This window comes from Streptomyces sp. NPDC006314, assembly GCF_040613075.1.
Classification (GTDB): Bacteria; Actinomycetota; Actinomycetes; order Streptomycetales; family Streptomycetaceae; genus Streptomyces.
In genome coordinates this window covers 1-105,226 of sequence record NZ_JBEXRL010000023.1, presented here as the reverse complement: position 1 = coordinate 105,226, position 105,226 = coordinate 1, and the positions used below count along the sequence as shown (strand labels likewise).

Here is a 105,226-nt window from a genome sequence, read left to right as displayed (position 1 = left end):
ATCTGGAGACAACGGGCGAAGGCTTGAAAGACACAACATCAGGCTCCCACCAGCTAGCCCGTCATACCCACTGAACTAACGAAAAGATCAGTAGAGGGGTGGGGCGCACCCGAGCAGGGGCTTGGGGATCGGCGTGACACCATCTCTTCCGTGCTCGACATCGGCTACGCCCTCTCCAACCGGTTCCCGGACCCGCCGCAGACCGACTACCGCCGCGCGGACGTCCACGCGCTGCGGCACGATCTGTTCTGCGGGGACGTCTACCTCGCGGACACCGAGACGGACCGGGAGCTGTCCACAGCCTGGGGATGGGTGCCGGTGCTGGACTTCGCGTGGGCGCTGTGCGACATCGTGGAGCGGCTGGACCGGGACCCGCTGGGCTCCCGCGCCGCCCGCCCGCAGCGGGCGGAGCTGGACTTCACCGAGTCGACCGACCGGATGCTCTTCGAGCGCCGCTTCGGCTGGGTCGACATCACCTCCGACTGGGCACCCGCCGAGGAGTCCCCGCTGAGCTTCTCCCACACCGAACTCCGCCGCGAGGCCCGGGACTTCCTCCACGACCTCATCGCGGACCTGACCGACCTCCATGACGACCTGGCGGAGAACCCGGCGATCTGGACGCTCCAGGCCCGTTTCCCCCGCCTGCCCTGAGCCTCACCCCTCCACCCGGATGCCCAGCCCGGCCGCCAGCGCCGGCGCCAGATCGAGCAGTTGACCGGTGGTGATCACCGCTCCGGACAGCCGGTCCAGCCCCCGTACGATCTCCAGCGGGGCGGCCCCGCGCAGGTCCACGTCCTTCAGGGTCGCACCGCCGAAGTCGGCCTCCTTCAGGGCGCAGTCGACGAACTCCACCCGCTCCAGGCTCGCGCCCGCGAAGTCCGGCTCGACCAGCACGCAGGACGCGAAGACGACGTCCTTGAGGCGGGCCTCACGGAGGTTGAGGTAGTCGATCTTGCCGCCCCGGACCACGACCCGTTCCAGGACGGCGCCGTGCAGTTGGGTACCGCCCAGGCGGGCGTCGACCACCTCGACGTCGCGGAACGTGGACTCGGCGAGGTGGGTGCCGACACCGCGCAGTCCGGTCAGGACCGAGTCCAGCACCCGGGCCCGGCCCAGTGCCGTCTCGTCCACCGCGCAGTCCGTCAGCGCGCAGTCCATGAACCGGGCGCCCACGCCGTCCTGTCCGGCCAGGTCCGCGTCCCGGAACTCGAGCCCGTCGTAGTCACCGTCCGGCTCCAGCTCCCCGCCGGCCCACGGCTCCAGGGTCGGCAGCCGTACCTCCGGCCGTCGCGCGCCCTTCACCACCGCCGGGCCCGCCGGCCCGCCGCCCATCGCTCTCCTCGCCATGCGCCCATGCTGCACCCCGCCCCTGACAACCCGCCCTGACCTGGGGAAATCCCGCCGGTGATCCGGCGATGTCACATTCCGGGAGGCCCGGCGGTCGTACGTACGTGAAGGAGCGGACGAACCGAGACCCGGACGAACCGGACCGGACGAACCGAGACTCCTGGACCAGGCGAACCGACCGAGGGAGACCCCACCCCATGCATCGCATCACCGTGATCGGCGGCGGCTTCGCCGGGCTCACCGCCGCCATCACCGCCGCCGAGGCAGGCGCCAAGGTCACCGTGTACGAGGCCCACCACACCCTGGGCGGGCGAGCACGCACCGCCGAGGGGCCGTACCGGACCAACGAGGGCCCGCACGCCCTCTACAACGGCGGCCTGCACTGGTCCTGGCTCGAGCGACGGGACCTGATCGGACCACTGGCCCCGATCCCGCCCCTGGAAGCCGCCCGGCTGCGGCTGCGCCACCACGGCGTCCTGCGCCGCACCCCGCCCTTCGGCATGCTCAAACTGCTGCGGCCCAAGGTCGGCCGGGCCCCCGTCGACAGCGACTTCCTCAGCTGGGCGACCCGCATCGCCGGTGCGGAGGGCGCCCGGGCCGCCGCCAACTACACCGCCGTCGCCCTCTTCCACCACGACCCGGGCGCGCTGTCCGCCGCCTTCGTGCAGGAACGCCTGCGCCGCGCCACCAAGCTGCCGCCGGAGGCGCACTACCCGCGCGGCGGCTGGGCCTCGGTCATCGACCGGATGGCCGCACGGGCCTGGAACCTGGGCGTGCGGATCGAGACCCTGTCCCGGGTGGACGAACTGCCGGGCGACACACCCGTCGTCGTCGCCACCTCCCTGCCCGCCGCCCGCCGGCTGCTCGGCGACGACTCGCTGAGCTGGCCCAGCGGCCGCACCGTCCTGCTGGACCTCGCCGTACACACCCGGCGCGGAGACGCCTTCATCGTCTCCGACCTGGACGCGCCCGGCTGGATCGAGCGGTTCACCGCACAGGACCCGTCCCTCGCGCCGGACGGGGAACAGCTGCTCCAGGCACAACTGCCGATCGGGCCCGGCGAATGCCGCGCCGACGGCGTCGCCCGTGCCGAGCAGCTCCTCGACCTGGGCTTCCCGGGCTGGCGGGGGCGGGTCACCTGGCGGCGCGAGGCCGTGGCGGACGGCCGTACCGGGGCCGTGGACCTGCCGGGCCGCACCTGGCGGGACCGGCCCGCCGTGGACCGGGGCGACGGGGTCTATCTCGCGGGCGACCAGGTGGCAGCCCCGGGCGTGCTGTCGGAGGTGTCCTTCACCAGCGCGGTCACGGCCGTGTCCCTGATCCTCGACCGGCCCGCCGTTGACCTCAAGCGCGCTTGAGGTCGCAGGGTGGGACTCCCGAACCGGTCACGCGAGTCACGAGATGCGGGGGTCCCCATGCACGCGGTCCGTCTGTACGCCTTCGGTCCGGCCGAGAACCTGACCTACGAGGAGGTCGCGGACCCGGTCCCCGGCCCGGGCCAGGTACGCATCGCCGTCGCCGCGGCCGGGGTGCACCTGCTCGACGCCGCCCTGCGGGAGGGCCGCCGGGGCCCGCTGCCCGAGACACCCGCGCTGCCGACCGTGCCCGGCCGCGAAGTGGCGGGGATCGTGGACGCCCTCGGCGACGGCGTCGACGAGGCGTGGCTCGGCAGACGGGCGGTGGCCCACCTGGGCTCCGCGCCCGGAGGCTACGCCCAGCTCGCCGTCACCGACGCCGAGCGCCTGCACGAGGTCCCGGAGAACCTGAGCCTGGCCGAGGCCGTCGCCATGATCGGCACCGGGCGCACGGCGCTGGGGATCACGCAGTTCGCCGAACCGGGACCGGACGACGTGGTGGTGGTACCGGCCGCTGCGGGCGGCATCGGCACACTGCTCGTGCAGTACGCCAAGAACGCCGGGGCCGTGGTGATCGGCCTCGCGGGCGGAGCGGAGAAGACCGCCCGGGTCCGGGGGAACGGCGCCGATCTCGCCGTCGACTACACCGCGCCCGACTGGCCCACCGAGATCCGCGCCCACCTCGGCGGACTCCCCCAGCCTCCCGCTCCCGCGCGAGCAGGGGGAAAGCCCGCCGCCACGATCGTCTACGACGGCGTCGGCGGCGCGGTCGCCCGAGAGGCCGTCGCCCTGCTCGGGCCCGGCGGACGGCACCTGGTCTTCGGCTGGTCGGCGGAAGGGATCGGCGGCGGGCAGAGCCACCTCGTCGAGGGCGTCTCCGAGAGCGTCCTCGGCCCGCGCATGCTCCAGAAGGCGGGAGGCCTGCGCGCGCTCGAACTGCGCGCGCTCGCCGAGGCCGCCCTGGGGCGGCTGCGTCCGGCCGTCACCCGCTTCCCGCTCGCGGACGCGGCCGCCGCACACAGGGCGCTGGAGAACCGCGGCACGATCGGGAAAGTGGTGCTGGAACCATGAGGCACGACCCGGCACGACCCAGCACGACCCAGATCCGGGCCACCGTCAGCCACGACACACTCCCCCGGATGCACTGTGTCCCGATTCGTGGTCTTCTGGCGGGATGAACATCGGCCGAACGGGTGACGCCGACCCGCCGGCCGGGACCGCGGCGGACGGAGCCGATGCGCACCGCTGGTGGGGCCTGGTCGTCATCGCCCTCGCCCAGCTGATGGTGGTCCTGGACGCGACGATCGTGAACATCGCGCTCCCCTCCGCCCAGCGCGCCCTGCACATGTCCGACGGCAACCGGCAGTGGGTCATCACCGCCTACACCCTGGCCTTCGGCGGGCTGCTCCTGCTGGGCGGCCGGATCGCCGACCTCGCCGGACGCAAACACACCTTCGTCATCGGGCTCATCGGCTTCGCCGCCGCCTCCGCGCTGGGCGGCGCGGCCACCGACTCCGGCATGCTCTTCGGCGCCCGCGCGCTGCAGGGCGTCTTCGCCGCCGTCCTCGCGCCCTCCGCACTGAGCCTGCTGACCACGACCTTCACCGACCCACGCGAGCGCAGCAAGGCCTTCGGCATCTACGGCGCCCTCGCCGGCAGCGGCTCGGCGATCGGCTTCATCGTCGGCGGCCTGCTCACCGAATACCTGGACTGGCGCTGGTGCCTGTACGTCAACGTGCCCATCGCGATCACCGCGGTCCTCGGCGCCTTCGCCCTCCTCCACGACCGCCCCGGCCACACCGACGCCCGCCTCGACGTACCCGGCGTGCTGCTCGGCTGCGGCGGACTGGTGGCGATCGTCTACGGCTTCAGCGAGGCCGAGCCACTCGGCTGGACCGACCCGCTGGTCCTCACCCTGTTCGCCGCCGGTGCGGTCCTGCTGCTCGCATTCGTGTGGTGGCAGAACCGAGCCCCCAGTCCGCTCCTGCCGCTGCACATCGTCCGGGACCGCAACCGCGCCGGCTGCTTCCTGACGATGATGCTCGCGGTGATCGGCATGTTCGGGCTGTTCCTGTTCATGACCTACTACCTCCAGGTCATCCTCGGCTACTCACCGGTCAGAGCGGGCCTGGCGTTCCTGCCGCTGACCGCCGCGATCATCACCGGGTCCACCCAGATCTCCGCACGCCTGCTGCACCACGTCGCCCCGCGCATGCTGATGGTGCCCGGCATGCTCCTCGCCGCGACCGGCCTGCTGCTCCTGACCCGGATGACCGTGCATTCCTCCTACGCCGGCGAGATCCTGCCCGCCCTGATCCTCATGGGTCTCGGCATGGGCCTGACCTTCATGCCGGTGTTCGCCACGGCCACCTCCGGTGTCGCCCCCCGCGACTCCGGAGTCACCTCCGCAACCGTCAACACCTCCCAGCAGGTCGGCGGTTCGATCGGCACGGCGCTGCTCAACACCATCGCCACCACCAGCAGCGCCACCTACATCACCACCCACCTGCACAGCCCGGCCCGGAAGGCGGCCGTGGTCCCGGCAGGCGTCGTGCACGGTTACACGGTCGCCATCTCGTGGGCGGCCGGCGTCATGCTCCTGGCCGGCCTGATCGCCGGCCTGATGGTCACCGCCAAGGCCCCCGGACACGGCACACCCGCGAAGACCCCGCTGCCGGAATCAGTGGCCTGAGCCCAGTACGGCGAGCGCCTCGTCCGTCAGCCGGTACACCGTCCACTCGTCCTGCGGGCGGGCCCCCAGCGCCTCGTAGAAGCCGATCGCCGGCCGGTTCCAGTTCAGCACCGACCACTCCAGCCGCTCATACCCCCGCTCCCCACAGATCCGCGCCGGCTCCCTCAACAGCGCCCGCCCGTGCCCGCCGCCGCGCGCGCCCGGACGGACGTACAGGTCCTCAAGGTAGATGCCGTGCACACCACGCCAGGTGGAGAAATTCAGGAACCACAGCGCGAAGCCGACCGGCTCACCGCTGCCCTCGTCCACCGCCATGTGCGCGAAGACGGCGGGCCGCTGACCGAACAACGCCTCCCGCAACTGCTCCTCACTGGCCCGCGCCTCCCGCGGAGCCTTCTCGTACTCCGCCAGCTCACGGATCAGGGCGTGGATGACGGGAACGTCGGCGGGGGTCGCGGCACGAATCATGCGGTGAGGCTAACCGGCCGGCTCCGCGGAGTTCAGTGCCGCCCCGCCACCCGGTCCGCCACCATGGCCAGGCGGGAGGACTCCATGCCCGGGCGGAGGCGTTCACGTTGATCGGCGGTGCGGTAGGTGGCGTACATGCCCTGGACGCCGAGCCAGCGCAAGGGTTCCGGCTCCCACTTGCGGACCTTGTGGTTCACCCACGGCAGTTCCGTCAGCTCGGTACGGCCGCCCTGGCCGGAGTCCTGCTGGACGAGATCGCGCAGGGTGCGGGCGGCCAGGTTGGCGGTGGCGACACCGGAGCCCACGTACCCACCGGCCCAGCCGAGGCCGGTGGAACGGTCCAGGGTGACGGTCGCGCACCAGTCACGCGGGACCCCCAGAACCCCCGACCAGGCGTGCTCCACCCGCACCCCCGCGAGGGACGGGAAGAAGCGGGTCAGGATCTCCCGCAGCGCCTCGATCGTCGCCTCCTGCGTGCGGCCGTCATTGTCGGTGCGGGAACCGAAGCGGTACGGCACCCCGCGCCCGCCCAGCGCGATCCGGCCGTCGGCGGTGCGCTGGGCGTACATGTAGGCGTGAGCCATGTCGCCGAGCGTCTCCCGGCCGTCCCAGCCGATCGCCGCCCACTGCTCCTCGGTCAGCGGCTCGGTGGCGATCATCGAGGAGTTCATCGGCAGCCAGGTCCGCTTCTGCCCCCTCAGGGACGCGGTGAAGCCCTCGGTGCAACGCAGGACGTAGGACGCGCGGACCGTGCCGTAGGGCGTGACCGCGTGCCCGGGCCGGATCTCCGTCACCGGCGTCGACTCATGGATGGTCACCCCGAGCGCCTCCACGACGGCCGCGAGCCCCTTCACCAGCTTCACCGGGTGCAGCCGGGCCCCGTGCGGGGTCCACGCGGAACCGACCGCGTCCGCGATCCTGATCCGCTCGGCCGTCTCCCGGGCGCCGTACAACTCCCGGTCCTTCTCGCCGTACGACAGCTCGTGCTCGTGAAACGCCCTCAACCGCCCCAACTGGGCCGGCGTGGTGGCCACCTCCAGGACACCGCCCTTGTGCACGTCGGCGTCGACACCCTCCGCCCCGGCGACCGCGATCACCTCGTCGACGGTGTCGTTCATCGCCTTCTGCAACCGCACGGCGGCCTCACGGCCATGCAGCTTCGCATACCGGTCACGGCCCGCGATCCCGTTGTACAGCCAGCCGCCGTTGCGGCCGGAAGCGCCGTAACCGCAGAACTTCTGCTCCAGGACGACGATCCGCAGGAAGGGGGCCGCCTTCTTCAGGTAGTACGCGGTCCACAGGCCGGTGTAGCCGCCGCCGACGATGACGACGTCGGCCGACGCGTCCCCCGACAACGGCTCCCGCACCGCCGGAAGACCGTCGTCCGCGTACCAGAAGGAGACACCGCCGTTGACGACACTGCTTGCCGAGCTGCTCATGGCCGGGACGTTAACCCCTGAGACCGGCCAGTGTCTCCTTCGGATTCCATGCTTTTCCACGCCCCCTGACCAGCGGACGACAAGCCAGCCCGATCAGCGCCGAGACCAAGTGGCCGAAGTCGGTGAAGGTCGGCCCGGCGGCCAGCGGCAGCCCGAAGACCACCAGCACCACCAGCACATACCCATACCGCCAGGGCGCCGCGATCCGGTAGGCGAGCACCGCGACGACCCCCGCCAGCGCGTAACTCACCCCGATGTCCAACGTGTTGACCGCCGCATGCGGCGCCATGCCGTCCCGGATCGCCTTCAGCAGCACCCCCTCGCTGAGCAACGAGGCCAGGACATGGGCCAGCACACACACCGCAAGCCAACGGGCCGTACCCAGCCAGCGCTCGGCCGGCGCGTGGAAAACCGTGTACAGAAAGGCGTACGGCACCCAGTGCCCGCTGTCGATCCACATCGCACTCGCCACCAGCACCCGCACCGGCGTGCGCGACAGCTCATGGATGTTGGTCGACCGCTGCCGCAGGAAGTGCTCCTCGAACTCCGGCGACATGTGGTGCAGCGCGACGGTCGTGACGAACAGGACCCCCAGCCACACATAGGTGCCGGGAGCGCTGCGGACGTACGCCCACACCCCTCTCAGGCCCCGGTGAATTCGCATGAGCCGATTCACGCACGCCGGTATCGCCCGGTACGTGATCGACATCCCCGGCGATCCGACACCCGCGAGGCGGCGCTGATCATCGCCCGCCTGCCGGCCCATCCGCCGTCCTTCCCGGCCCCTGCCCGGACTGCGCCGGCCCGGCGACATCGCCCAGGCCATGCTGGAGCAGACACCACCCTGGGCGCTGGAACACATCCCCGACCTGCGGGACGTGGAGGACGGCCGCCCGATCGAGGAACGGCGACTGGGGACCGCCCGGCGGCTCACCTCCGAGTGAAAGCTCAGGTGCATGGAAAAGCCCAGGTGGGAACGGGTCCCGCCTGGGCTTGCCGAGCCCCCTGTCGGAGTCGAACCGACGACCTCGAGATTACAAGTCACGCGCTCTGGCCAACTGAGCTAAGGGGGCGTCGCGCACTACCACGCCGTACGCAAAGGCGGCTCCACTGTACACAGAGCCCGTCTCCCCGGGCCACGGAGTTCCGCACTCCACACGCCCCCGAATCCGTGCGTGACCCTATTCCGCGAAGTTCACAGTGGCGCGGGTACTGACAGAGCGAGTGAACGCCAGGTACCGTCTCGACCCAGTTCACTCACGTGGACTACACCAACCACCTTCCTACAACGGATCGTCCGGCACGTTCCTGCCGGTAGAAGGGGGCCCATCACCATGGCCACTGTCACGTTCGACAAGGCGACCCGGATCTACCCGGGTTCCACCAAGCCCGCCGTCGACGGTCTCGACATCGCGATCGAGGACGGCGAGTTCCTCGTCCTGGTCGGCCCGTCGGGCTGCGGAAAGTCCACCTCCCTGCGGATGCTCGCGGGCCTGGAGGACGTCAACGGCGGAGCGATCCGCATCGGTGACCGCGACGTCACGCACCTGCCGCCCAAGGACCGGGACATCGCCATGGTGTTCCAGAACTACGCCCTCTACCCGCACATGACGGTCGCCGACAACATGGGCTTCGCGCTCAAGATCGCCGGCGTCAACAAGGCGGAGATCCGGCAGAAGGTCGAGGAGGCCGCCAAGATCCTCGACCTCACCGAGTACCTGGACCGCAAGCCGAAGGCACTCTCCGGTGGTCAGCGTCAGCGTGTCGCGATGGGCCGCGCGATCGTGCGCGAGCCGCAGGTCTTCCTCATGGACGAGCCGCTGTCCAACCTGGACGCCAAGCTGCGTGTCTCGACGCGTACGCAGATCGCGTCCCTGCAGCGCCGTCTCGGCATCACCACCGTGTACGTCACGCACGACCAGGTCGAGGCGATGACGATGGGCGACCGCGTGGCGGTCCTCAAGGACGGCCTCCTCCAGCAGGTCGACTCGCCGCGGAACATGTACGACAAGCCCGCGAACCTCTTCGTCGCCGGCTTCATCGGTTCCCCCGCCATGAACCTGGTCGAGGTCCCGATCACCGACGGCGGCGTGAAGTTCGGCAACAGCGTGGTGCCGGTCAACCGGGACGCCCTGAAGGCCGCCTCCGACAAGGGTGACCGCACGGTGACCGTCGGTGTCCGTCCCGAGCACTTCGACGTGGTCGAGCACAACGGCAGTGTCGCCGCCTCCCTGTCCAAGGACACCGCGGACGCCCCGGCCGGTCTCGCGGTCTCCGTGAACGTCGTCGAGGAGCTGGGTGCCGACGGCTACGTCTACGGCACCGCGGAGGTCGGCAGCGAGGTCAAGGACCTCGTCGTCCGCGTCAACGGGCGCCAGGTGCCGGAGAAGGGCTCCACGCTGCACGTCGTGCCGCGACCGGGTGAGATCCACGTGTTCTCGACGTCCACGGGCGAGCGTCTCTCCGACTGAGCAGCGCGTCGCACCGAAGTCGACGAGAGGGGCCCCGCGGACTGCCGCGGGGCCCCTCTCGCGGTGCGGACAGGCCGCGGCGCAGCGATCATTCCGGGCGGGGCCCGTCAACCCCTTACCCAGAAAGCAGCGCTACTTCATCCCCCGATAGGGTGACTAAATGTCTCCAAATCATCACCCTGCGCTACCCTCACACGCGTGAAGCACTCCACCATCCCTCAGACGCGACGCGGCCACCGGGGCGGCCCTGCCCGCCGGATCGGCCGCACTCTCGCCCTCGTCCTGCCCGTCGTCCTGGTGCTCTCCGGGACCCTCGCGGTCACCCGGGTCAACTGGACGGGGAGCCCCTCCAGCTCCGTGCTGGCCGCCTCGGACGTCTCCGTGGCGGAGGTTTCCTCCAAGGCGGTCTCCCACGCCCCGCAGGACGTGCTCCGCGACCGGCTGATGTCCGAACTGCAGGAGAAGGACCCGGGGGTGGTCCTCACCCACCTCCAGCAGGCCGTCAACGGGCACCCGTCGCTGGCCAGGCACTGCTCCTCCATCGCCCGTGCCCTGGGCAAGGCCGCGGTGCGCATCTACGGCGCCCCGCGCGCCCAGTCGTACGCCCGCCCGGTGTGCGACACGGCCTTCGCCTCGGGCGTCCTGGCCGCGCACAGCTGAGTTCCGGCGAGCAGTCGGTAACGGCTCCTCCGGCAGCGCACTGCCACCGGCGGGCAGTGGTGGGGCGCCACGTACAGTGCGGTCATGACCCATCCGAACGCCGCGTTGCGCCCCACTCAAGCCGTGGTCCTGGCCGGTGGCCAGGGCTCCCGGCTGCGTCCGTACACCGATGACCGGCCCAAGCCGATGGTCGAGATTCCCGGCACGGGCACCCCGATCATCGGCCACCAGCTGACCTGGCTCGCCGAGGAGGGCGTGACGGACGTGGTGGTCTCCTGCGGCCACCTCGCCGAGGTCCTGCAGAAGTGGCTGGACTCGGCCGACCTCCCCGTCTCCGTCACCACCGTCGTGGAGAGCGAGCCCCTGGGCCGCGGGGGCGGCCTCAAGTACGCCGCCGCGCATCTCCCCCACCCCGACCGGCCCTGGTACGCGACCAACGGCGACATCTGGACCCGCTTCTCCCTGCGGGACATGGCCGACTTCCACACCGAGCGGGATGCCGTCGCAACCTTGGCGTTGGCTCGTCCGCGCATTCCCTGGGGTGCGGTGAGGACCGACGGGTTCGGGCACATCACCGATTTCATCGAGGCGCCGCCCTCGACGTTCGAGATCAACGCCGGTGTGTACGTTTTCTCCCCCGAGTTCGCCGGTCTGTTGCCCGAGCGGGGGGATCACGAGCGGACTACGTTTCCTCGGCTGGCCCGGGAGAAGAAGCTGGCGGGGTTCCCCCTTCCGCAGGGGGCTTACTGGCGGGCCATCGACACGGCCAAGGACCTGACGGAAGCGGCCAAGGAGCTGGCCGCGCTGGGCCGCTGACGGTTCCGCGGGGCGGTCGTGTGCCGTCTGCGGGTTCGTTGTGGCGTGTCGCGCCCACCGGCGCAGCCGCATACCCATACGGTCCCGCGCCCCTAGGGGGTCGCAGCTCTCCGCGCTGAAAGGGCCCCGTACCTCTCTCGGTACGGGGCCCTCTGCTTTCGGGGTCGATTACTCGAGCAGGCCGCCCACCAGGCCCGGCTGGCCCGTGGAGGAGCTGCTGGTGCCACCCGAGGACGTGCTGCCGCCGCCTGTCGTCGAGCCGCCGGAGCCGGTGCCGCCCGTGCTGGTCGGGCCGGCCGTTGTGCTGGGGGCACCGCCGATGGGGGAGGTCCGGCGGGGCGGGGTCTGGCCCGTGGCGCCCTGGGTCTGGCTCGGGGTGGTCGTCGTCCCGCCGGCCGTCGGGGTGGCGCCCGGCGTCGTCGCCGCGCCGGAGGGGCTCGCGCCGGCCGTGGCGCCGCCGGTGGGCGAGCTGGAGGCCGCCGGGGCCTTCTGCCTCGTGCCGGGCTCATCCGGGAGAGGGGAACCGGGGACGTTGTTGCGCGGGGCCTCGCCGGGGCCGGGGACGATCACCCGGCTGGAGTCGCGGACCGCGCCGCCCAGCAGGGAGCCGACGAGCAGGGTCAGACCGACGGTGATGGCCGTGATCAGCGCGCCGCGGCGCAGGACGTAGCGGCGCAGTTCCCAGATGTCGGAGCGGGGGCCGAGGCGCCGCCAGGCGCTGCCCGCGAGGCGGCCGTCCACGGAGTAGACGGGGGCACCGGCGATGATCAGCGGGGACCAGGCGGCGAGGTAGATGATGTCGGGGGCGTCGTAGGCCGGGACGGTCTTCCAGCTGACGGTGACGATCAGTGCGGCCGAGAGCAGGGCGCCGACCACCGCGGTCACGCGCTGCCAGCAGCCGAAGATGGTCAGGACGCCGACGACCACCTGGAGGAAGGCGATGACCAGGCCGGAGCCGACCGGGTGGTGCAGGGCGAACTGGCGCAGCGGCTCGGCCACGTCCCACGGGTGCAGGGTGTCGAGCCACTTGACCATGGAGCCGCGCTTGCCGCCGTCGAAGTAGACGGGGTCGCACAGCTTGCCCATGCCGGCGTAGATGGAGATGCAGCCCAGGAAAATGCGCAGCGGGAGCAGGACGACGCCGAGGTTCATCCGGCGGCCCGGGTAGTAGGCGTGCCGTGCCGGGTCGTCGCCGTGGCGCCTTCCGGAGCGCGGGGTGCCGGTGTCGGACGGGTCCGCGTAGGCGTCGTACGGCTCGAAGCCGTCGTCGCCGTACGCGGGTTCGTCGTAGGCGCCGCTCACCGTGCGCATGTGCGGCAGGAGGTGGGTGCCGTCGGCGTCGGGGGCGGTGCGCTGGTGGCCGACGAGGGGGGTTTCGACGGTCTGGCCGAACTCGTCGTAGGCGTCCGGGTAGCCGGTGCCGACGCGCGGGATGACCCGGGTGGCACCGGCATCGGGCTCGTCGACGTGGCGGACGCTGCTGCCCCGCACGGCCTGGAGGAGCCGGTGGGCGCCGGTGTCGTCGGGGGCGGACTTGCCGCTCCACACGACGGGGCGGCGGCGGGCCGCGGTGCCGGCCCGGCCCGCCGTGCCCATGCCCGGCATGCGGGCGGTGTCCTGGGTGGCGCTCAGGTGCCGGGCGATCCGCGGGGATTGGCTGCGCCTCGTCGACGCGCCCAGCTGCACGCGGAAGCTGGCGTGATTGACGATGACCTGGGCCGGATCGCTCGGCACCTTCACCATGCTCAGCGCGGGAGCGTCGTCGTATCCCGACGAGCGGTCCCCCGTGGGTGTGCGGGGTGTTCTGGTGTCCACACTCATCTAACCGAGTGACGTGGGGTTAGGACACTGCCTTGACCGCCCGGATGTGTCCGGACCGCGTCAAAGCAGCCCCTGGCGCCACCCGGCCGCCGGAATCACCCCGCACGGGTGAGATACCGGACACGCGTTCAGGCGCGTCGGCGCGCCGCCTCGTACAGCACGATCCCCGCCGCCACACCCGCGTTGAGGGACTCGGCGCCGCCCGGCATCGGAATGCGGACGCGGACGTCGCACGTCTCGCCGACCAGGCGGGACAGGCCCTTGCCCTCGCTGCCGACGACGATGACGACCGGGCCCGCCAGGGCCTGGAGCTCGCCGAGTTCGGCCTCGCCGTCCGCCGCCAGGCCCACGACCGTGATGCCGGCCTTCTTGTAGGCCTCCAGGGCGCGGGTGAGGTTGGTGGCGCGGGCGACCGGCGTGCGGGCGGCCGTACCGGCGGAGGTCTTCCAGGCGCCGGCGGTCATACCGGCCGAGCGGCGCTCGGGGACGACCACGCCGTGGCCGCCGAAGGCGCAGACCGAACGGACGACGGCGCCGAGGTTGCGCGGGTCGGTGACGCCGTCCAGGGCGACGATCAGTGGCTCCTCGCCCTCGTCGTGGGCGGCCGCGGTGAGGTCCTCGGGGTGCGCGTACTCGTACGGCGGGACCTGCAGGACCAGGCCCTGGTGGTTGAGGCCGTTCGTCATGCGGTCGAGCTCGGGGCGCGGGGCCTCCATGAGGTTGATGTTGCCGCGCTCGGCGGCGAGCTGGAGGGCCTCGCGGACGCGCTCGTCGTTGTCGATGAACTGCTGGACGTAGAGGGTGCTCGCGGGCACGCCCTCGCGGAGCGCCTCGAACACCGGGTTGCGGCCGACGACCAGCTCGGAGGCGGACTTGCCGCCGCGGCCCCGGGGCGCGGGGCGGCGCACGGCCTGCTTCGCCTTGGCGTTGGCGATGCGGTTCTTCTTGTGGCCCTTGCGCATCTCGGCGGGCGGGGTCGGGCCCCGGCCCTCCAGACCCTTGCGCCGCTGGCCGCCACTGCCGACCTGCGCGCCCTTCTTGCCGGACATGCGACGGTTGTTCGCGGCCATGACCTACCTGTCTCTGTGATGCGTGCGGATGCGTACGTCTATGCAGTGTGCCGCCCGGGGGGCCGGGCGGCACAATCGATCTAGGACCGGTGCCTACCGCGGCCCGAGGCTCCAGCGCGGGCCCTGCGGGCCGTCCTCGATGGCGAGGCCCGACTGGTTGAGCTGGTCACGGATGGCGTCGGCGGTGGCCCAGTCCTTGCGGGCGCGGGCGGACTCGCGCTGGTCGAGGACGAGCCGTACGAGGCTGTCGACCACACCGTGCAGGTCCTCACCCCGATCGGTCTCGTCGGCCCAGCGCGGGTCGAGCGGGTCCAGGCCGAGGACGCCGAGCATGGCCCGGACCTCGGCGAGGCGGGCGACGGCGGCCTCCTTGTCGTCGGCGGCCAGCGCGCTGTTGCCCTGCCGGACCGTGGTGTGCACGACGGCGAGGGCCTGCGGGACGCCCAGGTCGTCGTCCATGGCCTCGGCGAAGGCGGGCGGGACCTCGGCGGCGGGCTCGACGACTCCCCCGGCCTTCTCCACCACGCGCTGCAGGAAGCCCTCGATCCGCGCGAACGCGGACTCGGCCTCGCGCAGGGACTCCTCGCTGTACTCGATCATCGAGCGGTAGTGCGGGGTGCCCAGGTAGTAGCGGAGCACGATCGGGCGCCACTGCTTGACCATCTCGCTGACCAGGACGCTGTTGCCGAGCGACTTGGACATCTTGTCGCCGGCCATGGTGACCCAGGCGTTGTGCACCCAGTACTGGGCGAAGTCGTCGCCGTAGGCCTTGGCCTGGGCGATCTCGTTCTCGTGGTGCGGGAAGATCAGGTCGAGGCCGCCGCCGTGGATGTCGAAGGCGCCGCCCAGGTACTTGTGCGCCATCGCCGAGCACTCGAGGTGCCAGCCGGGTCGGCCGGGGCCCCACGGGGTCGGCCAGGTCGGCTCGCCCGGCTTGGCGGATTTCCACAGCGCGAAGTCGCGCGGGTCCCGCTTGCCGGTCTCGCCCTCGCCGGACGGCTGGAGCAGGTTGTCCAGTTCTTGCCGGGACAGCTCCAGGTACCGCGGGAAGGACCGCACGTCGAAGTAGACGTTGCCGTCGGCCGCGTACGCGTGGCCGCGCTCGATGAGACCCTGCATCATCTCGACCATCTCGGTGATGTGGCCGGTGGCGCGGGGCTCGTAGGTGGGCGGGAGGCAGCCGAGGGCGGTGTAGCCGTCGTTGAAGGCGCGCTCGTTCTCGTAGCCGATCGACCACCAGGGCCGGTTCTGCTCGTGCGCCTTGGTGATGATCTTGTCGTCGATGTCGGTGACGTTGCGGATGAACGTCACCTCGTAGCCGCGGTGTGCGAACCAGCGGCGCATGATGTCGAAGTTGAGGCCCGAGCGGATGTGCCCGATGTGGGGTGCCGCCTGCACGGTGGCGCCACAGAGGTAGATCGAGACGCAACCCGGCTTGAGCGGGGTGAAATCACGGATCTGCCGGGCGCTGGTGTCGTACAGGCGAATAGTCACCACTCCAGAGTAGTGGGCACCGGGCAGTGCCATGCGCCCACCGGCAGGGGAATGCCGTGCCGCACAGCACCCCGACCGGGCACCGGGCCGGCCACGCCCGCCGCCGCTCGCCGCGTCCGCTCGGCGTGGTCGGCCGCCGGCGGGTGGCCCCCGCGCCCCACCGGGACCCCTACCGCTGCCTCACAGCATCCCGACGATCCTGCGTGGGGTGATCCGTACGACCACCCGTTCGGCGTCGTCGGCCGACGCCGGGTTGAAGTCGGCGTACTCCTTGCCCGTGTACTTGTGGCTCAGCTCGTTGATGAGTTCCTGGCCGCCCTCGGTCGTCAGCTCGGCGGTGCCGCGGATCTCGGCGTACTCGTAGGGCTGCTCGGGGTTCATCACGACGACCGTCACCCGGGGGTCGCGGTCCAGGTTCTTCTTCTTGCGGCGGTCGACCGTCGTGGAGAACAGGAGGGTGTCACCGTCGCGTTTCACCCAGACCGGGGACATCTGCGGGCTGCCGTCGGGCTGGAGGGTGCCGACGACGATGAACACCTTGCCGTCGAGCAGGGACTTGAGCCGGTCGGACAGGGCGGCGGACATGGGTACCTCCGGGAAGCCTTGGTCGGCGGTGACTCGGCGGGGACTCTCCGGGTACCCTCGCACGCTCCGGGCTCACCCGCACCACAAGGCCGCACCGGCCCGGCGCCGTCAGCCCGTCCGGACCACGAGTGCCGTCGCCACCGCCATGAGGCCCTCGTCGCGGCCCGGGAAGCCGAGGCCGTCCGTGGTCGCGCCCGAGACCGACACCGGCGCGCCGGCCGCCTCGGAGAGGATCTTCTGGGCCTCGTCGCGGCGCTTGCCGATCTTCGGGCGGGCGCCGACCACCTGGACGGCGATGTTGCCGATGGTGAAGCCCGCCTCGCGGACGATCCGCGCGGCCTCGGTGAGCAGGGTGATCCCGGAGGCGCCGGACCACTCGGGACGGCCGGTGCCGAAGTGCTGCCCGAGGTCACCGAGCCCGGCGGCGGAGAAGAGCGCGTTGCAGGCGGCGTGCGCGACGACGTCCGCGTCGGAGTGGCCGGCCAGGCCCGGTCCCTCGCCCTCCCACTTCAGGCCCGCGCACCACAGCTCGCGGCCCTCCTCGAAGGCGTGGATGTCGGTGCCGATGCCGACCTGGGGCAGGATCGGCGGCCCACCCGGCGGCAGCCGGAAACCGGGCGCTTCAGAAGCCATCGTTGAGCCTCCTGCGGGCCAGGACCGCCTCGGCGAGGACCAGGTCGAGGGGGCGGGTGACCTTGAAGGCCTCCTCGTGGCCGGGGACGGCCACGACCGTCAGCCCCAGCTGCTCCACCATGCTCGCGTCGTCGGTGACGTTCTCGGTGACGGTCTCGTGGGCGCGGATCAGGGTCGCGCGGTCGAAGCCCTGGGGCGTCTGCACCGCGCGCAGCCGGGCCCGCTCGGGCGTGGCGACGACCGGCTCGGGGTCACCGGGGGCGGTCGCGGGCTCGACCTCCTTGACGGTGTCCGCGAGCGGCAGCGCGGGGACGACGGCGGGCGCGCCCTCGCGTACGGCCTCGATGACCGCGTCGACCGTGTCGACGGGGACGAGCGGGCGGGCCGCGTCGTGGACGAGGACCACGTCGTACTCGGGGGGCAGGGCGTCCAGGCCGAGCCGGACCGACTCCTGGCGGGACTCCCCGCCGGGCACGACCAGGAAGTCGGTGCGCTCGGGGAGCGCGTGCGCGTCGAGCAGGGACTTGACCTCGGCGGCGCCGTCCGGCGGCGCTACGACGATCACGAGGGCGACATGGCGGGACGCGGCGAGGGCGCGGACCGCGTGGATGAGCATGGGCGTGCCGTTCAGCGCGCGCAGCGCCTTGGGGGCGCCCGGACCGAGGCGTACGCCGCGGCCGGCGGCCGGAATCACGGCGGCGACGGAGGTCTGCGCGGGCGAAGGGCGCGATTCGTCAGACATCGGTTCCTGTCAGGTTTGTGTGCTCGACCTAGGTGGGTATGGCCTGGAGGAGTGCCGGGCGTGACGCCTTGACCGGACCCTTCCGTGACCCTGGTCGAGCCATCCGCCCGGGCCCGGCGTCTCAAGTATCGGGGGGTTTCCCCGAGGTGTACGGCAGGCTTCGCCCGCGGGTGTACGGCGGGTTTCGCCGGACCCGAGCGCGGTTCCTCCGGGGACGAACATGCCGCAGCGCCCGGCGACAGGATCAGTGTCATCGGGCACCGCGGCATTTCACTGTGCTGAGCGTGCTGCAGGCGAAGGATCGCTGCCGCGACGCCTCAGGAGGCGAGCACCTCGTCGAGCAGGGCCTCGGCCTTGTCCTCGTTCGTGTTCTCCGCGAGAGCCAGCTCGCTCACCAGGATCTGGCGGGCCTTGGCGAGCATGCGCTTCTCGCCGGCGGAGAGTCCGCGCTCGCGCTCGCGACGCCACAGGTCACGCACGACTTCCGCGACCTTGATGACATCGCCAGAGGCGAGCTTCTCCAGGTTTGCCTTGTAGCGACGGGACCAGTTCGTGGGCTCCTCGGCATACGGCGCACGCAGCACCTCGAAGACCCGGTCCAGCCCGTCCTGACCGACCACATCCCGCACGCCGACGAACTCCGCATTGTCCGCTGGCACACGCACCGTCAGGTCACCCTGGGCGACCTTCAGCACCAAGTAGGTCTTGTCCACGCCTTTGATCTGGCGAGTTTCGATAGCCTCGATCAGCGCGGCCCCGTGATGGGGATAGACCACGGTGTCGCCAACCTTGAACGTCATGTGACAGGTACCCCTTCCGTGGCTATCCAGGGTAACACGGATACGGCGTCTTCTGAATGGCGTTTTCGCAGGTCAGGGCATATCTCGGGGCTTGACAACAGCAACCGGAACGTGCTGCGGGAGCCCTGCGCGAGCGGGTATTCGCAGGTCGGAGGGGCTCTTCGGGCGGGGTGAAACGCCCACGTTACACACCCCGGGAGCCCACTCCAAGTGGATGAACGTCCCGATTTGTCTGGTCCCAAGCGTATGACTTCCGCTACTCCGTTCGGTGACCGGAGGTGGATGTGAGACGAATCCGGAATTGATCAACGACGGCCGGAGGGGCGGGTCGTGATCGATTTCCGAGGTGGCCGCGCATTCCTTCACGGAAAATCTGCGGGCCGTGTTGCGAACGTCTTGCGCGGGGTCTTGGGAGCGCCTTGGCGTCGCCTTATGTGAATGACGGACGAGCGCCCCGCAATGCGACCGCGGAGTCACCGGTGCCGGCCGCGGGGTACCCCCAGCCGGAGGGAAGCCCGGCGCTCGGGGGAGGGTCGGGTGCGGTGGCCCGGGAACGGCTCGGTAACCTAAGCCCGCTGACAGACACTTAGGGCGGCTTTATAAGAGAGCCGCCCGCGCGTTCAAGGAGTTGCCGCCGCCGTGAGCAGCAGCCTTCGACGCGGCGCCCTCGCCGCCTCCGCCATCGTCTTCTCGATCGCCTCGCTCGCCGCCTGCGGCGCCGGAAACAACGCCCAGACCCTGGAGATCAAGCCGGACAACGCGGCGACCAGCGTCGGTGACATCAAGATCCAGAACGCCGTGGTCATCACCCAGCCCGACCTGAAGTCGACGGGTCCGGCCGTGATCGCCGCGACCGTGTTCAACGCCGGCACCCAGGACCAGACCCTCCAGTCGGTCACCGTGGGCAGCGACACGTCCGCCGAGCTGAAGCCGGCCAAGGGCCAGCGCCTGACCGTTCCGGCCGGTGGCTCGCTGGTCATCGGCGGCAAGGGCAACGCCTCCGCGGTGCTGCCCAGCGGCCGTGAGGCTGTCCAGGACGGCAACCTCCAGAAGGTCACCTTCACCTTCAGCAAGACCGGTGAGGTGAGTCTGCGCGCCTTCGTGGTCCCGGCCACCAGCTACTTCGACAAGTGGGGCCCGGGCGACATCCCGTCCGCCTCCGCCTCGGCGTCCGCCACCGGCGCCCCGGGCGCGGACGCGTCCAGCAGCGGCAAGCCGGAGAAGGGCGACAAGACGACCCCGTCGTCCAGCGCCTCCGACGCGGCCGTCACCCCGAGCGACTCGGCCTCGCAGTCGGCCGCCGGTCACTGAGCAGCCGGCAACACGAGAGGGCGGCACCCCGGCCGGGTGCCGCCCTTCGTCGTGCGCGTCGCCACGTCGTACGCGGACTCGCCGGTCGTACGCGGAGCACGCCTCGGCGTACGCGGGCTCACCTCGGCGTACGCCTCGTCGTATGCGGATCGCGGGAGGGGTTTACGGCTCGAACTTGTAACCCAGGCCCCGCACCGTCACCAGGTACCGGGGTGCGCCCGGGTCCGGCTCGATCTTGGCGCGCAGGCGCTTGACGTGGACGTCCAGAGTCTTGGTGTCGCCGACGTAGTCGGCGCCCCAGACGCGGTCGATGAGCTGCATGCGGGTCAGAACGCGGCCCGCGTTGCGCAGCAGCATCTCCAGGAGGTCGAACTCCTTCAGGGGCAGGTCGACCTTCGAACCGGCGACCGTCACCACGTGGCGGTCGACGTCCATGCGGACCGGACCGGCCTCCAGCGCGGCCGGGGTGACCTCCTCCGGCTCGCCCCGGCGGCGCAGCACCGCGCGGATACGGGCGACCAGCTCGCGGGAGGAGAAGGGCTTGGTGACGTAGTCGTCGGCTCCTATCTCGAGGCCGACCACCTTGTCGATCTCGCTGTCCTTCGCGGTCACCATGATCACGGGGACGTTGGAGCGGCCGCGCAGCTGGCGGCACACCTCGGTTCCGGGCAGACCCGGCAGCATCAGGTCGAGGAGGACGAGGTCGGCGCCGTTGCGCTCGAACTCGTCGAGTCCGTCGGGGCCGGTCGCCGCCACGGCGACCTCGAAGCCCTCCTTGCGAAGCATGTAGGACAGGGCGTCGGAGAAGGACTCCTCGTCCTCGACGACGAGCACTCGGGTCACGGAAGGACCTCCGGGGCGGGAAGCGGTTCGTACGGGGATGACTCTGTGGTGCCGGCCTCGTCGTCGAGGTCGGGGTGCTGGTGCGCGCGGTCGCGGGCCGCGCCCGCCTCCGGCAGCCTGAGGGTGAAGGTGGAGCCCTGGCCCTCGGCGCTCCAGACCGTGACCTCCCCGCCGTGCGAGGCGACCACGTGCTTGACGATCGCGAGACCCAGGCCGGTGCCTCCGGTGGCCCGGGAGCGGGCCGGGTCGACGCGGTAGAAACGCTCGAAGATGCGCTCCTTGTCCTTGTCGGAGATGCCGATGCCCTGGTCCGTGACGGCGAGTTCGATCATGTCACCGCCGGGGGCACTGATCCGGCGCGCGGCTATACCGACGCGGGTGCGGGCCGGGGAGTAGTTCACGGCGTTCTCGACGAGGTTGCCGAGGGCGGCGGCCAGCTGGCCCCGGTTCCCCCAGACGTGCAGGTCGGCCGTACCACCGACGGCCATGGTGATCTGCTTCGTGCCCGCCTGGTGGCGGCAGCGGTCGATGGCCTCGGCGACCAGCTCGTCCACGCGGACCGGCTCGGCGTCCTCGAGGGGGTCGTCGTTCTGCACCCTCGACAGGTCGATCAGTTCCTGGACCAGGTTGGTCAGCCGGGTCGCCTCGATCTGCATCCGGCCGGCGAAGCGCTGCACGGCCTCGGGGTCGTCCGAGGCGTCCATGACGGCCTCGGAGAGCAGGGAGAGCGCGCCGACGGGCGTCTTCAGCTCGTGACTCACATTGGCCACGAAGTCGCGCCGTACGGCCTCGATACGGCGGGCCTCGGTCAGGTCCTCGACCAGCAGCATGACCAGGCGGGAGCCGAGTGGGGCCACGCGGGCGGAGACGGCGAGGGCCTCGCCGCGTCCGGTGCCGCGCCGTGGCAGGTCCAGCTCGACCTGGCGTATCTCACCGTCCCGCCGCGTGTCGCGGGCCATCTGCAGCATGGGCTCGACGGCGAGCTTGCCGCCGCGGACCAGCCCGAGGGCGTAGGCGGCGGAGCTGGCCTTGACGACGGCGTCGGCCTCGTCGAGGACGACGGCCGAGGAACGGAGCACGGACAACACGGTGTCCACGCCGGGCGGGAGTACGGGATCGGTATGCAAAGAAGTCCTGGTGGGTCGCTTCTGGTCGCGTTCACTCCAGCGGAACGCCAGCATGGCGATGACGCCGGTGAGCACCCCGGCGATCGCTGCCGCTGCGGCGACCGCCGCGTTCACGTCCATGGCTCCAGGTTAGGCATGGGGTACGACATGGCCACAGCCGTCGGGGCGCGACCTCGAACACTCGTCGCCCAGAGTTCACCTTGGAGCCAGTAGTGGTTCATTCGGGGTGGCGGAAACGGACGCGTAGGGGGCAGAACGTGGGAGCGTGGGGAGCGTGGGGTTCGCACCGCCGGCTGCGCCGGGCGCGAGGTGTCACGGCCCCCGGCATCCCCCGAAGCACACGTATGAGAGGGAACCCTGATGCGGGACGCGTACCACGAGGAACTGGACTCGATCGGCGACGGACTGGTGGAGATGGCCCGGCTGGTCGGGTCGGCGATCGGGCGCGCCACGACCGCCATCCTCGATGCCGACCTGAAGCTGGCCGAGAGCGTGATCGAGGCGGACCAGAAGGTCGATGAACTCCAGCACGACCTGGAGGCCAGGGCGATAGCCCTGCTCGCCCGTCAGCAGCCGGTGGCGACGGACCTGCGTATCGTCGTCACGTCGCTCCGTATGTCCGCCGACCTGGAGCGTTCCGGCGATCTCGCCCAGCACGTGGCGAAGCTGGCCCGGCTGCGTTTCCCGGCGCGGGCGGTTCCGCAGGACCTGCACGCCACCATCCTGGAGATGGGCCAGCTCGCCCAGCGCCTGATGGCCAAGGCCGCCGAGGTGATCATCACGAAGGACGTCGACCTCGCGCTCCAGCTGGAGCAGGACGACGACGAGATGGACCTGCTGCACCGCACCCTCTTCCAGCACCTGATCGACGAGCGCTGGAAGCACGGCATCGAGACCGCCGTCGACGTCACCCTGCTCGGCCGCTACTACGAGCGGTACGCGGACCACGCCGTGGCCGTCGCCAAGCGCGTCGTCTACCTGGTCACGGGTGAGCACGCCGACGAGTTGCAGCAGGACATCCAGCCGGTGACGGGGGTCGAGGGCGCGTAACCCCTCCGGGGGCCGGGCGGCTTTCACGGCTCCGGGGCTTCACGGCTCCAGGGCCGCCACGGCTTCAGGGGCTCACCGCTCCGGAGTGGTTCACGGCCCCGGGCGCATTCACGGGCCCCAGCGGTTTCACGGCCCAGGCCTTCACCGGCCCCAAGGGTTTCACGGCCCCGGGCCGGGAGGTCGCCGGGGCTCACAGGGCGCCGGGTGAGGCGTGCCGGCGCCTCCGTGCGCCGTTGATGCGCCCAGCGGAACGGGCATGAACTGGGCGAGGGCACCCCTGCCCAAGCGTCTAGGAGGGACCCATGGCCGAATCCCCCAGTACTACGCCCGACCCCACGCAGGAGCGCGAGACCGAGCAGCCCGCCGAGATCAGGAGCCTTCCGCTGTTCGGCGCGTGCGGCTGCGGCTCGGGTTGCGGCTGCGGATGCCAGTCGGGCAACCCCTGCCAGTGCGGCTGACCGTACGACTGCCCGTCGAGGGGCCGGTGTGAAGTGGATTCACGTCGGCCCTTCGTCGTACCGATGCCCTCGCCGGGTGCCGGGCGCAGCATGGAGAGGAGCCGGTGAGAAGGAGGTGTGAGGCCATGGCCAGGTTCATGGACGTCCACCGGGGGATGAAGGGCATCACGGCCGACCAGTTGGTGCAGGCGCACCAGGCCGACCTCGCCATCGAACAGGAGGAGGACGTGCACTTCGAGCACGCCTGGGCGGACCCGGAGTCGGGCATCGTCTACTGCCTCTCCGAAGCCCCCTCGGCCGATGCCGTCCAGCGCATCCACGAGCGTGCCGGGCACCGGGCGGACGAGGTGCACGCCGTACCGCTGTCGATCTGAGCACCGGTCTGAGCACAGCGGCTCGCTGCGGACGTCCTGCCGACGGTGCGAGACGCGCGCCCGCCCGCCGGCCGGGGCGTCTGCTCCGCCTCTGCACCGTTGGTCAGGCGTCCGCCCATCGTTGACGCGGCCCTCCCCCGCCACCCAGTCACCGCGCCGTCACCGCCGTCACCACCGCCCCCCTCCCCATCGTCACGCCCTCCTCACGGTGGTGTCAGCCCCCGCGACCGCCACCACCGCTCGGACCGGGGCCGCCGTGGCCGCCGGGTTCCGGGTGGAAGCGGAGCTTGCGGGCCAGGACTTCGCGGGCCAGCTGGCTGACCGTGCGGCCCTCGGCGAAGGCACGGGCCCGCAACCGGTCCAGCGCCTGCTCGGAGTCCGCGTCCAGCTGCACCATCACCATGCCGACCGCCTGGTGGACCTCGGTGTGATCGGCCTCGGAGGCCGCCGCCAAGAACGCCACCTCGCCCCCCGCTCCTTCTTCGGCGCCTGCGGGGGCGGTGGCCTGGAGGGCCACCAACGCGGAGGTCACCGCGTCGCACACCCACAGCGCGGTCCGCAGATCCTGCTCCACGAGTCCGCCCGCGCGGTCGCTGTACAGGTCGATGGTGCCGATCGTGGCGCCACTGACGCCGAGCGGCAGGGAGAACACGGCGCGGACGCCGAGAGGGACGGCCTCGTGCGCGAAGATCGGCCAGCGGCGGGCGTCGGGGCCCCGCGTGAGGTCGGCCGCGATGACCGGGGCGCCCTGGTCGAGGGCGGTCTGGCAGGGGCCGTCGCCCACGGTGTACTGCAGCTCGGCCAGCCTTGCGGCGACCCGGTCGCTGGCGCACCAGGTGATGCGGACGCCGTTGCCGCCGGAGACCGACACCGAGGAACCGCTGACGGGCAGCAGCCGTACGCACGCCGCGCACAGCGCACCCGGGACCTGCTGGGGGTCGTCGGCACTCCGGGCGGCGGCGGCCAACGCCTCCCTCACCCGCAGCCGTGCCTCCGCGTCGGACGGCACAGCATCCCCGGCCCGCGACTCGGACTCCCCGGGCGGCATGGTCATCACCCCTATCGTGGCGCACGACCAGCAGCCCACCGCGATCCCGGCAGACCCGCCTGGTCCCGGCCGATGCGGGTACCGAGTTCCCCGCCCGGACGTGTTCCCCCAGCACAAGCGGGACACAGCGCGCTGGACGTGACCACGAACACCTACGCGCATGCCGACGCCCTCCCGGAAGAACTCGAACCTGCGGCCAGGCGCTGAAGACCACGACGGACGAGCAGGGCCTCGAGATCCTGACCGCGGCGCTCCGCTGTTCCCTCACCCCTCACAGGTGTCACCGTGCGCTGACGCGTCGACCGTCGGTCAAGAGCGCAAATAAGCGCACCATAAGATGGCGCTTCCCCAACTCGTATGTATGTAAGGAAACAGATGGGCAGACAGATACGGCGCTTGGCGGCACTCGGTGCCCCTCTCGCCCTCGGTGCGGCACTGCTCGCTCCGGCCACCGCTCAGGCGGAGACCGTCGTCTCCGGGAACTACACGGCGGTGTTCAACTACCCCACGCCCACGACGTACGACTCCTCGATCAACACCTCGGTCGGCGACCTGATCGATCTCGCGGCACCCAACTCGACGCTGTACATGGGCATGTACTGGTTCAACAGCTCGGATCTGCGGGCGAAGCTCACCGCCGCCCAGAGCCGCGGCGTCACGCTGCGCATCATCTCCGAGTCGGCGAACCGGGGCAGCAGCAACCTGGACGGTCTGACGCTGACGGGCAACTCCAGCCTCACCTGGTGCTCCCGCGGCTGCCTGGGCAACGGCTCGGGCGACACGAACGCGATCGACCACGACAAGTACATCGTGTTCGACGCGCTCACCGACGGACGCAAGAACGTCGTCTGGCAGAGTTCGCAGAACCTCGCGGGCGGCCAGGACGGCGAGATCAACAACGCGGTCGTCGTGTCCAACAACGCGACCCTCGCCTCCCGGTACCGCGCGCACTTCAACGACCAGATCAAGCATGCCGGCGACAGCCTGCACACAACGTACGACTACACCACGGGTGACCCGAGCTCTCCCGTCGAGGCGTTCTTCTTCCCCCGTGACACCGCCTCGGACGCCACCCACTACGGCAACGCCGACATCCTCGCCTCGTTCATCGACAAGGTCGACTGCTCGATCGACGGAAAGATCAGGATCTCGGCGGCCGAGCTCGACCAGCGGACCACCCGCCCGGCTGTCTACGACGCCCTGCGGGCGAAGCGGTCCCAGGGGTGCAGCGTCGACGCGAACGTCCGCGATCTCAGCAACGGCGGCGGCAACGACGGCGTCAACGACCTGACCGCCCTGGACATCGCGGCCTACGGCAACCGCCCCGGCGGGTGCCGCTACAAGTCCTCGGCGACCGCCTCCTGCAACCACGGCACCACCCACTCCAAGTACCTGCTGACGGAGTGGGCGAAGGCCGACGGCACCAAGGTCCAGCATGTGTACACGGGGTCCCACAACTGGACCTCGGGCTCGCTGAAGACGAACGACGAGACGCTGCTGCGTATCGACGACCCGACGGTCTACCAGGCCTACGTCGCCAACTTCAACAAGGTGCACTCGGGTGCGGTCGACATCGACGCCTCGAAGTACGGCTCGACGTCCCAGCACTACTCGCGGGTCAACGTGCAGGCCGGCGGCGACCAGCACTACAGCGCCATCGCCTCCGGCGGCACCTCGTCCGTCTACACCGCGGTGGTGTACGAGCAGGGCGACCGGCACGACTCCTCGGACACCGAGCTGGGCACCGACGTGTACATCCGCATGTACAAGGACGGCGTCGCGCTGTGGAACGAGAAGCTGCTGAGCAACAGCGGCACCGCCGGCAACACGACGTGGTCGCATCAGAAGCCCGACGTGGGCGTGGACGACCAGGGCAACGCGATCGTCGCGTGGGCCAAGGACGACGACGGCAACAAGTTCGCCGACATCGCCGTGGTCAAGGTGGCCTCGGACGGCACGGTGACCGCCCTGCCGCGCCCGCATGCCTCCGGTAGCGGGGACCAGCTGCGGCCGACGGTCGCGGTGGCCGGCGACGGCTCCTACACCGTCGCCTGGGAGAGCACGGCCGACGGCTCCACGCTCAACCAGATCTATGCGAGCAGCTGGTCCGGGACCGGTACGCTGCGCTACCAGGACGTCCAGGTCAGCACGATCAACTCGGGTGCGGCCGGGTCGAACCGCCGCGCCGACGCGGCGATCGACGACGCCGGGAACACCGCGATCGTCTGGGAGGAGGACGCGGACGGCAACGGCGGCATCAACATCGGTCTCGCGAAGCTGAACACCTCGGGCGGCTTCGCCGTGGCCCGCAAGGTGGCCAACTCCCTCGCCGACGGGCAGCAGACCGTTCCCGCGGTGGCGTCGACGGGCGACGGCCGGTTCGTCGTGGCGTGGACGGACGAGTACACCACTGGCACCGGCACGCTGGTGCGGCCGCAGCGGATCTACGACCGTGTCTTCTCCGCGACCGGCAGCGCCGCGGCGGCCGAGCAGCGGACCACCGAGGACGGCACCAGCAGCGGCCCGTACGTCGACGGCCAGCGGCCGATCTCCGACCAGGACGTCGCCGATGTCGCGGTCGCCGACGACGGCAGCTTCGTGGTCACGTGGCAGGAGGCCTTCGACGTGAACATCGGCGGGACCCTGTACGCGGGCAAGGACGACGTGTGGGCCCGCGGCTTCAACGCGGACGGCACGACGACCGGCAGGCTCCCCGCCTACCGGATGAACGTGGTGACCGGCGGCGGCCAGGGCGGCCCGGCCGTGACCCTGGCCTCGACCGGCCGTCTCGCGCTGACGTACTCGGACGACTACGACGGCAACGGGTTCAACGAGATGCGGCTGCGGGACGCGTTCAGCAACTCCTGAGGCTCAGGGAGTGCCATCACTCCCGAGTCCCGCGCGGCAACGCCCAAGGGCGGCACCCCTGCCAGGGGTGCCGCCCTTGGTACTGCGCTCCCCCTCGCCCTGGCCCCCCTGCAGCGATCGGCCGGTACGACCTCGTCGGCCAGGCCCCATACGACAGCTGGCTCTACGGCCGCCGGCTTCGAGGCGACCTGACTGCTGAGGACACATAGGCTCCGGGGCCACAGATCGATGGGGAGACCATGGCTGACGAGTACCTCTTGTTGGTGTGCGACGACATGCCGCATGACGTGGTGCTCACCGACTCTGGCAGTCGCACGCTGGACGTCGCCCAGGTCGTGCGCCGGCTGACAGGACTGAGCCTCTGGCGCAGCAAGGTTCTGGCGATGCAGGTACCCGCCATGATCCTCGACGGCGTGCCGCAGGAAGACGCTGAGGCAGCCGTCATGGCTCTTCGTAACGTGGGAGCGCGGGCCGAGGTGAGGGGAACAGCCGGAAGCTGACTTCCGCAGAGTCTGACCACGGCCCGACCAAGCAGCCAACGGCCCAGAGGCATGGAAAAGCCCCCTCCCAGCGGAGAAACCCCAGGCAGGGGGCCTCTTCGATCAGACTTACTTCTTCTTGCCCTGCGGCTTCGGGGTCGGCCGGCACCTGCGGTTCGATCCGGACGACGTACGCGCCTGACCATCAAGGCCCTCGCCGAGTACCTGGGCCACTCGGACCCGGGCCTGACGCTCCGCGTGTACGCGCACCTGATGCCGTCCAGTCAGGAGCCACTCGTAAGGCAGTCGCTGCCGTCTTCAGTGGCACGCAGCCGAACCCGGAAGCCGTCTGAGCGTCATTGGCGGCCTTCCTCGGTATGCACGTCAGAACCGGGCTGGGGCGTCGCACCCGACTGGAACAGCCGCAGCAGGAACTCGGCAAGGGCGCCGGGCGGGGTCAGGGGGGCAGTCACAAGGGGGTGTGCGTGCTTCCGTTCGGGATCTCCATGTGCGTCCAAGGGAGCGCAGTGCCAGCCGTCCGTCATCCGCCAGAACACGACCGTTCCGCGCGTCCACGGCCCTCCAGCGAGGACGGGCTCGCCTTCCGTCCAGTAAAGGGCACTGGCTCGCGCCTCGTCCCATCGTTCGCTCGGCGGGGCCCCGACCTTTCGAAGGGCATCGACGACGGCTGTGACGTACTGGCACATCTCAGCGTGTCCCGGGAGTGCTGCGTCTTTCGCGGCGGCCATCCCTGTCCGTCCCCCCTTGCGTACTGACCTTCGGAGCGGGCTGTGCCGTATGGAGAAGCCAGGACAACGCCTGACGGCCCAGGGACGGCCCCAGCACAGCGACAAGCCCCCTGCCAGCGGAAGAATCGCAGGCAGGGGGCTTGTTCGTGCGGGCTTACTTCTTCTTGCCCTGGTTCTTGACCGCCTCGATCGCTGCCGCGGCCGCCTCGGGGTCGAGGTACTTGCCGCCGGCGGTGACCGGCTTGAAGTCGGCGTCGAGTTCGTAGTACAGCGGGATGCCCGTGGGGATGTTCAGGCCCGCGATGTCGGCGTCGGAGATGCCGTCGAGGTGCTTGACCAGGGCGCGCAGGCTGTTGCCGTGGGCCGCGACCAGGACCGTGCGGCCGGTCAGGAGGTCGGGGACGATGCCGTCGTACCAGTAAGGGAGCATGCGGACGACGACGTCCTTCAGGCACTCCGTACGCGGGCGCAGCTCCGGCGGGATCGTCGCGTAGCGGGCGTCGTGCGCCTGGGAGAACTCGGAGTCGTCCGACAGCGGGGGCGGCGGGGTGTCGTAGGAACGGCGCCAGAGCATGAACTGCTCCTCGCCGAACTCGGCCAGCGTCGCCGCCTTGTCCTTGCCCTGAAGGGCGCCGTAGTGGCGCTCGTTCAGACGCCAGGTGCGGTGGACCGGGATCCAGTGGCGGTCGGCGGCCTCCAGCGCGAGCTGGGCGGTGCGGATCGCGCGCTTCTGGAGGGACGTGTGGACCACGTCGGGGAGGAGGTCGGCGTCCTTCAGGAGCTCGCCACCGCGGACTGCCTCCTTCTCGCCCTTCTCGTTCAGGTTGACGTCCACCCAGCCGGTGAACAGGTTCTTCGCGTTCCACTCGCTCTCGCCGTGGCGGAGGAGGATCAGCTTGTACGGTGCGTCGGCCATGCCGTCGAGCCTACCTAAGCGGTCTCGGGGGCGCGGTCCGCGCTCGAGCCGTGGACACGCGGTGCGCCGTGCACACGTCTGGGGAGGGGCCGGCCGCCGGGTTCGAGCTGGAGCGGGCCTCGTCCTCGCGCTTCCGCTCCGCCTCGGACGTCGCTCCGGTGTCCACACTCCGCCACCCCTGGGCGAGCGGATGGGCCCTCCCGGCCGGCTACCGCTTCCGCTATGTGCACCTGGGCGCTCGGAACGGGCGGCCCCGTCCACCGCGCAGACGCCCGCACCGGCGGCGGGGTCCGCTTCGCGCCCGGTCCCGCCGCGCACGGTCACCCCGCACGCGGCGAGGCACCGCGGCAGGCGACGCTGGAGGACGCGCGATCACCTTCACCCTTGTCCGCTGACGCAGCGCCGCCATCCCCGCTCCCCGCCGGCGCGACGGCACCACCGACGGCCCACACTGGCACAACGTCACCAGCAGTAGATCGCGTTGACGCGGCGTCACGACGCACACCCCCACGATTGACGACCCCCGCTAATTGAGTGGCGCTCCGATGGCCCGCCTTTGTAAGTTGTGGCCGCCGCCTGAGCCACTTACCACCGTGGGGGACCCTCCATGTCACCAGCCACTCTGAGACGCGCCGCCCGCGAAACCGTCTCCGGGCTCCCCCGCGAGTTCTGGTGGCTGTGGACCAGCACCCTCGTCAACCGGCTCGGCGCGTTCGTGGCCACGTTCATGGCCCTCTACCTCACCCTCGACCGCGGGTACTCGGCCTCGTACGCCGGTCTCGTCGCCTCCCTGCACGGCTTCGGCGGGGTCGTCTCCTCGCTGGGCGGCGGAGTGATGGCCGACCGGCTGGGGCGGCGGCCGACCCTCCTCATCGCCCAGACCGCCACCGCCGCCTCCGTCGCGCTGCTCGGTTTCATGACCGGTCCGGTCGCCATCGCCGGGGTCGCCTTCCTCGTCGGTATGGCCTCCAACGCCTCCCGGCCGGCCGTGCAGGCGATGATGGCCGACATCGTTCGTCCGGAGGACCGCGTACGCGCCTTCTCCCTGAACTACTGGGCCATCAACCTCGGGTTCGCCGTCTCCTCCACCGCCGCCGGGTTCATCGCAGAGTTCAGCTATCTCACCGGGTTCCTGATCGAGGCCGGGATGACCCTGGCCTGTGCGCTCGTCGTCTTCCTCAAGGTGCCCGAGTCCCGGCCTGCGGCCGTCGGGGCCAAGGACGCGGAGGACGACGTCAGGCTCGGAACCGTCCTCCGGGACGGCCGGTACATGGCGGTCGTCGGGTTGTCCTTCCTGGTCGCCCTGATCTTCCAGCAGGGGTCCGTGGGACTTCCGGTGGCGATGGGCCGGGCCGGTTTCTCCCCCGCCGACTACGGGCTGGCCGTCGCCGTCAACGGCATCCTGATCGTCGCCCTGCAGATCCCCGTGACCCGGTTCATCGAGCACCGCGACCCGCGCACCCTGCTGGTCGCCTCCTCGCTGCTCGCCGGGTACGGCTTCGGGCTCACCGCCTTCGCCGGCTCGGTCGGCGTCTTCATGGTCACGGTGTGCGTGTGGACCCTGGCCGAGATCGTCAACGCGCCGACCCAGACCGGTCTCGTCGTCCGGCTGTCGCCGGTCCAGGGGCGCGGGCGCTACCAGGGCATGTACACCTTGTCGTGGTCCGTCGCCGCGCTCGTCGCCCCCCTCATGTCGGGCGCGGTCATCGACCGGTTCGGTGCCGAGTGGCTGTGGGCGATGTGCGCGGCGGTGGGCACGATGGCCGGAGCCGGGTACGGGATGCTCATGCGGCGCCTGCCGGACGAGGGCCTCCCGGTCGCCGTGCGACAGCCGCGGTCGGCCGAGCCCTCGCCGGGGCAGGAGCAGGCCGCCTGACCCCGCCGGGCCATCTGATCCAGTCGCGTGACGGGTATCACATCCCGTCGTGTCACATCCCGTCGAGCCGCTCCGTCAGAGAGGTGTAAGCAACGGCGAGAACACGGGAGCAGACCATGGACGCTCGACTGAACCTGCACACCAACCCCCTCACCGGCAAGCTCTTCAAGCACTTCAACGCCGCGGGCAAGGTGATCGCGGACTCCACGCTGCCGACCGCCACGCAGGAGCTGGTGAAGATCCGCGCCAGCCAGATCAACGGGTGCGCCTTCTGCACCGACATGCACACCAAGGACGCCACCGCGGCCGGTGAGACCGCCACTCGCCTGCACCTGGTCGCGACCTGGCGGGAGGCCACGGTCTTCACCGAGGCCGAGCGGGCCGCCCTGGAGCTGGCCGAGCAGGGCACCCGGATCGCCGACGCGGCCGGCGGGGTCACGGACGAGGCCTGGGCGAACGCCGCCAAGCACTACGACGAGGAGCAGCTCGCCGCCCTGGTCGCCCTCATCGCCCTGATCAACGCCTACAACCGCGCGAACGTCATCGTCCAGCAGCCCGCCGGTGACTACGTGCCCGGCATGTTCGGATAAAGGTGCGGCGAGGGGCGACGGGGGCTTCATGGGTGCATCCGTGCCCCCTTCAGCACCCTGTCCACCCCATTCCGCGGGCCGTACACCGCCAGCCCGACCACGTCCAGCTCGGCCGTCGGGACCGCCCGGACCGCGGCGCGGTTGTCGCGGTCGTTGCCCGTCGAGAACAGGTCCGCCGTGAACACCGCCCGCGGCAGGGCTCGGCTCAGCGCCCGGCCGTGGGCCGCCTTCAGGGTCTCCTTCGTGCCTTCGAGGACCACCACCGGCTGCCGGAACATCGGCAGGTAGGCCACGCCGTCCGCGTCCTCGTACGGCTCTCCGATCAGCTCGGGGACCGTCGCGCCCAGTCCGCTGACCAGGAACGCGGTGACGTTCAGGCGCTGCCAGGGCTCCAGGTCCCCACGCAGCAGTACGGCGATCTTCGTGTCGAGACGGATGGGTTCAGCGCTCATGGGATGAGACTGCCGATCGCCGTGCGTCCTCGTCTTGTACGTTCTTTGCATGGGCGCCCGGCAGGAAGTCACCGCGTGGCGCCCCCGTGTCCCGGGCGTCACCGAGGTCTTCCACGCGCACTTCACCGAGTACGCCTATCCGATGCACGTCCACGACGCCTGGACGCTGCTCATCGTGGACGACGGGGCCGTGCGGTACGACCTCGACCGGCACGAGCACGGCACCCCGCACGACACCGTCTCGCTGCTGCCGCCGCACGTCCCGCACAACGGTTCCCCGGCCACCCCGGACGGCTTCCGCAAGCGGGTGGTGTACCTCGACAGCAGCCGCCTGGGGGAAGAGCTGATCGGTGCGGCCGTGGACGGCCCCGACCTGCGCGACCCGGTGCTGCGGCGGCGCGTCGGCCGGCTGCACTCCGCGCTCGCCCGGCCCGGCGACGAGCTGGAGGCGGAGAGCCGGCTGACCCTCGTCGGGGAGCGGCTGCGGGACCATCTGCGGCACCGGACGGAGCCGCCGAGGGCGCGCCCGGATCCGGTCCTCGCCCGCCGGTTGCGGGAGCTGCTGGACGCACGGCTGGTCGACGGGGTCCCGCTGGAGGAGGCCGCACGGCTGCTGAACGCCCACCCCGCCCATCTGGTGCGGGCGTTCAGCGGCGCGTACGGCATCGCCCCGCACCAGTACCTGATGTCCCGCCGGGTCGGCCGGGCCCGCCGGCTGCTGCTGGACGGGCTGCCGCCGGGCGAGGTGGCCTCGGCGGCAGGGTTCTACGACCAGGCCCATCTCACCCGGCACTTCAAGAAGCTGGTCGGGGTGACTCCGGGGCGCTACAGCGGCGCGGGCTGAGCCTCGTACGGGGTAAGAAAAGCGGGTCAGTCGGCCGGGCGCTCGATCAGGTTCTTGAACGCGTCCAGGTTCCGGGTGGACTCGCCGCGGGAGACGCGCCAGGCGTACTCCTTGCGGATCGAGGAGGCGAAGCCCAGTTCCAGAAGGGTGTTGAAGGCGCCGTCGGCCGCTTCCAGGACCTGCCCGAGCAGGCGGTCGATCTCGTCCGGGGTGACGGAGGCGAGGGGGAGGCGCGCGGTGACGTAGATGTCGCCGAGGCGGTCGACGGCGTAACTCACCCCGTACAGCTTGAGGTTGCGCTCCAGGAGCCAGCGGTGGACGCCCGCCTCGTTCTCGTCGGGGTGGCGGATCACGAAGGCGTTGAGGGAGAGGGAGTGGCGGCCGACGAGGAAGGAGACCGTCGTGGAGAGCTTGCGGGTACCCGGGAGCTTGACCACGTAGTTGCCGGGATCGGGGCTCTCCCACTCCAGTTCGGCGTCCTTGAGGACGGCCTCCAGAACCTGCCCGGCCTTCTCGACTTCACCCATGGTGGGAGCGTACGCGACGGCGGTGGGACTGGGTCGCGGCCGTGTAGACGTCGGCGGTGGCGGCGGCCGCCGTGTCCCAGCCGAACGACTGGGCGTGCCGGGCCGCGGCCTGCCCCATGCTCGCCGAGAGGGACGGCTCGTCGGCGAAACGGCGCAGCACGCGCGCGTACTCGGCGGGGTGGTGGCCGCGCACGAGGAAGCCGGTGTCACCGTCGCGCACGGCCACCGGCAGGCCGCCGACGGAGGCCGCGAGCACCGGCGTGCCGGCCGCCTGCGCCTCTATGGCGACCAGGCCGAAGGACTCGCTGTAGGACGGCATGACGAGCACGGACGCGGCCCGGAACCAGTCCGCGAGCTGCTCCTGGCCGACCGGCGGGCGGAACCGCACGACGTCCGCGATGCCGAGCCGGGCGGCGAGCTTCTGCAGCCCCTCCGGTTTGGCGAGCCCGCTGCCGCTGGGGCCGCCGACGACGGGGACGAGGATGCGGGAGCGCAGCTCGGGGCGCTCGTCGAGCAGCACGGCCACCGCGCGCAGGAGGATGTCCGGGGCCTTCAGGGGCTGTATGCGGCCCGCGAACAGAGGGATCAGGGCGTCCGGCGGGAGGCCGAGGCGGGCGCGGGCCGCGGCGCGGCCGTCGGCGGGGCGGAAGCGGTCGAGGTTCACCCCGGGGTGGACGACGGCGACCTTGCCGGGGTCGGCCGCGTAGTGCCTGACGAGTTCGTCGGCCTCCTCGGCGGTGTTGGCGATGAGCCGGTCCGCGGCGGCCACGATCTGGGTCTCGCCGATGACGCGGGCGGGGGGCTCCGGGGTGTCGCCGTCGGCCAGGTTGGCGTTCTTGACCTTGGCCATGGTGTGCATGGCGTGCACCAGGGGGACGCCCCAGCGCTGGGCGGCGAGCCAGCCGACGTGGCCGGAGAGCCAGTAGTGGGAGTGGACGAGGTCGTAGTGGCCGGGGCGGTGGCCGGCCCAGGCCTGCATCACGCCGTGCGTGAAGGCGCACAGCTGGGCCGGGAGGTCCTCTTTGGCCAGGCCCTCGTAGGGGCCCGCGTCGATGTGCCGGACGAGGACGCCGGGGGCCAGCTCCACCGTGGGCGGGAGGCCGCCCGCCGTGGCCCGGGTGAAGATCTCGACCTCGATGTTGATCGCGGCGAGCCGCTGGGCCAGCTCCACGATGTAGACGTTCATGCCGCCGGCGTCGCCGGTGCCGGGCTGGTGGAGCGGGGAGGTGTGCACGGAGAGCATGGCGATCCGGCGGGGCCTTCGGTGCAGCCGGAGCCGGGGGGCGGCCGACGGGGAGCGTCGCCCGAGCCTGCTGACGTACTGGCTCACGTGGCGTTCCTCCTCGCTGCGGGCATGCCGGGCGGAGGACCGACCTCACCCTCCGAGGGGGTCCAACAGCGGACGGGGGCCCTGCCATTTCCCGAACAGGCGGCTTTGCCCAATCATTACCTTTATCGATCGAAGGTTCGAACCCGAGGGGCGTCGGTCGCGGTGCTGTGGCCGGTACGCGGCTCCGCCCCGCGACCAGCCCCACCGCGCCCGCAGCCGGCAGGGACCCCCAGGCCGGCGGCGCATCACCGCACCCCCCGCTTACCCTCGTACGCATGACAGCCCGCGCCGCATCCCGCCCCGTGGGAAACGTGACGCGCGGGACGACCAACCCCAACCGGCTGCGCCGCATGGACCGCTGGATCGCGGCCGTGCACGGCGCGGAACTGCGGCGTTCCGAGGATCCGGTGGCGATCGACCTCGGCTACGGCGCCGCGCCCTGGACCGCCGTCGAACTGCTCGGCCGGCTGCGCACCGTCGCCCCCCGCGCGCGTGTGGTCGGCGTGGAGATCGAACCGGAACGGGTGGCGGCGGCCGGACCGTACGAGCGGGACGGGCTGACCTTCCGGCACGGCGGCTTCGAGATCCCGGTGCTCGGCCGCCCGATGCTCATCCGGGCCGCCAACGTGCTGCGGCAGTACGGCGAAGCGGAGGTCGCCGCCGTGTGGGAGCGGCTGTGCGCGCGTCTCGCCCCGGCGGGCGGCGCCTCGCGCGGCGGGCTGCTGGTCGAGGGGACGTGCGACGAGATCGGGCGGCGGCACGTGTGGGTGGCGCTCGGCCCGGAAGGCCCGCGCACGGTCACCTTCGCCACCCGGCTGGGTTCCCTGGACCGCCCCTCCGACCTCGCCGAGCGCCTGCCGAAGGCGCTGATCCACCGCAACGTCCCCGGCGAGCCCGTGCACACCTTCCTCCGCGACTTCGACCGCGCCTGGGCCGCCGCCGCGCCCTACGCCTCCTACGGCGCCCGCCAGCGCTGGATCCGCACGGTCCGCGCGCTCTCCGCCGACTGGCCGGTGACGGATTCCGCGGCACGCTGGCGCCAGGGCGAAGTGACGGTGGCCTGGGGAGCGTTGGCCCCCCGGATCTGACATCACCCGTTCGGGGACGCCGGGACGGAACGATCTCCGTGCGTCGTTCGTCACACCGGCGGGGAGATCGTCGTACACGCCGGTCGCCGGGGGAATCCCGACTTCCACCGGCCTCTGTCACTTTGCGCGCCGCCGTGGCACGATCCCTCAGGCGACCGTAAGTTACTGACAGTAAATCAGTTGGGGGGATGGGGTATGGGTACGGGCAAGCGCGGCCTGCTCACGGCCGCCCTGACCGCGGTCTGCGCGGTGACCGTGCTCGCGGCACCCGGTACGGCGTTCGCGGCCCCCACTCCCCTCCCCACCGCGGCGTCGAGCGGCTCCCCGGCCTCTCCGACTCCCCCGCGAGGCAAGGACCTTGAGCAGGTCCGCGAGAAGCTCGACAGGCTCTACCACGCCGCGGCCGTCGCCACCGACGCCTACAACGCGGCCGAGGAGAAGGCGAAGAAGCAGTCCGCCGAGATCGTCGCGCTGGCGAAGAAGATCGTCGAGGGACAGCAGAAGCTGAAGAAGCTCAAGAACCAGGCAGGCGCGTCCGCCCGGGCCCAGTACCGCACCGGCGGACTGCCGCCCACCGCCCAGTTCCTGCTCAGCGACGACCCGGGACAGTTCCTGGACGGGGCCGGACTGGTCCTGCAGGGACAGCAGGCGACGAAGAAGCTGCTGGGCGAAATGGCCCGCACCCAGAAGGAGTTGCGGGAGTACGCCGACGACGCCTCCGCCCAGTGGAAGAAGCTGGAGGCGGGCCGCAAGGCCAAGGCGGCCGCCAAGAAGAAGATCGAGCAGCAGATCGCCGCCGCCAAGGAGTTCGAGTCGAAGCTGGAGAAGGAGGAGAAGGAGCGGCTCGCCAAGCTGGAGGAACAGGCCGCTCTCAAGGCCCAGACCGCCTGGCTGGACACCGGCGTCCTCAAGGAGGCCGACGGCAAGGCCTCCGCGCAGGGCAAGAAGGCCGTGCGGTTCGCCTCCGCCCAGCTGGGCAAGCCGTACGTGTGGGGCGCCGAGGGGCCGGAGTCCTTCGACTGCTCGGGCCTGACCTCCCAGGCCTGGGCGGCGGCCGGCCACCCCGTTCCGCGCACCTCGCAGGCGCAGTGGAAGCAGCTGAAGCACGTCGACATCAAGGACATGCGCCCCGGCGACCTCATCATCTACTTCGACGACGCCAGCCATGTCGCCCTGTACGTCGGGGACGGCGCGATCATCCATGCCCCTCGCCCGGGGCGGACGGTGACGGTCGCGGGAGCCGGCTCGATGCCGATCCTGGGCGTCGTGCGCCCGGACGCCTGAGGCACGTTATGAGGCTCGGAGCGAGCCACGTCATTCGGCCATGTCCCTGGTGACGTACGTCATGTGACCCACCGCACGGCCGATCACCGCCCAAACCGGGCCAGGACGTGAGCTTCGTCATCCCCTTCGGGCCCTCTTCCCGTCCAACTGCGGTATGGAACGGGGCATATGACACCGGCCTGCACGGGAGCGACGCGGCTCACACCATTCCATCGAGGCGGTCTCAGCCGCTATGGTCACCCGTCGGTGGGTCGAGACCCCTCGACGCCGCCGTGCCCTCGGGGGGAGGGAAGGAACCCAAGACGATGCCCGTACCCGTACCGCGGCAGAGAGCGATCCCGGCCGTGGAGAGTGGTCAGGCGCAGGCCGCCTCCGCAGTCGGCGGCCCCCTCAAGGAAGAGGCCCACCGCGACGCCACGCCCACGAGCGGCACCGGCGCCACTCTCACCCTGCTGCTGATCGAGGACGACCCGGCCGGCTCGCCGATCGTGCCCGACCTGCTGGACTCGGCCGGCAAACCGGTCCGCGTCCGCACCGCCCGCAACCTCACCGAGGCCGAGCGGCTGCTCACCGACGACGTCCACTGCATCCTGCTGGACCTCGCGCTGCCCGCGCCCGGTGGTGCCACCGACGAGGACGAGCTGGCCGTGCTCAAGCACGTGCTGCAGCTCGCACCCCGGCACGCCGTGCTCGCGCTGACGGCCTCCGCCGACGCCGAGCGCGGCGCCGAGGCCGTGCGCGTGGGCGCCCAGGACTACCTCTTCCGGGACGAACTCGACGGCCGCCTGCTCAGCCGCGCCATCCGGTACGCGGTGGAACGCAAGCGATCCGACACCGCCGAGCGCCGGCTCGCCGAGGGAAAGCTGCGCGCGCAGGAGAACCGCCGCCTGGAGCGCGGCCTGCTGCCCACCCCGCTGCTGGAGGGCTCCTCGCTGCGCTTCGCCGCGCGCTACCGCCCCGGTCGCTCCCGGGCCCTGCTCGGCGGCGACTTCTACGACGCCGTCCGCACCCCGGACGGCACCGTGCACGCGATGATCGGTGACGTCTGCGGCCACGGCCCGGACGAGGCCGCGCTCGGCGTGGAGCTGCGCATCGCCTGGCGAGCGCTGACCCTGGCCGGGCTGTGCGGGGACGAACTGCTGAGCACGCTCCAGGAGGTGCTGGAACACGAGCGCGCCGACGAGGAGATCTTCGCGACGCTGTGCACGGTGGACATCGCCCCCGACGGCCGCCGCGCGGGCCTGTGCCTGGCCGGCCATCCGGCACCGCTGATCGCCCGCCCCGGCCGGCCCGCGCGCCTGCTGCCGTACGACAACAACGGTCCCGCCCTCGGCCTGCTGCCCGGCGCCCGCTGGCCGCGCATGCAGGTGGAGCTGGGCGCCGAGTGGAGCCTGATGCTCTACACCGACGGCCTGATCGAGGGCCGGGTCGGCGTGGACGGGGAGCGGCTCGGCCAGGACGGCATGGTGGAGATGATCCGCCGCCAGCTCTCCGAGGGTCTGCGGGGTGAGGAGCTGCTGCGGGCCGCGGTGCACGAGGTACGCGACCTCAACGGCGGGGAGCTGACGGACGACGTGGCGGTGGTTCTGCTGGACCGTACGCCGTAGGCGGTGCCGCGCGCCCCCCACGGGGGGCCGTTCGCGCAGTTCCCCGCGCCCCCTGGCGCCCCCTGGGCGAGTCGTAGCCCGCCCACGCCGGATCCGCACCCGGCACCCGGCACGTGGCTGGACTAACGACCTCCGTTGTACGGCCCGTAGGGACCGTCGCTGCTGCTTCCGCCGCGGCGGCGGCCCCAGCCACGGCCACGGCCACCGGAGACCTGCTGGAGCGCCGGGCGGACGTCCACGAAGAAGACGATCGTGGCCACCAGGCCCGCCAGCTGCAGGAACAGCATCGGGACGAACAGGTTCACGGCGACCGCGACGCCCAGGATGATCAGCCAGAAGCCCTTGTTCTGCTTGTCGGCGGCGCGGTACGCGTCCTCGCGGAACAGCGCGGCCATCACGAAGGCCACCACGGCCATGGCCAGCATGGCGGTGAAGATCAGCCACATCACGCCGCCGAATGCCGTCATCAGCACAATGCCCACCACCAGGGTCGAGTCGTCAGTACAGCCACCGTACCCATAGAACGGGCCCGGCACCCCGAAGGTGCCCGGCCCGTACACGCCTCGTCGGTCAGGGTCACTTGGCCGGCGGGGTCGTCTTCTTCGCGGTGGTGCTCTTGCCGGGGGCCGGCGCCTTCTTCGCCACGGGCTTCTTCTCCGCGGTGGGCCCGGTGATGGTCTCGGTGATGGTCCCCGCGGTGGTCCCGGCCGGCTTCGGCTCGGCCGTGACGACGGCCGGCTTCGGCTCGGCGGTGACGCCGGCCGGCTTCGGCTCGGCCTTGACGTCGGCCGGCTCGGGCTTGCCCTCGACGACGATGGCCAGTTCCTCGATCTCCTCGGCGGCCTCGCCGCGCCAGGTCTTCACGGCCTGCTCGCCGTGCTCGGCGACCTTCTCGTAGGTCTCGCGGGCCTTGACGGCGTACTCGGCGGCGACGCCGACACTGCGCAGCGCGAAGTCCTGGGCGGTCTCGCCGAGCTTCTTCAGGTCGACGTCGAGGGTGCCGAAGAACTCGTTGACCTTGGTCTGGAGGGTCTCCTGCGCCTCCTTGGCCCGGGCCGCGGCCTTCTCCTGCACGGCCTTCGGGTCGGTGTTGCGCACGGCCTCGATGCGGGCCGGGGCCTCCGCCCGCAACTGCTCGACCAGGCCGGGCACCTTCTTGGCCTGCTGGAGGGCGAGGTCGGCGGTGCCGGCGGCGAAGTAGAGCGGGGTCGGGTCGCTGAGGGTCTTGCGCAGGTCGTCGGTGATGGCCATGGTGATGGTCCTCCCGGATTCGCGTTCGGCTGAGGTTGGTGTGGTCCGCGGTGGGGCGGCCGGCGCCCTGGTCCGGTTACCCGGCCGTCCGCCGCGGACCGGCATCGTCTTCGTCGGCCGTGCGGGTGCCGCGCACGGCGGTGCCGCCGGCGACCTCGTCCGTGATCCCCGTGCCGTCCTCGTCGTCCTCGTCCGCGGCGGGCTCGCCGATCCCGAATCCGTTCTCTTTGCGGAAGGACTCGTAGATCTGGAGCAGCACCTGCTTCTGCCGCTCGTTGAGCGAGGGATCGGCGAGGATGACGGCGCGCGTCTCCACTTCATCCCGGTCCCGCTCGGCGTCGAGGATCCCCGCGCGGACGTACAGCGTCTCGGCGGAGATGCGCAGGGCCTTGGCGACCTGCTGGAGCACCTCCGCGCTGGGCTTGCGCAGCCCGCGCTCGATCTGGCTCAGGTACGGATTGGACACCCCGGCGGCGTCGGCGAGCTGCCGCAGCGACAGCTGGGCGTTCCGCCGCTGCTCGCGCAGGTACTCACCGAGATTGCCGACGTTCAGCGATGCCATGACCCCACCATGCCCCACTCTCGCTAACAATTGCAAGCACCCGCTTGCAATAGTGTGTCGAAGCGGAAGGGGACTTCGACGAGAACCGGTCAGAATTCGAGAAGCACCGCTCGTGGCGCTGCGGCTAGCGTGTCGGAGGCGGCCCCCAGGGATGGAGAGACGATGACCCCGACCACGACCACGAGGACCCACGCGCCGGCGTCCGCGCTGCACCTCGCCGACCGTCACGATCTGATCCGGGTGCACGGCGCGCGGGAGAACAACCTCAAGGACGTCAGCGTCGAGATCCCCAAACGCCGGCTGACCGTGTTCACCGGGGTCTCCGGCTCGGGCAAGAGCTCCCTCGTGTTCGACACCATCGCCGCGGAGTCGCAGCGGCTGATCAACGAGACCTACAGCACCTTCGTGCAGGGCTTCATGCCGACGCTGGCGCGGCCCGACGTCGACGTCCTCGACGGACTCACCACCGCGATCATCGTCGACCAGCAGCGGATGGGCGCCGACCCCCGCTCCACCGTCGGCACCGCCACCGACGCCAACGCGATGCTGCGCATCCTCTTCAGCCGCCTGGGCACACCGCACATCGGCTCGGCCAAGGCGTTCTCCTTCAACGTCGCCTCGATCAGCGGAGCGGGAGCGGTCACCCTGGAGCGCGGCGGGCAGACCGTGAAGGAGCGGCGCGAGTTCAGCGTCACCGGCGGCATGTGCCCGCGCTGCGAGGGCCGGGGCTCGGTCACCGACATCGACCTCACCCAGCTCTTCGACGACTCCAGGTCCCTCAACGAGGGCGCGCTCACCATCCCCGGCTACAAGGCGGGCGGCTGGAACCACCGCCTCTACACCGAGTCCGGCCTCTTCGACCCGGACAAGCCGATCCGCGCCTTCACCAAGAGGCAGCTGCACGACTTCCTGCACCGCGAGCCGACCAGGATGAAGATCGCGGGCATCAACATGACCTACGAGGGGCTCGTCCCGCGGATCCAGAAGTCGATGCTCGCCAAGGACCGGGAGGCGATGCAGCCGCACATACGGGAGTTCGTCGACCGGGCGGTCACCTTCACCACCTGTCCCGAGTGCGAGGGCACCCGGCTCAACGAGGCGGCGCGGTCCTCGAAGATCCGGGGGATCAGCATCGCCGACGCCTGCGCCATGCAGATCAGCGACCTGGCGGAATGGGTACGCGGCCTGGCCGAGCCGTCCGTGGCGCCGCTGCTCACCTCGCTGGGCGACACCCTCGACTCGTTCGTCGAGATCGGCCTCGGCTACCTCTCGCTCGACCGGCCCGCGGGCACGCTCTCGGGCGGTGAGGCTCAGCGCACCAAGATGATCCGCCACCTCGGCTCCTCGCTCACCGACGTCACCTACGTCTTCGACGAGCCCACCATCGGCCTGCACCCGCACGACATCCGGCGGATGAACGACCTGCTGCTGCGGCTGCGGGACAAGGGCAACACGGTGCTCGTCGTGGAGCACAAGCCGGAGGTCATCGCGATCGCCGACCACGTCGTCGACCTCGGCCCCCGCGCCGGTACGGCGGGCGGCACCGTCTGCTACGAGGGCAGCGTCGAGGGCTTGCGGGCCAGTGGCACCCTCACCGGCCGCCATCTCGACGACCGGGCCGCCCTCAAGGAGACGGTACGCGAGCCGGCCGGCGCGCTGGAGATCCGCGGCGCCACGACGCACAACCTGCGGGGCGTCGACGTCGACATCCCGCTCGGCGTGCTCGTCGTCGTCACCGGCGTCGCCGGCTCCGGCAAGAGTTCCCTCGTGCACGGGTCGATCCCGGCGGGCGAGGGTGTGGTGTCGGTCGACCAGACACCGATCCGCGGCTCGCGCCGGAGCAATCCGGCGACGTACACCGGGCTGCTCGAGCCGATCCGCAAGGCCTTCGCCAAGGCCAACGGCGTGAAGCCGGCGCTGTTCAGCGCCAACTCCGAGGGCGCCTGCCCCACCTGCAACGGCGCCGGCGTCGTCTACACCGACCTGGCGATGATGGCCGGCGTCGCCACCACCTGCGAGGAGTGCGAGGGCAAGCGGTTCGAGGCCTCGGTGCTGGAGTACCACCTCGGCGGCCGGGACATCAGCGAGGTGCTGGCGATGTCGGTGTCCGAGGCCGAGGAGTTCTTCGGCACCGGCGAGGCGCGCACCCCCGCCGCCCACCGGATCCTGCGGAACATGGCCGACGTGGGCCTCGGCTACCTCACCCTCGGCCAGCCGCTCACCACGCTGTCCGGCGGTGAGCGGCAGCGGCTGAAGCTGGCCACCCACATGGCCGAGAAGGGCGGCGTCTACATCCTCGACGAGCCGACCACCGGCCTTCACCTCGCCGACGTCGAACAGCTGCTCGGCCTGCTCGACCGGCTCGTGGACTCCGGCAAGTCGGTGATCGTCATCGAGCACCACCAGGCGGTCATGGCCCACGCCGACTGGATCATCGACCTCGGCCCCGGTGCCGGCCACGACGGCGGCCGCGTCGTCTTCGAGGGCACCCCCGCCGACCTCGTCACCGCCCGCTCCACCCTCACGGGCGAACACCTCGCGGACTACGTCGGCGCCTGACCCCACGCGGCGGCGCCGGGGCCTCCTCGCCGAGATCCGCTCCGGATCCGCCGCCCTCCGGCCCCTGCGCGGCTACCCGGCGGCCAGCACGGACTCGCAGTCCGACCAGGCGGGTCGGCTCAGCAGGGGGCGGAAGCGGGTGAAGAGGGTGAGGAGGGCGGGGCCCCACTGGATGCGGAAGGCCGGGTCCAGACGGGCCAGGTCGAGTTCGTTGGCGGCGGTCAGTTCGGCGACGTCCCGGCGCGGACCGGGCCCGGGGACGTGGGCGCGGCCGGTGAACCGGTCGTGGAAGGGGCCGTCGGCCGCGGGGAGCCCCGGGTAGGTGGCCGTCCGGTCGCAGGACGCGTAGAGGTACACGATCGACTCGGCCTCCGTGCCGATGACCGCCGCGAGTTCTGAACGGCGGTCCAGGGGGAGCAGCGCCGTGGGAAAGCCGTCGGTGCCGTAGAAGGCGTGGCACAGCCCCGCGAGGCGGAGGGCCGGGCGGGCGCCCCAGTCGGCGAGTTGACGTTCGACGCGCCGGAGATGGGCGAGGAGGGTGCCGCCCGGGTGGGCGAGGTCGGCGGCACCGAGGTCGCGCAGGAGGGCGACGGCCTGAGCCGATGCGGCCGGGGCACTGGAGTCACTGGCGCGGGAGCCGGTCATGGCCGGCACGCTATCGCGCCCCCTGTCCCCCGTCACCGCACCGGCAGGGGCTCAGAACGGCAGGGGCCGGGCGTGCACCACGTCCAGCCGGGACACCGCCCGCGTCAGCACCACGTACAGCCGCTGGACGCCCCGTTCCTCCGCCTCGGCGACGGCGGCCGGTTCCACGGCGACCACATGGTCGTACTCCAGGCCCTTGACCAGGCTCGCGGGCACGACGGTGACGCGGGCGCCGAGTGCGTCGGGGCCGGACGTCCCGATACCGGCCGCGGCGAGCGCCTCCCGTACGCCGTCCACGTCCGCGTCCGCCGCGACGACCCCGACCGATCCCTCCCTCGTGAGGGCGTCCCGTACGGCGGTGACGGTCGTGCCGAGGACGTCCTCGGCACGGCGGACGGTCAACTCGCCGACCGTGCGCAGGGACCGGGCGGCGGGTACGGTCACGTCGAGGCGGGCGAGCAGCCGGTTGGCCAGCTCGACGACCGCCGCGGGCACCCGGAACCCGGTGGTCAGCGGCACCACGGCCGCGTCCGGCTTGCCGAGGTGGCGCAGTTGGACGGACCAGTCGCGGGCGGCCCACGGGGTGGTGCCCTGGGCGAGGTCGCCGAGGACGGTCAGCGAGCCGAAGACGGCCCGGCGGGCGATGGCGCGGCACTCCATCGGCGAGAGGTCCTGTGCCTCGTCCACGACGATGTGGCCGTAGCCCTCCGGGTGTTCGATGAGTCCGGACAGTTCGTCGAGGAGGACGAGGTCGGCGGCCGACCAGCGGGCGGACTTGTGGGAGCGCGGCGGGCGCGGCCAGAGCAGCGCGGACTGCTCGTCCGGGTCGAGCAGTCCGCCGGCCGCGCGGGCCAACGCGGTGCTGTCGCTGAGGAGTTCGGCGAGGACCTGCTCGGGGCGGGCCTTGGGCCAGACGGTGTCGAGGTGCGCGGTGAGCGGCCGGCACCGCTCGATGCGGCGGACCCAGGAGGCGGGCCGGACTCCGGAGCGCCGCTCGGCCTGCTCCCGCAGGCGCCGCACCACCCGGGTGCGCACCCGCTCGCGGCCCACGGCGTACGGCGGCTGCTCGGCGCGCACCTGCTCCACGATGGCGGCCAGTTCGTCGGCGGGCACCCGCCACCGGTAGGAGCCCTCTGGTACGGCGAGGCCGGCCACGCCCTCGGCGGTCACGCGCGCGTACAGCGCCCGGCGCAGCACCTCGGCCATGCGGGCGTCGTGCTTGACGGCCGCCGTGGGACCGGGGTCGGTGCCGGTGGCGGGGTGGCGGGCGATCTCGCCCAGGAGGGTGGACTGGCGGACGCCACTCTCGCCGAGGGCGGGCAGCACCTCGGCGATGTAGCCGAGGAAGGTGCGGTTGGGGCCCAGGATGAGCAGACCGGAGCGCTGGAGCCGCTTGGGGTGGGTGTAGAGCAGATAAGCGGCGCGGTGCAGGCCGACGGCGGACTTGCCGGTGCCGGGGGCGCCCTGAACGCACACGGAGTCGGCGAGATCCGCCCGCACGAGGTCGTCCTGCTCGGGCTGGATGGTGGCGGCGATGTCCCGCATGGGTCCGACGCGGGGCCGTTCGATCTCACGGGCGAGGATGTCCCCGGTCCGCGACTCACCCCGGCCCAGCCGCTCGTCCTCGAGGCCGGTCAGGTCGGCCGAGTCGCCCCGGCTGCCGGGCGCCCACCCGAACCGGCGCCGCGTCTCGACACCGTGCGGGTCGCGGGCGCTCGCCTGGTAGAAGGCGCGGGAGACGGGGGCCCGCCAGTCGACCACGAGGGGCGGGGCGGCCGGGTCCTCGGTGATGCGGACCCGGCCGATGTGGTAGTGCTGCCCGCCGTGCCCGGGGGCGTTGTCGCCGAAGTCCAGGCGGCCGAAGAACAGCGGGCCGGGCGGGAGTTCGCGCAGCGCCTCGGCCTGGCTGCGCAGCCGGTGGCCGAGGACCTCGGCGTCGGCACCGGAGGCGGAGACGTCCTCGCCGACGACGACCTGTTCGGCGGCGCCCTCGACCATGGCGTCGAGGGCGGCGCGGCAGGTGTCGTGGTGGGCGCGCTCGGCGTGGAGGGTGTCCTCGAGGGCGGGGTGGAGTGACGTCATGCCGCCAGCGTACGGGAAACGCGTAACCGAGTTAAGTTTTTAACCGAGTTTCATTCAGCGTGTTTCCCGATCGGGCCCGGCAGCCCCGCCGCCAGACGCCCGAACGCCCGCTCGGCCGCCCGTACCGCGTCCGGCGCCACCTGCGCGACGCTCTCCCCTGCGGCGATCCGCCGCCAGTTCTCCTGCGCGAGGATCCGCTGGACGGCGATGATCTGCCCCGCCGCCAGCCGGGCGTCGAGACCGCCGCCCAGGGCCTCGGCGAGCGCCGCCTCCGACCGTTCCAGATGGCCGTACGCCCGTGCCACCAGGGCCGGGGTCCCGTACAGCAGGGTGTGGAAGGCGAGCACCTCGGGATGGTCGTTCAGTCCGGTGACCGGATCGCGCCGCTCAAGACCGGCGAGGAAGTTCCGGCGCAGCGCGTCCACCGGATCGGCCGCCCCGGCGACCACCCGCGCGGCCTCCGTCTCATGGTCCGCGATCCGGTGCAGGACGAGGTCCTCCTTGGCCGGGAAGTACCGGAAGAGGGTCGGCTTGGAGATCCCGGCCGCGGCGGCGACCTCCGCGACCGGCACCGCGTCGAAGCCCCGCTCCAGGAACAGCCGTACGGCGATGTCCGACACGTCCTGGTACATCCGCTGCTTCTTGCGCTCGCGCAGGCCCATCTCTTCCATGGGGGGAGCCTACGCAGCGCCGCCGGGGCCGGTCGGCCAGGCCACCACACGGGCCAGGTGCGGGTTGCCGCGCGTCCGGGACGACAGGCCCAGGGAGGCGGTGGCCGCGGCCAGGGTCATGGCGTACGAGTCCAGCGCGCGGCGGACGTTCGGGGCGTCCAGGCCCGTCCCGGTGACCAGGCGGTCGAGGTCGACGTAGGCGGAGCGGACGATCTCGATCCACCGGTACACCCGCCAGTCCTCCTGCCAGCCCTTGGTGAACCTCGCGGACAGCCGGTCCTCCCAGCGCCGGAACATGCGGTCCCGGATCTCCGGGCGGGTCGGGGTGAGGTGCATGTGCCGGACCAGCTCGTACAGCGGGTCCCCGACCAGGGCCATCTCCCAGTCGATGAGGGTGAGCGCCGGGTCGTCCTCGCGGCGCACCAGGTTCCACGGGTTGAGGTCGCCGTGCAGCAGGGCGCAGTCGCGGTCGCTGACGCGGTGCCGGGCGAGGATCTCGCGCAACCGGGGCGCGTCGGGCAGCCCGAGGAGGCGGGCCAGCTGCTGGGAGGCCTTCGGCAGGCCCGCGACGAGCGCCACCAGCTGGTCGCTGAGCCAGTCGTAGAAGCCCGGCCGGCCCGCGACCGGGTCGATCGAGGCGTAGTCGACCGCGGTCAGCGCGGCCAGCTGGTCGACCAGGCAGTCCGCCTCGTGCGGCCGCAGACCGTGCACCGGGTGCTCGGGTCTTCGGCCGAGGTCGCGGGCGCCCTCGTAGGTGTGGACGGCGAAACGGTCCCCGCCGTAGTGGTGGGCGGGATCCGTGGCGTGGCTCGTCCCCAGTGCCAGGACCCGGGGCGCGGCCACCGGCACCCCGGACCGTTCGATCGCACCGAGCACGGCGTGCTCGCTGAGGAAGCTGCGTTCGCGCCGCAGGACGACGGTCGCCTCGCGGCGGACCACGACGGGGAAGGGGGTGCCGGGGACCCGGAGCACCGTGTTGAGGTGCGCGGCACCCTTGAACACCCGGTCGGCCGGGGCGGCGCCCTCCAGGAACAGCGCGTCGGCGACCGCGGAGTGCGGGAAGTGGCGGTGCTCGGGGACGCGCCGGTCCGGCGTCCAGCCGATGCCGCGGGCGGCCGGGCCCCGCCGCCGTGCACCACCGGCGGACCAGGCCGACGCCCCGCGGCGGAACAGGACCCGCTCGATCTCGTCCTCCTCCGCCACCCTGCCCAGCCGCAGTGGTTCGGCGGCGGACCGCAGGGCGGCACGCACGACGCCCGTCGCCTCCGCCAGGCTCCGCTGGTCGAAGCGGTTCTCCAGCGACCGCGCGGCCCGGATGACATCGCCGTAGAGGGACTGGGCGTGCTCGAAGGCCACGTAGTGGGGCAGGTCCTTGGTCAGACCGGCCACGGCGGCGGGCCGTACCCGGCGCACGGCCTGGGCCCAGGCGTCGACGGCCTCGGGCCACTGGTGGTCCGGATAGCGCATCCGCACCAGATGGACGGCGAGGTCGTGCAACGGGTCACCGTAGCCGGCCAGTTCCCAGTCCAGGCAGTGCAGCGACGCATCGCCGGCGGACGGCAGGACCAGGTTGCCGCGGTGCAGGTCGCCGTGGAGCAGGCTGTAGGGCCGCCGGGTCATCGCCGGGACCCGGTCGGCGAACCGGAGCAGGGCGTCCTCGGGCACGCCCAGAGCGACGAACAGGCCGCCGTACCGGGACCAGTTGGGCCGGCGGATCTGGTGGTCGGCGAGCCGGGCCAGGGTGCGCAGGAAGCCCTGGGAGTCCGTGTGGTTGCGGGGCCAGTCGGCCGGCAGGGGCGGCAGCGCGGGGCCGCGCACCTGCACGATCGAGGCGAGCAGCGCCGCGAGGTCCTTCAGCAGCGGCCCGTCGATCGGTTCGCCGGGGCCGCACACGTCCGCCAGTACGGCTCCGTCCACATAGCTGTGGAGGGCGTACCCCTCTCCCGCCACCAGGCACTCCGGCACGGGCAGCACACCGTGCAGGGCCCGCAGGATCTCCGGCTCGCTCCGCCAGGTCCGGATGACCACCGGCACCGCGTCCGCACGCGGCACCCGCACGGTCACCGGGGTGCCGGGCTCCCTGCCCAGCAGCCCCGCCACGGGAGCGGTCAGCGGTACGACGTGATTGCGATGGTGGAAGCCCCCACGCTCCGGTCCCGCCGCGAGGGCACGGGCGACGAACGCCTGGACGACGGCATCCGTCCGAACTCTGCCGGCGTGGCCCCCGGCCACAGCACGGGGAACAGGCGGTGCGCCCACTGGCCGCTCCGGGTAGATCGCGCGAGAAGGAAGGGTCGGGACAGCGTCGGAAGACACGCCAGGGAGAACGCTATGCCCAGGTGGTGGCCGACACGACCTCCGGGCCCGGTCGAGTAGCCCAACGGGTGGTCCGCCACTCACCTGCGCCAGGCCGACGACCGAGGACCGGCTCGTTGCCATTCCTTAGGCACGCATCCGAGCGGTGGCTCGGAGGGCGGCATCGTAACGCACCCGAAGGCACACTCCGCCGAGGCCGCTGTCCCTCAGTCGACGGGCGCATGCCGGCGTCCGGCCCGCCGCCCGCTCCGGAGCACCAGCAGCAGCGGCTCCAGTGACCGTACGACGTGTTCGGCGCCCGCTGCTCGCAGGGGTTTCTCCTTGGCGGCGTTACGCGCGTAGCCCAGGAACGGGACGCCGGCTTCGCGGGCCGCGTCCAGGTCCGAGGCCGAGTCGCCGATCATCAGGGCGGCGGACGGGGCCGCGCCCATCGCGCTCAGGGCGCGGTTGAGGCAGTGCGGGTCAGGCTTGAGGTGGTGCAGCTGCTGGGTGCGGCCGTACAGGTGGGGGGTGAAACAGCCGGCGAGGCCGCGGGTCCCCAGGTACGCACGGGCCGCTCGGGGCGAGTTGTTGGTGGTGACGGCGAGCCGGACACCGACGGCGGTCCAGGTGCGGATCAGCGGGTCGGCGTAGGCGGTCGGCAGCGCGGAGGCGGCTGCCCGCAGCTCCTCCTGGGTGAGCCGCTCCTCCAGCGCGGCGACGAGGTCGCTGCCCGGGTGGCGGCGCCCCACGGCGCGCAGGACGACCTGCGGGTCCAGCGTCCGCCGTTCGGGACCGGTGAGCAGCCCCCGCAGGCCCTGTAGCTCCAGCCACTCCACCAGCTCCGCCGCCACCCGTTCCGCCTTGTGCCCGGCGAAGAGGCGACAGATCGGCCCGTCGAAGTCCCACAGCACGAACCGAGCACGTGTGATCAGTTCTCGTAGCTTCTCGATCTCTTTCGCACCAGGTGTCGCATCAGAAGTCGCATCAGAAGTCACTAGGAGAGTGTCAGGTCCGTGGTGATGGTTTCCCAGAGGGCGTCGAACCACTTCTGCGATTGCTCCACGAACGCCGCGTCCCGCTGCCCGGACCGCTTCTCGAAGGAGAAGAGGAGGGACTCGGAGCCGAGGGTGTCGTACATCTCCAGCGTCCCGCTTTCGGTGGGTTCCTCGCGGCGCGTGATCATGTAGTACGCGTACAGCGCCTCCGCGCCGTTGAGCAGGTACAGCTTCGCCGGCGGGGTGAACGGCAGGGCCCGGAAGGTGACGTGGACGTCGATGTCGTGGGTGCCGCGCAGCGCCTGGAGGTTGTACTGGAGCACCTGGCCCTGGGCGTTGCGCATCGCCAGCCAGCGCTGGTGGACGGCGTCGTCGCCGCTCCCGGCGTCGACCGAGACCGGGAAGGCGAGGTTGATGTCCCGGGACGGGAGCAGGATGCGGGTGTCGATCCGCTCGGGGCGGATGCGTCCCTCGTGGATCAGGCGCAGCGGCTCACCCAGGGCGGGGATCAGGCTCTGCGCGGTCAGGCAGACCGCGTCGATGCGCACGTGCGGCGCGGAGAAGGCGTCAGTCAGCCGGGGGGCGAGGGCCACCATGGTCGGCTGGGGTTCCTCCGGGCCGGACTGGGGCTCGGCGACCCGGGGCGGGCTGCCCTTGCTGACGTTGCTCAGCAGCCCGTCCTGCTGGAGTGCCCGCAGGGCCTGGCGTACGGCACCGCGCTCCACGCCGAACTCCTCGGCCAGCTCGGCCTGCGTGGGCAGCCGCTCGCCCGCCCGGAGGGTGCCGGTGCGGATGCGTTCGCGCAGGGTGTCGGCGATCTCCTGGGACGTGAGCCGTCTGCTGCCGTTCACTGCCACGTTCTCCTGAGTCACGACCAAACGCTACAACTCTGATCCATCTAACGGGAGTTGCCCGGAAGTTGTTTATGAGTGGGTGCCAAGTGGGGACAACTTAGATTGAGTTGGTAGCCAACTTTTGCAAGTTGGCGAAAGTTTTGCTTCTCCGCACGTCCCACCGGCAGCCCGAAGGGGGATCACCGTGCCTGCCCTCGCTCTCTTCTCCGCCCTGTTCGTCATCGGCTTCGAACAGCTCGTCCAGTGGAAGTACGGCGCCGCCGGCATCGCCGGCATGCTGCTGCTCTCCGTCGGCATCAAGGCCAAGAGCCCGGCGGTCAGCTCCGCCGGTGCCGTTCTGCTCGCCGTGCTGCTCGCGGGCCCCGCCCTATGACGCCAGCACCAGGTCCGTACTGATCGTCTCCCACAGCGCGTCGAACCACAGCCGCGACTGCGCCACGAACGCCGCGTCCCGCTGCCCGGCCCGCTGCTCGAAGGCGAACAGCATCGACCGGGTGCCGTCGGCGTCGTACAGCTCCACGTGCTCGTGCTCGATCTCCCGCTCCTGGCGCCCGAGCGTGTAGTACGCGAACAGCGCCTCGACCCCGTTGAGCAGGTACAGCTTGACCGGCGGGGTGAACGGCAGGGCGCGGAAGAAGACCCGCACGTCGATGCCGTGCGTGGTGCGCAGCGCCAGCAGGTTCTGCCGCAGCACCAGGCCCTGTGCGTTGCGCTGGGCCAGCCAGCGCCGGTGGACGCGCCCGTCGGCCGCGTCCACCGGCGCCGGGAACGCCAGCTCGATGTCCCGGCTCGGCAGCAGCACCCGGACGTCGATCTTGGCCGGTTTCAGCTGCCCGGTATGGATCTGCCGGAGCGGCTCACCGATGGCCAGCGTGAGCGAGACGGAGGTCAGGCAGAGCGCGTCGACCCGCACGTGCGGGGCGGCGAAGGCGGCCGCGATACGCGGCGCGAGGGCCACCATCGTGGGCTGCGGCGGCGCCGCGGGACCGGCCACGGGGCGGGCCGGCCCCGGGACCGCAGCCACGGTGGCCGGACTCCCCTTGGAAACGTCGGTGAGCAGATGCTCCGAGTGCAGGATGCGCAAGGCCTGCCGGACGACCCCGCGTTCGACGCCGAACTCGTCGGCCAGCCTGGCCTGCGTGGGCATGCGCTGGCCCGGCCGCAGCTCGCCGGACCTGATCCGGCCGCGCAGTTCGTCTGCGATCTCGCGGTGGGACCGGCGTGGCCGCTGTGACCTCGTCCGTCCACTGGCGGAGGCGTGCTCCGGGTCCACGGACAAACACTACAACTTCCCGCCATCTTGTGGCAGTTCACCGACAGCTGGTTATGAGACGGTTCCCAACGGAGATAAGAACAGTGGAGTTGGCAGCCAACTCATGCAACATGGTCAAGCTTTCCAGTGGTTGGCCGACCGGGCTTCCTTCCGGAGGGGAGCCGGGAGCCCGGACAGGGGACGGCCACCGGAGCACACAGCCACAACGCATGAACCGCACAGTCACAACTGAACAGCCGACACAGCCACAACTGAACACCGAGATCGCACAGCCACAACTGAACAGCTCGCTACGGATGAACGGTCAGCGTGTCGTCGCAGGAAGGGAGCCTCAGAAGAGGTCCGGGCACCACGGGCGCCCGGGCGAGCGGAACAGGGCGTCGGCCTCCCGGGCGGCGCCCTCTCGTTCTTCCTGGATCCGGCCGAGCGCGGTGAGCCGGAGCGGGGACTCGTCACCAAGCCACAACCGGGCCAAATCGCCTGCCTCCAGGCTGAGATCGGCGCTCACGGCACTCGTCGGCGCGCAGGACGCCCCCTCGGGGGAGACCTCCAGCCGGAACCGGCCCGGCCAGACCCGCACCGCCCGCGCCGTCCAGGACCTCGAGCACCAACGCGCCCTCCGCCTCGTACGTCCGCGCCTCCAGGGCCCGTACGACGTTGCGTGTCGCCCGTATTTCCGGCGCCCCGCCCGCCGCCCCGCTCAGGTCAGCAGGTCGTCGACCTGGGCCTCGCCCACCCGGTACCGGCGTGCGATCTCCCCGCTGCAGTCGTCGGTCGTGCGCTGCAGCCGCTGGCGGCGCCGGGAGACCTCCTGCTCGTAGCGGACCAGGCGGCCCATGGCGCTGGTCAGTTCGAGGTCCGTGCGGGCCTGGAGATCGGACAGTTCCACCTCGGCGAGCATCTCGGCGGCCAGCTGCCGGTACTCCTCGTTGTGCGGGGTGCCGAGCGTGACATGGCGGGCCGAGGAGCGGTGCCGGGCCGGGGCGTCCTTGAGGATCTCCGGGAGCCGGTCGACCACGGAGCCGTCCGCCGGCGCCGGCACGGACGCCCGGCCGCGCCGGCACAGCTCCGCGCGCAGGATGTCGATCCGGCCCTGCAGCAGCCGCCGCACATAGCTGAGGTCGGCCTCGTCGCGCTGGGCGTCGCGGCGCAGGGTGCGCAGTTCGGGCAGGCTCAGCCGGGCCACGTCGTCCTCGGGGGACTCCCCGGGCAGCGCGGGGCCCGCAGTGCCGTCGCCGCGTTGCGCGGGCGGCCGCGGCGTCCCCAGCCGCCCGCTGGTACTCGGTGTGCTCATGTGGTGGTGACCGTCCCCTCGACCGGCGTGTGGAAGCATGGTGCCACCCCAACCGGCCACTATGTGACCGAGCGCCCCCGAACAGCCCCAGATGGGCGGTAAGACATCTATATTGGACCCCCTGTGGCCGTGTGCGGGGCACCGGGCATGATGGTCCGCATGCGTGCGGTGGTGCAGAGGGTGGACGGCGCGAGCGTCGTCGTGGACGGCGAGACGGTGGGCGCGATCGAGGGCGAGGGGCTGTGCGTCCTCGTCGGGGTGACCCACGAGGACACCAAGGAGAAGGCGGCGCAGCTGGCCCGCAAGCTGTGGTCGGTCCGGATGCTCCAGGACGAGAAGTCGTGCAGCGACATCGACGCCCCGCTGCTGGTGATCAGCCAGTTCACGCTGTACGGCGACGCCCGCAAGGGCCGCCGGCCCACATGGAACGCGGCGGCCCCGGGCGATGTCGCCGAGCCGCTGGTGGACGAGGTGGTGGCTCGGCTGCGGGCGCTGGGCGCGACGGTGGCGACGGGCCGGTTCGGCGCGCGGATGCGGGTGTCGATGACGAACGACGGCCCGTTCACGGTGCTTCTGGAGATCTAGGGCGCGCCGGTCAGGTGTAGCCCACGCGCTCCTTCGAGCACTGGTGGAGGCCGCCCTTGACCACGCACACGTACATGACCCAGTCGCCGCCTTCCTTCAGGGGACTAGGGCTCTACGACGACTTCCTGGGCGGCGGCCGTGTCCCCGGCGACCAGGCGGGCGTCGGTCGGGACGTTGCGTTTGACCAGGGCGAGGGCGACCGGTCCCAGTTCGTGGTGGCGTGCGGACGTCGTCACGAAGCCGATCTTGCGGCCGTCGGGGCCCTCGTCCGCGAGGCGGATGTCCGTGCCGGGCACCGGCAGGTGGACCTCGCTGCCGTCCAGGTGCAGGAAGACCAGTCGGCGGGGCGGCTTGCCCAGGTTCTGCACACGGGCGACCGTCTCCTGGCCGCGGTAGCAGCCCTTCTGCAGATGCACCGCCGTACCGATCCAGCCCAGCTCGTGCGGGATCGTGCGGTGGTCCGTCTCGAAGCCGAGCCGGGGGCGGTGGTGCTCCACGCGCAGCGCCTCGTAGGCGAGCAGGCCGGCCGCGGGGCCGTGCTTCGCCGCGAAGGACTCGAGGTCGGCGCGCGGCAGGAAGAGATCACGGCCGTACGCCGTCTCGCGGACGACGACGCCCTCGGGCACCTCCGCGATCGAGCCGGCCGGCAGGTGGACGACCGCGAAGTCGGCGGTGCGGTCGGCGACCTCCACCCGGTAGAAGAACCTCATCGACTCCAGGTACGCGATCAGCGCGTCCCCGGTGCCGGGCTCGACGTGCGCCCAGACCGTCGTACCGTCGTCCACCAGGTACAGGGCGTGCTCGATGTGGCCGTGCGCGGAGAGGATCAGCGCCTCGGTCGCCTCGCCGGCCGGCAGTTCGCTGACGTGCTGGGTGAGCAGGAGGTGCAGCCAGCTCAGCCGGTCCTCGCCGCTGACGGTGACGACACCGCGGTGCGAGAGATCGACGAAACCGGTGCCCTCGGCGAGGGCGCGCTGCTCGCGGAACAGGTCACCGTAGTGAGCGGCGACACCTTCGTCCACTCCTTCGGCGGGGACGGCGCCGGGCAGGGACAGCAAGGGGCTTTTCATACGGCAAGCCTACGACGTGGTAGTTGAACTCTTCAGTGAACAGTCCTCGCACCGGCCGAAGATCGCGAAGTGCTTCATGTCGGTGTCGAAGCCGAACCGCTGCCGCAGCTTGGCCGTGAAGTCGGCCGCCACGTCGACGTCCGCCTCGATCACGTTCTCGCAGTCCCGGCACACCAGGTGCAGATGGTGGTGGCGGTCGGCGAGGTGGTACGTGGGCGCGCCGTGGCCGAGGTGGGCGTGGCTGACCAGGCCCAGCTCCTCCAGCAGCTCGAGCGTCCGGTAGACGGTGGAAATGTTGACCCCCGACGCCGTCTTCCTCACTTCCACGAGGATGTCGTCGGGGGTCGCGTGCTCAAGGGTGTCCACGGCTTCGAGGACAAGCTGCCGCTGCGGCGTCAGTCGGTAGCCGCGCTGCCTGAGGTCGCTCTTCCAGTCGGTGCTCACCACACCGAAGAGTCTAGAGCCACGGGCCCGCGAGCCTCACTTGCCGGAGCGGACGCACGACGTACGGACTCGGCTACTTGAAGAAGGCGATGCCGTCGTCCGGCAGGTCGTCCGGCAGGGCCTTCGCCCAGCGCTCGACCTCCTCCGGGGTGACGACCTTCTTCAGGTGGGCCGACATGTAGGGGCGCAGCTCGACCTCGGGCGTCTGCTTCTCGCCGACCCACATGAGGTCGCTCTTGACGTAGCCGTAGAGCCGCTTGCCACCGGTGTACGGCTGGGAGGCGGCTGTCCGGGCCACGGCGTCCGTGGCCAGGTCGATCTGCGGCTTCTTGTCGGCCATCTCGCCGTACCAGACCTCGACCACGCCGTCGTCGCGGACCATGGTCACCTCGACCTTGCGGTCGGCGTCGATCCGCCAGAAGCCGGACTCCGACTCCAGCGGACGGACCTTGTTGCCGTCCTTGTCCAGCACCCAGGTGTGGGAGTGGTACTCCAGGAAGTCCCGGCCGTCGTGGGTGAAGCTGACCTCCTGCCCGAAGTTGCACTTCTCCGAGCCGGGGAAGTCGTGCACGCCCGCGCCGGCCCAGTTGCCGAGCAGGAAGGCGAGCGGGACGAGGTCCTTGTGCAGGTCGGACGGGATCTCGATCATGGGGAAGCTTTCCTAGGTGTGGATCAGCGCTGGCCCTGGTACAGCTTCTTCACGGTCAGACCGGCGAAGGCGAGCACGCCGACGCAGACCAGGACCAGCAGGGTTTCGAAGAAGATCTCCACGGGTGCTCCTTGGGCGAGGGTGGGCATACGACAGAGCCGGGGCCCAGCTTACGCGGCCGGGGCCCGGCTCTCTTTGTGAGGTGCGCTGTGGGAGGTCAGCCCCTCCTGACGCCGTCCACGAAGGCGGCCCGGGCAGACGCCGTGAAGACCAGCGGGCTGCGGGTGCCTCGGCGAACCGCTCCCTCGGCTCCTGACCGCGACCCGTGATCGCCCTCCGCTGCGGCACCGCGCCCCTCCCGGCTGTGGAATTTGTGGAATTTGGACCGCCCCCTGTGGAACTAGCGGCCGTTCTGGGCGTATCCGCCCCCGCCATGGGCCATGCTCTTATCACCCAGTGCTACGCAGACTATGGCAACCATCGCATTGCGTACAGAAGTTGAGTAAAGGAGCGAATCCCATGAGAACGGATCCGGCCACCTACGAGCCCGGGACCCCGCTCTACGACCCCGCCACCGAAAAGGTCGGCGAGTTCCAGGGCCACGCGGGCCCTCACGCGATGCTCCGTCCCCTCGGCGGCGGCCGGGAGTGGGAGGCCGATCCCGCCACCCTGCGTCCCGCCACCGAACGGGAGCGCCTCAGCGCGGGCGTCCGCGCGGCCAACGAACGCGCCCGGGCCATGCCGCCCGATCCCGACGACCTCAGCCGCCCACCCCGGCCGGTGCCCGGCTGCCCGGCGTGCACGGAGCTGGCCGAGCGACGGGAGGCGGCGCGGACGGCGTACGACCGCAGCGCCGAGACCGACGCGAACGTCCTGCTCCGCCAGCACCAGCGGCGGGAGCACCGGGCATGACGGGCCAGGGTCTGCCGTACGAGGAGTGCAGGCGTCGGCAGCCCGCGGCACCGGGAGGCCTGGCTCCCCTCAGTCCGGGTTACGCGCTTCCGCCGCCGTTACATCCGGGTGCCCGCAGGCCCGGTACGCCCTGCCCCGCCGTTCCCCGTCCCTCCCGGCGACGGGCCCGTACGGTCGACGGCGCGTTCCTGAGTGGCGTACTCACCGCCCTCGGCCTCGCGTGTCTGCTGGTGGCGATCGCCTTCGCCGCGGGCTGAGCTGTCGGACCAGCCGCAGCGGGCTACGCTGCCGGCATGGCGAAGAAGCTCGTGATCAAGGTGACGGCAGGGGCCGACGCCCCCGAACGCTGCTCGCAGGCGTTCACGGTGGCGGCGGTGGCCGTGGCCAGCGGGGTCGATGTCTCGCTGTGGCTGACCGGGGAGTCCTCCTGGTTCGCGCTGCCGGGGCGGGCGGCCGAGTTCGAGCTGCCGCACGCGGCCCCGCTGCCGGACCTGATCGACTCGATCCTCGCGGCCGGCCGGATCACGCTGTGCACGCAGTGCGCGGCCCGCCGGGAGATCACGGAGAAGGACGTCGTCGAGGGCGTACGGATCGCGGGCGCGCAGGTGTTCGTCCAGGAGGCCCTGGCGGACGGCACCCAGGCGCTCGTCTACTGAGCACCACGGGGGAAGACGGGGGAAGACGGGGGAAGACATCGTCATGACGCATTCGGCCGCACGGCGACGGGTCACCGGATGCGCGTGGCCGCGTCGGTGTTCCTCCTCGCCTCGTGCACATCGGACGCCGGGGACGGGAAGCCTGCCGGGACGCCCTCGAAGCCCGCTCCGAGTTCCTCCCAGGCAGCGGACGGGCCCTCGGACGAGCGCCTGATGGAGCAGGCCCGGACCGCCCTCGCCGCCGTTCGGACCGGGCGGATGGTCGAGTGACCGGCGCCTTCTACGACCGCGGGCGCTTCTTGCCGTCCAACTCGTCCCACCACTCGTCGGACTGGGGGTCCCCGGAGGGGTCGTCCCACCAGCGGTCCTCCGGGCCCCGCCGGTTGGCGATCATCGCGGCGACCGGCGGGATGACCATGGCCACGACGCACATGCCGACGGCGGCCGGCACGGACCAGAGGCGCACGACCCCCCAGGCCAGGACGAAGAGACCGATGCACGTCCCCATCATGGCGAAGTAGATGTGACGCCGCCGCGCGTACATGGTTCCAGGGTAGGACCGGCGGCCCTGTCACAGGTGGTCGACAATCACCGCCCGTGCCCGGCCCGTGGGGTTACCGTGGCGTAGTCGTACCGGATTCCGAACACTGTCGCCGACCCGGGGGAAACACCACATGCGTGCCCTGCGAATACTTCTGATCCTCGTCGTGGTTCTGGGCGGGCTCTTCGTGATCGTGGACCGGGTCGCCGTGCACTTCGCCGAGGGCGAGGCCGCGGACAAGCTGAAGGCGACGGAGAACCTGGCCTCCACCCCGGATGTGGACATCAAGGGCTTCCCTTTCCTCACCCAGGTCGCGGGCGGCTCCCTGGACGACGTCGAGGTCGGGATCAAGGACTACGAGGCGGCCACCGGCAAGGCCGGCCAGACCATCCGCATCGACGACCTGAAGGCCGACATGAAGGGCGTCGACTTCTCCGGCGACTACAGCTCCGCCACCGCGGCCACCGCCACCGGCACCGCGACGATCTCCTACGCCGAGCTGCTCAAGACCGCCAAGTCCGAGCCGACCGACGTCGGCCTCGGCGTCAAGGCCCGTGTCGTCGGCCTCTCCGACGGCGGCAACGGCAAGATCAAGGTCGCGGTCAAGGTGAAGGGCACGGTCGCGGGGGCCATCCCCGTCGACCAGACGGTGTCCGTGCTCAGCTCGGTGACCGTCGAGAACGACAAGGTCCAGGTCCACGCCGACTCCCTGCCCGCGATCGGCAACCTCGCGCTCGCCGAGAACCGCGTCCGCACGATCACCGACTTCCAGCAGGCCATCGACCGGCTGCCCGGCGGTATCCAGCTGGACAAGGTGCAGGCCGCGCCGGACGGTGTGAAGGTCAGCGTGAAGGGTTCGGACGTCAAGCTGGCGGGGTAGGCAGCCTGCTGATGGACGCCCGCCGTCCGACTGGCGAGACAATCACGTCCGTAGCGTAGATGCGTCACCCCCACGAGCGCCCGGAGGCCGTACGACGGCTGCCCGGGCGCACTGCGTGTCCCACTATCCGGACGATCGCGTCTCGTCATATGACACACCGGTGACATGCCCGCCCCGACGTCCCTACGATCGACCGCATGAAGCGACAGGCGGATCTCACGAAGCGGCGGGCAGTGGACCTGTGCCGCGTTGCCGCCATGCTCTGTCGCCCCTTCTGAGCGAAGTCCCCGACTTCCGCATCTCACCCCCGCCCTGCTGCAAGGGCACCCGTGCGCCGCACGAACGCGCACCCTCTCCACTCGCACGCCCCGCCGCAACTGCCCCGGAGGAGAAAGAGCATGAGCCGCAGCGACGTCCTCGTCGACGCCGACTGGGTCCAGGACCACCTGGACGACCCGAACATCGCGATCGTCGAGGTGGACGAGGACACGTCCGCCTACGAGAAGAACCACATCAAGAACGCGATCCGCATCGACTGGACGAAGGATCTGCAGGACCCGGTCCGCCGCGACTTCATCGACCAGGAGGGCTTCGAGAAGCTCCTGTCGGAGAAGGGCATCGCCAACGACACCCAGGTGATCCTCTACGGCGGCAACAACAACTGGTTCGCGTCCTACGCCTACTGGTACTTCAAGCTGTACGGCCACGAGAACGTCAAGCTCCTTGACGGCGGCCGCAAGAAGTGGGAGCTGGACGCCCGCGAGCTGGTCCCCGGCGACGAGGTCCCCGAGCGCCCCAAGACGGACTACAAGGCCAAGCCGCAGGACACGTCCATCCGCGCCTTCCGTGACGACGTCGTGGCCGCGATCGGCGCGCAGAACCTGGTCGACGTGCGTTCGCCCGACGAGTTCTCCGGCAAGCTGCTCGCCCCGGCGCACCTGCCGCAGGAGCAGTCGCAGCGTCCGGGCCACGTCCCGAGCGCCAGGAACATCCCGTGGTCGAAGAACGCCAACGACGACGGCACCTTCAAGTCGGACGAGGAGCTGAAGGAGCTCTACGCCGAGGAGAACGTGGACCTCGCCAAGGACACGATCGCCTACTGCCGCATCGGTGAGCGCTCGGCCCTGACCTGGTTCGTGCTGCACGAGCTGCTCGGTGTGGAGAACGTCAAGAACTACGACGGCTCCTGGACCGAGTACGGCTCCCTCGTCGGCGTGCCGATCGAGCTCGGCGCCAACAAGTAACCCATCCCGACCGACCTTCTGGTCAGACCCCCTCTGGAGAACAGCATGTGTGGAGCGAAGGCCGGCGGCCCGGACGCCTCGACGATCAAGCCCGGTGAGACCACGATCCAGGGTCAGGTGACCCGCGACGGCGAGCCGGTGACGGGCTACGTCCGTCTGCTGGACTCGACCGGCGAGTTCACCGCGGAGGTTCCCACGTCCGCCACGGGGCAGTTCCGCTTCTACGCGGCCGAGGGCACCTGGACCGTTCGCGCGCTGGTGCCCGGCGGCACGGCCGACCGCACCGTTGTCGCCCAGAAGGGCGGGCTGGCCGAGGTCGCCATCGCGGTCTGAGCAGGCCGCTAGGGCTCAGTGACGGCTGAGGGCCGCATCCCCCGGGGTTGGACGCCAGTGGGGGGTGCGGCCCTTCGGCTACCCCGAACGCCCCGTGAGAGCGCGCCATGGCGGCCAGCTCCTTTCCTTGAAAAGACGTGCGCAGCGCAATGTTGCGGCTACGCTGCGTGTTCGTGCGGTGCTCGAGAGCATGGCGCACGGAAAGGGCGTCTTGGCTGTCGAGTGGACCGTTCAACGCTGAGCCTGCCGAATTCGACCCATCCGACAGGAGCGGGATGCCGCAGCGACTGGTGATCACGGGACGGAGTCAGGAGCCGAGGGGGCGGTTCACCGAGGAACTACGGCGCCTGAGAAGCGAGCGCGGCCTGAGCCTGCGGGACCTCGCGAAGGAAGTGGGCTGGGACTCTTCCCAGTTCGGCAAGATGGAGAGCGGGCGGACGCTGGGCGGGCCCGAGGTCGTACAGGCGCTGGATCAGTTCTACGGGACGCCTGGGTTGCTGGTGACCTTGTGGGAGCTGGCGGTGGCGGACCCGATGCAGTTCAAGGAGAGGTATCGGCGGTACATGGTGCTGGAGTCGGAGGCGATGAACCTCTGGCACTACGCCGTGAGCAGGCCGCCAGGGCTTCTCCAGACCGAAGCGTACGCACGCGAGGCGCTCGCGGCGGGTGGCCTTGGGGGACGGGAGCTGGACCAGCAGGTCGAAGCACGCGTCGGTCGACGGGAGTTGCTGAGGGGCCTCGATGCGCCGACGTTCCGCAGCATCCTCTCCGAGGCGGTGCTGCGGACTCCGCTGCGCAACGTACGGAAGTGGCGGGAGCAGCTGGAATACCTGGTGGAGACATCGGAGCACCCGAACGTCACGCTCCAGGTGCTGCCGTTCAGTGCCGGTCCTCACGGATTGGTGAGCACCGCCATGATGTTCCTCCGACTGCTGGACAGCCGTACCGTGGCTTACGCCGAGAACGACGTACACGGTGAACTGATCGAGGAACCAAGCCGGGTTGAGCGTTTCCAGCGCACTTATGATGCGGTGCGCGACATGGCGCTGTCCCCGGCTGAGTCGCAGAAGTTCATCCTGCGGATGTTGGAGGAAGTGCCGTGCGAGCCATCGACCTGAGCAACGTGACGTGGCGCAAGAGCAGCTACAGCAACTCTGACGGCGGCGAGTGCGTGGAGGTCTCCGACGACTTCCTGACCGCCGCGGCCTGGCGCAAGAGCAGCTACAGCAACTCGGACGGCGGCGCCTGCGTCGAGGTCGCCGACAACCTCCCCATCGTCCCCGTCCGTGACAGCAAGGCCCCCGCCCGCGGAGCCCTCGTCTTCCGGGCCGACGCCTGGGCGGCCTTCGTGGACGGGGTCAAGGGCGAGGGCGGGAGCCGCCGGGCGGGCCGATGAGCGAGCGCAGCACGGGAACGGCCGAACCGGTCGCGGTCAGTCCGGCCAGCACCGCGCCCGTGGTGGGGGCGCCGGTGAGCGCCGTCAGACCACCCGCCGTTCCCCGTGTGCTGTCACGGCGCACCGGTTCCTAGCCCAGCGCGCGCCCCAGGAGCCAGACGACAGGCGCAGCCGCCGACAACGGCAACGCCACGCCCGCCGTGAAGTGCACGAAGCGGGACGGGTAGTCGTAACTGGCAACCCGGTGACCGATCAGGGCACAGACAGCCGTCCCGGCACCCAGGGCGGCTCCGTTCGCACCGAAGCCGGTCATCCCGCCGACGGCGATCCCCGCGCCGGATGCGGCCAGCAGCGAGACCACGACCGACGCCGGGGTCGGCAGGGGCAGGGCCCGGGCCAGGACGGCCACCGCCACCGCCACCGCGCCCACGGACACCGCGTGCGCGTCGGCGCCGAGATACCCCGTCGCGAGGACCGCGAGCGACGCCGAGGCGACCGTGGCCATCAGGCCGTACATCCGCTCGTCCGGCGAGGCGTGCGAGCGCAGCTGCAGGACGAGGGAGAGCAGGACCCAGACACCGAGCGGTCCGAGGATCGCCGCCGGGGCGTTGCCGCGGCCCGCGACCAGTACCGCCGCGTCGGCCGTCAGTCCGCCCGCGAAGGCGAGCGCGATGCCCTGCCGGGCCGGCCACATGCCGTTCAGCCGGAACCAGCCCGCCGCCGTCACCGCCTGGAGCAGCACCAGCGGGACGAGCAGGGCATAGGAGCCCATGGGGGCCGTGGCGGCCAGCAGCACGCCCAGCAGCGCGGTGAGCGCCGCCGGCTGCATACCGGGTTCGATGATCGGGGACCGGCCCTCCAGGCGGGCCCGCTGGGCGTCGGTGATCCGGGCGTTCCCGGCGAGCGTCGCGGGGCCGTAGGCCGGATCGGACTCCGATCCGGGCTCCGGCTGGGGCGCCGGTGCCGGTGCGGGTTCCGGGTGCGGGGCGCGCGGGGCGTCCGTCTCCTCGAACCGGTGCGCCTGCTGGTGCGGTGCGGGCTGCTGGTACTCCTGATACGGCTGCTGGGACTCCTGATACCGCTGCTGATACTCCTGCCGCTGGTACTGCTGCTGATAGTCCTGGCGTTCGGGCTGCTGCGGATACCCCTGCTGCTGGTGCTGCGGCAGATACGCCGTCTCCGCCGCCTGCACCGGCGCGTGCGTCTGCGTCTCCCAGGTCTGCCCCTGCCACTGCTGGGTGAGCTGAGGGTCGTAGCCGGACTCCCGGCCGTACTGCTCGTGACCGGGCCACGCCTGCTGAGACTGCTGCTGATACGGGTCGTAGCCCTCGTACGGGCCGCCCTGATACGGCTGGTCGCTCATCGCCTCACCCTCCTGCGAACGGCGGGAGTACCTCGACCGTGCCGCCATCGGCCAGCCGTACCGTCTCATGCCCGCGGGTCCCGACGGGGTCACCGTCGATGAGGAAGGAGCATCGCTGCAGCACGCGCGTGAGTTCACCGGGGTGTCGCGCGCGCACGGCGGCCAGCGCTTCGGCGAGCGTGTCCGCGTCGTACGGCTCGTCCGCGACCCCGGCCGCGGCCTTGGCGGCGGCCCAGTAGCGCACCGTGACCTTGGGCATCTGATTCCTCAATCGACGGCAGGAAAAGACAAAGACAGATGGTGTCAGGCTAGCCCGCCGCGGCCGCCGCCCAGTCCCCGATCCGGGCCACCAGGGCGTCGTCCGCCGCGTTCTCGGCATGCCCCATGCCCGGCTCCACCCAGAGTTCGCTGTGGTCACCGGCGGCTTCGGCGAGCATGCGGGGGTGGTCGAGGGGGAAGTAGCCGTCGCGGTCGCCGTGCACGAGCAGGAGCGGGGTGGGGGCGATCCTCGGGACCGCTTCCGCAGGGGAGAGCGGCACCGGGTCCCAGTCGCGGTGGTGGATGCGCGTCCGCAGGCCGTAGCGGCCGACCAGGCGGCCCTCGGGGCGGGTGACCAGCCAGTGCAGGCGGCGCATGGGGGCGGTGCCCCGGTAGTACCAGCGGGCGGGGGCGCTGACCGAGACCACCGCGTCCACCGTGCCGGGGCTCAGGGCCGCGTGCCGCAGGACCACCGAGCCGCCCATCGAGAAGCCGACGGTCACCACGCGCGCGTGCCCGAAGCCACGGGCCCACTCGACGGCGGCGGCGAGGTCCAGCACCTCCTTGTCACCGACCGTGGAGCGGCCGCCGGAGCGGCCGTGGCCGCGGAAGGAGAAGGTGACGACCGCGCCGTAACGGGCGAGGACGCCCGCCACTCGTCGAACGTGCGGGCGGTCAACGTCCCCGGTGAAACCGTGGGCGACCACGAACACGAGGTCAGGGGAGGCCGGCCGAAAGGTGTCCGGGAGGGTTTCGTATACGACGGCGCCGGGATCGTATACGGAATCGATCGGAATTCCGTCTGCGGTGTGCAGGAACGTCCGGATAAGGCCACGTCCGCTTGTCTCGGAATTCGGACGAACGGTGGAACGTGCCACATGACCTGCCGGACGGTTGCTCATGTGGGCTATTCTGCTGGGTAGAGGACTCGGGCAGCGTAGCCCCCGGGTCCTTTTGTGCTTTCGGAAGCGTTGTATACGAAGCGGGAAACGTGAGGTGACCGCGGGTGTACGGGGCCTTCGGGATCGCAGAGCAGTGCCGCACCGCACACGTCCTCGCAGGGACCGAGGAGGAACCAGACGTATGAGTTCTCTGCTGCTCCTGACCAACGCCCTCCAGCCGTCGACGGAGGTGCTCCCCGCCCTCGGCCTGCTGCTGCACAACGTGCGGGTGGCCCCGGCCGAGGGGCCCGCTCTCGTCGACACCCCCGGCGCCGATGTCATCCTCGTCGACGGCCGCCGCGACCTGCCACAGGTACGCAGCCTGTGCCAGCTGCTGCGCTCCACCGGCCCCGGCTGTCCGCTGCTCCTCGTCGTCACCGAGGGCGGCCTCGCCGCCGTCACCGCCGACTGGGGCGTCGACGACGTACTCCTCGACACCGCCGGTCCCGCGGAGGTGGAGGCGCGGCTTCGGCTCGCCATGGGCCGGCAGCAGATCGTCAACGACGACTCCCCCATGGAGATCCGCAACGGCGATCTCTCGGTGGACGAGGCGACCTACTCCGCGAAGCTCAAGGGGCGGGTCCTCGATCTCACCTTCAAGGAGTTCGAGCTGCTGAAATACCTCGCTCAGCACCCGGGCCGGGTCTTCACCCGCGCGCAGCTGCTGCAGGAGGTGTGGGGCTATGACTATTTCGGCGGCACCCGTACGGTCGACGTGCACGTACGACGGCTGCGCGCCAAGCTCGGCCCCGAGCACGAGTCGCTGATCGGCACTGTCCGGAACGTCGGTTATCGATTCGTTACGCCCGAGAAGGGCGACCGGACCACCGACGAGGCCAAGGCCAAGGCGGATCGGGCAAAGGCGGAGGATGCGGACGCATCCGCCGTCCTGGACGGTGCCGAGCTGCACGCGGACGCGTAGATCTCCTCGCACAGGCGCGGAAAGCGCTCCGGCAGGGCATTGCTTCCGCACATCCAAGCAGTGATACGCCCTGCCCAGAGCGGGTCAATCCGCGTAGACTCCGCGCGTGGCCAAGGTGACTCGGGATGACGTGGCACGGCTGGCTGGGACCTCCACCGCCGTCGTCAGTTATGTCATCAACAACGGACCCCGGCCGGTCGCCCCGGCCACGCGCGAGCGCGTCCTCGCCGCGATCAAGGAACTGGGGTACCGGCCCGACCGGGTCGCCCAGGCGATGGCGTCGCGGCGCACGGACCTCATAGGCCTGATCATCCCGGACGCCCGCCAGCCCTTCTTCGGCGAGATGGCGCACGCGGTCGAGCAGGCGGCCTCCGAGCGCGGAAAGATGGTCCTCGTCGGCAACACCGATTACATCGGCGAACGCGAGGTCCACTATCTGCGTGCCTTCCTCGGCATGCGCGTCTCGGGGCTCATCCTCGTGTCGCACGCGCTGAACGACCTCGCCGCCGCCGAGATCGACGCCTGGGACGCCCGGGTGGTGCTGATGCACGAGCGTCCGGAGGCCATCGACGACGTTGCCGTGGTGACGGACGACCTCGGCGGCGCCCAGCTCGCCGTACGCCACCTGCTGGAGCACGGCTACGAGTACGTCGCCTGTATGGGCGGTACGGCCGAGACGCCGGCCGTCGGCGACCCGGTCTCCGACCACGTCGAGGGCTGGAAACGGGCCATGGCCGAGGCGGGCCTGTCCACCGAGGGCCGGCTGTTCGAGGCTCCGTACAACCGCTACGACGCCTACCGCGTGGCCCTGGACGTCCTCTCCGGCCCCCACCGGCCGCCGGCGATCTTCTGCTCCACCGACGACCAGGCGATCGGCCTGCTGCGGGCCGCGCGCGAACTGCGCATCGACGTGCCCGGGAAGCTGGCGGTGGCGGGCTTCGACGACATCAAGGAGGCCGCGCTCGCCGATCCGCCGCTGACCACGGTCGCCTCGGATCGTTCGGCCATGGCGCGGGCGGCGGTCGACCTCGTCCTGGACGACGGGCTGCGGATCGCCGGGTCGCGGCGCGAGCGGCTGAAGACGTTCCCGTCCCGGCTGGTGGTGCGCACGTCCTGCGGTTGCGGGGTCTGATACTCCGGGGCCGGCCTTCATATCGGGCAGACAAGGTTCTGCCGGGCTTCTCAGGGAGCGCTCAGGAAGCTCTCATGGTCGCGGGGAACGCTTGTGTCATGACCGAGAGCCAGGGCGCATACGCGCAGCAGCCCCCCTCCTCCGCTCCTGTGAACCCCGAGTGGCCGCCTCCGCCGTCGTACCGGCCCGTGGCGGCCCCGGAAGCCGGGCCGGAGAAGAAGCGCACCCGGGGCCCGGTCGCCCTGCTCGCGGCGGTCGCGATCGTCGCGGCCGCGGTCGGCGGCGGCACCGCGTACGGCTTCCAGGAGCTGACCGGCAAGGACACGGTCGCCTCCGCCGGCACCACCACCGTGGTGCCCGCCGGCAAGAAGGGCGACGTCGCCACGATCGCCTCGGCGGTCGGCCCGAGCGTGGTCGAGGTCCAGGCGGCCCTCGGCAACGGCACCTCCACCGGATCCGGCGTGATCATCACGTCCGGCGGGGAGATCGTCACCAACAGCCACGTCGTCTCCGGCGCCACCTCGATCAAGGTGCGCACCAGCGACGGCCGGAGCTTCACCGCCGAGGTCGTCGGCACCGACAGCTCCAACGATCTCGCACTGATCAAGGTCAAGGGCGCCTCCGGCCTGAAGGCGGCGAGCCTGGGCGACTCCGACAGCGTCCAGGTGGGTGACACGGTCGTCGCGATCGGCTCCCCCGAGGGCCTGACCGGCACCGTCACCAGCGGCATCGTCTCCGCCCTGCACCGGGACGTCACCGTCTCCACCGACGAGAACCAGGGCCAGAACCAGGGCGGCGACGGACAGTGGCCGTTCCGGTTCGGCGGCCGTGAGTTCAACGGCGACACGGGTTCGTCCACGACGACGTACAAGGCGATCCAGACGGACGCGTCCTTGAACCCCGGCAACTCCGGCGGCGCGCTGATCGACGCGAGCGGCCACATCGTCGGCATCAACTCCGCGATGTACTCGTCGGGTTCGCAGGCCTCCTCGGCCTCGGACGCGGGCAGCATCGGTCTCGGCTTCGCCATCCCCGTCAACACCGTCAAGTCCGACCTCGCCAAGCTGCGGGCGGGCTCCACCAGTTAGGGAGCAGGTCATGATCACAAAGGTCTCGCACCAGATCACCGGCCGCGGCGCGGCCGACATCGCCCTGGCCCTCTCGGTCGCGTGCACGCTGCACGCGCGCATCCCGGCACCCCGCGCCCCGGAGGTGGCCGCGACGCCCGTCCCCGAACTGATGGGCCTGCGCACCTCCGCCGCCCGCCCCCACCGCCGCAAGGTGCCCCTCAGGCGCCTGAACACGATGCGCAGCATGAGCGCGCTCACGGTCTGAGCCCCGCCTGCCACCTCCCGGGCCCGGGAACATGCGAGGCTGACAGACGGCCCCGACCACACGACCCACCGCACCCCGAGGAATCGCGAGCGATGAGCCCCGCCGAAGGCGACCGTGACCCCCAGCGCATCCTGATCGTCGACGACGAGCCCGCCGTCCGCGAGGCACTCCAGCGCAGCCTCGCCTTCGAGGGGTACGACACGGAGGTGGCCGTGGACGGCGCGGACGCCCTGGAGAAGTCCCCGGCCTATCAGCCGGACCTGGTCGTCCTGGACATCCAGATGCCGCGCATGGACGGCCTGACGGCGGCCCGTCGCATCCGGGGCGCGGGCGACACCACCCCGATCCTCATGCTCACGGCCCGCGACACGGTCGGCGACCGGGTGACGGGGCTGGACGCGGGTGCCGACGACTACCTCGTCAAGCCCTTCGAGCTGGATGAACTCTTCGCCCGCATCCGCGCCTTGCTGCGCCGCAGCTCGTACGCGGTCGCCGTGTCGGCCGAGGCCCAGGAGGACGAGGCCCTCACCTTCGCCGACCTGCGCATGGACCTCGCGACCCGCGAGGTCACGCGCGGCGGACGGCAGGTGGAGCTGACCCGCACCGAGTTCACCCTCCTGGAGATGTTCATGGCCCACCCGCGCCAGGTGCTCACCCGTGAGCAGATCCTGAAAGCGGTGTGGGGCTTCGACTTCGAGCCCTCGTCCAACTCCCTCGACGTCTACGTCATGTACCTGCGCCGCAAGACCGAGGCCGGCGGCGAGCCGCGCCTGGTGCACACGGTGCGGGGCGTGGGGTACGTCCTGCGCCAGGGCGGCGCGGAGTGAGAAGGCTGGTGCGCCGCTACCGGGCGCTGCCGATCCGGGCGCGGCTGGCGATGCTGGTGGCGGCGGCGGTGGCGTTCGCGGTGGCGGCGGTCTCGGTCACCTGCTGGTTCATCGTGCAGCGCAAGCTGTACGACCAGGTCGACAAGGACCTGCAGAAGACCGCGCAGCCCCAGCGGGAGGGGAATGTGGTGTCCGCGCTCATGACGTGCCCGCAGCAGCCCAACGGGTCCGTCCCCGCCGGCCTGCACGCCCACGGCACCTACTACTACCTGCAGCTCGTCAAGCGGGACGGCACCACCTGTGTGTCCGCCGACTCCGCGGGCCGGGTGAAGCCCACGTCCGCCGATACCGGCGTCATCGCCAGGGCGAACGACAGCGGCGGCGTACTGCTCGACGGCCTACTGCGCGACGGCACCGACTCCGAGGGCAACGCGGTGCGCGTGCTGACCCAGCCCCTGACCATCAGCCAGGGTCGGGGCGTTCCGCCCCAGCTCTATCCGGACACGGCCCTGCAGGTCGCCATACCGCTGAAGAGCACCCGGGACACGCTCAAGGACCTCGCCCTGGTCCTGCTGCTCGTCTCCGGCATCGGAGTGGTCGGTGCCGGCGCGGCGGGGCTCGCGGTGGCCCGGGCGGGACTGCGTCCGGTCGACAAGCTCACGGAGGCCGTCGAACACGTCGCGCGGACCGAGGATCTCGGCATCCGGATCCCCGTCGACGAGCACAGCGAGGACGAGGTGGCCCGCCTTTCGCGGTCCTTCAACTCGATGACCACCGCGCTCGCCGGCTCCCGCGACCTCCAGCAGCAGCTGATCGCGGACGCCGGTCACGAACTGCGCACCCCTCTCACCTCGCTCCGTACGAACATCGAACTGCTCACCCGCAGTGAGGAGACGGGCCGGCCGCTGCCCCCGGAGGACCGCAAGGCGCTGCTCGCCTCGGTGAAGGCGCAGATGACCGAACTGGCCTCCCTGATCGGCGATCTGCAGGAACTGTCCCGCTCGGAGGGGCAGCGGGGCGAGCGCCTGCAGGTGGTGGCGTTCCGGGACACCGTCGAGGCGGCCCTGCGCCGGGCGCGCCTGCGCGGGCCGGAGCTCACGATCACGGCGGACCTGGAGCCCTGGTTCGTCCGGGCGGAGCCCTCCGCGCTCGAGCGGGCGATCGTCAACATCCTCGACAACGCGGTGAAGTTCAGCCCCGGGGGCGGCACGGTCGACGTCCGGCTGAGCAGCGGTGTGCTGACGGTGCGCGACCATGGGCCGGGCATCCTGGAGGACGAACTCCCGCACGTCTTCGACCGGTTCTGGCGCTCCCCCAGCGCGCGTGCCCTGCCGGGCTCGGGCCTCGGGCTGTCCATCGTGGCCCGTACGGTCCAGCAGGCGGGCGGTGAGGTCGCCCTGGCCCGCGCGGAGGGCGGCGGCACCGTGGCCACGGTACGGCTGCCGGGCGCGCCGACGCCTCCGCCGGAGACGCCGGGCGCCTGAGCGGCGGCGTGCCGGGTGACTCGGTCCCGCCCGCTCGGGCCCGGTGGGCTCAGTCCGGCTTGGGCATGGTGCGCAGGCGCTCGATCTGTGTGTGGCTGAGGTCGTTCGCGCGGCGCATGTGCCGGGTGATCGCCTTCAGCTCGTCCTCGCTGTGGTCGTCGAGGATGGTCTGCCAGGTCTGTCCGAGGTCGTCCCACAGCGCGGTGACGCGGGCCACGCGCTCCGGAACCGGGGTGACCAGCACCCGGCGGCGGTCCTGCCGGTCGGGGGTACGGGCGACGTAGCCCCCTCGTTCGAGCCGATCCACCAGGCGGGTCGCCGAGCCCGTGGTGAGGCCCGTCCGGTCGGCGATCTGCTTGACGGTGAGCGGCTCGGCCTCGGCCGTCAGCAGGCTCAGGCACTGCACGTCGGTCGGGTGCAGCCCGAGGTGGTCGGCGACGGCCTGGTTGAACAGGACGTACGCCGCCAGATAGCGGCGGGACTCCATCGACAGCTCCTCGTAGAGCCGGGCCCGGCGCGGGTCGGTCATGGGACCCCCTTTTCGATATCACTGCGCGGCGCAGCGACTTCCGCTATTCTCCTGCGTAACGCAGTAATTGCGCCACACATCAATCCTACCCACCGGGGGACCCCCATGCTCACCGTCGCCGTCACCGGTGCCACCGGCGCCCAGGGCGGAGCCACCGCCCGCGCCCTGCTGGCCGCCGGCCACCACGTCCGCGCCCTCACCCGCCGCCCGGCGGCACCGTCCGCCGACGCCCTGCGGAACCTGGGCGCCGAGGTCCGCGCCGCGGACTTCGACGACCGCGCCTCACTCGACGCTGCCCTCGCCGGCGCCGACGCGCTGTTCGCGGTCACCACCCCGTTCGGCACCGACACCGATACCGAGGTCCGGCAGGGCCAGGCCCTCGTGGACGCCGCCGCGGGCGCCCGCCTCGGCCACGTCGTGTTCACCTCCGCCGCCCACGCCGACCGGGGCACCGGCGTCCCGCACTACGAGAGCAAGCACGCGATCGAGCGGCACCTGCGCGCGTCCGGCGTGCCGTGGACGGTGATCGCCCCGGCCGCGTTCATGGACAACTACGCGAGCGGCTGGACCCTCGACGGGCTGCGCGACGGCACCTTCGCCTGGCCCATGCCGGCCGGCCGGCCCCTCACCCTCATACCCGCCACCGACATCGGCGCGTTCGCCGCGCTCGCCCTGCGGCGCCGCGCGAAGTTCACCGGCCGCCGGATCGACATCGCCTCCGACGAGTGCACCCCCGAGCAGATCGCGGCCGTCCTGGCCGGTGCCACCGGCAGCCCGATCACCCATCAGGAGGTGCCACTCGCCCACGTGCGGACCAGGTCCGAGGACCTGGCGTCCATGTTCGCGTACTTCACGACGTCCGGCCTCGACGTCGACGTGGCCGGGCTGCGCCGCGCCTTCCCCGACGTCGGCTGGCACACCCTCACCGACTGGGCCGCCACACAGGACTGGCCCGCGCTGCTGACCCGCCACGCCGAGCGCGGCAACCTTTCCGGCCGCGGGTGACGACTGCTCAGCAGTCCACCCCCGCACGAAAGGCGGCTCCCCCATGAGTGAGCACCGCAGCACGGTCACGCCCCGCCACCGCGGAGGCCGTCGGACCCTCGCGTTCGGCCTGCCGCTCGCGCTCGCCGCCGCGGGCGGCCTCGCCTACGGCCTCTTCGGCGCCGATACGTCGTCGGCAACGTCGACTTCATCTTCGGGCGGGCCACCGCCGTGATCGACAAGTCCGTCATCACGCTGAAGAAGCGCTGGGACGGCACCTCCGCCGGATTCGTCACCGCTCCCAGCACCGTCGCGAACCGCAAGGGCATCCTGATCGCCAACTCCACCGTCGGCGGCGACGTCTCGGCCCGCAGCTTCTTCCTCGGGCGCCCCTGGCACGCCGGCGGCGACGCCTCCCTCCGCAGACCACGGTCCGCGACACCATCCTGAGCGCCGCGATCAAGTCCACTCCCTGGACCGGCATGAGCGGCTTCTCGTGGAAGGACGACCGGTTCGCCGAATACCGGAACAGCGGCGCGGGTGCGGGGTCGGCCGGCGTGAACCGTCCTCAACCTACCGACACCCAGGCGGCCGGCCAGGAGGTCGCGGACTGGCTGGGCGACTGGACTCCTGCCGCTTCCTGACCAGAGACGGGTCCTTAGGGTAGGGCCCATGCCGGAAGACTCTCCACTGATCCACAGCCTGCGTACGGCAGTTGCGGCCGCGCCTGCCGACGTCCCCCTGCGGCTGCATTTCGCGGAGCTGCTGCTGAACGACGGCCGGACCGATGCCGCCGTCGCCGAGGTGGCGGTCGCTTTGCAGCACGCGCCGGGAGACGCGCACGCGCGGCAGCTCATGGCCCGTGCCATGGGAGTACCCGAGCAGGCGAGCCGGCCCGCCCAGGCTGCCCCGCCTTCGCAGCCGGCCCCGCCCGCCGAGCCCGGGCCGGCGGTCGAGGCGCCGCCCTCTTCCGGGCCCCGCGGCGGATTCGACTGGACGGCCGCCGAAGAGCAGGTCGGGGACGTCGTACCACCCCGCTTCGTCGAGGCGCCGGTCCGTACCGACGGCGCCGACGACCCCGGGGACGCCGAGGCGTGGGACGTGGAACGGCCCGGTGCCGTGCGGCTCGCCGACGTCGGCGGGATGCGGGAGGTGAAGGAGCGGCTGGAGGCCGCCTTCCTCGCACCGCTGCGCAACCCCGAGCTGCGCAAGCTGTACGGCAAGAGCCTGCGGGGCGGGCTCCTGCTGTACGGGCCGCCCGGCTGCGGGAAGACGTTCATCGCGCGGGCGGTCGCGGGTGAACTCGGCGCCGGTTTCCTGTCCGTGTCGGTCAACGACGTCCTCGACATGTGGATGGGCAACTCCGAGCGCAACATGCACGAGATCTTCCAGACCGCCCGCCGCCAGGCCCCCTGCGTGGTCTTCCTCGACGAGCTGGACGCGCTCGGCGCCAAGCGCAGCCGTACCGCGCACAGCGGGATGCGCAACACCGTCAACCAGCTGCTCACCGAACTGGACGGCATCGACTCCGCCGCCAACGACGGCGTGTTCGTACTCGCCGCCACCAACGTCCCCTGGGACGTGGACAACGCCCTGCGCCGCCCCGGGCGTCTGGACCGCACCCTGCTCGTGCTGCCGCCGGACGCCCCGGCACGCGAGGCGATCCTCCGCTACCACCTGCGCGACCGCCCCATCGAGAACGTCGACCTGGCCAGACTCGCCAAGGTCACCGACGGCCTCTCCGGTGCCGACCTGGCCCATCTGTGCGAGGCGGCCGCCGAGCGCGCGCTGCTCGACTCGGCACGCACCGGCACCGTACGCCTGATCGGGATGAAGGACCTGCTGGCCGCGGCGAAGGAGACCGTTCCGTCGGCCGAGCCGTGGTTCGCCTCCGCCCGGAACGTGGCGATGTTCGCCAACGAGGGCGGGATGTACGACGACCTGATCGCCTATCTGAAGAAGAGGCGCAAACTGTGACCACCGTGCACCCCGCCCTGGAGCGGGCCGACGCGCTCTTCGAGCTGGGACGCTATGACGAGGTCAAGGCGCTGCTCGGGCAGCGGCTCGCGGAGGACCCGGAGGACGTCCGCGCCTGGGTCAGGCTCGCCCGGTGCCACCTTCGCTGCGAGCAGGAGGCGGACCAGGCGCTGGAAGCGGCCGAACGGGCGCTCGCGCTCGATCCGGAGGACATCGGCGCCCTCATTCAGCGCGCCTACGCCCTGCGGGCCGTGGGCGGCGGCCGTTTCCCCGAGACCGAGGGCGTCCTGCGCGAGGTCATCCGCCTCGCCCCCGACTACTGGGTCGGGTACGCGATGCTCGCCGACTGGCTGTTCCGCATCAGGATCGTCCAGTTCGGGGCGGCCAACGGAGGACAGGTCACCCGGGAGGCCATGGACGGCTTTCTGCGGGAGTCGGGCGAACTGGCCCAGGAGGCCATCCGCCTGGGGCCCGAGGAGCTGTTCCCCTACGAGGTGGCATGGCTGATCGCCGACATGGCGGGCAACCGGACCGTCGCCGACCAGATGGACCAGGCCATTCTCCGGCTCGACCCGACGCACCAGCAGGCCCTGGCCCGGCAGACGCGGAAGGCCGCCGCCGCACCGGGCGTCAAGGCCACGCAGGCCGCCACCCTCTACGCCGACGCCCTCGCCGCCGCGCCGGACTCGGCGTCCATGCAGAAGGGCCTGGACCATGCCTCCTACCGGCTGCTGCGCGGAGTCCGCTGGCTCGCCGTGCTGTGCGTGCTCCTCGCCGGCGTCGGGCTCGACCTCTTCGCCACCGAGGGCGACAGCCGGCGCTCCCTGCCGCTCTCCCCGGGCCAGCGGCTGTGGGACCTCGTCCCCATGGCGGCCATCTGGGCCGTGGGCGCCCTGCTGCGCTACCGCCGGCTGCGCACCGGGGTCCGGTACAACCTCCGGTCCCTGATCCGGCGTGGCCGCTGGCCGCGCATCGTCCTGGGCCAGGCCGCCTGGGCCATGCTCTGCGCCCTGCTCCTCACCCAGGTGCCGTGGACCGAACGGACGGTGCCGCAGTTCGTCTTCTGGGCGGGACTCGTGCCGACGGCCGCCACGATCTGGTTCGACCGGAGGAAGAACACCTGAGGACCAGCCGCCTGAGAACCGCCTGAGGCGTGGGCCGGTGCATGAGTCACGGGAGTCACGGGAGTCACGGGCAGTACGGAGCGCAGGATCGTCGTTTCGTCGCGGGCGACCTCGCGACCGTCTACGGCAGCGGCGACGCCGGCCCGGCGTACGCCCCGCCACCGCGAGACGTTCCTCCTCGGGGCCGGCTCATATCCCGGTGATCACGACGGGCGTACGGCCTGCCCTCAGCCGGCGCAGAGGGCGCGTCACCCGGCGGGCGGCCACCGCGTCCCCGCCCGCCGGTCCTCGTCCAGTACGAGGACCGGAGCGGCGCGGAGCATCGCGCGGGCGATGGCGATGTGCTGGAGCCGGTTGCCCGACGGGGCCGCCGTGCCGGGTGCGACGCGTGTGCCGTGGCCGTCCGGAAGCCCGGTGGTGAACTCGTGCGCCGCCTCCCGGCACCGGCCGGTCCCGGATTCCGGGACCGGAAGGCCATGGCACAGGCGTTACTGCACGACGGTGATCCGGTCGGTCTTCGGCGGCGCGATCGGTGAAGTCGGCGCCGAGTTCGCCGTCAGGTACTTCTCCAGGGCCGCCAGGTCGTCGGAGCCGACCAGGTCGTTCGTGCCCTGACCCAGCGTCGGGAAGCCGTCACCGCCGCCCGCGAGGAAGCTGTTGGTGGCCACGCGGTAGGTGGCCGCCGGGTCGATCGGGGCGCCGTTCAGACGGATGGAGTCGGTGACCACACGGTCCGCGCCGGACTTGGTCAGGTCCAGGGTGTAGGTGAGCCCGGCGGACGGCTGGAGGATCTTGGGTGCCGCCGCGTTGACCCCGCTCACCTGCTCCTTGAGCACCTGGATCAGCTGGGCGCCGGTGAAGTCCTGCAGGTTGACGGTGTTGGCGAAGGGCTGGACCGTGAAGCCCTCGGCGTAGGTGACCACTCCGTCACCCTCGGCACCCTTGGCCGCGTAGGTCAGACCGGCCCGCACCCCACCCGGGTTCATCAGCGCGAGGCTGGTCTTCGGGTCCAGCTCCCTGCCCTGGGCGAGCTGTGCGTCGGCGATCAGGTCGCCCATCGGGGACTCGGTGCCGGTGTTGCCGATGTCGGCGGAGATGTAGCCGACGGGGCGGTTGCCGATCGGCGCTGCCAGGGTGTTCCACCCGGCGATCAGGTCCGTCATGTCCTGGGCCTTGGGCACGTCCCGGGTGACCACGTGGTTCGCGGACTTCACCGCCGTACGCGCGATGTCGCCGGTGCGGCGGTCGTAGGTCAGTGTGGTGTCGGTGTAGAGGCGGCCGAAGGAGGCCGCCGAGGTGACCATGCGGGGCCGGCCGGACGGGTCGGGGACGGTGCAGACGTACGCCTGGTGGGTGTGGCCGGTGACCAGGGCGTCCACCGCCGGGGTCACGCTCTTGGCGATGTCGACGATCGGGCCGGAGATGCCCGCGCCCGCGCCCGGGGAGTCGCAGTCGTAGTTGTAGGAGCCGGAGGCCGGGAAGCCGCCCTCGTGGATCAGGGCCACGATCGACTGCACGCCCTGGCGCTGGAGCACCTTGGCGTACTTGTTGATCGTCTCGGCCTCGTCCTTGAAGGTCAGGCCCTTCACGCCGTCCGCCGAGACGATGCCCGGGGTGCCCTCCAGCGTGACGCCGATGAAGCCGATCCTGACGTCCTTCTTCTTCCAGACCCAGTACGGCTTGAGGATCGGCTTGTTCGTCTTCTCGTCCTGGACGTTCGCGGCGAGGTACGGGAAGTCCGCGCCCTGGAACTCCTGGTCCGTGTAGCAGCCGTCCTTCGGGTGACAGCCGCCGTTCTGCAGGCGGGTCAGCTCCCGCGCGCCCTCGTCGAACTCGTGGTTGCCGACCGAGGTGACGTCCAGCTCCAGCTTGTTGAGCGCCTCGATGGTGGGCTCGTCGTGGAACAGGCCCGACAGCAGCGGGGAGGCGCCGACCATGTCGCCGCCGGCCGCGGTGATCGAGTACGGGTGGCCCTGGCGGGCCGTGCGGAGGTGGGTCGCGAGGTACTCGGCACCACCCGCGTCGACCGTCTTCGTCGTCCCGTCCGGCTGGAGTTCGGTGACCCGGCCGGAGGAACCCGACGGCGGTTCGAGGTTGCCGTGCAGATCGTTGAAGGACAGCAGCTGGACGTCCTGGTAGCGGCCGGGACGGCCGTGCCCGTGACCGCTCTTTCCGGCGTGCGCCTGTGCGGGCAGCGCCGCGGCCAGTGCGGCGGCCGTGGCGAGAGCGGCGGTCGCGGCGAGGAACGCTGGGGTACGGCGTCCGGTGCGCCGGGGTACGGCTGGCATGAAACCCCCCTGTGGGTCGGCAGCGATGAATGGGCCGGCAGCGCAGCCTAGGGTCAACGCGCGTAGCGCGACAGGGGGTTCATGGTCACATCCTGGTCTCCCTTTGCCGCTTCCTTCACCGGCTGGGATGCCGGGACTTCACCCCGGCCGCCCCGTACCCTCGTACGCATGAGCAGCGACGACACCGTACGGGCCTTTCCCTCCCGCTCCATCGACACCTACTCCGCGCTCACCCCCGACCAGGCCGAGGCGGTGCTCACCCTGCTCGCCGAGGCCGCCCAGGCCGACGGAGAGCAGCCGGTGTCCGAGCAGGGCCGGCTGCAGCTGCGCGGGGGCGCCCGCGAGGGCGTCTCGCATCTGCTGCTGAGCCTCGACGGCGAACTCGTCGGCTACGCCCAGTTGGAGGACACCGACCCGGTGGAGGCGCCGGCCGCCGAACTGGTCGTCCACCCCGCGCACCGCGGGCACGGGCACGGACGGGCGCTCGGCGCGGCGCTGCTGGCCGCCTCCGGCAAGCGGCTGCGGGTGTGGGCGCACGGCGGGCATGCCGCCGCCCGGCACCTCGCCCAGGTGCTCGGCCTGACCCTCTTCCGTGAACTGCGCCAGATGCGACGGCCGTTGGACGACCTCGAGCTGCCCGACCCGATCCTGCCCGAGGGGGTGACCGTGCGCACCTTCGTGCCCGGCAAGGACGACGCGGCCTGGCTCACGGTCAACGCGGCCGCCTTCGCCCATCACCCCGAGCAGGGCTCGCTGACCCAGCGGGACCTCGACGCCCGCAAGGCCGAGCCGTGGTTCGACCCGGCCGGGTTCTTCCTCGCCGAGCGGCGCGGGGAACTGGTCGGCTTCCACTGGACCAAGGTGCACGCCGAGGAGGGGCTGGGCGAGGTGTACGTCCTCGGGGTGCGGCCCGGTGTGCAGGGCGGCGGCCTCGGCAAGGCACTCACCACGATCGGCCTGCGCCATCTGGCCCGGCAGGGCCTGCCGACCGCGATGCTCTACGTCGACGCCGACAACAAGGCGGCGGTGTCGGTGTACGAGCGGCTGGGGTTCACGGTCCATGAGACCGACCTGATGTACCGCAGCGAAACCTGACACCCGCCTCGGTGCGGGGCGGTCGTCTTGACGGCCGCCTCTCTCTTACACCTCCGTTTCACTGCTCAATCAGTGAAAGGGGGGGGTCTACGCGTGGTCGAGTACCGCATCGACCGGCACAGCGGGGTCGCCACCTACGTCCAGATCGTCCAGCAGGCCAAACACGCGCTCCGCCTGAACCTGCTGAAGCCGGAAGACAGACTGGCCCCGCCCACGCCCCGTGCGCGGTGGCCGCCGGGACGGACGGCGCGCCGATCGGCCGCGAGCTGGAGTCCGGCACGGCCACGCCGGCCTGGTCCCGGGCCGCCTCCCCGGCCCGCCGGCTCGCCGCGAAGCCCTGCCTGGCCGCCGACCGCGGCCGGCCGGCAGCGCGATCCCGGCGTGGCGTCCGACCGGGTCCGGTCCGGCGACCGCGCCGTCCCGGCCCCCACCCGGGCCTGGGACCGCGTCTTCGTCCCGCGCGGCCCGCTGCCGCCCGCGCCGGTGCTGTTCGCCCTGGCCGGCCTGGCGCCGTCTGCGCCCGGGCGCTCCGGTCCGGCACGTCCTTCCACGGGGGACCTACCGGACCGGCGTTTTCGCATCCGGGAACCCCTTCGAGCCGCCGCGCGCTATCCCGCACGTCATGTCTCCGTAACCATCGATTCAGACAGGCTTGCGACGCTCGGCCAATGAAGCCCGCCGTGCCAGAGCCTTCGCCGCCCCCCGAGGGGCCCGCGCAGAACGGGGCCGTCACGCTCCCACCCGCACATTCCGACGCGCCTGGAACGCTCGTGGCGCGGAAGAATGGGGTCATGAGTCAGCCAGACGCCCAGGCACCGGCCCATCCGTCGCCCACCACCGCCGCTGCCGGAGCCCCTACGGGCCGAGGTGCCGGTTCACCCGCACAGCCCTCCGTGGGCTCCATAGCCGCGCACCGTCCGCACACCGTGGCCGCCGCGGTCTCCGATCTGGAACCCGACCTCGATGCCGACCTCGACGCGTACGAGGAGTCGCCGGGTGACGGGGCTCCGCTGCCGCAGGGGCGCTTCCTCGACCGGGAGCGCAGCTGGCTCGCGTTCAACGAGCGCGTCCTGGAGCTGGCCGAGGACCCGAACACGCCCCTGCTGGAGCGCGCGAACTTCCTGGCGATCTTCGCCAGCAACCTGGACGAGTTCTTCATGGTCCGGGTGGCCGGCCTGAAGCGCCGTATCGCCACGGGTGTCGCCACCCGCTCCGCCTCCGGCCTCCAGCCCCGCGAGGTACTGGAGATGATCTGGGCCCGCTCCCGCGAGCTGATGGCCAGGCACGCCGCCTGCTACCACGAGGACGTCGCCCCTGCGCTCGCCGAGGAGGGCATCCACCTTGTCCGCTGGAGCGAGCTGACCGAGAAGGAGCAGGCACGGCTCTTCACACTCTTCCGGCACCAGATCTTCCCGGTCCTGACCCCGCTGGCGGTCGACCCGGCGCACCCGTTCCCGTACATCTCCGGCCTCTCCCTGAACCTGGCCGTCGTCGTACGCAACCCGGTCAGCGGCCACAAGCACTTCGCGCGCGTGAAGGTGCCGCCGCTGCTGTCCCGCTTCCTGGAGGCCACGCCCGGCCGGTACGTCCCCCTCGAGGACGTCATCGCCGCGCACCTCGAAGAACTCTTCCCGGGCATGGAGGTGCTGGAGCACCACGCCTTCCGGCTCACCCGCAACGAGGACCTGGAGGTCGAGGAGGACGACGCCGAGAACCTTCTCCAGGCCCTGGAGAAGGAACTCATGCGGCGCCGCTTCGGCCCGCCGGTGCGCCTGGAGGTCGAGGAGTCCATCGACCGCGAGGTGCTGGACCTGCTGGTGCGCGAGCTGAAGATCTCCGAGGCCGAGGTCTACCCGCTCCCCGGCCCCCTGGACCTCACCGGCCTCTTCCGTATCCACAGCCTCGACCGGCTGGAGCTGAAGTACCCCAAGTTCATCGCCGGCACCCACCGCGACCTCGCCGAGGTCGAGTCGGCGTCCCCGCCGGACATCTTCGCGGCCCTGCGCGCCCGGGACGTCCTGCTGCACCACCCCTACGACTCCTTCTCCACCTCCGTGCAGGCCTTCCTGGAGCAGGCGGCGGCCGACCCGGACGTCCTCGCCATCAAGCAGACCCTGTACCGCACCTCCGGCGACTCCCCGATAGTCGACGCGCTCATCGACGCCGCCGAGTCCGGCAAGCAGGTCCTCGTCCTGGTCGAGATCAAGGCCCGCTTCGACGAGCACGCCAACATCAAGTGGGCCCGCAAGCTGGAGGAAGCCGGCTGCCACGTCGTCTACGGCCTGGTCGGCCTCAAGACGCACTGCAAGCTGTCCCTCGTGGTCCGCCAGGAGGGCGAGACCCTGCGCCGCTACAGCCACGTCGGCACCGGCAACTACCACCCGAAGACGGCCCGCCTCTACGAGGACCTGGGCCTGCTCACCGCCGACCCCCAGGTCGGCGCGGACCTCTCCGACCTCTTCAACCGCCTCTCCGGCTACTCCCGCCGCGAGACCTACCGCCGGCTCCTCGTCGCCCCCAAGTCGCTGCGGGACGGCCTGATCGCGCGGATCGACAAGGAGGTCCAGCACCATCGCGCGGGCCGTCCGGCCTTCGTCCGCATCAAGGTCAACTCGATGGTCGACGAGGCGGTCATCGACGCGCTGTACCGGGCCTCCCAGGCGGGCGTGCCGGTCGACATCTGGGTGCGGGGCATCTGCGCCGTACGCCCGGGCGTCACGGGCCTGTCGGAGAACATCCGGGTCCGCTCGATCCTCGGCCGTTTCCTCGAACACTCCCGGGTCTTCGCCTTCGGCAACGGCGGCGAACCCGAGGTGTGGATCGGCAGCGCCGACATGATGCACCGCAACCTCGACCGACGGATCGAGGCCCTGGTCCGGGTCGTCGACCCCGGCCACCGCGGAGCCCTCAACCGGCTGCTGGACACCGGCATGTCCGACACCACCGCCTCCTGGCACCTCGGCCCGGACGGCGAGTGGACGCGACACGCGGCCGACGGTGACGGCCAACCCCTGCGCAACGTCCAGGAGACGCTCATAGACGCCCGGAGGCGCCGGCGTGGCACAGCAACACCTTGACCCGACGGACCCCGCCACGGCCGGAGCGGTGACAGGGCAGGCCCTCGCGGCCTACCTGCGCGCCCAGGCCACGCAGTTCCTCCGCGCCCTGCGCCTGCACCGGGAGACCGGCGGCAGCTCCGCGGGCGACGCGGCGGAGTCCGTCGACGCGGCACGCGCCCTGCGCCGCTCGGCCCGCCGCATCAGCGCCAGCCTGCACACCTTCCGCCCCCTCCTCGACCCCGACTGGTCGGAGGAGACGCGCCCGGAACTGGCATGGCTGTCGGGCACGCTGGGGCTGGAGCACGCGTACGAGTCCCGTCTGGAACGGCTGCTGCTGGCGCTGCACCGGTTGTCGGGCGCGACGATGTTCCCTGCCCGGGCGGTCGGCATGGCAGCCGCGGGCAGCCGTGCCACGGCTCCCGTCACCATGAAAGCGGCACCTGGAAACGCCGGTGGTCCGGCCGGCTCACCGACCACCGCGGAGCGCGGCACCCTCACCGTGGGCGCGGCCAAAGCAGGGGCCCTGCTCGAACGCCAGCTGACCCTCGCCCGGACCCGAGCCCACTCGACCGCCCTCCAGGCCCTGGGGTCGAGCCGCTTCCACGCCGTCGCGGACAAGGTCGCCGTACTCGCCAGCGAGGTCCCTCTCACCCCCAGCGCCCCCACCACCGACCTGAGCCCCCTCGCCGCCGCGGCGGCGGAGCGCCTCACGGACGCCATCGCCGCGCTTCCCCTGGTCACGGCCGGGCACCCCTACAACGCGGAGGCCCTGGTCCACGGGCTGTCGCCGGACCCGTCCCCGCACCCCCAGGACGGCCCCTGGCACCAGGTCCGCCTGCTGCTGCGCCTGCACCGGTACGCCGGTGAGGTGCTGTGCGGCGGCAACGCCCCCGTGAACGTACCGCTGCTGACGGCGGGCCAGGCCCTGAACCGGCACCGGGACGCCTCGGAGGCCGCCGCGGCGGCCGCGCAGGCGGCCCGCACCCCCCGCATCGCGCCCGCGACGGCGTACGCGCTCGGCGTGCTCCACGCCGACCAGCGGCACGAGGTGGAGGCGGCCAGGTTCGCGTTCCAGCAGGCCTGGCGGAAGCAGACCGTCAACGCACCCTGAACCCCACGAGGAGGCGGTGTGAACGACACTCCGGTCCGGGCGGCGGGCTGCGTGCTGTGGCGCCGCTCACCGGACACCGGCGGCCTGGAGATCTGCCTGGTCCACCGGCCGAAGTACGACGACTGGTCCCACCCCAAGGGCAAGCTCAAGCAGGGTGAGGACCCGCTCGCGGGCGCCCTGCGCGAGGTCGCGGAGGAGACCGGGTACAGGGCCCGGCCCGGCGGCGAGCTGCCGACGCTGCGGTATCTGGCCAACGGCCGGCCCAAGCAGGTGCGCTACTGGGCGGCCGAGGCGGTTTCCGGCCACTTCACGCCGACCGACGAGGTGGACCGCATCCGGTGGCTCTCCCCCGACGCGGCCCGCGGCCGGCTCACCCAGCCCCGCGACCGGGACCTGGTGGACGCCTTCCTCCGGCCGTCCGCCCGCCCGCGGCGGCGGGACTGAGCCCCCGTCACGGGGGCGCGGTGTGCCCCTCCGCGTCCGCGCGGGCCTGGCTGCGGGCCCGGCGGGCGGGGCCGCGCCAGCCACAGCTGCATCTGGCCACGCAGAAGCGACCCTGTTCGGTCGTCGTCGTGAGGTGTTCCTGCCCGGACAGGGCGGGCTCCGGCCCGTCCTGATACGCCGCGGTGACTGCCACGGTGGCAACGTTACCCAGCCCGCGGCAGGGCTCGTACGGCCTTGCCCCGCCTTCCTCCCGCCTCCCCCTTCCACCCCCCGGCGGCGCGTGACGGCGCCCCCTACCCGTCGTTAACCGAACGACGGGGGGCCCGTGACGGACGTACCGGCTGGGGGTAGGCAGGCGATGGATCGGCGGCAGCACAGGCGCGCGGGCACAACGGTCCTCGCGGTGGGCATCATGCTCGGCCTCGGCACGGGTGCCACGGGCTGTTCCGGCAGCGGAGCCGCCGCCGAGGACGTCAAGGGCGCGGGCGACCCGGTCGCCGCCCTGCACCGGGCCGCCGACACGCTGCGCGGCGCGGGCAGCTCCAAGGCCAGCACGTCGATGGAGATGGCCACGGGCGGTACCCGCATCACCATCCGCGGCAAGGGCGTCTACGACTACCGGCACCGGCTCGGCCGGCTCACCGTCGTCCTGCCCGAGGATCCCACGGGCGCCTCCGAGCACCGGCCCATCACCGAGCTCCTCGCCCCGGGCGCCCTGTTCATGAAGAACCGGGGCGCGGGCGTGCCCGCCGACAAGTGGGTACGGGTGGAGATCGCGTCGCTGTCCGACGGCAACCTGGTCACCGGCGGCGTGACCGACCCGTACGCGGCGGCCGAGGTGCTGCGCGGAACCCGTACGGCTGCCTACGTGGGCAGGGCCGAGGTCGGCGGCACCGAGGTGCGGCACTACCGGGGGACGGCGGACCTGAGCCGTGCGGCGCGCTACGCCTCCGCCGGCAACAGGGCGCCCCTCGCGGCGGCGGCGCTTGGGTTCGCCACGGCCGAGGTGCCGTTCGACGCCTACCTGGACGACCAGGGCCGCATCCGCAAGCTCAGGCAGCACTTCAGCTTCGTCAACGGCCGCCGGAAGACGGCGGTGGCTGTCGCCTCGACCACGCTGCTGTACGGCTTCGGCGTCCCGGCCGACATCCGGCTGCCGCGCTCGGCGGACATCTACGCGGGCCGGATCGCCGAGAACGAGCCACCGCACTAGTCCTGTGCACCACCCTCGAACTAGCCCGTCCGTGCCATGCGCGGTGTGTGGAGCCCTGCCTACTCTAGGAAGCCGGTGACGGCAGAGAAGAGGTGAGGCAGGTGGCTCCGGTCGGCGGTACGGCGGTTCAGGACCACGTGGCCCTCGCCGAGATCGAGCTGTGCGGAGAGCTGATCATCGCCGCCTCGGCCGCGGAGGACCGGCTCAGCCTGGAGAGCATCGACGCGGTGCTGCGGGTGGCCGAGGAGCGAGAATCGGCCGAGGTGTGAGAAATCCCGGGTCTCAGGTGCGCAGCAGGCGGCCGATCGCCTTCGTCGCCTCCTCGACCTTCGCGTCGATCTCGTCACCGCCCTTGAGGGCCGCGTCCGCGACACAGTGCCGCAGGTGCTCCTCCAGCAGTTGCAGCGCGAAGGACTGCAGGGCCTTGGTGGAGGCGGAGACCTGCGTGAGTATGTCGATGCAGTACGTGTCCTCGTCGACCATCCGCTGCAGACCGCGGATCTGGCCCTCGATCCGGCGCAGCCGCTTGAGGTGCTCGTCCTTCTGCTTGTGGTAGCCGTGGGTGGCGCCGGCCTCGGTCGTCGTCATCGCGGGCCTCCATCTCGGGACGAGCTACTGATACATACCCCTACCGGGTATATGGTAACGAACTTTGCCGGGTAGGAGGCCCTTGGTACGCCCCCGTGCCGATCACTCTGCCCGATGGGCGACACTGGGGGACGGCCCGATAGCCGTGGCCGGATGATGCGCCTAGCATCAGCCTGACCGAAACCGAAGCACCCCGAGGACCCCACGTGCGCTTTCGTCTGACCCCCAGGGAGACGAGCTTCTATGACATGTTCGCCGCCTCCGCGGACAACATCGTCACGGGCTCGAAGCTCCTGATGGAACTGCTCGGAGCGGACTCCTCCGCCCGGGCCGAGATCGCAGAGCGTATGCGGGCCGCCGAACACGCAGGTGACGACGCCACGCACGCGATCTTCCACCAGTTGAACTCCTCGTTCATCACACCGTTCGACCGCGAGGACATCTACACCCTCGCCGGGTCCCTGGACGACATCATGGACTTCATGGAGGAGGCCGTCGACCTGGTCGTCCTCTACAACGTCGAGGAACTGCCCAAGGGCGTCGAGCAGCAGATCGAGGTCCTGGCCCGGGCCGCCGAGCTGACGGCCGAGGCCATGCCGAACCTCCGCACGATGGAGAACCTCACCGAGTACTGGATCGAGGTCAACCGGCTGGAGAACCAGGCGGACCAGATCCACCGCAAGCTGCTCGCCCACCTCTTCAACGGCAAGTACGACGCCATCGAGGTGCTCAAGCTCAAGCAGATCGTGGACGTCCTCGAAGAGGCTGCGGACGCGTTCGAGCACGTGGCGAACACGGTGGAGACCATCGCCGTCAAGGAGTCCTGAGGCGTCGATGGACACCTTCGCCCTGATCGTGACCGTCGCGGTCGCGCTCTTCTTCACGTACACGAACGGTTTTCACGACTCCGCGAACGCGATCGCGACGTCGGTCTCGACGCGGGCGCTGACGCCGCGGGCGGCCCTCGCCATGGCGGCCGTGATGAACCTCGCCGGTGCCTTCCTGGGCTCCGGGGTCGCCAAGACGGTCAGCGAGGGCCTGATCGAGACACCCCAGGGTTCGAAGGGGATGGGCATCCTCTTCGCGGCACTGCTGGGCGCGATCGTCTGGAACCTGGTCACCTGGTACTACGGCCTGCCCTCGTCGTCCTCCCATGCGCTGTTCGGCGGCATGGTGGGTGCGGCGCTGGCGGGCGGCACGGACGTGCTCTGGAACGGCGTCCTCGACAAGGTCGTCATCCCGATGTTCGTGTCGCCGTTCGTGGGCCTGATCGTCGGCTACCTGATGATGACGGCGATCATGTGGCTGTTCCGCCGGTCCAATCCGCACAAGGCCAAGCGGGGCTTCCGTATCGCGCAGACCGTGTCGGCGGCCGGCATGGCCCTCGGCCACGGTCTCCAGGACGCCCAGAAGACCATGGGCATCGTGGTGATGGCCCTGGTGATCTCCGGCCACGAGACGTACGGCGATCCGATCCCGGTGTGGGTGAAGATCGTCTGCGCGATGATGCTGTCGCTGGGCACGTACGCGGGTGGCTGGCGCATCATGCGCACGCTGGGCCGCAAGATCATCGAGCTGGATCCGCCACAGGGCTTCGCGGCCGAGACGACCGGCGCGTCGATCATGTTCACCACGGCGTTCCTCTTCAAGGCGCCGATCTCCACGACCCACGTCATCACCTCGGCGATCATGGGCGTGGGCGCGACCAAGCGCGTGAACGCCGTCCGCTGGGGCGTGGCCAAGAACATCGTCCTCGGCTGGTTCATCACGATGCCGGCGGCGGCGCTGGTCGCCGCGCTGGCTTTCGGTCTGGTGAACCTGACGGTGCTGTAGCCGACGTCCGAAACGCGTGGGCCCGCCCCCGGGAGCCGGGGGCGGGCCCTTCTGCGTCCTCACGGTGGCACCGCCATGCAGCACCGCGAGGGGTCCTCTGGCACCGGCGCCGGCCTAGCCGAAGCGGCCGGAGATGTAGTCCTCCGTCGCCTGGACGGACGGGTTGGAGAAGATCCGCTCGGTGTCGTCGATCTCGACCAGGCGCCCGGGCTGGCCCACCGCCGCCAGGTTGAAGAACGCCGTACGGTCCGAGACACGCGCCGCCTGCTGCATGTTGTGCGTCACGATGACGATCGTGAAGCGCTCCTTCAGCTCACCGATCAGGTCCTCGATGGCGAGGGTGGAGATCGGGTCCAGCGCGGAGCAGGGCTCGTCCATCAGCAGGACCTTCGGCTCGACCGCGATCGCCCGCGCGATGCACAGACGCTGCTGCTGTCCGCCCGACAGTCCGGACCCCGGCTTGTTCAGGCGGTCCTTCACCTCGTTCCAGAGGTTCGCGCCCCTGAGCGACTTCTCGACGATGTCGTTCAGCTCGCTCTTCTTGTGGTTGCCGTTCAGGCGCAGGCCCGCCGCCACGTTCTCGAAGATCGACATCGTGGGGAACGGGTTCGGGCGCTGGAACACCATGCCGACCTCGCGGCGGACGGACACCGGGTCGACGCCGGTGCCGTACAGATCGTCGTCGTCGAGCAGCACCTTGCCCTCGACGCGGCCACCCGGGGTGACCTCGTGCATGCGGTTCAGCGTGCGCAGGAACGTCGACTTGCCGCAGCCGGAGGGCCCGATGAACGCCGTCACCGAGCGCGGCTCGACCGTCATCGAGATGTCCTCGATCGCCTTGTGGGAGCCGTAGTAGGCGGTCAGTCCGCTTACGTCGATTCGCTTGGCCATGTCTACTTCACTTCCAGGAATCAGTCGCCGAGGCCGCGGTCAGCGACCGGTCTTCGGGGCCTTCCAGCGGGCGATCCCGCGGGCCGCCAGGTTGAGGATCATCACGAAGGCGATCAGCGTGAGGGACGCCGCCCACGCGCGGTCGTACGCCGCGTTGGCGCCCGCGCTCTGCGCGTACTGCTGGTAGATGTACAGCGGCAGCGACGCCTGCGCGCCCTCGAACGGGTTGTTGTTGATGAACGGGTTGCCGAACACCAGCAGCAGCACCGGCGCGGTCTCGCCCGCGATACGGGCGACGGCGAGCATGATGCCCGTGGTGATGCCGCCGATGGAGGTCGGCAGGACCACCTTCAGGATGGTCCGCCACTTCGGTACGCCGAGCGCCAGGGAGGCCTCGCGCAGCTCGTTCGGGACGAGCTTGAGCATCTCCTCGGTGGAGCGGACGACGACCGGCATCATCAGGATGGCCAGGGCCAGCGAACCGGCGAAGCCGAACGGCTGCATCGTGAAGATGAGCATCAGGCTGAGGATGAACAGACCCGCGACGATCGACGGGATGCCCGTCATGACGTCGACGAAGAAGGTGACCGCCTGGGCGAGGCGACCCCGCCCGTACTCGACCAGGTAGATCGCGGTGAGCACCCCGATCGGGGCGCCGATGAGGGTGGCGAGGCCGACCTGCTCCAGGCTGCCGATGATGGCGTGGTAGATGCCGCCGCCCGGCTCGGAGTCGGCGACGACACCCATGGAGTGGGTGAGGAAGTAGACGTCGAGAACCTTCACGCCGCGCGAGACGGTCGTCCAGACCAGGGAGACCAGCGGGACGACGGCGAGCAGGAAGGCGACCCAGACGAGGGAGGTGGCGATCCGGTCCTTGGCCTGCCGGCGGCCCTCGACCTTGGCGGCGATGCCGTAGGTGCCGAGGACGAAGAGGATTGCGGCGATCAGACCCCACTGGACCCTGCTGTGCAGGCCGCCGGCCAGGCCGATGACGACCGCGAGGGCGATCGAGCCGGCGGCGATGGCCCACGGGGACCACTTCGGGAGGCTGGCGCCGCGCAGCGTGCCGGGGCGTTTGTCGGTGACGGCCGCGGTGCTCATGCGTTGGCCCCCGAGTACTCCTTGCGGCGGGCGATGATCGCTCGGGCCGCGCCGTTGACCAGCAGCGTGATGACGAAGAGGACGAGACCGGAGGCGATCAGCGCGTCCCGGCCCTGCTCGGTGGCCTCGCCGAACTTCCCGGCGATGTTCTGGGCGAAGGTGCCGCCGCCCGGGTTGAGCAGGCTGGCCTGGATGTCGTAGCTCGGGGAGAGCACGGTGGCCACGGCCATCGTCTCTCCGAGGGCACGGCCGAGGCCGAGCATCGAGGCGGAGATCACACCGGAGCGGCCGAAGGGCAGCACCGACATGCGGACGACCTCCCAGCGGGTGGCGCCGAGGGCCAGCGCGGCCTCCTCGTGCATCCGCGGGACCTGACGGAAGACCTCGCGGCTGACGTTGGTGATGATCGGCAGGATCATGATCGCCAGCAGGACACCGACGGTGAGCATGGCGCGGGGGGCGCCGCCGTCCCAGGAGAAGACGCCGGTCCAGCCGAGGTACTCGTCCAGCCAGCCGTACAGACCCTGCATGTGCGGGACGAGGATCAGGGCGCCCCAGAGGCCGTAGACGATGGACGGCACGGCGGCGAGCAGGTCGATCACGTAGGCGATGGGACCGCTCAGCCTGCGCGGGGCGTAGTGCGTGAGGAACAGCGCGATCGCGACGGCGACCGGCACGGCGATGGCCATGGCGATGACCGAGGAGACGACCGTGCCGAAGGCCAGGACGGCGATGCCGAAGACCGGCGGGTTGAGGTTGGTGTTCCACTCGAAGGTGGTCAGGAAGTTCCCGTGGTCCTTGCTGATCGCGAGGGACGCGCGGTAGGCGAGGAAGACCGCGATCGCGGCCATGACCACCAGGAGCAGGATGCCGGAGCCGCGGGACAGGCCGAGGAAGATGCGGTCGCCGGGGCGGCTCGCGCCACGGGCGTCGCGCTGCCGCTCGGTCACCGTGGGCTGGGGCGTCGGGGGAGGTGCGTCGGTTGTCTTGATCGATATGTCCATCGGGTTCTCCGGTCTGCGGAGCCGTGCGCCCCATGGGGCCGCGGCTCATGGCGGCGGTGCACCGGACGGTGCGGCCCGGCCCTGTCGGGACTCGGGCCGCACTCTCGGATCAGGTCAGCTCAGGCCGTCGATGGTGGTGCGGACCTTCGCGATGATCTCGTCGGGGATCGGGGCGTAGTCGTTCTGCGTCAGGACCTTCTGGCCGTCCTCACTGGCGATGTAGCGCAGGAAGGCCTTGGTGGCGGGCAGGGCGTCCGCCTTGGTGCCCTTGTCGCAGACGATCTCGTAGGTGACGAGGGTGATCGGGTAGGCGCCCTCGGCCTTGGTCTTGTAGTCGAGCTGCAGGGACAGGTCCTTGCCGGTGCCGACGACCTTGGCGGCCGCGATGTCGGCGGTGGCGGACTCGGTGGACGGCTTCACCGGGGCCTTGGCGCCGGTGTCGATCGAGACGGTGGTGATGTCCTTGGCGTAGGACAGCTCGAAGTAGCCGATCGCGCCGGAGTTCTGCTTGACGCCCTGGGCCACACCGGCGGAGCCGGAGGCCGCCTGGCCGCCCTGCGCCTGCCAGGCCTTGCCGCCGGAGTACTTCCAGTCGTCCGGGGCGGTGGCGATCAGGTACTTGGTGAAGTTGTCCGTGGTGCCGGAGTCCTCGGAGCGGTGGAACGCCTGGATCTTCAGGTCGGGGAGCTTCGCCGACGGGTTCAGCTTCTTGATCGCCGGGTCGTTCCAGTTCTTGATCTTGCTGTCGAAGATCTTGGCGATCGTCGGCGCGTCCAGGACCAGGTCGTCGACACCCGGGACGTTGTAGCCGAGGGCGATCGGGCCGCCGACCATCGGCAGGTCGATGCCCTGGCCGCCGGAGCAGACCTTCTTGGAGGCGGTGACCTCTTCGGGCTTCAGCGGGGAGTCCGAACCGGCGAACGCGATCTGGCCCTGGTTGAAGGAGGTGACACCGGCACCGGAGCCGGCACCCTTGTAGTTGATCTGCACGTGACAGGCCTGGGAGAACTGCTTGACCCAAACGTCGATCGCGTTCTTCTGCGCGGAGGAGCCGTCCGCGAGCAGCTGCCCCTTGGCGTCGTCGCACTTGACCGCCCCTGCGCCCGCGGACGCGGACGAGTTGCCCGACGCGTTGCCACGCTCACCGTTGTCGTCGGAGCCGCACGCCGTCAGGGCCAGGGCGCCGGAGACGGCGATCGCACCGAGTGAGACGGCGCGCAGCCGGTTCTTGCGCTGAAGCTTCACTTTCGGGAGTTCCTTCCAGGAGCCGCCGCTGTCGGCGGCGTGCGAAGTCGTGAGAATGCGTGAGCGCATGTATGGCCGCACTCCGCACCGTGCACGGCCGAAACTAGGCAGAACAGGTGAAGCCGCCGATGGCCGGAAGTGAACGAGGAGTGAACCCCTGCCGTCGGCCCGGTGAGGTCACGGAATGCTCACGGGGAGAGCACGTGGAGGTTCCGACGGCCGGGTCACACGCACGCGCGCACGGCGTTCTTCACCCGGTCGGGGGAACCCCGTGGGTCATGGCGTCGTCTCGTTCCAGGAGAGCCGAGGAAAGGCGAGAGACGACGATGAACATGGAACGGCGTACGCTCATCTCGGGCGGCGCGGCCGCCCTGGCGACGACCGCGCTGACCGCGTGCGGTGCCGGTGGGAGCCGCTCCGCCCCGTCGGGGGCGCACAGCGCCACGCCGTCCGGCTCCTCGTCTCTGACCACCCTGAAGACCACCAGCGCGAACGCCGCCGCGAACTGGGCGGCCCTCGCCCGTGACCTGGACGGCCCGCTGGTGCGGCCCGGTGACGCGTCCTGGAGGACGGCCCACCAGCTGTACAACACCCGCTTCGACGGCCTGAAGCCCGCCGCGGTGGCCTATCCCGCGCACACCGACGACATCCGGACGACCCTGGCGTACGCCCACGCGCACGGCGTACGGGTGTCGATACGCAACGGCGGCCACTCCTACGCGGGCTACTCCTCCGGTGACAACCGCCTGATCCTCGACGTGTCCAAGCTGAACCGGGTCCGGGTGAGCGGCGGACAGGCCGTCGTCGGCGCCGGCTCGAAGCTGATCGACGTCTACCGGGCGCTGGCCGCGAAGGGCGTGACCATACCGGCCGGCTCCTGCCCCACCGTCGGCGTCTCCGGCCTGGTGCTCGGCGGCGGCCACGGGGTCGCCTCCCGCGCCTACGGCCTGACCTGCGACAGCCTCACCCGGGCCACCCTGATCACGGCCGACGGCACCCAGGTCACCGCCGACGCCGGCCACCACTCCGACCTGTTCTGGGCGCTGCGCGGCGCGGGCAACGGCAACTTCGGCGTCGTCACCGAGCTGCACTTCAAGACACACCCGGCGCCGCAGGCGGTCACCGCGTACATGACGTGGCCCTGGGCGAAGGCCGCCGCGGTGCTGAAGGCCTGGCAGGCCTGGGGACCGAGCCAGCCCGACGAGATCTGGTCCTCCCTGCACCTGGCGTGCTCGCCGGGACGGACCCCGACCATCTCCGTGTCCTGCTTCTCCCTCGGCACCTACGGCGAACTGCAGAACGCCGTGGACCGCCTGGCCCACCAGGCCGGCGCGAACGCCTCCTCCGTCTCCCTGCGCCGCCGGGGCTACGAGGAGGCCATGGAGATCTACGCCGGCTGCTCCTCCTTCTCCGCCGACGCCCAGTGCCATCTGCCCGGGTCCACCCCGGGCCGCTCGCCGCAGGGCAAGCTCGGCCGGGAGACCTACGCGGCCCGCTCCGACTTCTTCGACCGCTCGCTGTCCTCGGCGGGCATCCAGACCGTGCTGAAGCAGATCCGCTCGGTGCGGGGCGGTGGGGGCAGCATCGCGTTCACGGCTCTCGGCGGCGCGGTCAACCGGGTCTCCCCGACCGCGACGGCGTTCGTCCACCGCCGCTCCCGGATGCTGGCCCAGTACATCGCCTCCTGGGGCGCGGGCGCCTCCGGCGGCACCGCCCAGTCCTGGCTGACCTCGGCCCACAACGCGATGAAACCGTACGCCTCGGGTGCCGCGTACCAGAACTACACGGACCCGACGCTGAAGGACTGGCGCAAGGCGTACTACGGCGACGCGGCGACGCGGCTGGGGAAGGTGAAGAAGACCTACGACCCCCAGCGCTTCTTCTCCTACGCGCAGGGGTTGTAGCGCCCCGGGCGGCGGCTCAGCAGTGGCAGAGCACGTCGACGACGACGGCGTCCGGGTCGAGGTGCTCCAGGTAGTCGTCGGCCCACGCCCAGTAGCCGTCGCCGCTGCCGTCCTGCCACCGGCCGTCGAGGGTGAGCAGCGCGTACCCGGCGACGGCACTTCGCAGGGCACCCTCGCGGACCCGCTCGTGGTCCAGGGCGAAGTAGGCGACCGGGTCGGTCGTGAGGAACGACATGCCGAAGTGCGGGTCGCCCGCGACCGCCCGCTGGGCCACCTCCTGCACCAGGGGCTGAAGGAGGTGGTCCTCCTTCGCCCGGTGCAGCGGGTAGCCGTCGGGGTCCGAGTCGTGGCGGGCGACGAACTCGGACAGCGGGCGGGCCGGCGGATGCAGCGCGGTCAGCCCCTCCCACGCCGCGCGCAGGGCGTCGTGCCGCCCGACCGCCCGCCGCCGCATCGCGTCGAGGTCGAGCAGGCCCCGGGGCCCGCCGTAGCACTCCAGCGGGCCGAGCGGGGCGAGGTCGGCCTTGCGGCGGGGGACGGTGGCGGCCGTCAGGAGCCTGCGGTCGCCGTCGTGCGCGGGCCGGACGAGGTAGGGGGCCGCGGGGTGCACATGGATGTACCAGGCGTCCCACTCGCCGACGGGGTTCCAGTCGTCGCCGGCGTTCATGTCGTACGGCGCCAAAGCCACGGCTGTCGCCGCCGGCACCTTGCGGGGCGCGGTGGGCGGCAGGCACACCGTGGCGGAGAACTTGGTCATGCGAGGGAGCGTAAGGCTACGCCGCCAGGTCGCGCTCCTCGGTTTCCAGGGGCTTCCGGGTGCCGGACAGCAGGGCGTCGCGGCGGCCCGCCGCCGACGCTCGCCGCACGATCCACCCGGCGCGCGGCGAGCGCTCCACGGCCCGCATCAGCGGGGTGAGCAGCGCCGTCGCCGGCGGGGAGAGCAGCAGGACGACGGCCGTGCCCAGCGCGAATCCGCCGATGACGTCCGTCGGGTAGTGCACGCCCATGTAGACCCGGCAGAAGCCCTCCAGCAGGGCCAGGCCGATGCCCGCGACGCCGAAGCGGCGGTTGGCGACGAAGAGGCCCACACCGAGCGCCATCGTGATCGTCGCGTGGTCGCTGACGAAGGAGAAGTCGGTCTTGCCGGAGACCAGGACGTCCAGACCCTGGTGGTCCACGAAGGGACGGGGGCGTTCGACGAAGCCCCGGATCGGGACGTTCACCAGGACCGCGAGGCCTGCCGCGAGCGGGGCCCACACCAGCGCGGCCACCGAGGACGCCGCGTCCTCGCCGCCCCGGCGCCGCACGGACCACCAGCACCCCAGGATCAGCAGCACCATCGCGAGCAGCAGGCCGTACTCGCCCACGAACTCCATGACCCGGTCGAACCAGTGCGGGGCGTCCTTGGCCAGGCCGTTGATGTCATAGAGCAGGTCGACGTCGGGGTTCGATCCGGATTCGGCGAGTACAGCCATGGTGCTGCGGCCCCTTCGTCGTCTTCCCGGACGCACCTGTGTGCGTCGCTCCTGCCCCCCGTGGTTCGTAGATCCGCTTCCGCTGCACTGCCGCACTGACGTCCGCTCGGCTACGTCAACAGGAACGCACGGCCACCCTCAATACGTTCCACTCTCCACTGAATGATCACGCAGACGTTATCGAAGAGAGACTCATCGCCGCAGCTCAGGGGGTGGGTTCACGCTCGGTTCACACCGTTGTGGGGAGCGCTTTTGCGCCATCCTCGGTGACCCGCGTGGCACCGAAGTAGTCAGGGGTGTCGACCGGGTCGAACCGGATCACGGCGCCCGACCGCGGGGCGTCGATCATGTACCCGCCGCCGACGTAGATACCCACGTGCCGGATGGCCCGGGAGTCGGTGAGGTCGTCGGAGAAGAACACCAGATCGCCGGGGAGCAGTTGGTCCCGCGAGGGGTGCGGCCCCGCGTTGTACTGGTCGTTGGCGACCCGGGGCAGGGTGATGCCGACCTTCTCGTACGCCGCCTTGGTCAGACCCGAGCAGTCGAAGCGTCCGCCCTGGTCGGCGGTGCCGTTGCCGCCCCACAGATAGGGCGTGCCGAGCTTGCGCTGCGCGAAGGCGATGGCACCGGCGGCCTGGCGCGTGGGGTCGATCCGGGTGACCGGAGCGGCGAAGCTCTGCTCCAGGCTGCGGATCCGCTTGACGTAGTTCTGCGTCTCGCTGATGGCCGGAACCCCGCCCGCCCTGATGACGCGGTAGGCGCCCGCGTTGTAGGCGGCGAGCATGTTCTCGGAGGTGTTCCCGGGCACGTCCTTCACGTACTTCGCCAGCTCGCAGTCGTAGGAAGCGGCCGACGGAATCGCGTCATTCGGGTCCCAGATGTCGCGCTTGCCATCGCCGTTGCCGTCGATGCCGTGCGTCGCCCAGGTGCTCGGGATGAACTGCGCGATGCCGCGCGCGTCGGCCGGGCTCACGACCGTCGGGTTCCAGCCGCTCTCCTGGTACAGCTGGGCGGCGAGCAGCGCCGGGCTGAGCGCCGGGCACAGGTTGCCCCACCGCTGCACGAGCTGCTTGTAGGCGGCCGGCACGGCTCCCTTGGCAAGCCCCCGGCTGCCCGCGGTCACCCCGTTGACGAGATTCCCGGCGACGATGTACACCCCGACGACGAGCAGCATGACGAAGCCCATGCCGAGCCCGACGGCCGCCCCACCGATCACCCATACCTTCCGCACGGTTCAACTTTCCCCCATGCGAACGCCGTTCAAGGCCATTTGAGTGCGAAGTGGCGGCATTTCACAGGCGTGAGGGCGGCGGTGACGCCCTCTCAGGAGCCGGTCGTCGCGTCCCTGTACAGCTCCGCCGCCCCGCTCCCCAGCGCCACGCTGTAGGAGATGTCGGCGGTGGCGCCCCCCTGTTCGTGGCCGCCGAGGACGCCGACGACCTGGCTGTCGCCGTTGACCCAGGGGCTGCCGCTGGTGCCGCCGGTGAAGTCGGGGCAGTCGATGCGCTGCTGGGTGCCGCTGTACCCGGTCGGCTTGTTGGTGCAGCTGATGGGCACCTCGCGGGAGTCCGGGTAGCCGGAGACGGTCACGGCGGTGGCACCGGTGGCCACCCCGGTCGCGAACCGGTTGGCCCCGACCACGTCCTCGATGTGCCTGCCGTCCGGAGCGGCGACGGTGGCGAAGGCCAGGTCGCTGTCCTCGTCCCGGCCCCTGACCCACCCGTCGGGCAGGAAGCGCTTCGTCACCCTCCACACCCCGTAGGGCGCCTCCCCGCCCCGGTAACCCGGCACGAACACCAGGTCGCCGGCGGCGCCGGCCACGCAGTGCGCCGCGGTGACGATGAGATCACCCTGCGGGCTGTGCACCACCGAGGCGGTGCAGAAGTGGCCCCCGGCCGGCCGGCCCGCCCGGTCCGCGCCGAAGAGCGCGCCGACCCGCGCGCCGTGCCGGGTCGCGACGGCATCTGCGGTGACCCCGAGGGGCCCCGGCCCGTCGTCGGCGGCGGCCACGGACGCCGAGGTCAGGGCGAGCAGCACGACGGCGCCGAGCAGCGCGGGACGCGACGTGACCGAAACGCGCGATATGTGTGAGATGCGCTTCATCAGGCCCCACTCTGTCCCACGAAGGTGAGAAACCCGCTCCGACTGCACTGAGATTTTCCCGTGAACCCCTGGTGCCCCGCCACCGCAGCTTCGAAAAGCCAGGTGAGAGCCGGGTGGCGCGGATTCGGCGCGCGGTCGCCGCCCCGCCGTCCACCACGTCGATCCACTCGGTCCGGACCACGCCTCCCGGTCAGGCCCGCCACGACCGCCCGACCGGCCGGGGTACCCCCGTCGGGTGTCTCGGCCCGCGTCTCGGCCTTCGCCGGCCGAGCACGACGAAGCCTCAGGTCAGGCACTCGGCGGCCCCCGACGCCGAGCCCCTTGCCCGGCCCGCGCTCCACCGCCCGTGAGAACATCGGCTCGAGACCTCACCCGACCATCCGTCAGAAACCACGCCGGTCGTGAAGAGGATCAACGACAGAACCACACGACAGGTTCCGGTCTGACCTCGTTGCCCGGCGTGACCTGCCGTGATACACAGAGTGACCGTACGCGCCTTTCGTACGAAACCCGCCAGTCAATGACGTCAAGTCGACATACGTTGGCGACGTTGTCGGCGACAATGAGGCTGACCTCTGCACACCGCAGGGGTGCTCGCGGAACTACCCACCAGGGGCGGTGATTTACATGCTCTTTGCGGCCGACAAGGGAGACATCAACACCATCATCGGCGGGATCGCTCCGGACTGGGGCCCCTTCGGCAGCCTGGGCAACGAGGCCAAGGTGATGATCGAGGTGGTCATGGCCGTGGCCATCCTCCTCTGCCTCGGCATCGCGGTATGGGGCGCGGCCAAGCAGCGGATCGGCGCTACGGCCCTACGCGACACGTTCAGCGCGGAACAGGGCAAGGGACTCATCATCGCCGGCCTCACCGGGGTCTTCATCATCGGTTCCCTGGGCACACTGTTCACGATTGTGTACGGCATGGCGGTCTGACGCTCTTTCCGCCGCCCCGCCCTCCCGGGCACGCCCGGCTGTCCCCTCCACCCCACCCACCCGTCGTGCCCACCGGCTGAGGTTGCGTTTCCCTGATGTCGAGTCACCACACCGCGCCCGCGCGGGAACCAGCACGGCTACCGTCGTATGTCTACGAGGTGGAGGGGGCGTACGCGGCATGAGTCCCGGAGACGAGCAGGGCTACACCGACTACGGCGACACGGGCCACACCCGGACCCGCCTGCCCGAGGGTGACCCCTACGGCGGCGCCCCACGCCGGGGCGCCCGCCGCTCCTCCTCCCGCAGCCTGGTCACGGTCGTCGGCGTAGTCGTCCTCCTCATCGCGGCAATCGCCTTCGCGAACCGGGGAGACGATTCCTCCGCCAACGACTCGACGGGGAAGGACAACCAGCCGAGAGCCGCATCGACGGCGGCCAGCGGGACCAAGCCGGTGGACACAAAAACCGGCACCATCCCATCGGGCTTCGCCCACACGGAGCAGGGGGCGCAGAGCGCGGCGGCGAATTACGCGGTAGCACTGGGCTCGGCCGAGATGTTCAACACCGCGTGGCGACACCAGATCGTGAGCACTGTCTACACCCCGGATGCGGCAGCTTCCAAGCAGTCGGCCATGGACAGCGCCTACTCAAACGAGAAGTTCCTCGCCAACATCGGCTTGGTCAAGGACGGCACCGCCCCGAAGGGCCAGACGTTCGTCTCCCGTGTCATCCCTGTAGGCACCAAGGTCACCTCCTCGGGAACGGACGGCGCAACGGTCGAAGTCTGGTACACCTCGCTGTTCGGCCTCTCCGGTGAGGCCTCCAAGAACCCGGTGACCGAGAGCTGGTACACCACGACGTACAAGCTGAAGTGGGTCGGCGGTGACTGGAAGATCACTGACTTCCAACAGAAGGACGGCCCAGTCCCCGTAGGCCGTGACCAGACGGCCTCTACCGCCGACGACATGACGAAGGCCGTCGAGGAGTACGGAGGGTTCACGTATGCGCGCTAGCCACCGCGTCCTCAAGATCACGGCTTCCCTCGGAGCCGCACAGACGGCCACGATGCTGCTGGCCACCCGCGCCTTCGCCGAGCCCACTCCGTCCCCCACAAAAAGTAACGACGCCTGCGATTTGATCCGCGGCGCCGCCAAACAGTTCTGCGAGAAGGACAACGGCTCCTCCGGCGGATCCTCCGGTGTCACCCCCGGCAGCCCTCTGACCGACACCCTCGACCCCCTCTCCTCCCTGGCGAAGGGATGCGCGGACGCCGCCTCCTGGACCATCGGGAAGCTCAGTGACGCCGTGAAGGACACCGCCAACGTCGACTTCACGAACCCCAAGTTTCTGCAGCAGTACGCCGTCGTGTTCGCCGCGTCCACGATCCTGACCCTCCTGCTGTGGCTGCTGGCCGTGGCCAAGCGAGCCGTACGCGGCGTGGCCCTGACCACCGCCATCTCCGAAGCCGTCGGCTTCCTGTGGCTCACCGTGCTGGCCTCCGCCTTCACCCCGCTGATCCTCTACACGGTCGTATCGGCGACGGACGGCGTCACGGACGTCCTGGCGAAGGCCACCGGCGACCAGACCGACACCTTCTTCGGCACCTTCTCCGGCGCCCTCGGCAAGGGCACCGACATCGGCGGCGGGCCGATCATGCTGATCGTCGTCTCCCTGGTCAGCATCCTCGCCGCCGGCATCCTCTGGCTGGAGCTGGTCATCCGCGCCGCCCTGCTCTACGTCGGCGCCCTCCTCGGCACCGTCGTCTACGCGGGACTGGTCGACAAGAACCTGTGGGGGCACGTCCGCCGCTGGGCCGGGATCATGATCGCCGTCATCCTCGTCAAACCGGTCATCGTGATCGTGCTCGGGCTCGCCGGGGCGCTGTCCGGCGACAACGGCCCCGACGCCTTCTCCGCCGTCGTCTCCGGCCTCGCCATCATCCTGCTCGCCATCTTCGCCAGCGCGATGATCTACCGCTTCGTCCCCGGCTTCGGCGACGAGATCGCCGGCTCCCGCAACAACCGCATCATGCAGGGCGCCGAGGGCAAGGCCGCCGCCGTCATCAGCTCCCCCGCCAGCCTCGTCGCCCAGGGCATCAAGACCCACAGCACCCGCGCCGACAACAACGGAGCGGCACAAAGCAGCGGAGGAGCCGGCACGCCTCGCCCCGCCAACCCCGCAACCGGCGGTGTCGCCGCCCACAGCAGCCGCACTCCCACCGGGGGCGGCGGAGCCATCCCCTCCGCCACGCCCGCGCCCCGCGCGCCCAGCCCGGTCAACACCCCGCACGCCAGCAACACCCGCAACAACCGCTCGGGAGGTGAAGGGCGTTGACGACCGAGTCCCACCTGTCCCATCCGGTCACGCCCCGCCGTACGTATCTGATCGGCCGCGCCAGGCCGAACGCCATCGTCGGCCGGAACCGCGAGTCCGGCGAGATCGCGCTGATCATCGCCGGCGCGTTCCTCGGCATGATGTGCGGCCTCCTCGTCCCTGTCCTGTCCCTGCGCATCGTGCTGCTGACGGGCTTCCCGCTGCTCGCGCTCGCCGCGGTCTACGTGCCGTACAAGCGCCGCACCTTCTACAAGTGGTTCGAGATCAACCGCAGCTACAAGCGCACCGTCAAGCGCGGAGCCGCCTACCGGTCGAACGTCATGGAGGCCGGCACGCGGCTCGACGGGCGTGAGGTCGAGATCGGGCCGCCGCCCGGGATCGGGCGCATCAACTGGCTCGCCGCCCCCTTCGGGCCGGACGAGATCGCCGTACTGCTGCACGCCGACCGCAAGACGGTCACGGCCGCCATCGAGATCGAAGGCCCCGGCGTCGGCCTGCGCGACTCCGAGGACCAGGAGGCCCTGGTCGACCGCTTCGGCACGCTGCTCAAGCACGTGGCCAACGGGGACGGCTTCGTCACCCGCCTGCAGATGCTCGCCCGCACGCTGCCCGCCGACCCGGACGCACACGCCAAGGACGTCGTCCTGCGCGGTGACGGCCGCTCCCCCGACTGGCTGCAGCACTCCTACGACCAGCTGCAGTCCATGGTGTCCACCAGCAGCGAGCAGCACCGCGCCTACCTCGTCGCCTGCATGCACTACAACCGCGAACTGGCCGCCGAGGCCCACGCCATGGCACGGGCCGTCCGCGCACACGGCGGCAAGGCCGACCGGGACGCCGGGCTCGCCGTCGTCATGGCCCGCGAGCTGACCGACATCTGCTCGCGGCTGCAGGAGGCCGACATCCGCGTACGGCAGCCGCTCGGTCAGGGGCGGCTGGCCTCGCTGATCCACTCCATGTACGACCCGGATCACCCCATCGACCACATCCAGGCGATGACCAAGCGCAACGCCTGGCCGGCCGAGCTGGACGCCATGGAGCCCACCTACCTCCAGGCCAAGACCCGGGAGTCCACCACCCGCGCCCCCTGGTGCCACGCGACGGCGTGGGTGAAGGAGTGGCCCATGACCCCCGTCGGCGTCAACTTCCTCGCCCCGCTCCTCGTCCACACCCCGGACGTCATCCGAACGGTCGCCGTGACGATGGATCTCGAGCCCACCGAGGTAGCCATCGAACGCATGCTGACCGAGAAGACCAACGACGAGGCCGAGGCCTCCCGCGCCGCCAAGATGAACCGCACGGTGGACCCCCGGGACATCGCCGCCCACAACCGCCTCGACCAGAGAGGCGAAGACCTCGCCAGCGGCGCGGCGGGCGTCAACCTCGTCGGCTACATCACCGTCTCCGCCCGCTCCCCGGAGGCCCTCGCCCGTGACAAGCGCACGATAAGGGCCTCCGCCGGCAAGTCGTACCTCAAGCTGGAGTGGTGCGACCGAGAGCACCACCGCGCCTTCGTGAACACACTTCCGTTCGCCACCGGCATCCGAAGGTAGGGGCTGATTCGCCGATGCGGGATCCGCTGTCCGTCCTCACCGACGCCTTCACCTCCTTCCTCTTCGGGAAGGTCGAGACGACCCGGCTGCCGGTGCGCACCTCCACGGGCCAGGCCCAGGCGGTCTACCTGCCCACCGCCGCGCCCGGTCTCGGTGACTCCGGCGTCATCATCGGCCGCGAGGTGTACTCCGGAAAGGGCTACATCTACGACCCCTTCCAGCTCTACGGCCAGCAGCTCCCGGCCCCCCACTGGCTCGTCCTCGGCGAGTCCGGCAACGGCAAGTCGGCGCTGGAGAAGACGTACGTCCTGCGCCAGCTACGGTTCAAGGACCGCCAGGTCGTCGTCCTGGACGCCCAGGGCGAGGACGGCGTCGGCGAGTGGAACCTGATCGCGCAGGAGCTGGGGATAACTCCCATCCGGCTCGACCCGACGGCGGCCCTGAATCACGGCATCCGCCTCAATCCGCTGGATCCGGCCATCACGACCACCGGTCAGCTCGCGCTGCTCCGCACGATCATCGAGGTGGCGATGGGCCACGGCCTGGACGAACGCTCCGGCTTCGCCCTCAAGGTCGCCCACTCCTACGTCAACGAGACCATCGTCGACCGCCAGCCGGTGCTGTCCGACATCGTCGAGCAGCTACGGCACCCCGAGCCGGATTCGGCCGAGGCGATGAACGTGGCCATAGACGACGTACGGGCCTGGGGACTCGATGTCGCCCTGGTGCTGGACCGGCTTGTCGACGGTGACCTGCGCGGTATGTTCGACGGCCCGACCACGGTCGGCATCGACCTGGACGCCCCGCTGATCGTGTTCGACCTCTCCCACATCGACCGCAACTCCATCGCCATGCCCATCCTCATGGCGATCGTCGGCGTGTGGCTGGAGCACACCTGGATCCGCCCCGACCGGAAGAAGCGGATCTTCCTGGTCGAGGAGGCCTGGCACATCATCAACAGCCCCTTCGTGGCCCAGCTGTTCCAGCGGCTGCTGAAGTTCGGGCGCCGGCTCGGACTGTCCTTCGTGGCGGTCGTCCACCACCTGTCCGACGTGGTCGACGGAGCCGCGGCGAAGGAGGCGGCGGCGATCCTGAAGATGGCGTCGACCAGGACGGTCTACGCCCAGAAGGCGGACGAGGCGCGGGCCACGGGCCGGGTCCTCGGCCTGCCCAGGTGGGCGGTCGAGATCATCCCGACGCTCACCCCCGGCATCGCCGTCTGGGACGTCAACGGCAACGTCCAGGTGGTCAAGCACCTGATCACGGAGACCGAACGCCCGCTGGTCTTCACCGACCGCGCGATGACCGAGTCCTCCGCCGATCTGACGGCCGACGACGCCCTGCGCGCCGCCGAAAGGGAGGCCGAGCAGCGGGCGGCGGCCTTTGTGGAGCAGCACCTGGGTGACTCCGAATCGACGGTGGCGTAAGGGGACAGCGTGAGACCGGACGCTCGCGATCGCCGTGACGACCGGCGGGAGGGCCAGGGCGGCATCCCCGACGGCCTCCTGATCGGCGTACTCGCGTTCCTGCTCGGCATGACCCTGCTGGTGTGGACGGCCACGGGCCTGGCGGCCCTCTTCGCCCAGGGCGCCTGGCCCGACGGCGTCACGTTCACCCGCACGCCCCTCGCCATGCGCCACCTCATCGGCCGACCGCACGACATCGCGGGCGCCTGGCCGGAGACCCCCGCGGCCCGGTTGTCCGACTGGGGCCTGTTCTGGGGCCTGTTCATCGGCCAGCTGATGATCCTGTTCGTCCTCACCATGTTCGTGCTGGGAGCGGTGGCCCGCTGGCGCGCGGGGAAGGCCAGGCGGCGGGCGGAGAGGGAGCGGGCCCAGGTGCCGGCACCTTCGGCACATCCGGCTCCGGAACAGCGGTACGAGGTACCTGTGCCACGCCCCGAGCCGACTCCGGAGCCGACCGACCCCCTGCGTCCGCCGCAGCCGACGGAGCACTCGCGGGAGGCGGCCACGCCGGACCCCTTGGGCACGTGTGCGGCCAACGGTGAACGGTTGGGTGGATGGGAAACCAACCGCGCCGAGGGCGCGGTGCACTACGGACCACCCGCGGCCCGCCACTCAGCGGCAGCCCAGGCCATCCAGGACGCGCAGGGCCCCACCCTGGTCGTCACCTCGAACCCCGTCCTCTGGCAGGACACCAAAGACGCCCGAGCCAAACTGGGCCCCACCCTCCTCTACGACCCCACCCACCTCTGCGACACCCCCGCCCGCCTCCACTGGTCCCCCCTCACGGGCTGCGAAGACAAACAGACGGCCCTGCGGAGAGCCGCCGCCCTCCTGAGCCCGGTCCAGCCCACGGCCAGGATCGACCAGGCAGTGGCCGATACGGCGATGACGCTCCTGAGGAGCTACCTGCACGCCGCCGCCCTGGAAACCCGCACCATCCGCCACGTCCACCGCTGGTCCCAGGGCGCCCAGGTCCAGGACGCCGTACGAACCCTCCGCACCCACCCCAAGGCCGCCCCCGGCGCCGCGGGCGAACTCGAGGCCGCCCTCACCGCCCACCCCGAACGCCGGGACATGGCCCACGAGTTGACCAGCCGAGCCCTGTCCTCCCTCTTCACGGTCAACATCCGCGAGGCCTGCACCCCAAACCGAACTGATGCGCTCGCCCTGGATTCCTTCGTCCATGAAGAGGGCACGCTTTATGTGGTCGGTGAATCCATCGAGGAGCCCAGGAGCAACCCCGGCGCGATGCCGCTCCTGACGGCCCTCGTCTCGAGCGTGGTCGAGCGCGGCCGGCGCATGGCCGAACGGTCATCCTCCGGTCGGCTCGACCCACCATTCACCCTGGTCCTGGACGACATCGCGGCCGTCGCCCCCCTCCCGGAGCTGCCGGGCCTGCTCGCCACGGGAACCGGCCAGGGGCTGCCGACGCTCGCCCTGCTCCGCTCCCGCGAACAGGCCCGCTCCCGCTGGCCGCACCAGGAACTACCCGTATAGGACCGGTCCCTCCCGCCGGACCACGATCCCGGAGCTACCGCTCCAGAACGAACTCCAGCTCGTTCTCCGCCTCGTCCTTCGAGAACGCCACGACCACCCCGCTCGGCACGAACCCCAGCTTGCGGTACGCCCCCTGTGCCCGCGCGTTGTCCGCGTGCACGAACAGCCGTACCCGCTCGGCACCGCGCTCCCCCGCCCATGCCACACCGGCGTCGAAGAGGGCCTTGATCAGCCCGTTCCCGCGGTGCTCGGGCCGTACGAACACGCCGACCACATGCCCCTGCCGGCGCTCGACCGAACGTCCGGACCAGTCCGTCGTGCCGGCCTCCTCGACGAGCACGGTGACGGTGCCGGCCCAGGTCCCGTCGGGAGTCTCGGCGATGACCTGCCGTGCCGACTCCGACGCCTCCCCGGAACCGATCGCCCGCTCCTGCCAGAACGCGTCCGACTTGGCCACGGCGTCCTCGTAGGTCTCGAGGAAGGCCAGATGCGCGACCGGGTCCCGCAGCGCGTCGAGGCGCAGCTGCTTCACGGCGGTCCACTCGTCGGGACGTATCGCGCGGACGACGTAGTCGTCGCTGGTCGAAGTGCTCATGCGGCCACCGTAGCCCGCGCCCCGGGACCGCTCACCCGATTTCCAGTCGTCTGAATGACCGGTGAACGCGAAAAAGCCCCAACTCAACGGGTTCCTACCCGGAGTTGGGGCTCTTTCTCAAGATTTGTTCGGCGGTGTCCTACTCTCCCACAGGGTCCCCCCTGCAGTACCATCGGCGCTGTGAGGCTTAGCTTCCGGGTTCGGAATG

General features: G+C 71.1%; 105 protein-coding genes, 1 tRNA gene, 1 rRNA gene and 3 pseudogenes. 58 read left to right on the top strand and 52 right to left on the bottom strand.

The window, feature by feature from the left end; genetic code table 11:
* Positions 1-150 precede the first annotated feature (150 nt).
* Positions 151-651, top strand: a complete 501-nt coding sequence (locus ABZ079_RS31560; RefSeq protein WP_356942854.1) for a hypothetical protein — start codon at positions 151-153, stop codon at positions 649-651.
* A 3-nt stretch (positions 652-654) separates the two neighbouring features.
* Here ABZ079_RS31560 and ABZ079_RS31555 read toward each other — a convergent pair whose 3' ends face one another.
* Positions 655-1,347, bottom strand: a complete 693-nt coding sequence (locus ABZ079_RS31555; protein ID WP_356942853.1) for a pentapeptide repeat-containing protein — start codon at positions 1,345-1,347, stop codon at positions 655-657.
* Positions 1,348-1,544: 197 nt separating this feature from the next.
* On the opposite strand from ABZ079_RS31555, the gene ABZ079_RS31550 reads away from it, so the two are divergent.
* The 3 genes from ABZ079_RS31550 to ABZ079_RS31540 all read left to right on the top strand — a co-directional run bounded on the left by ABZ079_RS31550 (position 1,545) and on the right by ABZ079_RS31540 (position 5,394).
* Entirely contained in the window at positions 1,545-2,705 is a 1,161-nt protein-coding gene (locus tag ABZ079_RS31550) for an FAD-dependent oxidoreductase (protein WP_356942852.1), read from the top strand.
* Between the two features lie 57 nt (positions 2,706-2,762).
* On the top strand, positions 2,763-3,773 hold the full coding sequence (locus ABZ079_RS31545) for a zinc-binding dehydrogenase (RefSeq protein ID WP_356942851.1): 1,011 nt from the start codon (positions 2,763-2,765) through the stop codon (positions 3,771-3,773).
* A gap of 103 nt (positions 3,774-3,876) precedes the next feature.
* A complete protein-coding gene (locus tag ABZ079_RS31540; protein ID WP_356942850.1) occupies positions 3,877-5,394 on the top strand; it encodes an MFS transporter in 1,518 nt (505 codons plus the stop codon).
* Here ABZ079_RS31540 and ABZ079_RS31535 read toward each other — a convergent pair.
* The 4 genes from ABZ079_RS31535 to ABZ079_RS31520 form a co-directional block, all read right to left on the bottom strand.
* The gene (locus ABZ079_RS31535) at positions 5,383-5,862 is read right to left on the bottom strand and encodes a GNAT family N-acetyltransferase (RefSeq protein WP_356942849.1); all 480 of its coding nucleotides are present in this window, start codon (positions 5,860-5,862) and stop codon (positions 5,383-5,385) included. The two genes, ABZ079_RS31540 and ABZ079_RS31535, sit on opposite strands and share 12 nt — an antisense overlap.
* A 32-nt stretch (positions 5,863-5,894) precedes the next feature.
* Positions 5,895-7,301, bottom strand: coding sequence for an FAD-binding oxidoreductase (locus ABZ079_RS31530; protein WP_356942848.1), 1,407 nt, complete (start codon positions 7,299-7,301; stop codon positions 5,895-5,897).
* 10 nt (positions 7,302-7,311) lie between these two features.
* Positions 7,312-7,965 carry a rhomboid-like protein gene (locus ABZ079_RS31525; RefSeq protein WP_356942847.1) on the bottom strand — a complete coding sequence of 218 codons (654 nt, stop codon included), beginning with the start codon at positions 7,963-7,965 and terminating at the stop codon, positions 7,312-7,314.
* Positions 7,966-8,300: 335 nt separating this feature from the next.
* A tRNA-Thr gene (locus ABZ079_RS31520) sits at positions 8,301-8,374 on the bottom strand.
* Between the two features lie 261 nt (positions 8,375-8,635).
* Here ABZ079_RS31520 and msiK point away from each other — a divergent pair.
* The 3 genes from msiK to ABZ079_RS31505 all read left to right on the top strand — a co-directional run bounded on the left by msiK (position 8,636) and on the right by ABZ079_RS31505 (position 11,248).
* On the top strand, positions 8,636-9,772 hold the full coding sequence (gene msiK, locus ABZ079_RS31515) for a diacetylchitobiose ABC transporter ATP-binding protein MsiK (RefSeq protein WP_356942846.1): 1,137 nt from the start codon (positions 8,636-8,638) through the stop codon (positions 9,770-9,772).
* Between the two features lie 198 nt (positions 9,773-9,970).
* Entirely contained in the window at positions 9,971-10,432 is a 462-nt protein-coding gene (locus ABZ079_RS31510) for a hypothetical protein (RefSeq protein WP_356942845.1), read from the top strand.
* A gap of 84 nt (positions 10,433-10,516) precedes the next feature.
* Complete coding sequence (locus tag ABZ079_RS31505) at positions 10,517-11,248, top strand: nucleotidyltransferase family protein (protein WP_356942844.1); 732 nt, start codon at positions 10,517-10,519, stop codon at positions 11,246-11,248.
* Positions 11,249-11,416: 168 nt separating this feature from the next.
* Here ABZ079_RS31505 and ABZ079_RS31500 read toward each other — a convergent pair whose 3' ends face one another.
* The 7 genes from ABZ079_RS31500 to ABZ079_RS31470 form a co-directional block, all read right to left on the bottom strand.
* Positions 11,417-13,069, bottom strand: a complete 1,653-nt coding sequence (locus ABZ079_RS31500; protein WP_356942843.1) for a DoxX family protein — start codon at positions 13,067-13,069, stop codon at positions 11,417-11,419.
* Positions 13,070-13,197: 128 nt separating this feature from the next.
* Positions 13,198-14,139, bottom strand: a complete 942-nt coding sequence (rlmB, locus tag ABZ079_RS31495) for a 23S rRNA (guanosine(2251)-2'-O)-methyltransferase RlmB (protein ID WP_356942842.1) — start codon at positions 14,137-14,139, stop codon at positions 13,198-13,200.
* Positions 14,140-14,232: 93 nt separating this feature from the next.
* Positions 14,233-15,633, bottom strand: coding sequence for a cysteine--tRNA ligase (gene cysS, locus ABZ079_RS31490; RefSeq protein ID WP_356942841.1), 1,401 nt, complete (start codon positions 15,631-15,633; stop codon positions 14,233-14,235).
* Between the two features lie 180 nt (positions 15,634-15,813).
* Positions 15,814-16,218, bottom strand: coding sequence for a PPOX class F420-dependent oxidoreductase (locus ABZ079_RS31485; RefSeq protein WP_356942840.1), 405 nt, complete (start codon positions 16,216-16,218; stop codon positions 15,814-15,816).
* 108 nt (positions 16,219-16,326) lie between these two features.
* Positions 16,327-16,851, bottom strand: a complete 525-nt coding sequence (gene ispF / locus ABZ079_RS31480) for a 2-C-methyl-D-erythritol 2,4-cyclodiphosphate synthase (RefSeq protein WP_356942839.1) — start codon at positions 16,849-16,851, stop codon at positions 16,327-16,329.
* Entirely contained in the window at positions 16,841-17,593 is a 753-nt protein-coding gene (ispD, locus tag ABZ079_RS31475) for a 2-C-methyl-D-erythritol 4-phosphate cytidylyltransferase (protein WP_356942838.1), read from the bottom strand. Before ispD ends, ispF begins: the two co-directional genes overlap by 11 nt.
* A 317-nt stretch (positions 17,594-17,910) precedes the next feature.
* On the bottom strand, positions 17,911-18,393 hold the full coding sequence (locus ABZ079_RS31470) for a CarD family transcriptional regulator (RefSeq protein ID WP_003953493.1): 483 nt from the start codon (positions 18,391-18,393) through the stop codon (positions 17,911-17,913).
* A gap of 639 nt (positions 18,394-19,032) precedes the next feature.
* On the opposite strand from ABZ079_RS31470, the gene ABZ079_RS31465 reads away from it, so the two are divergent.
* A complete protein-coding gene (locus ABZ079_RS31465) occupies positions 19,033-19,704 on the top strand; it encodes a DUF461 domain-containing protein (RefSeq protein WP_356942837.1) in 672 nt (223 codons plus the stop codon).
* Between the two features lie 162 nt (positions 19,705-19,866).
* Here the strand turns inward: ABZ079_RS31465 and ABZ079_RS31460 are convergent, their stop codons facing one another.
* Complete coding sequence (locus ABZ079_RS31460) at positions 19,867-20,547, bottom strand: response regulator transcription factor (RefSeq protein WP_030342036.1); 681 nt, start codon at positions 20,545-20,547, stop codon at positions 19,867-19,869.
* Entirely contained in the window at positions 20,544-21,794 is a 1,251-nt protein-coding gene (locus ABZ079_RS31455) for an ATP-binding protein (RefSeq protein ID WP_356942836.1), read from the bottom strand. The genes ABZ079_RS31460 and ABZ079_RS31455 overlap by 4 nt, the downstream gene beginning before the upstream one ends.
* A 240-nt stretch (positions 21,795-22,034) precedes the next feature.
* Here ABZ079_RS31455 and phoU point away from each other — a divergent pair, with 240 nt between their 5' ends.
* Both phoU and ABZ079_RS31445 read left to right on the top strand, forming a co-directional pair.
* A complete protein-coding gene (gene phoU / locus ABZ079_RS31450; RefSeq protein WP_356942835.1) occupies positions 22,035-22,724 on the top strand; it encodes a phosphate signaling complex protein PhoU in 690 nt (229 codons plus the stop codon).
* Positions 22,725-23,307: 583 nt separating this feature from the next.
* Positions 23,308-23,556 (top strand): SCO4226 family nickel-binding protein, encoded by a 249-nt coding sequence (locus ABZ079_RS31445; RefSeq protein ID WP_356942834.1) that lies wholly within the window; start codon positions 23,308-23,310, stop codon positions 23,554-23,556.
* A gap of 214 nt (positions 23,557-23,770) precedes the next feature.
* Here ABZ079_RS31445 and ABZ079_RS31440 read toward each other — a convergent pair whose 3' ends face one another.
* The gene (locus ABZ079_RS31440) at positions 23,771-24,610 is read right to left on the bottom strand and encodes a GAF and ANTAR domain-containing protein (protein ID WP_356942833.1); all 840 of its coding nucleotides are present in this window, start codon (positions 24,608-24,610) and stop codon (positions 23,771-23,773) included.
* 369 nt (positions 24,611-24,979) lie between these two features.
* Here ABZ079_RS31440 and ABZ079_RS31435 point away from each other — a divergent pair, with 369 nt between their 5' ends.
* The 3 genes and pseudogenes from ABZ079_RS31435 to ABZ079_RS31425 all read left to right on the top strand — a co-directional run.
* Positions 24,980-27,472, top strand: a complete 2,493-nt coding sequence (locus ABZ079_RS31435) for a phospholipase D-like domain-containing protein (protein ID WP_356942832.1) — start codon at positions 24,980-24,982, stop codon at positions 27,470-27,472.
* A 239-nt stretch (positions 27,473-27,711) separates the two neighbouring features.
* Complete coding sequence (locus ABZ079_RS31430; protein ID WP_356942831.1) at positions 27,712-27,972, top strand: ribosomal protein L7/L12; 261 nt, start codon at positions 27,712-27,714, stop codon at positions 27,970-27,972.
* A 183-nt stretch (positions 27,973-28,155) separates the two neighbouring features.
* Positions 28,156-28,304, top strand: a pseudogene (locus ABZ079_RS31425) (site-specific integrase); the annotation flags it as partial.
* Between the two features lie 550 nt (positions 28,305-28,854).
* Here ABZ079_RS31425 and ABZ079_RS31420 read toward each other — a convergent pair.
* Positions 28,855-29,616, bottom strand: coding sequence for a phosphoglyceromutase (locus ABZ079_RS31420; protein WP_356942830.1), 762 nt, complete (start codon positions 29,614-29,616; stop codon positions 28,855-28,857).
* Positions 29,617-30,223: 607 nt separating this feature from the next.
* Here ABZ079_RS31420 and ABZ079_RS31415 point away from each other — a divergent pair.
* A complete protein-coding gene (locus ABZ079_RS31415) occupies positions 30,224-31,492 on the top strand; it encodes an MFS transporter (RefSeq protein WP_356942829.1) in 1,269 nt (422 codons plus the stop codon).
* A 116-nt stretch (positions 31,493-31,608) separates the two neighbouring features.
* Positions 31,609-32,082 (top strand): carboxymuconolactone decarboxylase family protein, encoded by a 474-nt coding sequence (locus tag ABZ079_RS31410; RefSeq protein WP_356942828.1) that lies wholly within the window; start codon positions 31,609-31,611, stop codon positions 32,080-32,082.
* Between the two features lie 26 nt (positions 32,083-32,108).
* Here the strand turns inward: ABZ079_RS31410 and ABZ079_RS31405 are convergent, their stop codons facing one another.
* On the bottom strand, positions 32,109-32,534 hold the full coding sequence (locus tag ABZ079_RS31405) for a DUF2000 domain-containing protein (RefSeq protein WP_356942827.1): 426 nt from the start codon (positions 32,532-32,534) through the stop codon (positions 32,109-32,111).
* Between the two features lie 49 nt (positions 32,535-32,583).
* Here ABZ079_RS31405 and ABZ079_RS31400 point away from each other — a divergent pair, with 49 nt between their 5' ends.
* Positions 32,584-33,378, top strand: a complete 795-nt coding sequence (locus ABZ079_RS31400; RefSeq protein ID WP_356942826.1) for an AraC family transcriptional regulator — start codon at positions 32,584-32,586, stop codon at positions 33,376-33,378.
* Positions 33,379-33,404: 26 nt separating this feature from the next.
* On the opposite strand, the gene ABZ079_RS31395 is transcribed toward ABZ079_RS31400, so the two are convergent.
* A complete protein-coding gene (locus tag ABZ079_RS31395; RefSeq protein ID WP_356942825.1) occupies positions 33,405-33,905 on the bottom strand; it encodes a YbjN domain-containing protein in 501 nt (166 codons plus the stop codon).
* Positions 33,898-35,235: a D-inositol-3-phosphate glycosyltransferase gene (mshA, locus tag ABZ079_RS31390; RefSeq protein WP_356942824.1), complete on the bottom strand. Its 1,338-nt coding sequence runs from the start codon at positions 35,233-35,235 to the stop codon at positions 33,898-33,900. Before mshA ends, ABZ079_RS31395 begins: the two co-directional genes overlap by 8 nt.
* Before the next feature lie 275 nt (positions 35,236-35,510).
* Here mshA and ABZ079_RS31385 point away from each other — a divergent pair, with 275 nt between their 5' ends.
* The 3 genes from ABZ079_RS31385 to ABZ079_RS31375 all read left to right on the top strand — a co-directional run bounded on the left by ABZ079_RS31385 (position 35,511) and on the right by ABZ079_RS31375 (position 39,214).
* Positions 35,511-36,323: a class I SAM-dependent methyltransferase gene (locus ABZ079_RS31385; RefSeq protein ID WP_356942823.1), complete on the top strand. Its 813-nt coding sequence runs from the start codon at positions 35,511-35,513 to the stop codon at positions 36,321-36,323.
* A 195-nt stretch (positions 36,324-36,518) separates the two neighbouring features.
* Positions 36,519-37,607 (top strand): NlpC/P60 family protein, encoded by a 1,089-nt coding sequence (locus ABZ079_RS31380; RefSeq protein WP_356942822.1) that lies wholly within the window; start codon positions 36,519-36,521, stop codon positions 37,605-37,607.
* Between the two features lie 305 nt (positions 37,608-37,912).
* Positions 37,913-39,214 carry a fused response regulator/phosphatase gene (locus ABZ079_RS31375; RefSeq protein ID WP_356942821.1) on the top strand — a complete coding sequence of 434 codons (1,302 nt, stop codon included), beginning with the start codon at positions 37,913-37,915 and terminating at the stop codon, positions 39,212-39,214.
* A 122-nt stretch (positions 39,215-39,336) separates the two neighbouring features.
* On the opposite strand, the gene ABZ079_RS31370 is transcribed toward ABZ079_RS31375, so the two are convergent.
* From ABZ079_RS31370 to ABZ079_RS31360, 3 genes are all read right to left on the bottom strand, one after another.
* On the bottom strand, positions 39,337-39,687 hold the full coding sequence (locus ABZ079_RS31370; protein ID WP_356942820.1) for a DUF2516 family protein: 351 nt from the start codon (positions 39,685-39,687) through the stop codon (positions 39,337-39,339).
* A 103-nt stretch (positions 39,688-39,790) separates the two neighbouring features.
* Positions 39,791-40,465 carry a hypothetical protein gene (locus ABZ079_RS31365; protein ID WP_356942819.1) on the bottom strand — a complete coding sequence of 225 codons (675 nt, stop codon included), beginning with the start codon at positions 40,463-40,465 and terminating at the stop codon, positions 39,791-39,793.
* A gap of 76 nt (positions 40,466-40,541) precedes the next feature.
* The gene (locus ABZ079_RS31360; RefSeq protein ID WP_356942818.1) at positions 40,542-41,027 is read right to left on the bottom strand and encodes a helix-turn-helix transcriptional regulator; all 486 of its coding nucleotides are present in this window, start codon (positions 41,025-41,027) and stop codon (positions 40,542-40,544) included.
* Between the two features lie 162 nt (positions 41,028-41,189).
* On the opposite strand from ABZ079_RS31360, the gene ABZ079_RS31355 reads away from it, so the two are divergent.
* Entirely contained in the window at positions 41,190-43,586 is a 2,397-nt protein-coding gene (locus ABZ079_RS31355) for an excinuclease ABC subunit UvrA (RefSeq protein WP_356942817.1), read from the top strand.
* Positions 43,587-43,658: 72 nt separating this feature from the next.
* On the opposite strand, the gene ABZ079_RS31350 is transcribed toward ABZ079_RS31355, so the two are convergent.
* The 6 genes from ABZ079_RS31350 to ABZ079_RS31325 form a co-directional block, all read right to left on the bottom strand.
* Positions 43,659-44,231 (bottom strand): DUF6817 domain-containing protein, encoded by a 573-nt coding sequence (locus tag ABZ079_RS31350; protein ID WP_356942816.1) that lies wholly within the window; start codon positions 44,229-44,231, stop codon positions 43,659-43,661.
* A gap of 51 nt (positions 44,232-44,282) precedes the next feature.
* The gene (locus ABZ079_RS31345; RefSeq protein ID WP_356942815.1) at positions 44,283-46,313 is read right to left on the bottom strand and encodes an AAA family ATPase; all 2,031 of its coding nucleotides are present in this window, start codon (positions 46,311-46,313) and stop codon (positions 44,283-44,285) included.
* 50 nt (positions 46,314-46,363) lie between these two features.
* Positions 46,364-46,984 carry a TetR family transcriptional regulator gene (locus tag ABZ079_RS31340; protein WP_356942814.1) on the bottom strand — a complete coding sequence of 207 codons (621 nt, stop codon included), beginning with the start codon at positions 46,982-46,984 and terminating at the stop codon, positions 46,364-46,366.
* Between the two features lie 9 nt (positions 46,985-46,993).
* On the bottom strand, positions 46,994-49,216 hold the full coding sequence (locus ABZ079_RS31335) for an aminoglycoside phosphotransferase family protein (RefSeq protein WP_356942813.1): 2,223 nt from the start codon (positions 49,214-49,216) through the stop codon (positions 46,994-46,996).
* A 290-nt stretch (positions 49,217-49,506) separates the two neighbouring features.
* Positions 49,507-50,193 carry an HAD-IA family hydrolase gene (locus ABZ079_RS31330; RefSeq protein ID WP_356942812.1) on the bottom strand — a complete coding sequence of 229 codons (687 nt, stop codon included), beginning with the start codon at positions 50,191-50,193 and terminating at the stop codon, positions 49,507-49,509.
* 83 nt (positions 50,194-50,276) lie between these two features.
* Entirely contained in the window at positions 50,277-51,155 is an 879-nt protein-coding gene (locus tag ABZ079_RS31325) for a GntR family transcriptional regulator (protein WP_356942811.1), read from the bottom strand.
* A 160-nt stretch (positions 51,156-51,315) separates the two neighbouring features.
* Between ABZ079_RS31325 and ABZ079_RS31320 the strand changes: the two genes are divergently transcribed.
* A complete protein-coding gene (locus tag ABZ079_RS31320; RefSeq protein WP_356942810.1) occupies positions 51,316-51,504 on the top strand; it encodes a hypothetical protein in 189 nt (62 codons plus the stop codon).
* On the opposite strand, the gene ABZ079_RS31315 is transcribed toward ABZ079_RS31320, so the two are convergent.
* From ABZ079_RS31315 to ABZ079_RS31305, 3 genes are all read right to left on the bottom strand, one after another.
* A complete protein-coding gene (locus ABZ079_RS31315) occupies positions 51,499-52,410 on the bottom strand; it encodes a winged helix-turn-helix domain-containing protein (protein ID WP_356942809.1) in 912 nt (303 codons plus the stop codon). The genes ABZ079_RS31320 and ABZ079_RS31315 overlap by 6 nt on opposite strands.
* Positions 52,411-52,735: 325 nt before the next feature.
* Entirely contained in the window at positions 52,736-52,984 is a 249-nt protein-coding gene (locus tag ABZ079_RS31310; RefSeq protein ID WP_356942808.1) for a sterol carrier protein domain-containing protein, read from the bottom strand.
* 120 nt (positions 52,985-53,104) lie between these two features.
* Positions 53,105-53,698, bottom strand: a complete 594-nt coding sequence (locus tag ABZ079_RS31305) for an aerial mycelium formation protein (protein WP_356942807.1) — start codon at positions 53,696-53,698, stop codon at positions 53,105-53,107.
* Positions 53,699-53,857: 159 nt separating this feature from the next.
* Here ABZ079_RS31305 and dtd point away from each other — a divergent pair, with 159 nt between their 5' ends.
* Positions 53,858-54,283: a D-aminoacyl-tRNA deacylase gene (gene dtd, locus ABZ079_RS31300; RefSeq protein ID WP_356942806.1), complete on the top strand. Its 426-nt coding sequence runs from the start codon at positions 53,858-53,860 to the stop codon at positions 54,281-54,283.
* Between the two features lie 104 nt (positions 54,284-54,387).
* Here the strand turns inward: dtd and ABZ079_RS31295 are convergent, their stop codons facing one another.
* The 3 genes from ABZ079_RS31295 to ABZ079_RS31285 form a co-directional block, all read right to left on the bottom strand.
* A complete protein-coding gene (locus ABZ079_RS31295) occupies positions 54,388-55,353 on the bottom strand; it encodes a folate-binding protein (RefSeq protein WP_356942805.1) in 966 nt (321 codons plus the stop codon).
* A gap of 9 nt (positions 55,354-55,362) precedes the next feature.
* Entirely contained in the window at positions 55,363-55,800 is a 438-nt protein-coding gene (locus ABZ079_RS31290) for a transcriptional repressor (RefSeq protein WP_356942804.1), read from the bottom strand.
* A 70-nt stretch (positions 55,801-55,870) separates the two neighbouring features.
* Positions 55,871-56,446 carry an FABP family protein gene (locus ABZ079_RS31285; RefSeq protein WP_356942803.1) on the bottom strand — a complete coding sequence of 192 codons (576 nt, stop codon included), beginning with the start codon at positions 56,444-56,446 and terminating at the stop codon, positions 55,871-55,873.
* 519 nt (positions 56,447-56,965) lie between these two features.
* On the opposite strand from ABZ079_RS31285, the gene ABZ079_RS31280 reads away from it, so the two are divergent.
* Genes ABZ079_RS31280 through ABZ079_RS31270 form a run of 3 tightly spaced genes read left to right on the top strand, consistent with a single transcriptional unit; the run spans position 56,966 to position 58,014 of the window.
* A complete protein-coding gene (locus ABZ079_RS31280; protein WP_356942802.1) occupies positions 56,966-57,358 on the top strand; it encodes a hypothetical protein in 393 nt (130 codons plus the stop codon).
* Positions 57,355-57,615 carry a hypothetical protein gene (locus ABZ079_RS31275; RefSeq protein ID WP_356942801.1) on the top strand — a complete coding sequence of 87 codons (261 nt, stop codon included), beginning with the start codon at positions 57,355-57,357 and terminating at the stop codon, positions 57,613-57,615. The genes ABZ079_RS31280 and ABZ079_RS31275 overlap by 4 nt, the downstream gene beginning before the upstream one ends.
* Before the next feature lie 36 nt (positions 57,616-57,651).
* Positions 57,652-58,014 (top strand): DsrE family protein, encoded by a 363-nt coding sequence (locus tag ABZ079_RS31270; RefSeq protein ID WP_356942800.1) that lies wholly within the window; start codon positions 57,652-57,654, stop codon positions 58,012-58,014.
* Positions 58,015-58,294: 280 nt separating this feature from the next.
* Here ABZ079_RS31270 and ABZ079_RS31265 read toward each other — a convergent pair whose 3' ends face one another.
* A complete protein-coding gene (locus tag ABZ079_RS31265; protein WP_356942799.1) occupies positions 58,295-58,558 on the bottom strand; it encodes a DUF3099 domain-containing protein in 264 nt (87 codons plus the stop codon).
* Positions 58,559-58,688: 130 nt separating this feature from the next.
* Here ABZ079_RS31265 and ABZ079_RS31260 point away from each other — a divergent pair, with 130 nt between their 5' ends.
* From ABZ079_RS31260 to ABZ079_RS31235, 6 genes are all read left to right on the top strand, one after another.
* Positions 58,689-59,435, top strand: a complete 747-nt coding sequence (locus tag ABZ079_RS31260; RefSeq protein WP_356942798.1) for a DUF2993 domain-containing protein — start codon at positions 58,689-58,691, stop codon at positions 59,433-59,435.
* A 197-nt stretch (positions 59,436-59,632) separates the two neighbouring features.
* Positions 59,633-59,713 (top strand): Ms5788A family Cys-rich leader peptide, encoded by an 81-nt coding sequence (locus ABZ079_RS31255; RefSeq protein WP_350751515.1) that lies wholly within the window; start codon positions 59,633-59,635, stop codon positions 59,711-59,713.
* A gap of 120 nt (positions 59,714-59,833) precedes the next feature.
* On the top strand, positions 59,834-60,679 hold the full coding sequence (locus ABZ079_RS31250; RefSeq protein ID WP_356942797.1) for a sulfurtransferase: 846 nt from the start codon (positions 59,834-59,836) through the stop codon (positions 60,677-60,679).
* 45 nt (positions 60,680-60,724) lie between these two features.
* Positions 60,725-61,012, top strand: coding sequence for a DUF1416 domain-containing protein (locus ABZ079_RS31245; RefSeq protein ID WP_009189358.1), 288 nt, complete (start codon positions 60,725-60,727; stop codon positions 61,010-61,012).
* Positions 61,013-61,287: 275 nt separating this feature from the next.
* Positions 61,288-62,130 (top strand): helix-turn-helix transcriptional regulator, encoded by an 843-nt coding sequence (locus ABZ079_RS31240; protein WP_356942796.1) that lies wholly within the window; start codon positions 61,288-61,290, stop codon positions 62,128-62,130.
* Positions 62,112-62,408 (top strand): DUF397 domain-containing protein, encoded by a 297-nt coding sequence (locus ABZ079_RS31235; protein WP_356942795.1) that lies wholly within the window; start codon positions 62,112-62,114, stop codon positions 62,406-62,408. Before ABZ079_RS31240 ends, ABZ079_RS31235 begins: the two co-directional genes overlap by 19 nt.
* Positions 62,409-62,538: 130 nt before the next feature.
* Here the strand turns inward: ABZ079_RS31235 and ABZ079_RS31230 are convergent, their stop codons facing one another.
* Genes ABZ079_RS31230 through ABZ079_RS31220 form a run of 3 tightly spaced genes read right to left on the bottom strand, consistent with a single transcriptional unit; the run spans position 62,539 to position 64,931 of the window.
* Positions 62,539-63,771, bottom strand: a complete 1,233-nt coding sequence (locus ABZ079_RS31230; protein ID WP_356942794.1) for a hypothetical protein — start codon at positions 63,769-63,771, stop codon at positions 62,539-62,541.
* Between the two features lie 4 nt (positions 63,772-63,775).
* Entirely contained in the window at positions 63,776-64,030 is a 255-nt protein-coding gene (locus tag ABZ079_RS31225) for a MoaD/ThiS family protein (RefSeq protein WP_356942793.1), read from the bottom strand.
* Positions 64,031-64,079: 49 nt separating this feature from the next.
* On the bottom strand, positions 64,080-64,931 hold the full coding sequence (locus ABZ079_RS31220) for an alpha/beta fold hydrolase (protein ID WP_356942792.1): 852 nt from the start codon (positions 64,929-64,931) through the stop codon (positions 64,080-64,082).
* Positions 64,932-65,112: 181 nt separating this feature from the next.
* Here ABZ079_RS31220 and ABZ079_RS31215 point away from each other — a divergent pair, with 181 nt between their 5' ends.
* The 6 genes from ABZ079_RS31215 (at position 65,113) to ABZ079_RS31190 (ending at position 70,670) form a co-directional block, all read left to right on the top strand.
* Positions 65,113-65,892: a response regulator transcription factor gene (locus ABZ079_RS31215; protein WP_356942791.1), complete on the top strand. Its 780-nt coding sequence runs from the start codon at positions 65,113-65,115 to the stop codon at positions 65,890-65,892.
* Between the two features lie 106 nt (positions 65,893-65,998).
* Positions 65,999-67,024, top strand: coding sequence for a LacI family DNA-binding transcriptional regulator (locus ABZ079_RS31210; RefSeq protein WP_356942790.1), 1,026 nt, complete (start codon positions 65,999-66,001; stop codon positions 67,022-67,024).
* Positions 67,025-67,122: 98 nt separating this feature from the next.
* Entirely contained in the window at positions 67,123-68,112 is a 990-nt protein-coding gene (locus ABZ079_RS31205; protein WP_356942789.1) for a trypsin-like peptidase domain-containing protein, read from the top strand.
* Positions 68,113-68,122: 10 nt separating this feature from the next.
* Entirely contained in the window at positions 68,123-68,359 is a 237-nt protein-coding gene (locus tag ABZ079_RS31200) for a hypothetical protein (protein ID WP_356942788.1), read from the top strand.
* A 92-nt stretch (positions 68,360-68,451) separates the two neighbouring features.
* Positions 68,452-69,186 carry a response regulator transcription factor gene (locus ABZ079_RS31195; RefSeq protein WP_356942787.1) on the top strand — a complete coding sequence of 245 codons (735 nt, stop codon included), beginning with the start codon at positions 68,452-68,454 and terminating at the stop codon, positions 69,184-69,186.
* The gene (locus ABZ079_RS31190; protein WP_356942786.1) at positions 69,183-70,670 is read left to right on the top strand and encodes a HAMP domain-containing sensor histidine kinase; all 1,488 of its coding nucleotides are present in this window, start codon (positions 69,183-69,185) and stop codon (positions 70,668-70,670) included. Before ABZ079_RS31195 ends, ABZ079_RS31190 begins: the two co-directional genes overlap by 4 nt.
* 49 nt (positions 70,671-70,719) lie before the next feature.
* Here the strand turns inward: ABZ079_RS31190 and ABZ079_RS31185 are convergent, their stop codons facing one another.
* Positions 70,720-71,199: a MarR family transcriptional regulator gene (locus tag ABZ079_RS31185; protein ID WP_356942785.1), complete on the bottom strand. Its 480-nt coding sequence runs from the start codon at positions 71,197-71,199 to the stop codon at positions 70,720-70,722.
* A 105-nt stretch (positions 71,200-71,304) separates the two neighbouring features.
* Between ABZ079_RS31185 and ABZ079_RS31180 the strand changes: the two genes are divergently transcribed.
* From ABZ079_RS31180 to ABZ079_RS31160, 5 genes and pseudogenes are all read left to right on the top strand, one after another.
* Entirely contained in the window at positions 71,305-72,204 is a 900-nt protein-coding gene (locus ABZ079_RS31180; RefSeq protein ID WP_356942784.1) for an NmrA/HSCARG family protein, read from the top strand.
* Between the two features lie 43 nt (positions 72,205-72,247).
* Entirely contained in the window at positions 72,248-72,418 is a 171-nt protein-coding gene (locus ABZ079_RS31175; protein WP_356942783.1) for a hypothetical protein, read from the top strand.
* Positions 72,370-72,827 (top strand): annotated as a pseudogene (locus tag ABZ079_RS31170) (pectinesterase family protein); the annotation flags it as partial. The gene ABZ079_RS31175 and the pseudogene ABZ079_RS31170, both read left to right, overlap by 49 nt.
* 28 nt (positions 72,828-72,855) lie before the next feature.
* Positions 72,856-74,160: an ATP-binding protein gene (locus ABZ079_RS31165; RefSeq protein ID WP_356942782.1), complete on the top strand. Its 1,305-nt coding sequence runs from the start codon at positions 72,856-72,858 to the stop codon at positions 74,158-74,160.
* On the top strand, positions 74,157-75,284 hold the full coding sequence (locus ABZ079_RS31160; RefSeq protein ID WP_356942781.1) for a tetratricopeptide repeat protein: 1,128 nt from the start codon (positions 74,157-74,159) through the stop codon (positions 75,282-75,284). Before ABZ079_RS31165 ends, ABZ079_RS31160 begins: the two co-directional genes overlap by 4 nt.
* Before the next feature lie 488 nt (positions 75,285-75,772).
* On the opposite strand, the gene ABZ079_RS31155 is transcribed toward ABZ079_RS31160, so the two are convergent.
* On the bottom strand, positions 75,773-77,572 hold the full coding sequence (locus ABZ079_RS31155; RefSeq protein ID WP_356942780.1) for a bifunctional metallophosphatase/5'-nucleotidase: 1,800 nt from the start codon (positions 77,570-77,572) through the stop codon (positions 75,773-75,775).
* Positions 77,573-77,740: 168 nt separating this feature from the next.
* Between ABZ079_RS31155 and mshD the strand changes: the two genes are divergently transcribed.
* The 5 genes and pseudogenes from mshD (at position 77,741) to ABZ079_RS31130 (ending at position 83,281) form a co-directional block, all read left to right on the top strand.
* Complete coding sequence (mshD, locus tag ABZ079_RS31150) at positions 77,741-78,667, top strand: mycothiol synthase (protein WP_356942779.1); 927 nt, start codon at positions 77,741-77,743, stop codon at positions 78,665-78,667.
* 93 nt (positions 78,668-78,760) lie between these two features.
* Positions 78,761-78,871, top strand: a pseudogene (locus ABZ079_RS31145) (GntR family transcriptional regulator); the annotation flags it as partial.
* A gap of 464 nt (positions 78,872-79,335) precedes the next feature.
* The gene (locus ABZ079_RS31140; protein ID WP_356942778.1) at positions 79,336-81,744 is read left to right on the top strand and encodes an RNA degradosome polyphosphate kinase; all 2,409 of its coding nucleotides are present in this window, start codon (positions 79,336-79,338) and stop codon (positions 81,742-81,744) included.
* The gene (locus ABZ079_RS31135; RefSeq protein ID WP_356942777.1) at positions 81,725-82,837 is read left to right on the top strand and encodes a CHAD domain-containing protein; all 1,113 of its coding nucleotides are present in this window, start codon (positions 81,725-81,727) and stop codon (positions 82,835-82,837) included. The genes ABZ079_RS31140 and ABZ079_RS31135 overlap by 20 nt, the downstream gene beginning before the upstream one ends.
* 18 nt (positions 82,838-82,855) lie before the next feature.
* Positions 82,856-83,281 carry an NUDIX hydrolase gene (locus tag ABZ079_RS31130; protein WP_356942776.1) on the top strand — a complete coding sequence of 142 codons (426 nt, stop codon included), beginning with the start codon at positions 82,856-82,858 and terminating at the stop codon, positions 83,279-83,281.
* 7 nt (positions 83,282-83,288) lie between these two features.
* On the opposite strand, the gene ABZ079_RS31125 is transcribed toward ABZ079_RS31130, so the two are convergent.
* Positions 83,289-83,474, bottom strand: coding sequence for a hypothetical protein (locus ABZ079_RS31125; protein ID WP_356942775.1), 186 nt, complete (start codon positions 83,472-83,474; stop codon positions 83,289-83,291).
* Positions 83,475-83,639: 165 nt separating this feature from the next.
* Here ABZ079_RS31125 and ABZ079_RS31120 point away from each other — a divergent pair, with 165 nt between their 5' ends.
* Both ABZ079_RS31120 and ABZ079_RS31115 read left to right on the top strand, forming a co-directional pair.
* Positions 83,640-84,494 carry a hypothetical protein gene (locus ABZ079_RS31120; RefSeq protein WP_356942774.1) on the top strand — a complete coding sequence of 285 codons (855 nt, stop codon included), beginning with the start codon at positions 83,640-83,642 and terminating at the stop codon, positions 84,492-84,494.
* A gap of 101 nt (positions 84,495-84,595) precedes the next feature.
* Positions 84,596-84,763: a hypothetical protein gene (locus ABZ079_RS31115; protein WP_356942856.1), complete on the top strand. Its 168-nt coding sequence runs from the start codon at positions 84,596-84,598 to the stop codon at positions 84,761-84,763.
* Positions 84,764-84,776: 13 nt separating this feature from the next.
* On the opposite strand, the gene ABZ079_RS31110 is transcribed toward ABZ079_RS31115, so the two are convergent.
* A complete protein-coding gene (locus tag ABZ079_RS31110) occupies positions 84,777-85,082 on the bottom strand; it encodes a metal-sensitive transcriptional regulator (RefSeq protein ID WP_356942773.1) in 306 nt (101 codons plus the stop codon).
* Positions 85,083-85,288: 206 nt separating this feature from the next.
* Between ABZ079_RS31110 and ABZ079_RS31105 the strand changes: the two genes are divergently transcribed.
* Positions 85,289-85,909, top strand: a complete 621-nt coding sequence (locus ABZ079_RS31105; protein WP_356942772.1) for a DUF47 family protein — start codon at positions 85,289-85,291, stop codon at positions 85,907-85,909.
* Between the two features lie 7 nt (positions 85,910-85,916).
* Positions 85,917-86,915 carry an inorganic phosphate transporter gene (locus tag ABZ079_RS31100; protein ID WP_356942771.1) on the top strand — a complete coding sequence of 333 codons (999 nt, stop codon included), beginning with the start codon at positions 85,917-85,919 and terminating at the stop codon, positions 86,913-86,915.
* A 114-nt stretch (positions 86,916-87,029) separates the two neighbouring features.
* Here the strand turns inward: ABZ079_RS31100 and pstB are convergent, their stop codons facing one another.
* The 4 genes from pstB to pstS all read right to left on the bottom strand — a co-directional run bounded on the left by pstB (position 87,030) and on the right by pstS (position 91,156).
* Positions 87,030-87,806: a phosphate ABC transporter ATP-binding protein PstB gene (pstB, locus tag ABZ079_RS31095; RefSeq protein WP_356942770.1), complete on the bottom strand. Its 777-nt coding sequence runs from the start codon at positions 87,804-87,806 to the stop codon at positions 87,030-87,032.
* A gap of 39 nt (positions 87,807-87,845) precedes the next feature.
* Positions 87,846-88,907, bottom strand: coding sequence for a phosphate ABC transporter permease PstA (gene pstA / locus ABZ079_RS31090; protein WP_356942769.1), 1,062 nt, complete (start codon positions 88,905-88,907; stop codon positions 87,846-87,848).
* A complete protein-coding gene (pstC, locus tag ABZ079_RS31085) occupies positions 88,904-89,911 on the bottom strand; it encodes a phosphate ABC transporter permease subunit PstC (RefSeq protein ID WP_356942768.1) in 1,008 nt (335 codons plus the stop codon). The genes pstA and pstC overlap by 4 nt, the downstream gene beginning before the upstream one ends.
* A gap of 114 nt (positions 89,912-90,025) precedes the next feature.
* Entirely contained in the window at positions 90,026-91,156 is a 1,131-nt protein-coding gene (pstS, locus tag ABZ079_RS31080; protein ID WP_356942855.1) for a phosphate ABC transporter substrate-binding protein PstS, read from the bottom strand.
* A gap of 332 nt (positions 91,157-91,488) precedes the next feature.
* On the opposite strand from pstS, the gene ABZ079_RS31075 reads away from it, so the two are divergent.
* A complete protein-coding gene (locus ABZ079_RS31075; protein ID WP_356942767.1) occupies positions 91,489-93,060 on the top strand; it encodes an FAD-binding oxidoreductase in 1,572 nt (523 codons plus the stop codon).
* Between the two features lie 16 nt (positions 93,061-93,076).
* Here ABZ079_RS31075 and ABZ079_RS31070 read toward each other — a convergent pair whose 3' ends face one another.
* The 4 genes from ABZ079_RS31070 to ABZ079_RS31055 form a co-directional block, all read right to left on the bottom strand.
* On the bottom strand, positions 93,077-93,817 hold the full coding sequence (locus ABZ079_RS31070) for a hypothetical protein (RefSeq protein ID WP_356942766.1): 741 nt from the start codon (positions 93,815-93,817) through the stop codon (positions 93,077-93,079).
* Between the two features lie 16 nt (positions 93,818-93,833).
* Complete coding sequence (locus ABZ079_RS31065) at positions 93,834-94,535, bottom strand: phosphatase PAP2 family protein (RefSeq protein WP_356942765.1); 702 nt, start codon at positions 94,533-94,535, stop codon at positions 93,834-93,836.
* Between the two features lie 229 nt (positions 94,536-94,764).
* Positions 94,765-95,766, bottom strand: coding sequence for a bifunctional lytic transglycosylase/C40 family peptidase (locus ABZ079_RS31060; protein ID WP_356942764.1), 1,002 nt, complete (start codon positions 95,764-95,766; stop codon positions 94,765-94,767).
* Positions 95,767-95,858: 92 nt separating this feature from the next.
* Complete coding sequence (locus ABZ079_RS31055; RefSeq protein WP_356942763.1) at positions 95,859-96,638, bottom strand: trypsin-like peptidase domain-containing protein; 780 nt, start codon at positions 96,636-96,638, stop codon at positions 95,859-95,861.
* Positions 96,639-97,265: 627 nt separating this feature from the next.
* On the opposite strand from ABZ079_RS31055, the gene ABZ079_RS31050 reads away from it, so the two are divergent.
* The 6 genes from ABZ079_RS31050 to ABZ079_RS31025 all read left to right on the top strand — a co-directional run bounded on the left by ABZ079_RS31050 (position 97,266) and on the right by ABZ079_RS31025 (position 104,423).
* Complete coding sequence (locus ABZ079_RS31050) at positions 97,266-97,574, top strand: hypothetical protein (protein WP_014673544.1); 309 nt, start codon at positions 97,266-97,268, stop codon at positions 97,572-97,574.
* Positions 97,575-97,752: 178 nt separating this feature from the next.
* Positions 97,753-98,586 carry a hypothetical protein gene (locus ABZ079_RS31045; protein ID WP_356942762.1) on the top strand — a complete coding sequence of 278 codons (834 nt, stop codon included), beginning with the start codon at positions 97,753-97,755 and terminating at the stop codon, positions 98,584-98,586.
* On the top strand, positions 98,576-99,907 hold the full coding sequence (locus ABZ079_RS31040) for a hypothetical protein (RefSeq protein ID WP_356942761.1): 1,332 nt from the start codon (positions 98,576-98,578) through the stop codon (positions 99,905-99,907). The genes ABZ079_RS31045 and ABZ079_RS31040 overlap by 11 nt, the downstream gene beginning before the upstream one ends.
* Entirely contained in the window at positions 99,904-101,460 is a 1,557-nt protein-coding gene (locus tag ABZ079_RS31035) for an SCO6880 family protein (RefSeq protein WP_356942760.1), read from the top strand. Before ABZ079_RS31040 ends, ABZ079_RS31035 begins: the two co-directional genes overlap by 4 nt.
* Positions 101,461-101,474: 14 nt before the next feature.
* Positions 101,475-102,887, top strand: a complete 1,413-nt coding sequence (locus tag ABZ079_RS31030; RefSeq protein WP_356942759.1) for an ATP-binding protein — start codon at positions 101,475-101,477, stop codon at positions 102,885-102,887.
* A 9-nt stretch (positions 102,888-102,896) separates the two neighbouring features.
* Positions 102,897-104,423 carry a type IV secretory system conjugative DNA transfer family protein gene (locus ABZ079_RS31025; RefSeq protein ID WP_356942758.1) on the top strand — a complete coding sequence of 509 codons (1,527 nt, stop codon included), beginning with the start codon at positions 102,897-102,899 and terminating at the stop codon, positions 104,421-104,423.
* A 34-nt stretch (positions 104,424-104,457) separates the two neighbouring features.
* On the opposite strand, the gene ABZ079_RS31020 is transcribed toward ABZ079_RS31025, so the two are convergent.
* Together ABZ079_RS31020 and rrf are read right to left on the bottom strand one after the other, a co-directional pair.
* Complete coding sequence (locus tag ABZ079_RS31020; protein ID WP_356942757.1) at positions 104,458-105,018, bottom strand: GNAT family N-acetyltransferase; 561 nt, start codon at positions 105,016-105,018, stop codon at positions 104,458-104,460.
* A 126-nt stretch (positions 105,019-105,144) separates the two neighbouring features.
* Positions 105,145-105,226: ribosomal RNA gene (gene rrf / locus ABZ079_RS31015) — 5S ribosomal RNA — on the bottom strand; the annotation flags it as partial.

Coding starts and splice junctions, on each gene's coding strand:
- ABZ079_RS31020 (WP_356942757.1), bottom strand. CDS start 105,018: ATGAGCACTTCGACCAGCGACGACTACGTCGTCCGCGCGATACGTCCC.
- ABZ079_RS31230 (WP_356942794.1), bottom strand. CDS start 63,771: ATGAGCGACCAGCCGTATCAGGGCGGCCCGTACGAGGGCTACGACCCG.
- ABZ079_RS31185 (WP_356942785.1), bottom strand. CDS start 71,199: ATGACCGACCCGCGCCGGGCCCGGCTCTACGAGGAGCTGTCGATGGAG.
- ABZ079_RS31070 (WP_356942766.1), bottom strand. CDS start 93,817: ATGACCAAGTTCTCCGCCACGGTGTGCCTGCCGCCCACCGCGCCCCGC.
- ABZ079_RS31535 (WP_356942849.1), bottom strand. CDS start 5,862: ATGATTCGTGCCGCGACCCCCGCCGACGTTCCCGTCATCCACGCCCTG.
- ABZ079_RS31305 (WP_356942807.1), bottom strand. CDS start 53,698: ATGAGCACACCGAGTACCAGCGGGCGGCTGGGGACGCCGCGGCCGCCC.
- ispD (WP_356942838.1), bottom strand. CDS start 17,593: ATGTCTGACGAATCGCGCCCTTCGCCCGCGCAGACCTCCGTCGCCGCC.
- phoU (WP_356942835.1), top strand. CDS start 22,035: ATGCGGGACGCGTACCACGAGGAACTGGACTCGATCGGCGACGGACTG.
- ABZ079_RS31205 (WP_356942789.1), top strand. CDS start 67,123: ATGACCGAGAGCCAGGGCGCATACGCGCAGCAGCCCCCCTCCTCCGCT.
- ABZ079_RS31265 (WP_356942799.1), bottom strand. CDS start 58,558: ATGTACGCGCGGCGGCGTCACATCTACTTCGCCATGATGGGGACGTGC.
- ABZ079_RS31280 (WP_356942802.1), top strand. CDS start 56,966: ATGAGAACGGATCCGGCCACCTACGAGCCCGGGACCCCGCTCTACGAC.
- ABZ079_RS31030 (WP_356942759.1), top strand. CDS start 101,475: ATGCGGGATCCGCTGTCCGTCCTCACCGACGCCTTCACCTCCTTCCTC.
- ABZ079_RS31505 (WP_356942844.1), top strand. CDS start 10,517: ATGACCCATCCGAACGCCGCGTTGCGCCCCACTCAAGCCGTGGTCCTG.
- ABZ079_RS31550 (WP_356942852.1), top strand. CDS start 1,545: ATGCATCGCATCACCGTGATCGGCGGCGGCTTCGCCGGGCTCACCGCC.
- ABZ079_RS31255 (WP_350751515.1), top strand. CDS start 59,633: ATGAAGCGACAGGCGGATCTCACGAAGCGGCGGGCAGTGGACCTGTGC.
- ABZ079_RS31200 (WP_356942788.1), top strand. CDS start 68,123: ATGATCACAAAGGTCTCGCACCAGATCACCGGCCGCGGCGCGGCCGAC.
- ABZ079_RS31240 (WP_356942796.1), top strand. CDS start 61,288: ATGCCGCAGCGACTGGTGATCACGGGACGGAGTCAGGAGCCGAGGGGG.
- ABZ079_RS31270 (WP_356942800.1), top strand. CDS start 57,652: ATGGCGAAGAAGCTCGTGATCAAGGTGACGGCAGGGGCCGACGCCCCC.
- ABZ079_RS31455 (WP_356942836.1), bottom strand. CDS start 21,794: ATGGACGTGAACGCGGCGGTCGCCGCAGCGGCAGCGATCGCCGGGGTG.
- ABZ079_RS31375 (WP_356942821.1), top strand. CDS start 37,913: ATGCCCGTACCCGTACCGCGGCAGAGAGCGATCCCGGCCGTGGAGAGT.
- ABZ079_RS31055 (WP_356942763.1), bottom strand. CDS start 96,638: ATGAAGCGCATCTCACACATATCGCGCGTTTCGGTCACGTCGCGTCCC.
- pstB (WP_356942770.1), bottom strand. CDS start 87,806: ATGGCCAAGCGAATCGACGTAAGCGGACTGACCGCCTACTACGGCTCC.
- ABZ079_RS31100 (WP_356942771.1), top strand. CDS start 85,917: ATGGACACCTTCGCCCTGATCGTGACCGTCGCGGTCGCGCTCTTCTTC.
- ABZ079_RS31075 (WP_356942767.1), top strand. CDS start 91,489: ATGGAACGGCGTACGCTCATCTCGGGCGGCGCGGCCGCCCTGGCGACG.
- ABZ079_RS31530 (WP_356942848.1), bottom strand. CDS start 7,301: ATGAGCAGCTCGGCAAGCAGTGTCGTCAACGGCGGTGTCTCCTTCTGG.
- ABZ079_RS31140 (WP_356942778.1), top strand. CDS start 79,336: ATGAAGCCCGCCGTGCCAGAGCCTTCGCCGCCCCCCGAGGGGCCCGCG.
- dtd (WP_356942806.1), top strand. CDS start 53,858: ATGCGTGCGGTGGTGCAGAGGGTGGACGGCGCGAGCGTCGTCGTGGAC.
- ABZ079_RS31380 (WP_356942822.1), top strand. CDS start 36,519: ATGGGTACGGGCAAGCGCGGCCTGCTCACGGCCGCCCTGACCGCGGTC.
- ABZ079_RS31345 (WP_356942815.1), bottom strand. CDS start 46,313: ATGACGTCACTCCACCCCGCCCTCGAGGACACCCTCCACGCCGAGCGC.
- ABZ079_RS31120 (WP_356942774.1), top strand. CDS start 83,640: ATGGATCGGCGGCAGCACAGGCGCGCGGGCACAACGGTCCTCGCGGTG.
- ABZ079_RS31195 (WP_356942787.1), top strand. CDS start 68,452: ATGAGCCCCGCCGAAGGCGACCGTGACCCCCAGCGCATCCTGATCGTC.
- ABZ079_RS31155 (WP_356942780.1), bottom strand. CDS start 77,572: ATGCCAGCCGTACCCCGGCGCACCGGACGCCGTACCCCAGCGTTCCTC.
- ABZ079_RS31355 (WP_356942817.1), top strand. CDS start 41,190: ATGACCCCGACCACGACCACGAGGACCCACGCGCCGGCGTCCGCGCTG.
- ABZ079_RS31260 (WP_356942798.1), top strand. CDS start 58,689: ATGCGTGCCCTGCGAATACTTCTGATCCTCGTCGTGGTTCTGGGCGGG.
- ABZ079_RS31365 (WP_356942819.1), bottom strand. CDS start 40,465: ATGGCCATCACCGACGACCTGCGCAAGACCCTCAGCGACCCGACCCCG.
- ABZ079_RS31250 (WP_356942797.1), top strand. CDS start 59,834: ATGAGCCGCAGCGACGTCCTCGTCGACGCCGACTGGGTCCAGGACCAC.
- ABZ079_RS31110 (WP_356942773.1), bottom strand. CDS start 85,082: ATGACGACGACCGAGGCCGGCGCCACCCACGGCTACCACAAGCAGAAG.
- ABZ079_RS31405 (WP_356942827.1), bottom strand. CDS start 32,534: ATGAGCGCTGAACCCATCCGTCTCGACACGAAGATCGCCGTACTGCTG.
- ABZ079_RS31545 (WP_356942851.1), top strand. CDS start 2,763: ATGCACGCGGTCCGTCTGTACGCCTTCGGTCCGGCCGAGAACCTGACC.
- rlmB (WP_356942842.1), bottom strand. CDS start 14,139: ATGGCCGCGAACAACCGTCGCATGTCCGGCAAGAAGGGCGCGCAGGTC.
- ABZ079_RS31435 (WP_356942832.1), top strand. CDS start 24,980: ATGGGCAGACAGATACGGCGCTTGGCGGCACTCGGTGCCCCTCTCGCC.
- ABZ079_RS31340 (WP_356942814.1), bottom strand. CDS start 46,984: ATGGAAGAGATGGGCCTGCGCGAGCGCAAGAAGCAGCGGATGTACCAG.
- ispF (WP_356942839.1), bottom strand. CDS start 16,851: ATGGCTTCTGAAGCGCCCGGTTTCCGGCTGCCGCCGGGTGGGCCGCCG.
- ABZ079_RS31445 (WP_356942834.1), top strand. CDS start 23,308: ATGGCCAGGTTCATGGACGTCCACCGGGGGATGAAGGGCATCACGGCC.
- ABZ079_RS31415 (WP_356942829.1), top strand. CDS start 30,224: ATGTCACCAGCCACTCTGAGACGCGCCGCCCGCGAAACCGTCTCCGGG.
- ABZ079_RS31410 (WP_356942828.1), top strand. CDS start 31,609: ATGGACGCTCGACTGAACCTGCACACCAACCCCCTCACCGGCAAGCTC.
- ABZ079_RS31285 (WP_356942803.1), bottom strand. CDS start 56,446: ATGATCGAGATCCCGTCCGACCTGCACAAGGACCTCGTCCCGCTCGCC.
- ABZ079_RS31215 (WP_356942791.1), top strand. CDS start 65,113: ATGAGTTCTCTGCTGCTCCTGACCAACGCCCTCCAGCCGTCGACGGAG.
- ABZ079_RS31350 (WP_356942816.1), bottom strand. CDS start 44,231: ATGACCGGCTCCCGCGCCAGTGACTCCAGTGCCCCGGCCGCATCGGCT.
- ABZ079_RS31245 (WP_009189358.1), top strand. CDS start 60,725: ATGTGTGGAGCGAAGGCCGGCGGCCCGGACGCCTCGACGATCAAGCCC.
- mshD (WP_356942779.1), top strand. CDS start 77,741: ATGAGCAGCGACGACACCGTACGGGCCTTTCCCTCCCGCTCCATCGAC.
- ABZ079_RS31040 (WP_356942761.1), top strand. CDS start 98,576: ATGCGCGCTAGCCACCGCGTCCTCAAGATCACGGCTTCCCTCGGAGCC.
- ABZ079_RS31165 (WP_356942782.1), top strand. CDS start 72,856: ATGCCGGAAGACTCTCCACTGATCCACAGCCTGCGTACGGCAGTTGCG.
- ABZ079_RS31360 (WP_356942818.1), bottom strand. CDS start 41,027: ATGGCATCGCTGAACGTCGGCAATCTCGGTGAGTACCTGCGCGAGCAG.
- ABZ079_RS31180 (WP_356942784.1), top strand. CDS start 71,305: ATGCTCACCGTCGCCGTCACCGGTGCCACCGGCGCCCAGGGCGGAGCC.
- ABZ079_RS31500 (WP_356942843.1), bottom strand. CDS start 13,069: ATGAGTGTGGACACCAGAACACCCCGCACACCCACGGGGGACCGCTCG.
- ABZ079_RS31065 (WP_356942765.1), bottom strand. CDS start 94,535: ATGGCTGTACTCGCCGAATCCGGATCGAACCCCGACGTCGACCTGCTC.
- ABZ079_RS31420 (WP_356942830.1), bottom strand. CDS start 29,616: ATGGCCGACGCACCGTACAAGCTGATCCTCCTCCGCCACGGCGAGAGC.
- ABZ079_RS31540 (WP_356942850.1), top strand. CDS start 3,877: ATGAACATCGGCCGAACGGGTGACGCCGACCCGCCGGCCGGGACCGCG.
- ABZ079_RS31050 (WP_014673544.1), top strand. CDS start 97,266: ATGCTCTTTGCGGCCGACAAGGGAGACATCAACACCATCATCGGCGGG.
- ABZ079_RS31440 (WP_356942833.1), bottom strand. CDS start 24,610: ATGACCATGCCGCCCGGGGAGTCCGAGTCGCGGGCCGGGGATGCTGTG.
- ABZ079_RS31220 (WP_356942792.1), bottom strand. CDS start 64,931: ATGAGCAACCGTCCGGCAGGTCATGTGGCACGTTCCACCGTTCGTCCG.
- ABZ079_RS31275 (WP_356942801.1), top strand. CDS start 57,355: ATGACGGGCCAGGGTCTGCCGTACGAGGAGTGCAGGCGTCGGCAGCCC.
- ABZ079_RS31555 (WP_356942853.1), bottom strand. CDS start 1,347: ATGGCGAGGAGAGCGATGGGCGGCGGGCCGGCGGGCCCGGCGGTGGTG.
- ABZ079_RS31400 (WP_356942826.1), top strand. CDS start 32,584: ATGGGCGCCCGGCAGGAAGTCACCGCGTGGCGCCCCCGTGTCCCGGGC.
- ABZ079_RS31470 (WP_003953493.1), bottom strand. CDS start 18,393: ATGACGTTCAAGGTTGGCGACACCGTGGTCTATCCCCATCACGGGGCC.
- msiK (WP_356942846.1), top strand. CDS start 8,636: ATGGCCACTGTCACGTTCGACAAGGCGACCCGGATCTACCCGGGTTCC.
- ABZ079_RS31525 (WP_356942847.1), bottom strand. CDS start 7,965: ATGCGAATTCACCGGGGCCTGAGAGGGGTGTGGGCGTACGTCCGCAGC.
- pstA (WP_356942769.1), bottom strand. CDS start 88,907: ATGAGCACCGCGGCCGTCACCGACAAACGCCCCGGCACGCTGCGCGGC.
- ABZ079_RS31225 (WP_356942793.1), bottom strand. CDS start 64,030: ATGCCCAAGGTCACGGTGCGCTACTGGGCCGCCGCCAAGGCCGCGGCC.
- ABZ079_RS31430 (WP_356942831.1), top strand. CDS start 27,712: ATGGCTGACGAGTACCTCTTGTTGGTGTGCGACGACATGCCGCATGAC.
- pstC (WP_356942768.1), bottom strand. CDS start 89,911: ATGGACATATCGATCAAGACAACCGACGCACCTCCCCCGACGCCCCAG.
- ABZ079_RS31395 (WP_356942825.1), bottom strand. CDS start 33,905: ATGGGTGAAGTCGAGAAGGCCGGGCAGGTTCTGGAGGCCGTCCTCAAG.
- ABZ079_RS31485 (WP_356942840.1), bottom strand. CDS start 16,218: ATGTCCGCCGCCCTGTCCGACCGGCTCAAGTCCCTGCTCGACGGCAAG.
- ABZ079_RS31175 (WP_356942783.1), top strand. CDS start 72,248: ATGAGTGAGCACCGCAGCACGGTCACGCCCCGCCACCGCGGAGGCCGT.
- ABZ079_RS31385 (WP_356942823.1), top strand. CDS start 35,511: ATGACAGCCCGCGCCGCATCCCGCCCCGTGGGAAACGTGACGCGCGGG.
- ABZ079_RS31295 (WP_356942805.1), bottom strand. CDS start 55,353: ATGAAAAGCCCCTTGCTGTCCCTGCCCGGCGCCGTCCCCGCCGAAGGA.
- ABZ079_RS31045 (WP_356942762.1), top strand. CDS start 97,753: ATGAGTCCCGGAGACGAGCAGGGCTACACCGACTACGGCGACACGGGC.